At 65.9% G+C, this 109,879-nt stretch carries 110 protein-coding genes and 1 tRNA gene (1 of these 111 cut by a window edge); 46 read left to right on the top strand and 65 right to left on the bottom strand.

Features of this window, described 5'->3' with window-relative positions:
* Window positions 1-76: the 5' portion of a MarR family winged helix-turn-helix transcriptional regulator gene (locus FMZ75_RS01845; protein ID WP_246728720.1), read on the bottom strand. It extends 608 nt beyond the left edge of the window; the window shows 76 of its 684 coding nt (coding positions 1-76); its start codon is at window positions 74-76; the stop codon falls past the left edge of the window.
* 100 nt (window positions 77-176) lie between these two features.
* On the opposite strand from FMZ75_RS01845, the gene FMZ75_RS01840 reads away from it, so the two are divergent.
* Window positions 177-839 carry a phosphoribosylanthranilate isomerase gene (locus tag FMZ75_RS01840; protein WP_166141101.1) on the top strand — a complete coding sequence of 221 codons (663 nt, stop codon included), beginning with the start codon at window positions 177-179 and terminating at the stop codon, window positions 837-839.
* A gap of 78 nt (window positions 840-917) precedes the next feature.
* On the top strand, window positions 918-1,256 hold the full coding sequence (locus FMZ75_RS01835; RefSeq protein ID WP_166141100.1) for a hypothetical protein: 339 nt from the start codon (window positions 918-920) through the stop codon (window positions 1,254-1,256).
* Between the two features lie 12 nt (window positions 1,257-1,268).
* On the opposite strand, the gene FMZ75_RS01830 is transcribed toward FMZ75_RS01835, so the two are convergent.
* A complete protein-coding gene (locus FMZ75_RS01830; protein ID WP_166141099.1) occupies window positions 1,269-2,615 on the bottom strand; it encodes a glutamate--tRNA ligase in 1,347 nt (448 codons plus the stop codon).
* 206 nt (window positions 2,616-2,821) lie between these two features.
* On the opposite strand from FMZ75_RS01830, the gene FMZ75_RS01825 reads away from it, so the two are divergent.
* Window positions 2,822-3,958 carry a ceramide glucosyltransferase gene (locus FMZ75_RS01825; protein ID WP_166141098.1) on the top strand — a complete coding sequence of 379 codons (1,137 nt, stop codon included), beginning with the start codon at window positions 2,822-2,824 and terminating at the stop codon, window positions 3,956-3,958.
* 67 nt (window positions 3,959-4,025) lie between these two features.
* On the opposite strand, the gene FMZ75_RS01820 is transcribed toward FMZ75_RS01825, so the two are convergent.
* The 3 genes from FMZ75_RS01820 to FMZ75_RS01810 form a co-directional block, all read right to left on the bottom strand.
* On the bottom strand, window positions 4,026-4,469 hold the full coding sequence (locus FMZ75_RS01820) for an Hsp20 family protein (RefSeq protein ID WP_108915633.1): 444 nt from the start codon (window positions 4,467-4,469) through the stop codon (window positions 4,026-4,028).
* A 126-nt stretch (window positions 4,470-4,595) separates the two neighbouring features.
* On the bottom strand, window positions 4,596-7,220 hold the full coding sequence (locus FMZ75_RS01815; protein ID WP_166141097.1) for an autotransporter domain-containing protein: 2,625 nt from the start codon (window positions 7,218-7,220) through the stop codon (window positions 4,596-4,598).
* A gap of 91 nt (window positions 7,221-7,311) precedes the next feature.
* Window positions 7,312-8,061: a LuxR family transcriptional regulator gene (locus tag FMZ75_RS01810; RefSeq protein WP_166141096.1), complete on the bottom strand. Its 750-nt coding sequence runs from the start codon at window positions 8,059-8,061 to the stop codon at window positions 7,312-7,314.
* A gap of 187 nt (window positions 8,062-8,248) precedes the next feature.
* Here FMZ75_RS01810 and rpmF point away from each other — a divergent pair, with 187 nt between their 5' ends.
* Entirely contained in the window at window positions 8,249-8,437 is a 189-nt protein-coding gene (gene rpmF, locus FMZ75_RS01805; RefSeq protein ID WP_024878183.1) for a 50S ribosomal protein L32, read from the top strand.
* Window positions 8,438-8,514: 77 nt separating this feature from the next.
* Here rpmF and FMZ75_RS01800 read toward each other — a convergent pair whose 3' ends face one another.
* Both FMZ75_RS01800 and FMZ75_RS01795 read right to left on the bottom strand, forming a co-directional pair.
* On the bottom strand, window positions 8,515-9,309 hold the full coding sequence (locus tag FMZ75_RS01800; RefSeq protein WP_166141095.1) for an SDR family oxidoreductase: 795 nt from the start codon (window positions 9,307-9,309) through the stop codon (window positions 8,515-8,517).
* A 4-nt stretch (window positions 9,310-9,313) separates the two neighbouring features.
* Window positions 9,314-9,796, bottom strand: coding sequence for a TerB family tellurite resistance protein (locus tag FMZ75_RS01795; RefSeq protein WP_166141094.1), 483 nt, complete (start codon window positions 9,794-9,796; stop codon window positions 9,314-9,316).
* Between the two features lie 350 nt (window positions 9,797-10,146).
* Here FMZ75_RS01795 and FMZ75_RS01790 point away from each other — a divergent pair, with 350 nt between their 5' ends.
* The 7 genes from FMZ75_RS01790 (at window position 10,147) to FMZ75_RS01760 (ending at window position 17,502) form a co-directional block, all read left to right on the top strand.
* The gene (locus tag FMZ75_RS01790; RefSeq protein WP_166141093.1) at window positions 10,147-11,487 is read left to right on the top strand and encodes a DEAD/DEAH box helicase; all 1,341 of its coding nucleotides are present in this window, start codon (window positions 10,147-10,149) and stop codon (window positions 11,485-11,487) included.
* A gap of 110 nt (window positions 11,488-11,597) precedes the next feature.
* Window positions 11,598-13,088, top strand: coding sequence for a glycerol-3-phosphate dehydrogenase (locus tag FMZ75_RS01785; RefSeq protein WP_166141092.1), 1,491 nt, complete (start codon window positions 11,598-11,600; stop codon window positions 13,086-13,088).
* 502 nt (window positions 13,089-13,590) lie between these two features.
* Window positions 13,591-14,292, top strand: coding sequence for a response regulator transcription factor (locus FMZ75_RS01780; RefSeq protein WP_018267279.1), 702 nt, complete (start codon window positions 13,591-13,593; stop codon window positions 14,290-14,292).
* Between the two features lie 6 nt (window positions 14,293-14,298).
* Entirely contained in the window at window positions 14,299-16,128 is a 1,830-nt protein-coding gene (locus tag FMZ75_RS01775; protein WP_166141091.1) for a stimulus-sensing domain-containing protein, read from the top strand.
* Window positions 16,125-16,613: an HPr kinase/phosphorylase gene (locus FMZ75_RS01770; RefSeq protein WP_142862937.1), complete on the top strand. Its 489-nt coding sequence runs from the start codon at window positions 16,125-16,127 to the stop codon at window positions 16,611-16,613. Before FMZ75_RS01775 ends, FMZ75_RS01770 begins: the two co-directional genes overlap by 4 nt.
* A gap of 185 nt (window positions 16,614-16,798) precedes the next feature.
* Complete coding sequence (locus FMZ75_RS01765; protein WP_036293661.1) at window positions 16,799-17,200, top strand: PTS sugar transporter subunit IIA; 402 nt, start codon at window positions 16,799-16,801, stop codon at window positions 17,198-17,200.
* Window positions 17,197-17,502 (top strand): HPr family phosphocarrier protein, encoded by a 306-nt coding sequence (locus FMZ75_RS01760; RefSeq protein WP_108915532.1) that lies wholly within the window; start codon window positions 17,197-17,199, stop codon window positions 17,500-17,502. The genes FMZ75_RS01765 and FMZ75_RS01760 overlap by 4 nt, the downstream gene beginning before the upstream one ends.
* A gap of 146 nt (window positions 17,503-17,648) precedes the next feature.
* Here FMZ75_RS01760 and FMZ75_RS01755 read toward each other — a convergent pair whose 3' ends face one another.
* The gene (locus FMZ75_RS01755; protein WP_166141090.1) at window positions 17,649-20,498 is read right to left on the bottom strand and encodes an AMP-binding protein; all 2,850 of its coding nucleotides are present in this window, start codon (window positions 20,496-20,498) and stop codon (window positions 17,649-17,651) included.
* Window positions 20,499-20,681: 183 nt separating this feature from the next.
* Between FMZ75_RS01755 and FMZ75_RS01750 the strand changes: the two genes are divergently transcribed.
* The 3 genes from FMZ75_RS01750 (at window position 20,682) to purQ (ending at window position 22,588) form a co-directional block, all read left to right on the top strand.
* Window positions 20,682-21,554, top strand: a complete 873-nt coding sequence (locus tag FMZ75_RS01750) for a hypothetical protein (protein WP_166141089.1) — start codon at window positions 20,682-20,684, stop codon at window positions 21,552-21,554.
* Window positions 21,555-21,659: 105 nt separating this feature from the next.
* On the top strand, window positions 21,660-21,905 hold the full coding sequence (gene purS / locus FMZ75_RS01745) for a phosphoribosylformylglycinamidine synthase subunit PurS (protein ID WP_166141088.1): 246 nt from the start codon (window positions 21,660-21,662) through the stop codon (window positions 21,903-21,905).
* Window positions 21,902-22,588, top strand: a complete 687-nt coding sequence (gene purQ / locus FMZ75_RS01740; RefSeq protein ID WP_166141087.1) for a phosphoribosylformylglycinamidine synthase subunit PurQ — start codon at window positions 21,902-21,904, stop codon at window positions 22,586-22,588. Before purS ends, purQ begins: the two co-directional genes overlap by 4 nt.
* A 39-nt stretch (window positions 22,589-22,627) precedes the next feature.
* On the opposite strand, the gene FMZ75_RS01735 is transcribed toward purQ, so the two are convergent.
* The 3 genes from FMZ75_RS01735 to FMZ75_RS01725 form a co-directional block, all read right to left on the bottom strand.
* Window positions 22,628-23,632, bottom strand: a complete 1,005-nt coding sequence (locus FMZ75_RS01735) for a CorA family divalent cation transporter (protein WP_166141086.1) — start codon at window positions 23,630-23,632, stop codon at window positions 22,628-22,630.
* A 111-nt stretch (window positions 23,633-23,743) separates the two neighbouring features.
* Window positions 23,744-24,961, bottom strand: coding sequence for an acyltransferase (locus FMZ75_RS01730; RefSeq protein ID WP_166141085.1), 1,218 nt, complete (start codon window positions 24,959-24,961; stop codon window positions 23,744-23,746).
* A gap of 64 nt (window positions 24,962-25,025) precedes the next feature.
* Window positions 25,026-26,219: an acyltransferase gene (locus FMZ75_RS01725; protein WP_166141084.1), complete on the bottom strand. Its 1,194-nt coding sequence runs from the start codon at window positions 26,217-26,219 to the stop codon at window positions 25,026-25,028.
* A gap of 195 nt (window positions 26,220-26,414) precedes the next feature.
* Between FMZ75_RS01725 and FMZ75_RS01720 the strand changes: the two genes are divergently transcribed.
* Entirely contained in the window at window positions 26,415-27,794 is a 1,380-nt protein-coding gene (locus FMZ75_RS01720; protein WP_166141083.1) for a class II 3-deoxy-7-phosphoheptulonate synthase, read from the top strand.
* A gap of 147 nt (window positions 27,795-27,941) precedes the next feature.
* Here FMZ75_RS01720 and FMZ75_RS01715 read toward each other — a convergent pair whose 3' ends face one another.
* The 9 genes from FMZ75_RS01715 to fabG form a co-directional block, all read right to left on the bottom strand.
* Window positions 27,942-28,775: an FTR1 family protein gene (locus FMZ75_RS01715; protein ID WP_166141082.1), complete on the bottom strand. Its 834-nt coding sequence runs from the start codon at window positions 28,773-28,775 to the stop codon at window positions 27,942-27,944.
* 9 nt (window positions 28,776-28,784) lie between these two features.
* Complete coding sequence (locus FMZ75_RS01710; RefSeq protein WP_108915631.1) at window positions 28,785-29,120, bottom strand: cupredoxin domain-containing protein; 336 nt, start codon at window positions 29,118-29,120, stop codon at window positions 28,785-28,787.
* 227 nt (window positions 29,121-29,347) lie between these two features.
* Window positions 29,348-29,722 (bottom strand): hypothetical protein, encoded by a 375-nt coding sequence (locus FMZ75_RS01705; RefSeq protein ID WP_246728719.1) that lies wholly within the window; start codon window positions 29,720-29,722, stop codon window positions 29,348-29,350.
* Between the two features lie 54 nt (window positions 29,723-29,776).
* The gene (gmk, locus tag FMZ75_RS01700; protein ID WP_108915522.1) at window positions 29,777-30,415 is read right to left on the bottom strand and encodes a guanylate kinase; all 639 of its coding nucleotides are present in this window, start codon (window positions 30,413-30,415) and stop codon (window positions 29,777-29,779) included.
* Window positions 30,416-30,487: 72 nt separating this feature from the next.
* Window positions 30,488-31,375 (bottom strand): YicC/YloC family endoribonuclease, encoded by an 888-nt coding sequence (locus FMZ75_RS01695; RefSeq protein ID WP_166141081.1) that lies wholly within the window; start codon window positions 31,373-31,375, stop codon window positions 30,488-30,490.
* 53 nt (window positions 31,376-31,428) lie between these two features.
* Window positions 31,429-33,261, bottom strand: a complete 1,833-nt coding sequence (gene mltG, locus FMZ75_RS01690; protein WP_166141080.1) for an endolytic transglycosylase MltG — start codon at window positions 33,259-33,261, stop codon at window positions 31,429-31,431.
* A gap of 223 nt (window positions 33,262-33,484) precedes the next feature.
* Entirely contained in the window at window positions 33,485-34,747 is a 1,263-nt protein-coding gene (fabF, locus tag FMZ75_RS01685; RefSeq protein ID WP_166141079.1) for a beta-ketoacyl-ACP synthase II, read from the bottom strand.
* A gap of 97 nt (window positions 34,748-34,844) precedes the next feature.
* Window positions 34,845-35,084 carry an acyl carrier protein gene (locus FMZ75_RS01680; RefSeq protein ID WP_142862924.1) on the bottom strand — a complete coding sequence of 80 codons (240 nt, stop codon included), beginning with the start codon at window positions 35,082-35,084 and terminating at the stop codon, window positions 34,845-34,847.
* Window positions 35,085-35,348: 264 nt separating this feature from the next.
* Window positions 35,349-36,086 carry a 3-oxoacyl-[acyl-carrier-protein] reductase gene (gene fabG / locus FMZ75_RS01675; protein ID WP_166141078.1) on the bottom strand — a complete coding sequence of 246 codons (738 nt, stop codon included), beginning with the start codon at window positions 36,084-36,086 and terminating at the stop codon, window positions 35,349-35,351.
* 372 nt (window positions 36,087-36,458) lie between these two features.
* Between fabG and FMZ75_RS01670 the strand changes: the two genes are divergently transcribed.
* Window positions 36,459-37,247, top strand: a complete 789-nt coding sequence (locus FMZ75_RS01670; protein ID WP_142862922.1) for an outer membrane protein — start codon at window positions 36,459-36,461, stop codon at window positions 37,245-37,247.
* A gap of 58 nt (window positions 37,248-37,305) precedes the next feature.
* On the opposite strand, the gene fabD is transcribed toward FMZ75_RS01670, so the two are convergent.
* From fabD to acs, 3 genes are all read right to left on the bottom strand, one after another.
* Entirely contained in the window at window positions 37,306-38,253 is a 948-nt protein-coding gene (gene fabD / locus FMZ75_RS01665) for an ACP S-malonyltransferase (RefSeq protein ID WP_166141077.1), read from the bottom strand.
* Window positions 38,254-38,337: 84 nt separating this feature from the next.
* Window positions 38,338-38,541 (bottom strand): hypothetical protein, encoded by a 204-nt coding sequence (locus tag FMZ75_RS01660; RefSeq protein WP_036293633.1) that lies wholly within the window; start codon window positions 38,539-38,541, stop codon window positions 38,338-38,340.
* 126 nt (window positions 38,542-38,667) lie between these two features.
* Window positions 38,668-40,602 carry an acetate--CoA ligase gene (acs, locus tag FMZ75_RS01655; protein ID WP_166141076.1) on the bottom strand — a complete coding sequence of 645 codons (1,935 nt, stop codon included), beginning with the start codon at window positions 40,600-40,602 and terminating at the stop codon, window positions 38,668-38,670.
* 369 nt (window positions 40,603-40,971) lie between these two features.
* On the opposite strand from acs, the gene FMZ75_RS01650 reads away from it, so the two are divergent.
* Window positions 40,972-41,469 (top strand): hypothetical protein, encoded by a 498-nt coding sequence (locus FMZ75_RS01650; RefSeq protein ID WP_244594530.1) that lies wholly within the window; start codon window positions 40,972-40,974, stop codon window positions 41,467-41,469.
* Window positions 41,470-41,478: 9 nt separating this feature from the next.
* Here the strand turns inward: FMZ75_RS01650 and FMZ75_RS01645 are convergent, their stop codons facing one another.
* Window positions 41,479-42,684 (bottom strand): MFS transporter, encoded by a 1,206-nt coding sequence (locus tag FMZ75_RS01645; protein WP_166141075.1) that lies wholly within the window; start codon window positions 42,682-42,684, stop codon window positions 41,479-41,481.
* A 101-nt stretch (window positions 42,685-42,785) separates the two neighbouring features.
* Between FMZ75_RS01645 and FMZ75_RS01640 the strand changes: the two genes are divergently transcribed.
* Both FMZ75_RS01640 and FMZ75_RS01635 read left to right on the top strand, forming a co-directional pair.
* A complete protein-coding gene (locus FMZ75_RS01640; RefSeq protein ID WP_166141074.1) occupies window positions 42,786-43,922 on the top strand; it encodes a methyltransferase in 1,137 nt (378 codons plus the stop codon).
* An 87-nt stretch (window positions 43,923-44,009) separates the two neighbouring features.
* Window positions 44,010-44,738 carry a serine protease gene (locus FMZ75_RS01635; protein ID WP_142862917.1) on the top strand — a complete coding sequence of 243 codons (729 nt, stop codon included), beginning with the start codon at window positions 44,010-44,012 and terminating at the stop codon, window positions 44,736-44,738.
* Here FMZ75_RS01635 and FMZ75_RS01630 read toward each other — a convergent pair.
* The 5 genes from FMZ75_RS01630 to FMZ75_RS01610 form a co-directional block, all read right to left on the bottom strand.
* Window positions 44,728-45,165 (bottom strand): iron-sulfur cluster assembly scaffold protein, encoded by a 438-nt coding sequence (locus FMZ75_RS01630; protein ID WP_166141073.1) that lies wholly within the window; start codon window positions 45,163-45,165, stop codon window positions 44,728-44,730. The two genes, FMZ75_RS01635 and FMZ75_RS01630, sit on opposite strands and share 11 nt — an antisense overlap.
* Entirely contained in the window at window positions 45,162-45,566 is a 405-nt protein-coding gene (locus FMZ75_RS01625; protein ID WP_166141072.1) for a DUF1641 domain-containing protein, read from the bottom strand. Before FMZ75_RS01625 ends, FMZ75_RS01630 begins: the two co-directional genes overlap by 4 nt.
* Before the next feature lie 17 nt (window positions 45,567-45,583).
* On the bottom strand, window positions 45,584-46,774 hold the full coding sequence (locus tag FMZ75_RS01620) for an FAD/NAD(P)-binding oxidoreductase (RefSeq protein ID WP_166141071.1): 1,191 nt from the start codon (window positions 46,772-46,774) through the stop codon (window positions 45,584-45,586).
* A 143-nt stretch (window positions 46,775-46,917) separates the two neighbouring features.
* The gene (locus FMZ75_RS01615) at window positions 46,918-47,511 is read right to left on the bottom strand and encodes a TetR/AcrR family transcriptional regulator (protein ID WP_142862913.1); all 594 of its coding nucleotides are present in this window, start codon (window positions 47,509-47,511) and stop codon (window positions 46,918-46,920) included.
* Between the two features lie 59 nt (window positions 47,512-47,570).
* Window positions 47,571-47,942 (bottom strand): hypothetical protein, encoded by a 372-nt coding sequence (locus tag FMZ75_RS01610; RefSeq protein ID WP_166141070.1) that lies wholly within the window; start codon window positions 47,940-47,942, stop codon window positions 47,571-47,573.
* A 196-nt stretch (window positions 47,943-48,138) separates the two neighbouring features.
* Between FMZ75_RS01610 and leuD the strand changes: the two genes are divergently transcribed.
* The 5 genes from leuD (at window position 48,139) to ptsN (ending at window position 53,194) form a co-directional block, all read left to right on the top strand.
* Window positions 48,139-48,744 carry a 3-isopropylmalate dehydratase small subunit gene (gene leuD / locus FMZ75_RS01605; protein ID WP_166141069.1) on the top strand — a complete coding sequence of 202 codons (606 nt, stop codon included), beginning with the start codon at window positions 48,139-48,141 and terminating at the stop codon, window positions 48,742-48,744.
* 116 nt (window positions 48,745-48,860) lie between these two features.
* On the top strand, window positions 48,861-49,796 hold the full coding sequence (lptB, locus tag FMZ75_RS01600) for an LPS export ABC transporter ATP-binding protein (protein ID WP_244594529.1): 936 nt from the start codon (window positions 48,861-48,863) through the stop codon (window positions 49,794-49,796).
* A gap of 175 nt (window positions 49,797-49,971) precedes the next feature.
* Complete coding sequence (gene rpoN, locus FMZ75_RS01595) at window positions 49,972-51,546, top strand: RNA polymerase factor sigma-54 (protein WP_166141068.1); 1,575 nt, start codon at window positions 49,972-49,974, stop codon at window positions 51,544-51,546.
* 390 nt (window positions 51,547-51,936) lie between these two features.
* Window positions 51,937-52,500 carry a ribosome hibernation-promoting factor, HPF/YfiA family gene (gene hpf / locus FMZ75_RS01590; RefSeq protein ID WP_166141175.1) on the top strand — a complete coding sequence of 188 codons (564 nt, stop codon included), beginning with the start codon at window positions 51,937-51,939 and terminating at the stop codon, window positions 52,498-52,500.
* Window positions 52,501-52,729: 229 nt separating this feature from the next.
* Entirely contained in the window at window positions 52,730-53,194 is a 465-nt protein-coding gene (gene ptsN, locus FMZ75_RS01585; RefSeq protein WP_108915626.1) for a PTS IIA-like nitrogen regulatory protein PtsN, read from the top strand.
* A gap of 59 nt (window positions 53,195-53,253) precedes the next feature.
* Here the strand turns inward: ptsN and FMZ75_RS01580 are convergent, their stop codons facing one another.
* Together FMZ75_RS01580 and FMZ75_RS01575 are read right to left on the bottom strand one after the other, a co-directional pair.
* Window positions 53,254-53,532, bottom strand: a complete 279-nt coding sequence (locus FMZ75_RS01580; RefSeq protein ID WP_108915625.1) for a general stress protein — start codon at window positions 53,530-53,532, stop codon at window positions 53,254-53,256.
* A 153-nt stretch (window positions 53,533-53,685) separates the two neighbouring features.
* Window positions 53,686-54,501: a response regulator gene (locus FMZ75_RS01575; RefSeq protein ID WP_108915624.1), complete on the bottom strand. Its 816-nt coding sequence runs from the start codon at window positions 54,499-54,501 to the stop codon at window positions 53,686-53,688.
* Window positions 54,502-54,748: 247 nt separating this feature from the next.
* Here FMZ75_RS01575 and FMZ75_RS01570 point away from each other — a divergent pair, with 247 nt between their 5' ends.
* From FMZ75_RS01570 to fumC, 3 genes are all read left to right on the top strand, one after another.
* Window positions 54,749-55,036 (top strand): NepR family anti-sigma factor, encoded by a 288-nt coding sequence (locus tag FMZ75_RS01570; RefSeq protein ID WP_108915503.1) that lies wholly within the window; start codon window positions 54,749-54,751, stop codon window positions 55,034-55,036.
* Window positions 55,036-55,614, top strand: coding sequence for a sigma-70 family RNA polymerase sigma factor (locus FMZ75_RS01565; RefSeq protein ID WP_108915502.1), 579 nt, complete (start codon window positions 55,036-55,038; stop codon window positions 55,612-55,614). Before FMZ75_RS01570 ends, FMZ75_RS01565 begins: the two co-directional genes overlap by 1 nt.
* A 62-nt stretch (window positions 55,615-55,676) precedes the next feature.
* The gene (fumC, locus tag FMZ75_RS01560) at window positions 55,677-57,080 is read left to right on the top strand and encodes a class II fumarate hydratase (protein ID WP_166141067.1); all 1,404 of its coding nucleotides are present in this window, start codon (window positions 55,677-55,679) and stop codon (window positions 57,078-57,080) included.
* A gap of 126 nt (window positions 57,081-57,206) precedes the next feature.
* On the opposite strand, the gene FMZ75_RS01555 is transcribed toward fumC, so the two are convergent.
* The 13 genes from FMZ75_RS01555 to FMZ75_RS01495 form a co-directional block, all read right to left on the bottom strand.
* Window positions 57,207-58,112 (bottom strand): heparan-alpha-glucosaminide N-acetyltransferase, encoded by a 906-nt coding sequence (locus FMZ75_RS01555; protein ID WP_166141066.1) that lies wholly within the window; start codon window positions 58,110-58,112, stop codon window positions 57,207-57,209.
* Window positions 58,109-59,095 (bottom strand): hypothetical protein, encoded by a 987-nt coding sequence (locus FMZ75_RS01550; RefSeq protein WP_166141065.1) that lies wholly within the window; start codon window positions 59,093-59,095, stop codon window positions 58,109-58,111. Before FMZ75_RS01550 ends, FMZ75_RS01555 begins: the two co-directional genes overlap by 4 nt.
* 35 nt (window positions 59,096-59,130) lie before the next feature.
* On the bottom strand, window positions 59,131-60,933 hold the full coding sequence (locus FMZ75_RS01545) for a hypothetical protein (protein WP_166141064.1): 1,803 nt from the start codon (window positions 60,931-60,933) through the stop codon (window positions 59,131-59,133).
* Entirely contained in the window at window positions 60,930-61,379 is a 450-nt protein-coding gene (locus FMZ75_RS01540; RefSeq protein ID WP_166141063.1) for a GtrA family protein, read from the bottom strand. Before FMZ75_RS01540 ends, FMZ75_RS01545 begins: the two co-directional genes overlap by 4 nt.
* Window positions 61,380-61,551: 172 nt before the next feature.
* Entirely contained in the window at window positions 61,552-63,042 is a 1,491-nt protein-coding gene (locus FMZ75_RS01535; protein WP_166141062.1) for an NAD(P)/FAD-dependent oxidoreductase, read from the bottom strand.
* A 100-nt stretch (window positions 63,043-63,142) separates the two neighbouring features.
* The gene (locus FMZ75_RS01530; RefSeq protein ID WP_166141061.1) at window positions 63,143-64,309 is read right to left on the bottom strand and encodes a diguanylate cyclase; all 1,167 of its coding nucleotides are present in this window, start codon (window positions 64,307-64,309) and stop codon (window positions 63,143-63,145) included.
* Between the two features lie 215 nt (window positions 64,310-64,524).
* Entirely contained in the window at window positions 64,525-65,262 is a 738-nt protein-coding gene (locus FMZ75_RS01525; RefSeq protein WP_166141060.1) for a nucleotidyltransferase family protein, read from the bottom strand.
* The gene (gene tsaE, locus FMZ75_RS01520; protein WP_166141059.1) at window positions 65,228-66,760 is read right to left on the bottom strand and encodes a tRNA (adenosine(37)-N6)-threonylcarbamoyltransferase complex ATPase subunit type 1 TsaE; all 1,533 of its coding nucleotides are present in this window, start codon (window positions 66,758-66,760) and stop codon (window positions 65,228-65,230) included. The genes FMZ75_RS01525 and tsaE overlap by 35 nt, the downstream gene beginning before the upstream one ends.
* Window positions 66,757-69,291 carry a PAS-domain containing protein gene (locus FMZ75_RS01515; protein WP_166141058.1) on the bottom strand — a complete coding sequence of 845 codons (2,535 nt, stop codon included), beginning with the start codon at window positions 69,289-69,291 and terminating at the stop codon, window positions 66,757-66,759. Before FMZ75_RS01515 ends, tsaE begins: the two co-directional genes overlap by 4 nt.
* 572 nt (window positions 69,292-69,863) lie before the next feature.
* A complete protein-coding gene (locus FMZ75_RS01510) occupies window positions 69,864-70,394 on the bottom strand; it encodes a hypothetical protein (RefSeq protein ID WP_166141057.1) in 531 nt (176 codons plus the stop codon).
* 462 nt (window positions 70,395-70,856) lie between these two features.
* Window positions 70,857-72,263 (bottom strand): adenosylhomocysteinase, encoded by a 1,407-nt coding sequence (ahcY, locus tag FMZ75_RS01505; protein WP_166141056.1) that lies wholly within the window; start codon window positions 72,261-72,263, stop codon window positions 70,857-70,859.
* A 105-nt stretch (window positions 72,264-72,368) separates the two neighbouring features.
* Window positions 72,369-72,926 (bottom strand): hypothetical protein, encoded by a 558-nt coding sequence (locus FMZ75_RS01500; protein WP_166141055.1) that lies wholly within the window; start codon window positions 72,924-72,926, stop codon window positions 72,369-72,371.
* Window positions 72,927-73,158: 232 nt separating this feature from the next.
* Window positions 73,159-73,590: a four-helix bundle copper-binding protein gene (locus FMZ75_RS01495; RefSeq protein ID WP_142862897.1), complete on the bottom strand. Its 432-nt coding sequence runs from the start codon at window positions 73,588-73,590 to the stop codon at window positions 73,159-73,161.
* Window positions 73,591-73,774: 184 nt separating this feature from the next.
* On the opposite strand from FMZ75_RS01495, the gene FMZ75_RS01490 reads away from it, so the two are divergent.
* On the top strand, window positions 73,775-74,491 hold the full coding sequence (locus FMZ75_RS01490; RefSeq protein WP_108915485.1) for an MgtC/SapB family protein: 717 nt from the start codon (window positions 73,775-73,777) through the stop codon (window positions 74,489-74,491).
* A gap of 174 nt (window positions 74,492-74,665) precedes the next feature.
* On the opposite strand, the gene FMZ75_RS01485 is transcribed toward FMZ75_RS01490, so the two are convergent.
* The 8 genes from FMZ75_RS01485 to hemE form a co-directional block, all read right to left on the bottom strand.
* Window positions 74,666-75,541, bottom strand: coding sequence for a ParB/RepB/Spo0J family partition protein (locus tag FMZ75_RS01485; RefSeq protein ID WP_108915484.1), 876 nt, complete (start codon window positions 75,539-75,541; stop codon window positions 74,666-74,668).
* 57 nt (window positions 75,542-75,598) lie between these two features.
* Window positions 75,599-76,417: a ParA family protein gene (locus FMZ75_RS01480; protein WP_108915483.1), complete on the bottom strand. Its 819-nt coding sequence runs from the start codon at window positions 76,415-76,417 to the stop codon at window positions 75,599-75,601.
* 1 nt (window position 76,418) lies between these two features.
* Window positions 76,419-77,069 (bottom strand): 16S rRNA (guanine(527)-N(7))-methyltransferase RsmG, encoded by a 651-nt coding sequence (gene rsmG / locus FMZ75_RS01475; RefSeq protein ID WP_166141054.1) that lies wholly within the window; start codon window positions 77,067-77,069, stop codon window positions 76,419-76,421.
* Between the two features lie 8 nt (window positions 77,070-77,077).
* Window positions 77,078-78,967: a tRNA uridine-5-carboxymethylaminomethyl(34) synthesis enzyme MnmG gene (gene mnmG, locus FMZ75_RS01470; RefSeq protein WP_166141174.1), complete on the bottom strand. Its 1,890-nt coding sequence runs from the start codon at window positions 78,965-78,967 to the stop codon at window positions 77,078-77,080.
* Window positions 78,967-80,271, bottom strand: a complete 1,305-nt coding sequence (gene mnmE / locus FMZ75_RS01465; RefSeq protein WP_166141053.1) for a tRNA uridine-5-carboxymethylaminomethyl(34) synthesis GTPase MnmE — start codon at window positions 80,269-80,271, stop codon at window positions 78,967-78,969. The genes mnmG and mnmE overlap by 1 nt, the downstream gene beginning before the upstream one ends.
* A 260-nt stretch (window positions 80,272-80,531) precedes the next feature.
* The gene (gene rho, locus FMZ75_RS01460; protein ID WP_108915480.1) at window positions 80,532-81,800 is read right to left on the bottom strand and encodes a transcription termination factor Rho; all 1,269 of its coding nucleotides are present in this window, start codon (window positions 81,798-81,800) and stop codon (window positions 80,532-80,534) included.
* 230 nt (window positions 81,801-82,030) lie between these two features.
* Window positions 82,031-82,450, bottom strand: a complete 420-nt coding sequence (gene hemJ / locus FMZ75_RS01455) for a protoporphyrinogen oxidase HemJ (RefSeq protein ID WP_142862894.1) — start codon at window positions 82,448-82,450, stop codon at window positions 82,031-82,033.
* 4 nt (window positions 82,451-82,454) lie between these two features.
* Complete coding sequence (gene hemE, locus FMZ75_RS01450; protein WP_166141052.1) at window positions 82,455-83,492, bottom strand: uroporphyrinogen decarboxylase; 1,038 nt, start codon at window positions 83,490-83,492, stop codon at window positions 82,455-82,457.
* Between the two features lie 471 nt (window positions 83,493-83,963).
* On the opposite strand from hemE, the gene FMZ75_RS01445 reads away from it, so the two are divergent.
* Genes FMZ75_RS01445 through dnaQ form a run of 3 tightly spaced genes read left to right on the top strand, consistent with a single transcriptional unit; the run spans window position 83,964 to window position 85,975 of the window.
* Window positions 83,964-84,596: a nucleoside triphosphate pyrophosphatase gene (locus tag FMZ75_RS01445; protein WP_370464656.1), complete on the top strand. Its 633-nt coding sequence runs from the start codon at window positions 83,964-83,966 to the stop codon at window positions 84,594-84,596.
* The gene (gene coaE, locus FMZ75_RS01440; protein ID WP_166141050.1) at window positions 84,593-85,213 is read left to right on the top strand and encodes a dephospho-CoA kinase; all 621 of its coding nucleotides are present in this window, start codon (window positions 84,593-84,595) and stop codon (window positions 85,211-85,213) included. The genes FMZ75_RS01445 and coaE overlap by 4 nt, the downstream gene beginning before the upstream one ends.
* A 21-nt stretch (window positions 85,214-85,234) precedes the next feature.
* Window positions 85,235-85,975: a DNA polymerase III subunit epsilon gene (dnaQ, locus tag FMZ75_RS01435; RefSeq protein WP_108915475.1), complete on the top strand. Its 741-nt coding sequence runs from the start codon at window positions 85,235-85,237 to the stop codon at window positions 85,973-85,975.
* A gap of 19 nt (window positions 85,976-85,994) precedes the next feature.
* Here dnaQ and secB read toward each other — a convergent pair whose 3' ends face one another.
* From secB to FMZ75_RS01420, 3 genes are all read right to left on the bottom strand, one after another.
* Window positions 85,995-86,474, bottom strand: coding sequence for a protein-export chaperone SecB (gene secB, locus FMZ75_RS01430; RefSeq protein WP_108915474.1), 480 nt, complete (start codon window positions 86,472-86,474; stop codon window positions 85,995-85,997).
* A 335-nt stretch (window positions 86,475-86,809) separates the two neighbouring features.
* Window positions 86,810-87,373, bottom strand: a complete 564-nt coding sequence (locus FMZ75_RS01425) for a hypothetical protein (RefSeq protein WP_166141049.1) — start codon at window positions 87,371-87,373, stop codon at window positions 86,810-86,812.
* A gap of 917 nt (window positions 87,374-88,290) precedes the next feature.
* Window positions 88,291-88,758 (bottom strand): FxsA family protein, encoded by a 468-nt coding sequence (locus tag FMZ75_RS01420; protein WP_108915472.1) that lies wholly within the window; start codon window positions 88,756-88,758, stop codon window positions 88,291-88,293.
* Between the two features lie 106 nt (window positions 88,759-88,864).
* On the opposite strand from FMZ75_RS01420, the gene FMZ75_RS01415 reads away from it, so the two are divergent.
* The 3 genes from FMZ75_RS01415 to FMZ75_RS01405 are packed head-to-tail and all read left to right on the top strand — an operon-like array spanning window position 88,865 to window position 91,237.
* Complete coding sequence (locus tag FMZ75_RS01415) at window positions 88,865-89,554, top strand: Tim44/TimA family putative adaptor protein (protein ID WP_166141048.1); 690 nt, start codon at window positions 88,865-88,867, stop codon at window positions 89,552-89,554.
* An 11-nt stretch (window positions 89,555-89,565) separates the two neighbouring features.
* Window positions 89,566-90,678, top strand: coding sequence for an MltA domain-containing protein (locus FMZ75_RS01410; RefSeq protein WP_166141047.1), 1,113 nt, complete (start codon window positions 89,566-89,568; stop codon window positions 90,676-90,678).
* Window positions 90,671-91,237 (top strand): Smr/MutS family protein, encoded by a 567-nt coding sequence (locus FMZ75_RS01405; RefSeq protein ID WP_108915469.1) that lies wholly within the window; start codon window positions 90,671-90,673, stop codon window positions 91,235-91,237. The genes FMZ75_RS01410 and FMZ75_RS01405 overlap by 8 nt, the downstream gene beginning before the upstream one ends.
* 49 nt (window positions 91,238-91,286) lie before the next feature.
* Here FMZ75_RS01405 and FMZ75_RS01400 read toward each other — a convergent pair whose 3' ends face one another.
* From FMZ75_RS01400 to FMZ75_RS01390, 3 genes are all read right to left on the bottom strand, one after another.
* Complete coding sequence (locus FMZ75_RS01400; protein ID WP_166141046.1) at window positions 91,287-92,678, bottom strand: heme biosynthesis protein HemY; 1,392 nt, start codon at window positions 92,676-92,678, stop codon at window positions 91,287-91,289.
* Window positions 92,679-92,780: 102 nt separating this feature from the next.
* The gene (locus tag FMZ75_RS01395) at window positions 92,781-94,247 is read right to left on the bottom strand and encodes a COG4223 family protein (protein ID WP_166141045.1); all 1,467 of its coding nucleotides are present in this window, start codon (window positions 94,245-94,247) and stop codon (window positions 92,781-92,783) included.
* 100 nt (window positions 94,248-94,347) lie between these two features.
* Window positions 94,348-95,208: a CoA ester lyase gene (locus FMZ75_RS01390; protein ID WP_142862882.1), complete on the bottom strand. Its 861-nt coding sequence runs from the start codon at window positions 95,206-95,208 to the stop codon at window positions 94,348-94,350.
* A gap of 305 nt (window positions 95,209-95,513) precedes the next feature.
* Here FMZ75_RS01390 and FMZ75_RS01385 point away from each other — a divergent pair, with 305 nt between their 5' ends.
* The 3 genes from FMZ75_RS01385 to FMZ75_RS01375 are packed head-to-tail and all read left to right on the top strand — an operon-like array spanning window position 95,514 to window position 97,651.
* The gene (locus FMZ75_RS01385; protein WP_166141044.1) at window positions 95,514-96,233 is read left to right on the top strand and encodes a carbonic anhydrase; all 720 of its coding nucleotides are present in this window, start codon (window positions 95,514-95,516) and stop codon (window positions 96,231-96,233) included.
* 3 nt (window positions 96,234-96,236) lie between these two features.
* The gene (locus FMZ75_RS01380; protein ID WP_166141043.1) at window positions 96,237-97,115 is read left to right on the top strand and encodes a TIGR01459 family HAD-type hydrolase; all 879 of its coding nucleotides are present in this window, start codon (window positions 96,237-96,239) and stop codon (window positions 97,113-97,115) included.
* A gap of 59 nt (window positions 97,116-97,174) precedes the next feature.
* Window positions 97,175-97,651: a MaoC family dehydratase gene (locus tag FMZ75_RS01375; RefSeq protein ID WP_108915622.1), complete on the top strand. Its 477-nt coding sequence runs from the start codon at window positions 97,175-97,177 to the stop codon at window positions 97,649-97,651.
* An 11-nt stretch (window positions 97,652-97,662) separates the two neighbouring features.
* Here FMZ75_RS01375 and FMZ75_RS21445 read toward each other — a convergent pair whose 3' ends face one another.
* Complete coding sequence (locus tag FMZ75_RS21445; RefSeq protein WP_246728717.1) at window positions 97,663-98,070, bottom strand: hypothetical protein; 408 nt, start codon at window positions 98,068-98,070, stop codon at window positions 97,663-97,665.
* Between the two features lie 95 nt (window positions 98,071-98,165).
* On the opposite strand from FMZ75_RS21445, the gene FMZ75_RS01365 reads away from it, so the two are divergent.
* Window positions 98,166-98,765 carry a hypothetical protein gene (locus FMZ75_RS01365; RefSeq protein ID WP_166141042.1) on the top strand — a complete coding sequence of 200 codons (600 nt, stop codon included), beginning with the start codon at window positions 98,166-98,168 and terminating at the stop codon, window positions 98,763-98,765.
* A 6-nt stretch (window positions 98,766-98,771) separates the two neighbouring features.
* Here the strand turns inward: FMZ75_RS01365 and FMZ75_RS01360 are convergent, their stop codons facing one another.
* Window positions 98,772-99,665 carry a polysaccharide deacetylase family protein gene (locus FMZ75_RS01360; protein ID WP_166141041.1) on the bottom strand — a complete coding sequence of 298 codons (894 nt, stop codon included), beginning with the start codon at window positions 99,663-99,665 and terminating at the stop codon, window positions 98,772-98,774.
* A gap of 94 nt (window positions 99,666-99,759) precedes the next feature.
* Here FMZ75_RS01360 and mgtE point away from each other — a divergent pair, with 94 nt between their 5' ends.
* The 6 genes from mgtE to recO all read left to right on the top strand — a co-directional run bounded on the left by mgtE (window position 99,760) and on the right by recO (window position 104,195).
* The gene (mgtE, locus tag FMZ75_RS01355) at window positions 99,760-101,172 is read left to right on the top strand and encodes a magnesium transporter (RefSeq protein ID WP_166141040.1); all 1,413 of its coding nucleotides are present in this window, start codon (window positions 99,760-99,762) and stop codon (window positions 101,170-101,172) included.
* A gap of 83 nt (window positions 101,173-101,255) precedes the next feature.
* The gene (locus FMZ75_RS01350; protein ID WP_166141039.1) at window positions 101,256-102,215 is read left to right on the top strand and encodes a GH25 family lysozyme; all 960 of its coding nucleotides are present in this window, start codon (window positions 101,256-101,258) and stop codon (window positions 102,213-102,215) included.
* A gap of 178 nt (window positions 102,216-102,393) precedes the next feature.
* A complete protein-coding gene (locus FMZ75_RS01345) occupies window positions 102,394-102,819 on the top strand; it encodes a hypothetical protein (protein ID WP_166141038.1) in 426 nt (141 codons plus the stop codon).
* 28 nt (window positions 102,820-102,847) lie between these two features.
* Window positions 102,848-103,123 carry a DUF6460 domain-containing protein gene (locus FMZ75_RS01340; protein WP_166141037.1) on the top strand — a complete coding sequence of 92 codons (276 nt, stop codon included), beginning with the start codon at window positions 102,848-102,850 and terminating at the stop codon, window positions 103,121-103,123.
* Window positions 103,124-103,227: 104 nt separating this feature from the next.
* Window positions 103,228-103,458, top strand: a complete 231-nt coding sequence (locus FMZ75_RS01335; RefSeq protein WP_166141036.1) for a DUF1737 domain-containing protein — start codon at window positions 103,228-103,230, stop codon at window positions 103,456-103,458.
* A gap of 8 nt (window positions 103,459-103,466) precedes the next feature.
* A complete protein-coding gene (gene recO / locus FMZ75_RS01330) occupies window positions 103,467-104,195 on the top strand; it encodes a DNA repair protein RecO (protein ID WP_166141035.1) in 729 nt (242 codons plus the stop codon).
* A gap of 55 nt (window positions 104,196-104,250) precedes the next feature.
* Here the strand turns inward: recO and FMZ75_RS01325 are convergent, their stop codons facing one another.
* Entirely contained in the window at window positions 104,251-104,496 is a 246-nt protein-coding gene (locus FMZ75_RS01325) for a hypothetical protein (RefSeq protein ID WP_166141034.1), read from the bottom strand.
* Between the two features lie 150 nt (window positions 104,497-104,646).
* On the opposite strand from FMZ75_RS01325, the gene parC reads away from it, so the two are divergent.
* Window positions 104,647-106,899, top strand: a complete 2,253-nt coding sequence (parC, locus tag FMZ75_RS01320; RefSeq protein WP_166141033.1) for a DNA topoisomerase IV subunit A — start codon at window positions 104,647-104,649, stop codon at window positions 106,897-106,899.
* A 16-nt stretch (window positions 106,900-106,915) separates the two neighbouring features.
* Here the strand turns inward: parC and FMZ75_RS01315 are convergent, their stop codons facing one another.
* The 3 genes from FMZ75_RS01315 to FMZ75_RS01305 form a co-directional block, all read right to left on the bottom strand.
* Window positions 106,916-107,164, bottom strand: coding sequence for a hypothetical protein (locus FMZ75_RS01315; protein WP_142862873.1), 249 nt, complete (start codon window positions 107,162-107,164; stop codon window positions 106,916-106,918).
* A 149-nt stretch (window positions 107,165-107,313) separates the two neighbouring features.
* Window positions 107,314-108,147, bottom strand: coding sequence for a serine O-acetyltransferase (gene cysE / locus FMZ75_RS01310; RefSeq protein ID WP_166141032.1), 834 nt, complete (start codon window positions 108,145-108,147; stop codon window positions 107,314-107,316).
* A 15-nt stretch (window positions 108,148-108,162) separates the two neighbouring features.
* Window positions 108,163-108,927: an alpha/beta fold hydrolase gene (locus tag FMZ75_RS01305; RefSeq protein WP_166141173.1), complete on the bottom strand. Its 765-nt coding sequence runs from the start codon at window positions 108,925-108,927 to the stop codon at window positions 108,163-108,165.
* Window positions 108,928-109,111: 184 nt separating this feature from the next.
* Between FMZ75_RS01305 and FMZ75_RS01300 the strand changes: the two genes are divergently transcribed.
* Window positions 109,112-109,188: transfer RNA gene (locus FMZ75_RS01300), tRNA-Arg, on the top strand.
* Here FMZ75_RS01300 and FMZ75_RS01295 read toward each other — a convergent pair.
* Complete coding sequence (locus FMZ75_RS01295; protein ID WP_370464659.1) at window positions 109,159-109,875, bottom strand: recombinase zinc beta ribbon domain-containing protein; 717 nt, start codon at window positions 109,873-109,875, stop codon at window positions 109,159-109,161. The two genes, FMZ75_RS01300 and FMZ75_RS01295, sit on opposite strands and share 30 nt — an antisense overlap.
* Between the last annotated feature and the right edge of the window lie 4 nt (window positions 109,876-109,879).

The following is a 109,879-nucleotide window of genomic DNA, read 5'->3' as shown; positions in this document are numbered from 1 at the left end:
CGGCGATACGATCGAGCCCTTCGCGCAGGCGGCGGGGCAAAGGAGTGGAGATTGCGTCGAAGGGCGTCATGGACATTAATTAGGACTCCTAACTAGTTTTGTCAAGCGCCGTCCAGACGGAGTCGTGACGGAACGGTTCCGGCGCCGCATGATCGGGCGAGGCCACGGGAAGGAAGATGAGAACCAGAGTTAAAATCTGCTGCATCGGATCGCCGTGCGAAGCGGAATTGGCCATCGGCGCGGGAGCCGATGCGCTCGGGCTCGTCGCAGCCATGCCCTCGGGGCCCGGCCCCATCGCCGACGAGCTGATCGCCGATATCGCCGCCGCTTCCCCGCCGGCGATCTCGACCTTTCTCCTCACCAGCGAAACGAGCGCCGCATCGATCGCCGCCCATATCGATCGCACCAGGCCCACGACGGTGCAGATCGTCTCGCACATCGCCGCGGGCGACGCCGCGGAACTGGCGAGGCTTCGGCCGCACATAAGGCGCGTTCAGGTGATTCATGTAGAAGGACCGCGGGCGCTGGATCTCATTCCGGCCTACAGCCCCTTCGTTCATGCCTTTCTGCTCGATTCGGGCCGCCCCGGCGCCGCCACGCCGGAACTCGGCGGCACCGGCCGCACCCACGATTGGTCGATCAGCGCGGCTTTCGTCGCGGCGAGCCCACGGCCCGTCTTCCTCGCCGGCGGCCTCGACGCCGGCAATGTCGGTGAGGCGATCCGGCGCGTCCGGCCCTTCGGCGTCGACGTGTGTTCCGGGGTACGGCGAAATGGCGCGCTCGACCTCACGGCGCTGCGCGAATTCATGCGCGCCGTACGCGCGGCGGACGAGAGCTGACGCGCGATCGCGCTTGCGAGCCGTCGCCTCCCTGCGCTAGGCCAGGAAGGTCATTCGCCTCTCGCAGGATCGACCCTCATGCTCCGTCCCGCCGCGTTTCTGCTCGCCCTCGCCGCCGCGCTTCCGGCGCGCGCCGCCGATCTCAATGATTATCCGACCTCGGCGCGGGCGGATTATGTGTTCGGCTGCATGAAGGCCAATGGCGATTCGCGGCAGGCGCTGGAACAATGCTCCTGCTCCATCGACATCGTCGCCTCCATCCTGCCCTATGAGCGCTATGTCTCGGCGGAGACGGTCGCCAGCATGGATCAGCAAGTCGGGCAGATCGGCTCGCTGTTCCGCAACTCGCGCCTCGCCAAGGAGGCGCTGGAGGAGCTGCGCCGCGCCCAGGCCGAGGCGCAGGTGCGGTGTTTTTGAGGGCGCGTTCCCTCACGCCCCCGACAGCCGCGCCGTCGCCCGCGCATGGCCGATCAGCGGCAGCAGCAGCGATAGTTCCGGCCCATTCTCCGCGCCCGTGAGCGCGACGCGCAATGGATGAAACAGCGCCTTGCCCTTGCGGCCCGTGCCCGCCTTGACGGCGCTGGTCCAGCCGGACCATGTCGCCTCGTCCCAGGGCTCGGCGGGCAGCAGCGCGAGCGCCTCGGCCAAAAACTCCGCATCCTCGCGGATCGGCGCGATCTCGCCCTCGACGACGCGCCACCAGTCCAGCACATCGGCGAAGCGCGTCAAATTCCCCCGCACCGCGCGCCAAAAAGGCTCGGCCTTGAAGCCGACGATGTCATGCGCCTCCAGCCGTTCGCGGACGTCGTCATAGTCCAATAACGCCAGAGTGCGATGAGTGAGCGGACCCAAATCGGCGGGATCGAAGCGCGCGGCGTTGCGCGAGAGATGCGCGAGATCGAACGAATGCGCGAGATCGCCGAGCGAGCGCACCGCATGGACGCTGTCCGAGGAGCCGGTGAGCACGGCGAGCGCCGCCACGGCGAGGGCCTCATAGCCCTCCTCCCGCAGCGAGGCGATGGCGAGCGAGCCGGTGCGCTTGGAGAGCGCCTCGCCGGTCCCGCCGACGAGAAGATTGTGATGCGCGAAGATCGGAGCCGGCCGCTCCGGCGCCAGCGCCTGGAACAGGCGAATCTGCACCGCCGTATTGGTCACATGATCCTCGCCGCGAATCACATGGGAGATGGCGAGCTCTATATCGTCCACCACGGAAGGGAGCGTGTAGAGAAAGCTGCCGTCCTCGCGCAACAGCACCGGATCGGACAGAGTGGCGCAATCGATCGCGCAATCGCCGCGCACGAGATCGCGCCATTCGACGACGCCGTCCGGCAGCTTGAAACGCCAATGCGGCTTGCGCCCCTCCGCCGCGAGCCGCGCTCGCTCCTCGAGCGAGAGCTTCAGCGCGGCGCGGTCATAGACGGGCGGCAGGCCGCGCGCCTGCTGCAATTTGCGGCGCTTCTCCAATTCCTCCGGCGTCTCGTAGCAGGGATAGAGCAGGCCGGCCGCCTCGAGACGCGCCGCCGCCGCCTCATAATGCGCGACGCGCTGCGACTGCCGCACCACCACATCCGGCCGCACGCCGAGCCAGGCGAGATCGACCTCGATCGCCTGCGCGAACTCCTCGCGCGAGCGGGCGAAATCGGTGTCATCGAATCGCAGCACGAATCTTCCATGGTGGGAAAGGGCGTACAAATAGTTCAGCAGGGCCGGACGCGCATTGCCGATATGGATGCGGCCGGTCGGCGAGGGCGCGAAGCGAACGATCGGAGTGGTCATGAGCAAACTTCGGCAGGAGGAGAATGCGAGGGCCGCGCGACGCGAAAAGATTCTCGCGCCGCCCCCCTTTTGCCAAGAGCTGAGCTCCTTGTCAGGCGGAATATCGGTCTGGCCCGCCCCGGGACTGCGCAGCCGTCGCCGACCGCCGGCGCAGGGCGCCGCCGCCGCCCGTCTCGAATCCCGCAAGTGACAGGCAGGGAACACGCATGATCATGGCCTATGTGTGCGCCGCCTTTTGCGCGACGCTGCTCACGCTCAACCTTTCCAGCATCGCCATCGCCGCCTTCCGCTGCAAAGCCCGCCTTCGCAATCTGCGCGTTCCGGCCCATGCGCCGCCGGTGAGCATCGTGCGGCCGCTGCGCGGACTGGAGACCTTCAGCGAGGAGACGCTCGGCTCCACCTTCGCGCTGGATTATCCCCGCTACGAGGTGCTCTTCTGCGTGCAGTGCGCCAATGATCCGGTGATTCCGCTGGTCGAGCGGATGATCGCCGCGCATCCGCATATTTCCGCTCGGCTGCTCGTCGGCGACGATTATGTGAGCGTCAATCCCAAGCTCAACAATTGCGTCAAGGGCTGGGACGCCGCGCGCTACGCCTGGGTGGTGCTGGCCGACTCGAATGCGCTGCTGCCGCCCGACTATATTCAGACCATGCTCGCCGCCTTCCGCGACGACACGGCGCTGTCCATCTCCATGCCGATCGGCTCTCGCCCCAAGGGCTTTTGGGCGGAAGTGGAATGCGCTTTCCTCAACACCTTCCAGGCGCGCTGGCAATATGGGGCGGAGGCGGTCGGCATCGGCTTCGCGCAAGGCAAGAATATGATGTGGCGCCGCGAGGTGCTGGAGCGCGCCGGCGGCATTCGCGCTCTCGGCGCCGAGATCGCCGAGGACGCCGCCTCCACCAAGATCATCCGCGCGCAAAAGATGAAGGTGCGGCTCGTCGACATGCCCTTCGAGCAGCCGCTCGGCCATCGCACGGCGCATGAGGTCTACTCCCGCCATGTGCGCTGGGCGCGTCTGCGCCGCGTCACCTTCCCCGCCTATTTCGCGCCGGAATTCATGAACGGCAGCTTCATGCCCGTGGTGACGGGCGCTTACGCCGCGCATCTGCTCGACGCCAATGTGGCGTTGACGGCGGGCGCGATCCTCGCCGGGCTCTATGGCGCGGAATGCCTCCTCGCCCGCATCGCCGGCTGGCGGCTCTCGCGGCTGACCCCGCTGGCGCTGCTGACGCGCGACATTCTGCTGCCGGTGATGTTCGTGGACGCCTGCCTCTTCGACGATTTCGTCTGGCACGGCAACGCCATGACCGTGCGCGAGCAGGAAGAGCAGACGACCGGCTGAACGAATTCCTCCGACATTCCCTCGAAAAGACCCGCGAAGAGGAAGGGGCGCCGCGAGGCGCCCCTTTTCATTTGGCCGGCTCCTCCGGCGTCGTTATGTCGATCTTGCGAATGACGCGCTCCGGCTCCGGCCGCACCAGATCGATGGACAAGAGCCCGTTGACGAGATCGGCGCCCAGCACCTGCATCCCCTCGGCCAGCAGAAAGGCGCGCTGGAACTGCCGCGCGGCGATGCCGCGATGCAGGAACTGCCGCTCGCGATCGTCCTCCAGCTGCTTGCCGCGAATGACGAGCTGGCTCTCCTCGAGCGAAATCTCCAGTTGCTCGCGCGTGAAGCCGGCGACGGCCAGCGTCAGCCGCAGCCGATCGGGACGAGAATCGGCGCCCGGCAGCCTCTCGATATTATAGGGCGGATAACCGTCGGAGCCCGAGCGTGTGACGCGATCCAGCGCGCGTTCGATTTCGTCGAACCCCAGGAGGAAGGGGGAATTCAGCGTCGGCAGTCGTGCCATTACGAAGCCCTCGCGGCGCTTCTCGTGCGAAAAATCTGCGAGGCCCGGCGTCGGCGCCTCGGGGCCGTATATGGAGCCGAAGCTCGACACGATCAAGCGGGGGCGGCAGGACGTAGCGTCCCCACCTCAGAATTGCCAGAGGAACCGCCCTTTCAGCGCATGAGCTTCCGCGCCGGAGGCGAGACGGGACGAATAGACGAGCGAGGCGAGCGCATTGGGCGCGACGGCGGCGTCGAGCCCCGCCTCGATCAGCAGCGCGTCGACCGCGAGCGGCGCGCCGGCGACGAAGACCGGCGCGGATCCAGGAGCGAGGGACATTCCGGTCGTCGGAACGATGCGGTCGAAAGCGTGGCTCCAAGCGAAAGAGGCTCTCGCGGAGACGGCCGCGGTTCCGATCGTCCAGGCGGAAGTCTGCGCTCTGACGCCGATGGACGAGAAGGTCGTGGCGGTCTGCGCTCCGGCGACGGTCAGGGCCGCCGGCCCGCCGCTCTCCCGAAATCCATCGCTCGCCACCCGCACATGAGCGACGCCGACGAAGGCCTCCGCCCCCTCGAACGGCCAGAAGCCGCGGAACAAGCCACGATAGGAGGCCTCGCCGAAAGCCTGCGCCGTATGCGCGCCATAGTCGGCATGAGGGGCGTCGGCGAAGCCGCGGAAGGCGATCCGGCGCATCGTCGTCACATCGTGATGCGAATAGGCGCCGCCGACTCGCAAACCGAGATCGGCGGCGTGCGTGTCGCCATAAACGGCCACATGAGCGGACTCCATGTCGCCGGTCGAGGCGCGGGAGTCGACGCGCGCCTCGCTGTGTCCGCCGCCGGCGGCGACGCCCAATCGCGAATCGCCGAGCGCCATATCGACGCCAGCGAGGCCTCCGGCCGTGCTCATGCGCGCGGTCGCGGCATTGCCGTCGCCGCCGAGGCGCGCCCAATCGCCAAAGCCATGGGCCCAGACCGCGAAGACGGGGACGGTCGATCCGGAGACCGCCTGCCGCTGCCGCTCGAGCACCGCATCGCGCAGCATCCGGCTCTCATCGACGAGCAGGGCGCGCAGGCTCGAATGGATCTCGCCCGAGAGCCCGTCGAAGGCGGCCCTCGCCTCGGCCGCCGTCAGCAGCAGCGCGGGCGCGACGATCGGATGCGCGAGGCCGGCGAGCTCCAGCGCTCGGCCTGCGGCGATCTGATTGCGCGTGCCGCCGACGTTCGAGAAATCGACGCTGTTGCGCACGAGCTTCAGATAGACGTTGTTCGCGTCATAGCTCAGCGACGGACTGTAGAAGGCGAGATCGGTGGTCGCCTCGTCGAAAACGCCGGAGCGCCCGCCCGCGGCGGTCAGAATCGTGTAGGAGGCGTTGGCTGCGTAATCCCCCTGCGCCGCCAGCGCGCGCACCGCGCCGCCGTCGATCGTCGCGGTCCCGGCGACGGAGAGCGCGCCGGCCGCGCTCGGCGTCACGCCGACGGTCAGCGCGGAGCCCGCCTGCTGGACGTAATTGCCCTCGATCGTGAACTTTCCGCTGTCGATTCGCACATTGCCGAAATTCGCGACCGCGCCGGCGACGACGCCCGCGCCGGTCAGCGTCGCGCCGCTCCGCACCTCGATCGCCGGGCTCGTGAGCCGCCCGCCGACACGCGTCACGCCGCTCGTCAGCGTCACGCCGCGCGAGAAGGCGCCGGCTCCCGTCAGCGTCCAGTCGGCGCCGTTCATCGCGAGCGTTTCGAAATTCTGGAACTTCGCGATGCTTTCGGCGCCCGAGCCTTCGAGGATGAGATTGTCGGTATTGGCGCCGCCCAATACATTGCCGTTGAGCGTCGACCCGGTCTGTAGCCGCAGCGTATGGACAGCCGCTGTCGCCGCGCCGCCGCCGGCGGCGAAACTGATCGCGTTGACGGCGCCGCTGATGGAGCCGCTATTGGTGATGTCGGCATTCGAATTGTTGCGGATCAATATGCCCTCGGCGTTCGTCGAGCCGATCGCGCCGGTGTTGACGATCGTCCCGCCACCGGTCGCTTCGACCGCCGGTCCGCGCCGGGAGGAAATGGAGCCGGCGTTGCCGAAGGAGGCGAAGACGGCGCTGGCGCTGGCGTAGACGCCATTATAGTCGCCGAAGATCACGCCGCCGACGGCGTTCGTGAAGACCGAGGGCCCGCCCTGCATGAGCACGCCGGTGCTGAAGCCGCTCGTCTTCGTCGCCTGTATCGAGCCGGCGTTGAAAAGGACGCGCGACGTCCCCTGCCCGATGGAAACGGCGTTCAGGCCGGTGTCGGTCTTGATCGTTCCGCCGCCGAAATTATTGACGGTTCCTCCGAACCACATCGTCACGCCCTCGCCGGCGCCGCCGGTGATCGTTCCGTAATTGTCCAGATGGCCTGGGCCGCCCGCCGGAGGCAGGCCGAACGGCTTGTAGCCGAACGTCATGGCGGTCAGCGTGCCGGTGACGGTCGCTCCGCTCGCGTTGAGGAACGCGCCGCCCTGGCCGAGCGTCACCGTGTTGCCTCCGCTGACGGAGCCGTTATTGGTCACCGACCATGCCTGGAGCGTGGCGCCGATCGCCGGACTCGAAGAGCCGATGGCCACGCCGCCGTTGATATGGGCCGTCGTTCCGGTGAAGGCGTCGAGGTTGACGCTCGGCGCGTTAGCGGTGATTTCGACATCGGCGGCGAAGGCGCCTTTGGCGTCGAGAAATGCCGCGATCAGAACGGTTGCAAATCCAACCGCCGCCGATCCTCGACCGGCGCTCGAGCAAGCTGTCATCTGCCCCTCCCCCCGCGGCGCAGAGCGCTGCCTCGGCCGTGAGTATCGAAAAGCCGGCGATTCGAAACCTGACTCTTCAGCCAGGTCGCGTTCAGATGAGGCCGTAGAGCGCGAGGCGGGTCACGCATTCCGAGCGCGACGAGGAGCCGAGCTTTCTCTTCGCGCCTTCGATGTGGAAATGCGCTGTCGAGCGCGAGATGCCGAGCACCTGGGCGATCTCCCAATCGGTCTTGCCGACGGCGACCCATTGCATACACTCGATTTCCCGCGCGGTGAGCTTCGGCATGTCCTCCGAGACGAGGCCGAAGCCGATCTCTCTGCGGCAGCGCTCGTGAATGGCGCGGGAAATGAGATCGAGACAGGCGCGCTCCTGCGGCGCGAAGGTCACCGCCTCGAAGGAGGCGAGGGAGACGAGGCCCTGATAGCCCATGGGCCCATGGATCGGCACGCCGACGACCTCGCGCCACCCATAGGCGCGGCCGACGTCATAGACCGCTTGCGCGCGCGGCGTCAGCGGCCGGCGCGTCTCGACCTCGCTCCAGAGGTAGAGCGTCATCGAGCGCCGCGCCTCCTCGACGAAAGGATCGTCGGCGAATATCTGCCTTTCATTGTAGAGGGCGAGCCAATCTTCCGGCCAATCGTTGAAGAAGAAGCGATGGACGCGATGCGCCGAAACGCCCGTCCAGGCGCCGCAGACGGAATGGACGAGGCCGACCATGCGGATGATTTCACGAAATTCGGCGACGGCCGAGTGAATGTCGACATCGTCCGAGCAGGCGCCGGCGAGCGCGAGGGAGCGGGCGGAGAACGCGAGGGAGCGGACGGAGAAGTCGGCGGACATGAACGGCCCCGGCGAAATTCGGAAACGCGCCAGAGCCTAGCCGAAGCTCCAGAAACCGTCCAGAAATGAAGCAGGGAAGCGCGGAGGCGAGACGCGGGTCGGGCTAGCCATGCGCGCCGATTTGTTGTATGCGGCCCGCACGAGTTTTCACCCCGCCCCCGATGCGGGGAGTTGGAGATCGAGACAAATGGCCGTTCCGAAGCGAAAAACCTCCCCGATGAAGCGCGGGTTCCGCCGCTCCGCCGACGCGATCAAGGCGCCGACCTATGTCGAGGACAAGGATTCGGGCGAGCTGCGCCGTCCGCATCACATCGACCTCAAGACCGGCATTTATCGCGGCCGGCAGGTGCTGAAGGTCAAGGCTCAGGAAGCCTGATCTTTTCAGCCGCGCGAATTTGCGAGCCCGACGCGCGCGAGCGCCGTCGGGCTCGCGGCGTTTCAGCGATACGATGTTCAGCGCGCCTGTTGCGCCTTGGCCAGCAGCGGCAGCAGAATCGCGCGCGGCGCCGCGCGTCCCGCCGCGACGAAGAATTTGTTCACCAGCCCCGGCACCACCACGCGCCGGCCGGAGAACAGCGCCTCATAGCCCTGCCGCGCGACCTCCTCGGCCGGCAAGAGCGCGGGCTTCACCGCTTTCATCTCGCCTTTGTAATCGAAGCCGGCGCGCTCTTGAAAACCCGTCTGCACCGGACCGGGGCAGAGCGCGGTGACGCGCACGCCATGCGGCTTCAGCTCCTCGGCCAGAGCCTCGCTGAAAGAGCGGACATAGGCCTTGCTGGCGTAATAGACGGCGAAACCCGGCCCCGGCATGAAGGAGGCCACGGAGGCGACATTCAATATGCCGCCGCGCGTCTCTATGACCGAGGGCAGAAAGCGCAGGGTCAGCGCCGTCAGCGCGCGTATGTTGAGATCGACGATCGCCAATTGCTCGGCGGCGTCCAGCTCGGCCACACGGCCGACGAGGCCGAAGCCGGCGTTATTGACCAGAATCTCCGGCTTGCGCCCAGCCGCGCTCAAAATCTCTGCGAGACTCTCGCAAGCGCCCGTCTCGCAGAGATCGAGATCGACGACCATCGGCCGCTCCGTCGCACCGGACGCCTCGATCTCGCCGGCCAGCGCCTCCAGCCGCTCGCGGCGGCGGGCGACCAGAGTGACATGACGTCCCTTGCGGGCGAAGAGCTTGGCCAGTTCCAGGCCGATGCCGTCCGAGGCTCCGGTGACGATGGTGGTGGTCGCGGCGTCGCTCATGTCTTCAGCCTCCCCAGGGGCCGGGCGGAGCCGGCTTGTCCGCGTCCTTCGCAGCCTGACGCAGCGAAACGCGATCGCGCGTGGAGACGCCGAGCAGCTCGGCGACGCGCCAGATCACATTTTCCTCGAATTCATGGACCTCGCCATCGGCATAGGCCATTTCCCACAACATGCCGATGACGACGCGGCGGCCGTCCTCGTCGAGCCGGCGCTTCAGCACTTGGGTGAAACGGTAGAGATCGACGGCCTCGCGCTCGCTCTCCGCCGCCGCCTCGATCAGCGCGCGGGCGGCGGCGCGATCCAGGCCGAAGCGCGTCTCGACCAGCTTTTGCAGCAACGCGCGCTCGCCGGCGTCGAACTCCCCGTCTATGGAGGCGAGATGCACCAGAAGCGCGACCGCTGCGAGCCGATAATCGGAAGCCTCCAAGGGCCGCGGCCGCGCCGGCGCGGCGACTTCGTCGAGAAAAGCGCGGAGGGCTTCGAGCATGAGCGCAGCTTTCAAAAGTTGGAACCATCCTTACGTTCTATATGTCGTCCGCCGCGCCTCGCATAGCTCGCGGCCGGCGCCCGCGCTCGGAGCGACATCGCCGCTATCGACGCGAACTGCGCAATTGCCGATTGACAGAGCCTTGAATTCGCTTTACCTACGTTATTGCTGCAATGCAGCGTGACTCGTTCCGGCCGCGTGGATCGCTTCCCACAGGGGATCGGAGCCGTAGAGCGGGTCCTCATCATGACGACGGCCCGATACGCGGGGCAGGTCTCCCATCCATCGCTGCATGGCCTCGCGCGGGAACCGCTTTTCGCGCACATGCGGCCTATTTCGAAAGTTACGCAGTGACCAATTTCGCCGACCTCGGCTTCGCCGAGGTCATTCTGCGCGCGCTCGCGCAGGAAGATTATGTGACGCCCACGCCGATCCAGGCTCAGGCGATTCCCCCGCTCCTCCAGGGCCGCGACCTGCTCGGCATCGCGCAGACCGGCACCGGCAAGACCGCCGCTTTCGCTCTGCCGATCCTGCAACGGCTGCTCGACGAGGGCCGCCGCCCCGCTCCAAACACGGCGCGCGTTCTGGTGCTCGCCCCGACGCGCGAGCTCGCGGCGCAAATCGCCGATAGTTTCCGCGCCTATGCGCGCTTCGCCCGCATCAGCGTCGGCGTCATCGTCGGCGGCGTCGCCCATGGCCCGCAGATCCGAATGCTCGCAGGCGGAGTCGATGTTCTGGTGGCGACCCCCGGCCGCCTGCTCGATCATGTCGCCTCCAATCATCTGCGGCTCGATTCGACGCGGACGATCGTGCTGGACGAGGCCGATCATATGCTCGACCTCGGCTTCGTCGTCCCCATTCGCAAGATCGTCTCGCGCCTGCCGAAGGATCGGCAGAATCTCTTCTTCTCGGCCACCATGCCGAAGGAGATCGCGTCGCTCGCCGACGACATGCTGCGCGATCCCGTCACCGTGCGCGTGACGCCGGCGGCGACGACGGCCGAGCGCGTCGCGCAGCGCGTGATTCTGGTGGACGGAACGGCCAAGCGCGACGTTCTGCTGGAACTTTTTTCCGATCCGAACTTCTCGCGCGCCATCGTCTTCACGCGCACCAAGCGCGGCGCCGATCGCGTGGCGCAGCATCTCGCCGTGAACGCCGTCGGAGCCTCGGCGATTCACGGCAACAAAAGCCAGAATCAGCGCCAGCGCGCGCTCGACGATTTCCGCGCCGGCCGCACCCGCGCGCTGGTGGCGACCGATATCGCCGCGCGCGGCATCGATATCGACGGCGTCTCCCATGTGGTGAATTTCGAGCTGCCGGAAACGGCCGAGGCCTATGTTCACCGCATCGGCCGCACCGCGCGCGCCGGCGCGACGGGCGCCGCCGTCTCGCTCTGCGACAATAGCGAACGCTCGCTGCTCAAGCAGATCGAACGCGTGACCCGCCAGACGCTGCCGATCACCGACCGCCGCAGCGCGCCGGGCGCCGCAGCCGAGGCGGACGCCGCGCGGCGCGCGCCGCCGCATGAGCATCGTCGCACGCATCAGGAGGCCGGCCGCGCCGCGCGCCATCCGGGCAAGCCCGGCGAGCATGGACGCCCGCCTCAGCAGCAGCAGCAGCGCCGCCGCAGCGGCAAGCCCGGCGGCCCTCGGCCGGACCATAACGCGCCGCGCTCGCGCGCTTCCGAGTAAGCAAGTCGAACGCCTGTTCTCCTCCCCGAAAGAAGGAGAACAGGCGCTGACACATATTTCAGTTCTCGGCTCTATTCTCCTGCGAGAAAATCGCAGCGGGAGAGCCGGCAATGGTCTTCGATCTCCTCATCGTCGGCGGCGGCGTCAATGGCTGCGCCATAGCGCGCGACGCCGCCGGGCGAGGGCTGAGCGTCCTTCTGCTCGAGCAAAAGGACCTCGCCGCCGCGACCTCCTCCGCTTCCACCAAGCTGATCCATGGCGGGCTGCGCTATCTCGAGCGCTATGAGTTCCGCCTCGTCCACGAGGCCTTGGCCGAGCGCGAGCTGCTGCTGGCCGCCGCGCCGCATATCATTCATCCGCTGCAATTCATCCTGCCGCACGAAGGCTCGATTCGCCCCGCCTGGCTGGTGCGGCTCGGGCTCTTTCTCTATGACCATCTGGCGCGGCGAAAGCGCATCCCCGGCTCCGCGACCGTCGCGCTCGCCGGAACGCCATTCGGCGCGCCGCTCACCGCCGATCATCGCCTCGGCTTCTCCTATTACGATTGCCGCGTCGACGATTCGCGCCTCGTCGTGCTGGAGGCGCTCGACGCATTCGCGCGCGGCGCGGACATTCGTATCGGCGCGCGGCTCGTCGGCGCGCGGCGCGCGGGCGGGCGATGGCTCGCCAGCGTCGCCGCCGCCGATGGAAAGCTGGAAGAGCTGAGCGCCCGCGCGCTGATCAACGCCTCCGGCCCTTGGGTGTCGGAGACGCTGGAGCATCGTCTCGGCCTGCGCTCCCGCAAGCATGTGCGGCTGGTGAAAGGCTCGCATATCGTCACGCGCAAGCTCTATGAGGGCGCGCAGGCCTATATGCTGCAGCGGCCGGACAAGCGCATCATCTTCGCCATTCCCTTCGAAGAGGATTTCACACTCGTCGGCACCACCGACATTCCCTTTCCCGGCGCGCCCGGACCGGTGGCGATCGACGCGGCGGAGACCGATTATCTTCTCGCGGCGACCAATCATTTCTTCAAAGAAAAGATCGCGCCCGGCGATGTGGCGTGGAGCTATTCGGGCCTGCGCCCGCTCTATGACGATGGCGCGCTCGAGGCTTCCGTCGTCACGCGCGATTATGCGTTCGATCTCGACAACGCCGACGGCGGCGCGCCGGCGCTGTCGATCTTCGGCGGCAAGATCACCACCGCGCGCCGCCTCGCCGAACATGCGCTCGATACGCTCGCGCCCTTCTTCCCGCATATGCGCGCGGCCTGGACGGCGGGCGCCGTTCTGCCCGGAGGCGACATCGGCCCCGGCGGCTTCGACGGCTTCGTCGCGGAGCTTTCGCGCGCGAAGCCGTTTCTCGCGCCACGCCTCGCGCGCCGGCTCGCCGGCGCCTATGGAACGCGCGCGTGGCGCTTTCTGGAGACGGCGCGATCGCTCGCCGATCTCGGCGCGGATTTGGGCGGCGGCCTGACGGAAGCGGAGCTCGATTATCTGCGCGCGCAGGAATGGGCGCGCACGGCGGAAGACGTGCTGTGGCGTCGCTCCAAGCTCGGCCTGCGTTTCGACGCCGCGCAGACGGAGAGACTGACGCGCGCCCTCGCGCAGCGCAGCGCGTGAAGCTCGCGCCTCATCTCTTCGATCACGCCGCGTGAGCGAATCGCAGACGATCGAGAATCCTTGCCGTGAGCGCGGCATTTCGACGACGGCGCAGCGCTCATGGCGGCGCATTTCGGCGCGGCGCGCCGAGCGGCTGCAGCGTCGCCGACAACATATTGCTTTTTATCGAAATTTTCGACGCTTCGCAGCGCTGTGCAAACATGGGCTTCGCCACTGTTTCCGCGGCGTTTCGTCCCTGTCGCGACGATAGGTGATTTGTGTCGCGATCATGTATATAAGACGACACGGAATGTGAAACCGTCGGTCCCTGTTCCGGCCGGCGTCATGCGAATGGCCGAGGCCAGCCACATTTCGGCCGCCAAGGCGCTGGAACGTGGCGACCGAACGGCGATGTTCCAGGGCGGCGCAGTCAGCGAGCCGCCGCACAGGCGTGTAGAGAAAAGCGCGCGCCTTTCGATTCGAACATCGAGCCCGATATCGGACGTAACAGTAAAGGTTGAAAATGCCGACAATCGCTCTCGTCGACGACGACCGCAATATTCTCACCTCCGTCTCGATCGCTCTTGAAGGCGAGGGCTACCGCGTTCAAACCTACACCGACGGCGCCGCGGCGCTCGACGGTCTGCGCGCCAATCCGCCGGACCTCGCCATTTTCGACATAAAGATGCCGCGCATGGACGGAATGGAGCTGCTGCGCCGTCTACGGCAGAAATCCGACCTTCCGGTGATCTTCCTCACCTCCAAGGACGAGGAGATCGACGAATTGTTCGGCCTCAAAATGGGCGCCGACGATTTCATTCACAAGCCGTTCTCGCAGCGCCTGCTGGTGGAGCGCGTGAAGGCGATTCTGCGCCGCGCCAATCCCAAGGAAGCCGCCGCGCAGAAGGAATCGGAAGCCAAGGTGCTGGAGCGCGGCGCGCTGGTCATGGACCCGGAGCGCCATACCTGCACCTGGCGCGGCGATCCCGTCGTGCTGACGGTGACGGAGTTTCTCATCCTGCAAGCGCTGGCGCAGCGCCCCGGCGTGGTGAAGAGCCGCAATGCGCTGATGGACGCCGCCTATGACGATCAGGTCTATGTCGACGATCGCACCATCGACAGCCACATCAAGCGGCTGCGCAAGAAGTTCAAGGTCGTCGACAATGAGTTCGAGATGATCGAGACGCTCTATGGCGTCGGCTATCGCTTCAAGGAAGCCCCATAACGGCTCATGACAGTCACGATCGACAATGAACATGGCGTCGCCGAGACGCAGGCGCGGCAAAAGCGAATCGGCCGCGCCGCGTCGGTTCGCTTCGCGCGGCTCACGCGCGCCATTCAGTCACGCCTGTCGTCTTCGCTCACGCGTCGCATCGTCGTGCTCAATCTCGGCGGCCTCGTGGCGCTGCTCGGCGGCTTCCTCTATCTCAACCAATTTCGCGAAGGCCTGATCGACGCGCGCGTGCAGAGCCTGCAGACGCAGGGCGAGATCATCGCCGCGGCGATCGCCGCCTCCGCGACGGTGGACACCGACGCCATCACCATCGATCCCGAGAAGCTGCTGCGGCTCGCGCCGGGCGAGAGCTACAGCCTCGCCGAGGGCAGCCAGCCCTCTATGGAGTTTTCGCTCAATCCAGAGCGCATCGGCCCGCTGCTGCGGCGTCTCGTCTCGCCGACGCGCACGCGCGCGCGCATCTATGATCGCGACGGCTATCTCCTGCTCGATTCGCGCTCCGTCACCGGACGCTCCAATATTCTGCGCTTCGAGCTCGGTCCCGCCGGCGGCGCCGAATCGTCGAGCTATCTCGAGCAGGCGATCAATGCGCTGCGCCGCTGGACGCGGCGGCCGGAACTGCCGCTCTATGAGGACATCGGCGCCGGCAATGGCAAAGCCTATCCCGAGGTGGCGGCGGCGCTCACCGGCGGCGCGCTCTCGGTGGTGCGCGCCAACGCCAAGGGCGAGACCATCATCTCCGTCGCCGTGCCGGTGCAGCGCTTCCGCTCGGTGCGCGGCGCGCTGCTGCTCTCCACGCTCGGCGGCGACATAGACGCCATTCTCGCGCAGGAGCGCTGGGGCATCATCCGCATCTTCCTGGTCTCGGCCGGCGTGATGCTGCTGCTGTCGCTATTCTTCGCCGGCACCATCGCCGAGCCCATGCGCCGTCTCGCCGAGGCCGCCGAACGCGTGCGCCGCGGCGTCAAATCGCGGCAGGAGATTCCCGATTTCTCGCAGCGCCAGGACGAGATCGGCCATCTCTCCGGCGCGCTGCGCGACATGACGCGCGCGCTCTACAATCGCATAGAGGCGATCGAGCATTTCGCGGCGGATGTCGCGCATGAGCTCAAAAATCCGCTCACCTCTCTGCGCAGCGCGGTGGAGACTCTGCCCATCGTCAAGGACGAGAATGCGCGCTCGCGCCTGCTGACCATCATCAAGCACGACGTCGGACGTCTCGATCGTCTCATCAGCGATATTTCCGACGCCTCTCGTCTCGACGCCGAGCTGGCCCGCGCCGATATGGACATTGTCGATGTCGCCGGCGTGCTGAAAACCGTCGTCGGCATGGCGCAGGACGTCGACCGCGGCGACGGCGTCACCATCACGCTCGACATTCAGCCCGCCGATCCGCGGCGGCGCTGGCGCATCCTCGGCCATGATTCGCGGCTCGCGCAAGTGTTCGACAATCTCATCGCCAACGCCCGCTCCTTCTCGGCGGAGGGCGGCGATGTGCGAGTCCTGCTGCGGCCGGAGCAGGCGATGGGGCCGGGCGGGCAGCCGATCGACGGCTATGAGATCATCGTCGACGACGACGGGCCGGGCATTCCGGCACACGCCTTCGAGCGCATTTTCGAGCGCTTCTACACGGATCGACCGGAGCAGGGCTTCGGCCAGAATTCCGGCCTCGGCCTCTCCATCTCCCGCCAGATCGTCGAGGCGCACAACGGCCGTATCCGCGCGATGAACCGCACGCGGGCGGAGCCGGAGGGAACCGACGAGATCGAGCCGGACGATGTCGTGCTCGGCGCACGCTTCGTGCTGTGGCTTCCGGCGGCCAGATGACCGGCGCGCCTCTCCTACAGGAGCAGGCCGGCGACCGCGTCATGATTCACGCCAATGCTCTGCTCATCGGCGCCGCCGGCGCGCTGCTGCGCGGCCCCTCCGGCGCCGGCAAGAGCGGCCTCTGCCTCGAGCTGATCGATTTTGCGCAGGGGCGGGGCGTCTTCGCCCGCCTCATCGGCGACGATCGGATCGAGATCGTCCGCCGCCACGGCCGGCTGGTGGCGCGCCCGCATCCGGCCATCGCCGGGGCGATAGAGGAGCGCGGCAGGGGCGTCGGGCCCACCCCTTACGAGCCCGCCGGGACGCTGCGCTGCCTGGTCGATCTGCGCGGGCCGCGCGACGAGGCCCCGCCGCGATATCCGCAGGAAGGCGAGGCCGAGGCGATTTTATGCGGGGTGGCGCTGCCGCGGCTCGCCGCGGACGCCCGCGAGGCCGGGGCGACGCGAAAGATTTTTTCGTTTGTTCATCAGTTTGCGGCATTTTAACGAGGATAGGAGGTTTTCGCTTGCCAATTTCGCCGCAACGCACAAAATGGCGCCCGAAACGCTGCGAACGTCGGGGCGACATTCGCGTTAGTGAATTGGTGAGCCGCAATGCCGGTCTGCTTCGGTTCTCCGGTTTCGACGATCTCGTTCTCTCGCGAGACGGTCTTCATGAGCGGTAGCTGCGAATGATCGGAATGGTCCTGGTGACCCATGGCCACCTCGCCACGGAGTTTCGCGCGGCCCTCGAGCATGTGGTCGGCCCGCAGAAACAGCTCGTGTCGATCTCGATCGGCCCCGAGGACGACATGGAGCGTCGGCGCCGAGACATTATCGACGCCATCGCCGAGGCGGACAGCGGCGACGGCGTCGTCGTCCTGACCGACATGTTCGGCGGCACGCCCTCCAATCTGGCGATTTCCGTGATGAACGGCGGCAAGGTGGAGGTGCTGGCGGGCATCAACCTGCCCATGCTGATCAAGCTGGCCTCGGTGCGCGAATCGGCTCCGCTCGAGCAGGCGGTGTTGCAAGCCCAGGACGCCGGGCGCAAATATGTCTATATCGCCAGCCGAGTTCTCAACGCGAAATGACCGATCAATCCGTTTCCGCCATCGAAGGCGGGCGCATCGCCCGCGATCTCGTCATCGTCAACCGCAAGGGCCTTCATGCGCGGGCGACGGCCAAATTCGTCCAATGCTGTGAGGCTTACGAGGCCGAGATCACCGTCTCCAAATGCGGGGACACGGTCGGCGGCAGCTCCATCATGGGCATATTGACGCTGGGCGCGGCGCAGGGCTCCACCATCACTGTGACCGCCGCCGGCCCACAGGCCGCGCAAGCGATAGAGGCGCTGGCGGCGCTGGTGGGCAACCGCTTCGGAGAGGACGAGTAGAGGCTGCGGCGCCCCACCCTCCCCTTCAGTAAGAGGGTCGGCCGGCGATAGCCGGACGTGGTGGGGTCCACCAGCAGAGACTCGGGACGTCGCCCCCTCTCGAGCGCCTACGGCGCTCGACCTCCCCCTCGAGGGGTCGGCCTCCGCTACGCGTCCCCCCGCCTCGGCTTGGACAATTCGCTCAAATCCGGTTCCCCGCAGCGCGCGAGGATGGCGGCGCGGACATGGTCGCGCAGCCGCAGCGCGCAGAGAAAATCGCCCCCGCCCGCCCGTATCGGCGGCAGAATGGTCAGCGACAGCGCCGAGCGGCGCGGGAACCATTGCTCGCCGCGCAACATGCCGCGGGTTCCACGCAAGACGCCCGGAAAGACCGGCAGCTCCGCCTCCGCGGCGATCTTGAACGCGCCGAGATAGAAGCCGCAGAGCCCGGCGCGGCGCGTGAACGTCCCCTCGGGGAAGAAAACGAGATTGCGCCCCTCGCGCGCCGCCGCCGCGAGCTTCTCCGCGTCGGCCACGCTCGCCGCAATGTCGAAGCGCTCGACGAAAAGGGCGCCGAGCCGGCGCAGGAACGGCCCGGCGAAAATCTGTCCGGCCAGCTCCTTCTTGGCGACGAAAGCCGGCTCGCCCGGCAAGCGAGCGGCGAGCAGCATCACATCGACATAGCTCGAATGGTTGAAGGCGAGCACGGCGCCGCCTTTCGGCAGACGCTCGAGCCCTTCGGTCGTGACCTTCGCGCCAATGGCGCCGAGCATTGTCCCGGCGATCTTGCGGACGGCGGGCCAGCGCGAGCGGCGGGGCAGAGTCATGACCGCCCACCAGGCGGCGAAATAGCCGGCGCAGACGACGATCCACCACCAGGACGCATAGGCGAGCTCGCCCACGCTTTTCGCCGCGCCGCGCATCGCCGGCCATAGGCCGAGCAGCGCCAGCCGGCCGATCTGCAGCCACACCGGGCCGCGCGGCTCGCCGAGCCGGCCCTCTTCGAACAGCGCCTTGGCGGCGCTGCGGCGAATCTTGCCGCTCGAGGTTTTGGGAGTCGAGCGTGGCGGCAGGAAGCGGACCTCCTCCGCCGGCGCGCCGCAAACTGCGGCGACCGCGGCCTGAACCTTGGTCTCGAGCGCGCCGAGGGCCTCCGGCGCGGTCTCATAGGTCTCGGCGACGACGATCAGCCGCTCCGTGCCGGTCTCGACGTCGGGCGCGCCAAAAGCGGCGACGCAGCCTTTGCGGATTCCGGGGAGCGTGGCGACGGCCTCCTCTATCTCCTGCGGATAGAGATGACGCCCGGCGCGTATGACGATGTCCTTCACCCGCCCGGTGACATAGACTTCGCCGCCGGCCGTGTAGGCGCGATCGCCGCTGTCGAGCCAGCCGCCCCGAATCAGCGCCTTGCTCTTCTCCTCATTGCGGAAATAGCCGGCGGTGGCGGAAGGGCCGCGGAACTCCAGCCGCCCCTCGCGCCGCTCGGCGAGCTCGCGGCCGGCGGCGTCGACGATGCGGATTTCATGGCCCGGCAGCGGCGCGCCGCAGGAGACGAACTCCAGAGCCGTGGTCGCGTCCCCGGCCGGCTCCGCGCGGCCGTCGGTCGCCAGCGAATCACGGGAGATGCGGTCGATCAGCGGCGCGCGGCCGGGCGGCGGAAAGGCGAGGCCGACGGAATTTTCCGCGAGACCATAGACCGGCGCCATGGCCTCCGCCCGGAAACCATATTTGGCGAATTTCTCGGCGAATCGCCGGATCGTGCGCGGGGAAATGGGCTCCGCGCCATTGGCGACCATGCGCAGCGAGGAGAGATCGAGTCCCTCGATCTGGGCCGGATCGATCTTGTCGAGGCAGAGCTCGAAGGCGAAATTGGGCGCGGCGCTCAGCGTGCCGCGATGGCGGTCGATCGCCTCCAGCCAGCTCGCCGGCCGCGACAGAAAGGTCAGCGGCGACATGACATAGAGCGGCGCCCCGAAATGCAGGCAGCCGAGCCAGGCGCCGATCAATCCCATATCGTGATAGAGCGGCAGCCAGCTCACGAAAGTGTCGGCCGAGGTCGCGCCTATGGCGAGGCCCATGGCGCGCACATTGGCGAGAAGATTGGCGTGGCTCAGCACGACGCCTTTGGGATCGCCCGTGCTGCCGGACGTATATTGCAACATGGCGGTCGCGCCCGCCTCGCGCGTCGGCGGCAAAGGCGCGCCATTGGCGCCGCTCACAAGATCGGCGACGGCGACGATCACCTCCAATGTCTCCACCCGGCGGCGGGCGAGGCCGGCGAGACGAATCCCCTCGGCGGCGGTGATGAGCAGCTTCACCCCGGCGTTGCGCAAAATGCCGATCTGGCGGGTGATATGCTCCTCGATCTGCGCCATGCGCATCGGCGGATAGATCGGCACGGGAATGGCGCCGGCGTAGAGCGCGCCGAAAAAGGCCACGAAGAAATCGAGTCCGGTGGGCAGCATCAGCGCGATGCGGTCGCCAGGCGCGACGTCGCGGGCGACGAGGCCTTCCGCCGCCCGGCGCGCCTCGTCGGCCAGCCGCCAATAGGTGAAAGCGCCGGCCGGCGTCGCCGCGTCGCGCAGAAAGGTCAGATGCAGCCGCTCGGGATTATGCGCGGCGTGCCAGTCCAGCGCTTCGGTCAGCGTCTTCGCCTCGAAGGCGGCGCGAATATGCGGCAGCGCCTCGCCCGCGGCAGGCTCGACGACGGGCGGCGGCTCGGCGCCGGGCGCTTTCTCCAGCGCCGTCAGCAGATCGCCGACCGTATCGGCGCGGCCGAGCTCCTCGATCGGCAGATGCGCATGAAAAGCCTTTTCGAGCCGCATGTTCAATTCGGCGCGCGCCAGGCTGTCGACGCCGAGATCCTGCTCGAGCCGGCTGGACAGGGAGATTTCCGCCGGAACGCTGCGCTGCGGATGCATTTCGCGCGCGAGCGAGCCGACGACGGCGAAAACCTCGCGCCGCGCCGCCTCCTGCGTCGCGCGGCGACGCCCCGGATAATTGGAGACCGCATACATTCGCGCCCCTCCTGCTCCCGAGGCAGATAGAGCGAGGTCGGCGGCATTCGACTCTTTTCTATAACCCGGCGTCGAAGACGACTTGGAACAATCGCTCTGGTTGCGCTGGCGTCAGCTTCGCGCAAGCCGGAAATTTCAATCTGCGCGCACGTACGAAGCGACGCGCCATGGGTGTCACGAATCATGGTATCGCCGATTTCCGCCGTTACATCCCGAGCGCCCGGCGTGCGCGCGCTGTCGCGCGTCGCGCCTGTCGCAGCAAAGGCCGAGCCGGTCGAAGACGCGAGCGTGGCGACGACGGCGGCCGTCGAAACGCCGCCGCCCGGCCCCGGCCTTCGCGACGCGCTTCCCGCCGGCTATCGAAATTTCGCCATGCCGCTCGGCGCCGCCTCCGGCGAAGAAATCAGCGGCGAGGACGCCAATCTGACCTCCGCCTATGGACCGAGCGCGGCCGCGCTCTCCGGCCTGCCGCGCCTCGTCGGCGAACGCGTTCCGCTGCGCATCATCGTGCGGGAGGCGCAGGCGGCCGCGCGCTCCGCCGCGGAGGCGCGCGGCGAAACGACGAAGGAATTCCTCGAGGAGGCGGACGTCGTTCCGCGCTCGCGCCTGCCCTCGCGCAACGCCGACGATGCGGCCGCGACGATTCGCGCCGCCCTGCTGGTCCGCGACGGCGAGCGCGACACCGCCACCATCGACATCTATCTGGCCAAGACGGGACCGGGCGCCTTCGAGGCGACCACCTATGACCGCGATTTCGCGTCGCCGTCCGGCGGCTTTCCCTATTCGGCGCCGCCGCTCTCGATCGATCGAATCATTTTCGATCCGGCCTATCAGGCGATCGTCTCGGCCGTCGCCGGCCAGCCGCGGCGGCGCAGCGCGACGGCCGCCCGCTCCACCTCGCCGCTCGGCGCCTTCATCGTCGCGTCGGTGATCGGCGTCGCGACATTCGTCGCCGTCGTGCTGACGCTCGCCGCCGGCCGGCCGATCTTCGCCGCGACGATCGCGCTGCTCGGCGCCGCCGGCTTCGTCTACGCGCTGCGCTCGCGCTCGGCCTGAAGCGGCGCGGCGAGAACGGCGGCGAGAGAACGGCTTGCGCTCCGGCGCGTCGCCCGCTAACCCTGCGGCCAGCCCATTGCAGCCGAACCCCGAGAAAGCCGCCGCATGAAAGCCCGCGTCATCGTCACCTTGAAAAACGGCGTGCTCGATCCGCAGGGCAAGGCCATAGAGGGCGCGCTCGCCTCGCTCGGCGTCGAGGGCGTCGGCGGCGTGCGGCAGGGCAAGGTGTTCGACATAGAGCTCGAGGGCTCCGACCGCGCGCTGGCCGAGGAGCGGCTGCGCGCCGCCTGCGAGAAGCTGCTCGCCAACACCGTCATCGAGAATTTCCAGATCGAGATCGCGAGCCCATGAGAGCCGCCGTCATCGTCTTTCCCGGCTCCAATCGCGAAGGCGATATGGCGCGCGCGCTTCGCCAAGCGACCGGCCACGAACCGGCCATGGTCTGGCATTCGCAGACCGAGCTGCCCGCGGGCACGGATCTCGTCGTGCTGCCGGGCGGCTTCTCCTATGGCGATTATCTGCGCTGCGGCGCAATCGCCGGCCGCGCGGCCATTATGGACGCGGTGCGCGCCCATGCCGCGCGCGGCGGTCTGACGCTCGGCGTCTGCAACGGCTTCCAGATTTTGTGCGAGGGCGGCCTGCTGCCGGGCGTGCTGATGCGCAACGCCAATCTGCGCTTCGTCTGCCGAATGCAGCATTTGCGCGTCGAGCGCGCCGACACCGCCTTCACCAGCCATTATCGCCAGGGCCAGACGATCGAGGTCGCCATCGCCCATGGCGAGGGCAATTACGAGGCCGACGACGAGACGATCGCGCGGCTCGAGGGCGAGGGGCTCGTCGCCTTCCGCTATTGTGATTCACTCGGGCGCGTCGGCGGCGAGGCCAATCCCAACGGCTCGCGCAACGACATCGCCGGAATCTTCTCCGAGCGCCGCAATGTGCTCGGTCTGATGCCGCATCCCGAAAATCTCATCGATCCGCTGGTCGGCGGAATCGACGGCCGGGGATTGTTCGAGAGCCTCGCAGCGGCGTGACGCCGATCGGCAGTGCGCGGCGAGTGGGCGCGAGTTCCGCTAACCCTCGCGGCGCTTGATCCACATCAGCGCGAAAAAGGCCGCCGCCGCCGAGGCGACGCAGAGCGCCGCCGCATAGAGCGTGCCCTGCTCATTGTCGCCGAAAAACAGATTCTTGGTGTTCATGCCGAAAATGCCGGAGACGAGAGTCGGCGGCATCAGCAGCGTGCCGAGAATGGTCAGCACATAGAGCTGGCGATTGGTCTCGGCGGTGAGATTGGAGACGATCTCGTCCTGCAGCAGGCGCGCGCGCTCCTCCACCGCCTGCAGCTCCTGCTGCAACGAATCGAATCGCTGGGTCAGCCGGCGCAGCGCCGCATGAGTCGGCGGCGTGACGCGCGGCGAGAAAGCCGTGCGGGAAAAAACGCGCTGCCCGTCGGCGAGCTCGCGGCGCAGGCGGATCGTCTGCCGGCGCAGCGCGCCGAGATCGCGCCGATCGTCATGCGTCTCGTCGTCGAGCACGCGATCCTCGATCTTGTTGAATTTGGCGAGAAGCTTCTCGAGCCCGATATCCATGGAGACGAGGCTGCGCGTCACCAGCGCCTCGAAGAGATCGAGCGGCGCGCGCAGGCGCTGGCCCTCCAGCGCCGCCTGCCGAATGGCGGCGGTCGATTCGACGGCGTAGCGGCGGGCGGTGACGATGCAGCGCTCGGTGACGACGACGCGCAGCGGACGCAGCACGTCTTCCTCCCGCTCGAGATCGCGGCCGTAATCGGCGATCACGCCCCACAGCGCTTGCTCGTCGGCGTCGAGCCGCTGATGGCTGTCCTGGTCGATGAGCAGGGCGCGCGCCTCGGCCGGCATTTGCGAGCGGCCGGCGACCCAATCGCGATAACGCAGATCGGCGACATTGAGATGGACCCAGAAATAGCCGTCGGCTTCCACATCCAGCTGCGCGGAATCGTGGTCGGCGACGAGCGTCGCCGCGCCCTCCGCATCGAAGCGCATGACCCAGAGAAAGGGCGAATCGCCCACGATCGCGACGCTCGACGGCATCGTCTTCATTTTCGTGCGTCCCCGCAGGCGCGCGCCCTCTGCGGCCCGCCTCGGGTCCTCGCCATTAGAGAAGGGATGCGACGGTTCGTCGACAGGGGGCGGCACGGTTGACCTTCACAATCAGGCGTCGGCTTTTTGCGGCTTGCGCTCCAGCTCCTCGAGCGGCGGCGGGACGCGCCGGCGCCGACGCTCCTCCGCCGCCTCGAAGGCTCTGCGCAGCGCGCGCCGCGCGGAATTGGTGTGCGCCTCGGTGACGCGCGAGAAGAGGAAGCCGAAGACGACCGCCGCTGTCATCACCGCCGCCATCACCTGCCAATGGACGGGCGTCGCCAGCTCGCGCGCCCATAGCGCGCCGAAGCGCTGATCGACGAAAGCGCGCGCCAGAATCAGCAGCGGCATATGCACGCTGTAGAGCGAGAAGGAGAAATCGGCGAGCCGCCGATGCAGCTGCGGCTGGAACAGCGCCCAGCCCTGCTGCGGCCCGAAGCGCAGCGTCACCACGAGATTGAGGAAGAGAACGGCCGCCAACGTATCGGCGAGATCGGCGAGATAGGGGAAGGCCTCGAGATTGGGGCCGCGCACCAATAGGCGGATGGGGATGACGGCCGCGACATAGAGCGCGAGCGCGATCCAGCGCGATTGGACCAGTGGGCGCCGCGCCAGAGTCGCCAGCGCGCCGAGGCCCCAGAGCAGATAGCCGAACCGAAACCAGCCGCCGGAGGGGATCGACATGACCACCAGAATGGCGAGGCCGAGCGCGAATCCGACAGCGCGCGTCCGCAGCGAATAGGCGCGGGCGAAGGGCAGCAGCAGCAGCGGAAAGGAGATGTAATACCAAAACTCGCAGGCGAGCGACCAGAGCGGCCCATTGGTGCCGAAGAAATCGCAATAGATCGCCGCGAGATTGGCCAGCGAGCCGAGGAAGAGATCGGCGCGATAATGGTCCTTGAACACCGGCCAGTCGTAGACGCCGCTGTCGCCGAGCCAGCCGCGGCCGATCCCATCCGCCGCCACTGTGACCAGCAGCGCCGGCGCGAGGACGATATAGATGCGCGCGAAGCGATGGATGAGATAGTCGCGCAGAAAGGGCTTGTCCTTGCGCAGCTGCGCCAGCACGGCGCCGCCGACCAGATAGCCCGAAATGGCGAAGAAGCCGACGACGGCCTGATGACCGAGCTCGAAGCTGACGAAGAACCACCAGGCGTAGACGCTCGCCGCATGGGGAGCGCTCATTATGTCCGCGAGATTGACGAACATATTGGTGGAGTGGACGGCGAGCACCAGCAGCGCGCCCACCCAACGACATGCCTCGATGAATTGCGACAGAAGGACGGGCATGTGTCTCCGAAGGCTTTGGAGCGAACGGATCGCTCCAAATGAAAAAAAGCTGGGCGGGGCTGAGTTATAGCCCCTTGGCTCGACCTTGGCCAACCCAGCGGGCGCGCTCGCCGAGCCGCGCGCGCCGGTCCAGCGCGGCGACAGCCGCATGCAGAAGCCGCCGCAGCGCCGGCGTATGCGCCTCGGTCACACGCGAGAAGACGAAGGCCGTCGCGACGGCGACGAGGAGCAGCGCCGCCGTGACGAGCCAATGCGTCGACGTCGGCAGAAGCTTGTGCCAGTCCACGCCGAAAATATGGCCGGCTCCGGCCCAGAAGAAGAAAACGATCGGCATATGCGTGGCGTAGAGCGAGAAAGAGAAATCTGCGAGCCGGCGATGCAGCGCCGAATCTCCGAGCGCAAAGCCGCTTTCCGAAAAGCGCAGCGTCGCCAGCAGATTGGCGAGCGTCGCCGCGGTGAGCGCGTCGGCGATGTCGTGCAGAACCGGATGCGCCTCGAAGAGAGGCCCGCGCGCGGCGAGGCGGGCGACGACGAGCGCCGCGAGAAAAATCCCCAGCGACAGATATTTGCCGGCGAAGAGCGGGCGCTTCGCGCGGGCCGCCAGCGCGCCCATGGCCCATAGCGCGAAGCCGAAAGGCACGCGCGAGGAGGGAAGCGAGAGGAGCAGCAGCAGCAGCGCGCCGAGGGCGAAGCCGGCGAGGCGCGCGGGTTCCGAATAGGCGCGCGCCAAAGGAAGCAGCAGCAGCGGGAACAAAAGATAGTACCAGAACTCGCAGGCCAGCGACCACAGCGCGCCGTCTGTGCCGGCCTGGCCGGCCCAGATATTCTGCTGCATGGCCAGCGTCGAGAGAATGCGCGAGGCCTCATAGGCGCCCTCGAGGCCGGGAAGCTCATAGACGCCTGCGCCGGCGAAAAGATCGCGGCCGAGCGCGTCGAGACCGAAGGTCAGCGCCAGCGCCGGGATCAGCACCAGATAGATGCGGGCGAAGCGATCGACGAAATAGGCGCGCAGGAAGGGCGTCCGCCGCTCCATGGCCACAAAGACGCGGCCGCCGACGAGAAAGCCCGACAGCACGAAAAAGACCGTCACCGCCTGATGCGAGAAAGCGGTGACGAACCACCACGCATAGACGAGCGGCCCATGCGGCGCGACCATCATGTCGCTCAAGGAGACGAGCACATTGGCGTGAGCGAGCAGAACGGCGAGAGCGGCGAGCCAGCGGGCGGCGTGAATGAAATCCGATAAAAAGACCGGCATGAAAAAAGCGCTCGTACGAAAAGTGCGCCGTCGAGGCTAGGGAAAGCGGAGAGCCGCGTCATCCTGCGGAAAGACCGCAGGTCCTGGCCGAGGGAATATGGCGGCATTTCCGGCGGACGGGCAAAAGCTCGCCTCCGCGGGCTCACTCCTGTATAGCTGGGCCGCGCGGGGGAGCGGCGAGCAGGAGCCAGGCCAGTGGAGAATTGGACGCCCGGAAGCTGGAGAGGAAGACCGATCGAGCAGACGCCGGTCTATCCCGATCAGGCGGCGCTCGCCGATGTCGAGCGGCAGCTCGCCGGATTTCCGCCCCTCGTCTTCGCCGGCGAGGCGCGCAATCTGAAACGCTCGCTGGGGGAAGTGGCGGCCGGCCGCGCCTTTCTGCTGCAGGGCGGCGATTGCGCCGAGAGCTTCGGCGAGCATTCGGCCGACAATATCCGCGACTTCTTCCGCGTTTTCCTGCAAATGGCGGTGGTGCTGACCTATGCGGCGGCCTCGCCCGTGGTGAAGGTCGGCCGCATCGCCGGCCAATTCGCCAAGCCGCGCTCCGCCCCTACCGAAAAGCAGGGCGCGCTGGAGCTGCCGAGCTATCGCGGCGACATCATCAACGACATCGAATTCACCGCCGCCGCCCGCACGCCCGATCCGCAGCGCCAGCTGATGGCCTATCGGCAATCGGCGGCGACGCTCAACCTCATCCGCGCTTTCGCGACGGGCGGCTTCGCCAATCTCGTCAACGCCCATCGCTGGATGCTGGGCTTCGTGCGCAACAGCCCGCTCTCGGACCGCTATTCGCAGCTCGCCGATCACATCAGCGAGACCTTGGGCTTCATGCGCGCCATCGGCCTCGATCCCGAGCATCATCCCGAGCTGCGGCAGACGGATTTCTACACCTCTCACGAGGCGCTGCTGCTCGGCTATGAGCAGGCGCTGACGCGCGTCGATTCGCTCGAGGGCGGCTATTTCGCCACCTCCGGCCATTTCCTCTGGATCGGCGACCGCACGCGCCAGGAGGACGGCGCCCATATCGAATATCTGCGCGGCGTGCAGAACCCCATCGGCCTCAAATGCGGGCCGAGCCTGAAGCCCGACGCGCTGCTGCGCCTCATCGACAGGCTCGATCCGCAGAACGAGCCGGGGCGGCTGACGCTCATCTGCCGTTTCGGCTCCGACAAGGCGGCCGAGGCGCTGCCGCCGATCCTGCGCGCCGTCGCCCGAGAGGGGCGCAATGTCGTGTGGTGCTGCGATCCGATGCATGGCAACACGATCAGCGCCGGCGGCCGCAAGACCCGGCCCTTCGATCGCGTGATGGCGGAAATCCGCAATTTCTTCGAGGTTCATCGCGCCGAGGGGACTTACGCCGGCGGCATTCACCTCGAGATGACGGGGCAGAACGTCACCGAATGCATGGGCGGCGCGCGCGATATTTCCGAGCAGGAGCTCGGCGTGCGCTACGACACGACCTGCGATCCGCGCCTCAACGCCGAGCAGGCGATCGAGGTGGCTTTCCTCGTCGCGGAATTGCTGAAGGCCGAGCGTCTCGCGCGTAGCGCGCAGGAGCAGGACGCGGCGGAGTAACACCCCCAGCGCCCTCATCCTGAGGCGCTTTTTGCGGAACGCAAAAAGCCTCGAAGGATGCTTCAGGAGGCGCGGCCCCCCATCCTTCGAGACGGCCCCTTCGGGGCCTCCTCAGGATGAAGGGACTGGCTTTTTCGATACCAACAATCACTCCGCCGCGGCGTGGACATTGGCGGCGCGAGCCCGCGGGGCGGCGAGGCGGGTGGCGAGGAATATGCCCGCCAGCGTCGCCACATAGACGACGACCTGCAGCGCCGTCGGCTGGTCGACATAGCCGATCAACGTATGCAGCACACGCCCGACGAGGCTCGTATCGGGCAGCACGCCGGATGTGTCCCACATTGTCTGCGACAGAGCGGTGACGATCCAGGCCTGCTGCAGAAAGGCCGCGCATTGCGCCGCGAGACCGGCGGCGAGCAGAGTGATCATCGCCGTCGTCACGGCGAACAAATGCCGCGCCGGAATGGTGACGAGACCAAAATAGGTGAGCGCGCTGACGCCGGCGCCGAGGACGAGACCCGAGAAACCGCCGAGGATCACATCCGCGCCCGATTCGCCGGAGACGAGCAGTCCATAGAGGAACAGCGCCACCTCCGAGCCCTCGCGCAGCACGGCGAGCGCGACGACGAGCGCCAGTGCGAGAAAGGATTTGTCGCCGGAGACGGCGGCGCGGCCGGCGGCCGCCAGCTCGCTCGCCAGCTCGCGACCATGGCGCGCCATCCATATGTTGTGCCAAGCGAGCATCAATACCGCCACCGCGAGGACGCCGGCGTTGAACAGCTCCTGCCCGCGTCCGGCGACGGCCTGCGACAGCGCATCGGCGAACAGCGCCACGAGCCCAGCGCCGAGCGCGCCCGCGACCACTCCGGCGAAGACGACGGTCCGCGAGCCGCGCGCCCCCTGTGTGACCGCGAGCACGATGCCGATGACGAGGCCCGCCTCTATGACCTCACGAAAAACGATGACGAGAGCGCCCAGCATCAATAGTCCTCACTCGACGACGAGAACGCCCTTGGCCGTGGACTCGTGATATTCGCCGAAGAATTTATAGCTGCCCGCCTTCAGCGGACGCACGCGCACGGTGATCTCGGCGGAGCCGGCGACGACCTTCTCGATCTTGAGCGCCTTGCTCTCGAATTCTTCCGGCGTGGAATCGAGATTCTTCACGACGATGACGATGGGCTTGTCGGCCGGCGCATGAAGTTCTGCGGGCGTGAAACGATGGTCCTTGATGGAGACTTCCAGGGAGGTCTCCTCGGCCGCGACGGCGGCGACGACGCCCGCCGCGAGCGCGGCGGCGGCGAATAGAATTCGGGAGGATGTCATTTCACGCCTTTCGATGATCGTTCGAACGTCTTCGCCCATGCCCATGGCTCCGCCGCGTCGATCACGGCAAAGCAAGAACCGACCCAGCGCCGCTGTGCGAAGCCAGTGGCGCAGGCGCGGCCGAAACGCGCTAGAGCTTGAATATCAAAGTAGTAAATGACGTGTCGGGCCACAACGCCGCAAGTTGAGATTGCTTCCAATCTGGGCTCGGCGAAATGTCGCGAGGGTCAGCCGGGATAGCCGTGCCGCGCCTTGCTCGCGCGCACCAGCGCGACGGCCTGGGCGTCTCTTCCCGCGGAGCAGGCCGCGGCGGCGGAGTCGATCTCTCCCTGGATAGTCGCATAGACGCCCTGATTCACGTGACCCATGGCGAGATCATTGTCCATGATCGCGCGATAGCGGCCGATCGCATTGGCGCAGCCCGAGCCCGCCGGCAGCTCGAATCCCGCCGGAGTCGCGCTGCGCGTCGCCGCTGTCGGCGCCTGCGCGACGGCGATCGGCTGCGCGGAATTGCAAGCAGCGAGGCAGAGCGCCGCGAAGGTCGGGATGAAGAGCTTTGCGGATGTCATGGCGAAACCGAAATCCTTCACGATGCGGCGCATTTCCCGCTCTCCCCGCTCGCGGGGAGAAGGAAGGCGACGCGATACAAGATCCTATCACTCGCTCAACAGACGCGCGACGAAAGCCTCTATGCCGGCGAGGCGCCGCGGCCGGCGCTGCCGCTCGGCGCGCAATATGGCGAGCAGATCGTCGAAGCTGCGCTGCAGATCGTCGTTGACGAGCACATAGTCATATTGCTTCCAGCGCTGAATCTCATTGCGCGCGTTCTCGAGACGACGCTCGATCGCCTCTCGCGAATCCTCGGCGCGGCGCTCGAGCCGCGCGCGCAGCTCTTTCATCGAGGGCGGCAGGATGAAGACGGTGACAGTGTCCGCGCCCATCTTTTCGCGCACCTGCTGCGTACCCTGATAGTCGATGTCGAAGAGCGCATCGCGGCCTTCGCCCAATATCTCGTCGACGGGTCCGCGCGGCGTGCCGTAATAATTGCCGTGCACCTCCGCCCATTCCAGCAATTCGCCATTGTCGCGCATCGCCTCGAAACGGCTCTTGGAAATGAAAGAATAATGAATGCCGTCGACCTCGCTGGAGCGGCGCGGGCGCGTCGTCACCGAGATCGAGAGGGTGAGGTCGAGCTCGCGGTTCTGCAGCAGCATACGCGTCAGCGTCGTCTTCCCCGCGCCGGAGGGCGAGGAGAGAATGAGGACGATTCCGCGGCGGTCTGGCGTTGTGGGCATCTTTTGTCCAGCGAATAGCGAGTGGCGAATGGAGCGCGTCTTTCGCGCTACTCCCTATTCGCTATTTTCTCCTCACTCAATGTTCTGCACCTGCTCGCGCCATTGCTCCACCTCGATCTTGAGCTCGAGGCCGAGCGCGGTGAGCGCGCCATCGTTGGATTTGGCGCAGAGCGTGTTGGTCTCGCGCGACAATTCCTGGGCGAGGAAATCGAGGCGGCGGCCGATCGGCCCGCCCTTGTCGATGAGCGCCTTCGCGCTCGTCACATGCGCTTTCAGCCGGTCCAACTCCTCGCGAATATCGGCCTTGACCGCGAGCAGCACCGCCTCCTGATGCAGCCGCTGCGAATCGAAGGAATGGCCCGTCTCCAGCAGCGCCGCGATTTGCGCGGCGAGCCGCGCGCGCACCGCCTCCGCCGAGCGGCCGGGCAGCGCCTCCGCCTGCGCGGTCAATTCGCCGATGCGTGCGAGCCGCGCCGTCAGCACCTCGCCTATGGCCGCGCCTTCGGAGCCGCGCGAGGCGGTGAGAGCGTCGAGCGCCTGCGCCAATGTCGCCAGCACCTTTGCGTCGAGCGCATTGCGCTGCTCTTCGTCGTCCTCCGGCTCGATGACCTCGACAATGCCGCGCACCGCGAGCAATCCGTCGAGCGAGGCGGGCCGCAAGGATGCGTGCAGCGGCACATCGTCGAGCGCTTTCAACAGCCGCTCCAGCGCGGCGCGATTGACGCGCGTCTCGACCAGCGCGTCGTCGCGCCGCGCGGTGAGATTGGCGAAGCAGGAGCCGCGGGCGATGCGTCCGGCGATCAGCGCGCGCGCCTTCACCTCCACCGCGTCGAAATTGGGCGGGACGCGCAGCCGCAGATCCAGCCCTTTGGAATTGACGGTCTTGATCTCCCAGGCGTAGCGCCACGGCCCGAGATTGTCATGGGCGCGGGCGAAGCCTGTCATGCTGGCGAGAGTCATTGCGATCCTTGCTAGGGCGCGTGGCGAGTAGACTGTCTCGCTACGCGCTTCCATCACCGAAACTTCGCCACATCGGGCACGATCTTCGCCGAGTTCAAGTCCCAGCCGCGGTCGCGCAGCGGATCGAGCGGCGTGCCCTCGGAAGCGTCGAAGGCGCGGGCGGCGCGCGGCGGCTGGCCGACCTCCGCAGAGGCCGAGAGCGGCAATGGCCGTCCCTCGGGCCCGCCCTCGACGGGGGAAACGCCGAGCCGGGCCGCGCGAGCGCGCTGCTCGGCGCGCAGAGCGGCGGAGACGGGATAGCTCGTCGCCGAATCGAGCCCGTCGTCCGCGGCGAGATCGTCGGCGGCCGCCTGCGAATCCTCTTGCGCGGCATTGGCCAGCAGAGCGACCGCGGCGCGCGCCTCCGGTTGGGCGCGCTGGGCGAATGGCGTGGTGAACAGCGGCGGCGCAGAAGCCGCCACGGCGGCGCGCTCGGCGGCGAGACGCAGGCTCGCCTCATTGTCCCCGGCATATTCGAAGGGAATGGCGGGCAGAGCGGCGCCGATTCTCTTCAGCGCGCCAGGACGCGGATCGGCGGCGGCGATCGGCTCCATGGCCGCATCGGCCAGCGCCACGAGCCGGCCGAAAGCCGCGTCGCCGCGCTTTTCCCGCGGGGCGGACTGCGTCGGCCCGACCACCGCGCCCGGCTCCAGCCGATCGACGCCCGAAGCCCGATCCTTCTCGATCTGCCGCCAGCGCTGGACGTTACGGGCATGTTGATCGAGCGTCTCGGCGAAGACATGGCCGCCCGTGCCGTCTGCGACGAAATAGAGCTCCTGCGTGCGCGAGGGATTGGCGACCGCCTCCAGCGCCGCGCGACCCGGATTGGCGATCGGCCCCGGCGGCAGGCCGTCGATCGCATAGGTATTATAGGGCGTCCATTTCTCGACCTCGGACTTCAAAATGCCGCGGCCGAGCGTGGCGCGCCCGCCGACGAGGCCATAGACGATGGTGGGGTCCGATTGCAGACGCATTCCCTTGCGCAGGCGATTGATGAACACGGCGGCGACGCGCGGGCGCTCATCGGCCTTGCCGGTCTCTTTCTCGACGATGGAGGCCAGCGTCACCAGCTCATAGGGCGTCTTGACCGGAAGGTCGGGATGGCGGCGCGCCCAGATCTGATCCAGCAGCTTGCGCTGATCCTCCTGCATCTTCACCAAGAGCTTGGCGCGCGGATAGCCGCGCGCGACCTTATAGGTCTCCGGCAGCAGCGCCCCTTCCTTGGGCAGCTCCGACATGTCGCCGGCGAGAATGTCGTTCTCGCGCAGACGCGAGACCACCTGCTCGGTCGTCAGCCCTTCGGGAATGGTGACGCCATGCAGAATCTGCCGGCCGTTCACCAGCTCGTCCATCACCTCGCGCAGGCTGGCGTTCTGCTTGAACGCATATTCGCCGGGCTTCAGCTTGCCGCGGACGCCCTCGATCAAAAGGGCGACATTCATCAGCATTGGATTGTCGATGACGCCGTCGCGCTCGAGCTGCGCCAGAATCTCGGGAACGTCGCTGTGCGGGGCGATATAGACGATTCGCTCAGCGGCGAGCGGGCCGGGCTCGCGCAGCTTGTGCAGCACGGCGATGAGGCCGAAGACGCCGGCCACGGCGAAGACCAGCAGCAGGGAGAGAAGGCTGCTGAGCGCGGAGAGCGTTCCCTCCCGCTTGCGGCGCGGCGGGGGCGGCGGCGGCGCGTCCGGCTGCAAGGCTTCGCCGGCGCTGCGCAAGCTCGCACGGCGCCGGAAGAAGGAGGAGGAAGCCTGTCCCTCGGGCGGGCGCCCTTTGGGATCGGAATGAGATTCGGTCGCGCCGTCCTTCGGCGCTTCCGGCAAATTATCAGGGGGAGTATCGCTCATCGGGAAACTCCGTCTCTTGGGTTTCGGGCCGTGTCGTGATTCGGATCACATCCAAACTCGCCGACCAGAAAAACGCGACGGACCGACAAACAAAACGCTTCGAGAGCCGCCTCGCCGAACAGGATTGCGACGACTTTGCGGCGCTCGCTACCCTATCGTTCTTTGTGGCGAAATCAGGAACGGCCTCTCGTCCACAGGCGCGAGCGGCGGCGCGAAGCGCCGATCACTCCGGACGCCGGAAGACGAGAGAGGCGTTCGTGCCGCCGAAACCGAAGGAATTGGACAGGACGATATCGATCTTACGCCGCCGCGCCTCGTGCGGGACCAGATCTATGTCGGTCTCGACCGAAGGATTGTCCAGATTGCGCGTCGGCGGCGCGACGCCATGGGTGAGCGCCAATATGGAATAGATCGCCTCCACTGCTCCGGCCGCGCCGAGCAGATGTCCGATCGCCGATTTGGTCGAGGACATGGACAGATTCGGCGTCTCATTGCCGACGAGGCGCTGCACCGCCTGCAGCTCGATCTCGTCGCCGAGCGGCGTCGAGGTGCCGTGTGAGTTCACGTAATCCACATCCGACACGCGAACGCCCGCGCGCTTCAGCGCGATTTCCATGCAACGATAGGCGCCGTCGCCGTCCGGCGCGGGCGCCGTGATGTGATAGGCGTCGCCGGACATGCCATAGCCGATCAGCTCGGCGTAGATTCTGGCGCCGCGCGCCTTGGCGTGCTCATAGGATTCGAGCACGACGCAGCCGGCGCCCTCGCCCATGACGAAGCCGTCGCGATCGCGATCATAGGGGCGCGAGCCCGCCTCTGGACGATCGTTGAAGCCGGTCGACAGCGCCTTGCAGGCTGCGAAGCCCGCGACGCCGATGCGATTGACCGGCGATTCGGCGCCGCCCGCCACCATCACCTCGGCCTCGCCGAGCGCGATCAGCCGGCCCGCGTCGCCAATGGCGTGCGCGCCGGTGGAGCAGGCGGTGACGACAGCGTGATTGGGCCCTTTGAGGCCGTGCATGATCGACACATAGCCGGAGGCCAGATTGATGATTCGGCCGGAGATGAAGAAGGGCGACACGCGTCGCGGGCCCTTCTCCTTCAGCGTGACGGAGGTCTCGTAAATGCCGCCGAGCCCGCCGATGCCGGAGCCGATCAGCACGCCGGTCGAATTCTGCTTCTCGGGCGTGTCCGCCGTCCAGCCGGCGTCGGCCAGCGCCTGAGTGGCCGCGGAGACTCCATAGATGATGAAGTCGTCGACCTTGCGCTGCTCCTTCGGCTCGAACCAGGCGTCGGGATCGAAGGTTCCATTGGTTCCGTCGCCGCGCGGCACGAAACCTGCTATCTGACACGGGAGATCAGACGCCTCGAAAGTGTCGATGCGGCGAAAGCCGTGCTCTCCGGCGATCAGCCGCCGCCAATTGACGTCCACGCCACAGCCCAACGGCGAAACGATGCCGAGTCCGGTGACCACCACCCTGCGCATGGATTCTCTCGAACGCTATGCCATATATTTCAGTCGGTTTCTCGAAGTCGCGACAGCGCGGACCGTTCCACGATCCGCGTCGCGTAGGCGTCTCGCCTCAAGCCGCCTTGGCTTTTTCGAGAAAGGTGATGGCGTCGCCGACCGTGTTGATCTTCTCGGCCTCTTCGTCCGGGATCTCGACGCCGAACTCCTCCTCGAAGGCCATGACCAGCTCGACGGTATCGAGAGAATCGGCCCCGAGATCGTCGACGAAAGACGCCTCCGGCTTCACCTCTTCTTCTTTGACGCCGAGATGTTCGACAACGATACTCTTAACGCGCGGGGCGATATCGCTCATCTTCTCTGATCCTCGTTCGATCGATCTGCTGACACCGATTTGGCGGATCCATAGCTCGGCTCGGACCACGCTCGATCGTTTCAGGGGTAAACTACGTCACATTTCTGCGGTTCCGCTCGCGCGATCCACCGAAATGTCGCCATCGGGAGGCGAGCTTTTCGCCGGCCCGAATTGCTCTCGCGGCGTCGCCCCCGGCCAGCGTCGCGTCTGGTAGCATAATTAATTCGCCGTGGCGAGGGGCGCCCCACGGCAAATCCCGAGCTTTCAAATCATCGCCATGCCGCCGTTCACATGCAGAGTCTGGCCTGTGACATAGGCCGATTCGTCGCTCGAGAGATAGACGACGGCGGCGGCGACATCGGCGCCCGTGCCCAGCCGACCCGCCGGCACGGCGCGCAGAATCGTCTGCTTCTGCGTCTCGTTCAGCGCGTCGGTCATGGGGCTCTCGATAAAGCCGGGCGCCACGCAATTGACGGTTATGCCGCGCGAGGCGACCTCGGCCGCCAGAGATTTGGTCATGCCGATCATGCCCGCCTTGGCGGCGGCGTAATTGCCCTGGCCGGCGTTGCCGGTGACGCCGACGACCGAGGTGATGCCGATGATTCGCCCGAAGCGCTTGCGCATCATGCCGCGCAGCGCCGCGCGCGACAGGCGGAAGGCGGAGGTGAGATTGACGTTCAGCACCGCATCCCAATCCTCGTCCTTGAGGCGCATGAACAGCATGTCGCGGGTGATGCCGGCGTTGTTGACGAGAATGTCGAGCCCGCCCATGGCGTTTTCCGCCGCCGGGACCAGCGCCTCGGCCTGCGTCTTGTCGGACAGGTCGCAAGGCAGGATATGGACGCGCTCGCCGAGCTCGGAAGCGAGCGCCGAAAGCGCCTCTTCGCGCGTGCCCGACAGCGCCACGACCGCGCCGCTCTGATGCAGCGCGCGCGCGATGTCCCGGCCGATGCCCCCGCTCGCGCCCGTCACCAGCGCCGTCTTGCCGGTCAGATCGAACATCTCTCCTCCCTCGCCGCCGCTTTCGTCGCGCGGCTTCGCGAAAACATGAATGCGTCTCTATAGGGCGCCGGCCGCGCAGCGCGCAATCGGAGGGCGCGGCGGCCTTCTTTGTCGCATTAAGTGGTATTGCGGAGAGAAAGCGGCTGCGGTTTGTAGTACAAATTCAGCGTTTTCTGACTACGTAAGGGTGCTTTTTTATCACACCGCAGCAAATAAGCGCGTCGGCGGGACTTATACGGGCATATTTGACGTTTACAGTCTCGGCGATTTACGAAATCTTCGTCTGCAGGCGGTCGAATGCTTTCGTTCGCGGGGTCGAACAGCGTGGATTGGCGTGCTGCGCCGGATTTTAGAGAATTGAAGGAGCCATCGATGAAAAACACAATTTCCGTTCTGGCGATCTTTTCGGCGCTGTTCGGCGGCTCGGCCTTCGCGGCCGATCTTCCGGCGCGCACGGCGCCTGTCGTCGCCTTTGTCCCGCCGCCGTCTTTTTCCTGGACCGGGCCTTATGTCGGTCTCAACATCGGCGGCGGCTGGATCGACCGCAACAACAACAACAATTGGAACTGGGGTTGGAACAACAACAACGGCAACAATAGCGGCGGCGTGGTCGGCGGCGCTCAGCTCGGCTGGAACTATCAGCTCTCGCCGCTCTTCGTCGTCGGTCTCGAGACCGATATTCAGGGCACCAGCATCGGCAGCGGCGGCGGCAACAACAATTGGTGGGGCTGGGGCGATTTCAATCGCGTCCGCGTGCCCTGGTTCGGCACGGTGCGCGGCCGCGTCGGCTTGGCGCTGCTCGATTCGCGGCTCCTGATCTACGGCACGGGCGGCTTCGCCTATGGCGAGGTGAACCGGCCCACGATCGGCTGGTGGGGCAATAATGGCAATGACGTGCGCAGCGGCTGGACGGCCGGCGGCGGCGTCGAATGGGCCTTCCTGCCCAATTGGTCGGCCAAGGTCGAATATCTCTACACCGAGCTGAACGACAATGCGAACAACAACAACAATTGGCTGCTGCTCGCGCCGATCGTCCAGCCGGGCATCGTCGGCATCGGCGCCCTGACCTGGAACCGCCGCACCCAGATCAGCACCGTGCGCGCGGGCGTCAATTACCACTTCAATCTCTTCACCCCGGCTCCCGTGGTGGCGAGATACTAAAAACCGTCCTCCCCTCCCGGACGAAGAGCCCGGCCCCTGCGGCCGGGCTTTTTCGCGATCAGACGAAGGCGCGAAAAGCGTCCAGATCCTCGGGCGCGCCGACGGCGACGCCTTTCGCCTCGGAAGCGATTCGCTTCAAAAGCCCGGTCAGCACCTTGCCGGCGCCGCATTCGACGAATCGGTCGACGCCCTCGCCGGCCATATAGGCGACGCATTCGCGCCAGCGAACCGTGCCCGTCACCTGCTCCACCAGAAGACGACGAATATCGTCCGGCGACACGATCGGGCTCGCGGTCACATTGGCGACGACGGGAAGTTTGGGTGCGAGAATCGTCGTCGTCGCCAGCGCCTCGCGCATGGCCTCGGCCGCCGGCTGCATCAGCGCGCAATGGAAGGGCGCGGAGACGGGCAGCGGCACGGCGCGCTTCACGCCGCGCTCCTTGGCGATGAGAATCGCCTTTTCCACCGCCGCTTTGGCGCCGGAGACGACGATCTGGCCGCCGCCATTGTCATTTGCGATCTGGCAGACTTTTCCTTCCGCCGCGGCGGCGGCCTCGGCGATCTCGCGCGCAGCGTCGAACTCGACGCCGATGAGCGCCGCCATCGCGCCCGCACCGACCGGAACCGCCGCCTGCATGGCCTGGCCGCGCAGCCGCAACAGCCGCGCGGTGTCCGCTATGGAGAGCGCCCCGGCGGCGGCCAGCGCCGAATATTCGCCGAGCGAATGGCCGGCGACGAATTTGGCGTCGCGGAAGAGATCGAGCCCGGCCTCGGCCTCGAGCACGCGAATGGCGGCGAGGGAGACGGCCATCAGCGCCGGCTGAGCGTTGGCGGTGAGCGTCAGCTCGGCCTCCGGGCCTTCGAACATGATGTTGGAGAGCGGCGCGCCGAGCGCGGCGTCCACTTCCTCATAGACGGCGCGCGCCTGAGGAAAGGCCTCGCCCAGCGCCTTGCCCATGCCGACCGCCTGCGACCCCTGTCCCGGAAACACGAATGCCTTCGCCATGCGCTGCTCGTCCCCTCATTTTGGATTGACGAGCGCCGAGTGACCCAGGCGCGGTCAGGTGTCAAGCCTGACGAACTCGACCGCTCAATGGAGGAAGAGCTTCAGCGCCACGGCGGAAAGAATGGCGATGACGAAGCCGAGCATCCATTTGATGACGGCCATATCGTTCTCGAGCTTGGAAAACCGGCTTTCGTAAACAGTCAGGGCTTCGGCGGCCCGACGAGCCTTCTCTTCCGGCGCTCCGGCCGAGACGAAGGCGTCATAGACCTCGGAAATCATAATGCTCATGTCGAGTCCCTGTCGCCGAAAGCCACTTTTACGGTTGGCGCCTCGTAAAACATAGCGCGGAAAGGGTCGGCGCGCGAGAGGCGATCATCGCCAACGCGCGCGCCGCGCCCGATCTCGCTCCCCTCGTCATCCCGCCGGCCGGTTCTTGATGAGATCCTCCACAACGCTCGGATCGGCCAGCGTCGACGTATCCCCCAGCGCGCCGAATTCATTCTCCGCGATCTTGCGCAGAATACGCCGCATGATCTTGCCAGAGCGCGTCTTCGGCAGGCCGGGCGCGAATTGGATCACGTCCGGCGAGGCGATGGCGGAAATCTCCTTGCGCACGAAATCGACCAGCTCCTTGCGCAGACGCTCGGAAGCCTCGACTCCGGCCATCAAGGTCACATAGGCGTAGATGCCCTGGCCCTTGATCGCATGCGGGAAGCCGACCACCGCCGCCTCGGCGACCTTCTCATGGGCGACGAGCGCGCTCTCGATCTCCGCCGTGCCGAGACGATGGCCGGAGACATTGATGACGTCGTCGACGCGGCCGGTGATCCAATAATAGCCGTCGGAATCGCGCCGGCAGCCGTCGCCGGTGAAATATTTGCCCGGATAGGCGGTGAAGTAGGTCTGCACGAAACGCTCGTGATCGCCGAACACGGTGCGCGCCTGTCCCGGCCAGCTATCGGCGATGACGAGATTGCCCTCGCAGGCGCCCTCCAGCACATTGCCGTTCGCGTCGACGATCTCCGGCTGCACGCCGAAGAAGGGCTTGGTCGCCGAGCCCGGCTTCAGCGCCGTCGCGCCCGGCAACGGCGCAATCAGAATGCCCCCCGTTTCCGTCTGCCACCATGTGTCGACGATGGGGCAACGGCCCTCGCCGACGACGCGGTGATACCATTCCCAGGCTTCTGGATTGATCGGCTCGCCGACCGAGCCGAGCAGGCGAATGGATTTGCGGCTGGTCTTCTTCACCGGCTCCTCGCCGGCGCCCATCAGCGCGCGGATCACCGTCGGCGCGGTGTAGAAGATGTCGACCTTGTGCTTGTCGATCACTTCCCAGAAGCGCGAGACGGTCGGATAATTCGGCACGCCTTCGAACATCAGCGTCGTCGCGCCATTGGCGAGCGGGCCATAGACGATATAGCTGTGGCCCGTCACCCAGCCGACATCCGCCGTGCACCAATAGACATCGCCCTCGCGATAATCGAAGACCAGCTCATGGGTGAGCGCGGCGTGGACGAGATAGCCGCCGGTCGTGTGCAGCACGCCCTTGGGCTTTCCGGTCGAGCCCGATGTGTAGAGGATGAACAGCGGATCCTCGGCGCCGACCTCGGCGTAAGGGCAATCCTCGGGGACTTTCTTCGCCTCGTCCTCGTAACGGAAATCGCGGCCGGGCTTCATATCCACTTTCGCGCCGGTGCGCGTGACGACGATGACGGTCTTGGCCGAGACCTTCTCCAGCGCGACGTCGACATTGTCCTTGAGCGGCGATTTGCGGCCGCCGCGCACGCCCTCATCCGCCGTGATGACGACATCCGATTGCGCATCCTCGATGCGGCCGGCGAGCGCATCCGGCGAGAAGCCGCCGAACACCACCGAATGCACGGCGCCGATGCGCGCGCAGGCGAGCATGGCGTAGGCCGCCTCCGGAATCATCGGCAGATAGATCGTCACGCGGTCGCCTTTGCGCACGCCATGCGCCTTCAGCACATTGGCGAAGCGGCAGACCTGCTCGTGCAATTCGCGATAGGTGATGTGACGCGAGAGCGAGGGATCGTCGCCCTCCCATATGATCGCGACTTGATCGGCGCGATGCGGGAGATGCCGATCGATGCAATTCATCGCAATATTGGTGGAGCCGTCGCCGAACCATTCGATCGCGACATTATGCGTGTCGAAGCTGACCTCTTTCACGCGCGTGAACGGCGCGATCCATTCGATGCGCTGCGCCTGCTCTCCCCAGAAGCCGTCGGGGTCGGCGACGGAGCGCCGGTAGAGCGCGTCATATTTCTCGGCGTTCACGCGCGCTTCATTGCGCCAAGCTTCCGGCACGGCATAGATCTTTTCCGACATCGAGCGTTCCCTCGGGTGACTGCGGCGCTTTGGCGCGCCGTCCGCTTTGGCGGCAATATGACCTTTTTCGTCGTCTCGGGCTATGGCGTCCTTCGCCCGGGGCGCCCGCCATTTCGGCGCCCGAACGCGCAGAGCGCTCTGTGACGTGGCGCCGCGCCGGCGCGACATCACGTCGCAGCTCGCTTCGAACTGCTACGTATTACAGGAGCGGCGCGCATACCGCGAGCTGAATCTCTCGTCGACGCCGGACTGGTCGGCGCCGGATTTGCGGCTCTTTTAGAGCGCGTTCTGCTCGAGCGGATTCGATCGATCAGACTCGCTCGAATGAAAGAATGCGACAGCGCGACCCCGACCCCTCGAGGAGCGAAGATGAGGAAAAAACTGTTGTTCGACGATGTTCGTGAACTCTGCCTTCGCCGTTGCGACACGATTTTCTATTCCCTCGTCGCCATCGTCGCCTTCGCCCGCGCGATCGTCGATTTCCAGAACGGCGCCCTCAGCCTCGAGCTCTACTCGACCTTGGTGAACATCGTCGGCTATCGCGAATTGCTGCGCCTCTTCCTGTGGGCGCGCGTCAATCCGCGCTATGCGATCGCCTCGCTCTACGGCGCCGTCATCGCTTCGGCTCTGCCGGTGATGTTCTCGCATCCGAGCTCCTTCCTCTTCGAATGCACGGTCTATCTGCTGCTGCGCGTCGCCGCCCATATTCTGGTCGGGCTCGACGAGAGGAGCGTCATCAAGCTCTATCGCGAAGTGCTGTTCGATTATTACAATCGCAAGCCGCCACAGAAACGCGACCGCAAGCGGCGCAAATCGCTGCTCGAGCGTCTCGGCCTCGAGGAGGGCTTCGCGCCCGGAACGGCTTGAGCGGAGGAGTCAGCGCTTCGGCCCCGTCTCGGGCATGGCGACGAGGACCAGCGCGAGGCCCGCGAGCGCGACCGCGGCGAGCGCCAGAAAGGTCGGCGCATAGCCGACCGAGGTGACGATGAAGCCGGCGACGGACAGGCTCGTCGCGCCGCCCACGCCCTGTAAGAAGCCGAGCCCGCCGCGCGCGAGGCTGTAATGGCCCGTGCCGCGCATAATGTCCGCGAGCACGAGCGGCAGCAGCGCGTCGAACAATCCGCCGCCGACGCCATCCAGCAATTGCGCCGCGAGCAGATGCAGCGGCGTCTCCGCGAAGACGCAAGCGAGATCGCGCGCGAACAGCGCCGCGAAAGCGAGGACGATGAGCGGCTTTCGGCCGATGAGATCGGCGCGCTCGACGATGAGCGCCATGCCGATCGTCGAGAGCTGAGCCAGAATGATCGCCGCCGAGGTGACGCCGCTCTCTAGCCCTGGATTTTCCGAAGCGAGCTTCTGCGCGATCAACGACAATGTCGGCGCATTGGCGAAATTGAACAGCGCCGCCGCCGCCGCATAGACGAGCAGCGTGCGGTAATGCAGGAGATCGCGCAGCTTGCCCGGCTGCGGCGGATGGGCTGGATCGACATCCTCGAGCCCGCGGGCGCGGTCGTGATCTATAGCCTTCGCCGGAATGGCGAAGGCCGCGCGCGCCGCGAGCGCGGCGAAGATCGGCGTGAGATAGAAGGGCGCGGTCTGCGACGCCAGCACGCCGACGAACCCGACGATTCCCGCGATAAAAATATTCCCTGCGCGATCGAAGGCGGCGTTGCGGCCGAGCCTCTCGGCGAGCCTGTCGCGGCCATAGAGGCCGAGCGTGATCGCCGCCACTGTGGGCGCGAAGACGGCGCCGAGCGTCGCCATGACGATGTCCGCCGCGACGACGACGGGAATGCTCGGCGCATGAATGATGGCGAGGCCGCAGCCGCAGAGCACGAAGCTGGCGACGACGAGAAGCTCGCGCTTGGCGTGCGTGCGATCGATGAAGGCGCCGACGGCCGGATGCGCCGCTATGCCGACGAGCCCGCTCACCATCAGCACGGCGCCGATCTCGGCCTGGCTCCAATGCGCCTGCGTGAACAAAAACACGCCGACGAAAGGTCCGAGCCCGCCGCGCACATCGGCGAGAAAAAAATTCAGCCGATCGAGAGCGTCGAAGCGCATGACGGCGATCGTCCCCACAGATTCTCCTCAGGGCAAACGCCCGGGCCCGGGATAATCGCCGTTTCCGAAACAGCGCTTTTGGGCTAGGAGCGACTATCGAGCAGACGGAGGGGCGGCGTATGGGGCAGTTCTTTCGGGACAGGCTGCGGCGTCTTCGCGATCGGCTGATCTCCAGTCCGCGCTTCCAACGCCTCGCCGCCGCTCACCCGCTGACCCGCGCGAAGGCGCGGCGCCGCGCGCGGGAGATGCTCGATCTTTGCGCCGGCTTCGTCTATTCGCAGGTGCTGCTCGCCTGCGTGCAGCTGAAGCTGCTGGAGCTTCTGCTCGAGCAGCCGCGCAATGTGGAGCAAATCGCCGAGAAGCTCGATCTCTCGCCGGACGCCGCGGCGCGGCTGCTCGACGCCGCCGCTTCGCTCGGCCTCGTCGAGCGGCGCGGCGGAGAGCGCTTCGGCCTCGGCGAGCTCGGCGCGGCGCTCATCGGCAACAAGGCCGCGCTCTCGCTCGTTTCGCATCAGCCCATGCTCTACGCCGATCTCGCCGATCCGGTCGCGCTGCTGCGCGGCGACGAATCGGCGGAGCCGCGGCTCGCCGATTACTGGCCCTATTCGGCGGCGGAAAATCCCGCCGCGCTCTCGGCCGAGGAGGTCGCGCCCTATAGCGCGCTGATGGCCGCCTCGCAGCCGCTGGTGGCGCAGGAAGTCCTCGACGTCTATCCGATCCGCCGGCATAAGAAGCTGCTCGACGTCGGCGGCGGCGAGGGCGCTTTTCTCATCGCCGCGGCGGCGCGGGCGCCTCGGCTGCAACTGATGCTGTTCGATCTGCCGGCGGTGGTCGAGCGCGCCCGCGCCCGGCTCGAGGAAGCGAGGCTCGCCGAGCGCACGACCTTCTTCTCCGGGAATTTCCTCACCGATCCGCTGCCCAAGGGCGCGGATGTGATAACGTTGATTCGCATCGTCCATGATCATGACGACGCCTCCGCGCTGGAGCTGCTGCGCAATGTGCGCCGCGCCCTGCCGCGCGACGGGACGCTGCTGATCATAGAAGCCATGTCCGGCGTCGAGGGCGCGGAGCCGCTCGACGCCTATTACGGATTCTACACGCTGGCCATGGGCCGCGGCGAGCCGCGAACCGTCGCCGAGCTGCAAAAGCTCGCCAAAAAGGCGGGCTTCGGCCGCTTCCGCCTGCTGAGCAATCCTATGCCGATCGTCGCCAGCATTCTGCTGGCGAAGCCGGACCCCGATTATCACGGCCCCTGAGCGGCGCCCCCCCGACTTGCCGGGGCGGAACCGAGCAGCCATGTCGCCGTTGGGGGAGAATCTCCCATGGAGGAGAAAGGCCGGCCGATGACGATCGAACCTCTGCTTCTCACCACGGCGCGCGTGGGCACATTCAAAGGCGACGCCCCGCTGACCAACGCCAGCGGCTTCTTCTTCGCGCGCGACGAACGGCTTTTCCTGGTGACGAGCCGGCATGTGCTGAGCGACGCGGCGACCGGGCATTGCCCCGACCGTATCGAGATCGAGCTGCATATAGACGCCGAGAATATGACCCAATCGACCGGCTTCTCGATGCTGCTCTACGAGGACGGCAAGAGCGTCTGGCGCCAGGGCCTCGACGCCGGCGGCGAAATCGATGTCGCGGCCATAGAGATCGAGCGGCAGGCTCTGCCGGAGTCGACCGTCTATCGGGCCTTCACGCCGGCGCATCTCTGCGGCGAGTTCGACACGGTGGAGGTCGGCTCCTCGCTGCTGATTCTCGGCTTTCCCTTGGGCTTCCACGACACGCTGCATCATATGCCGGTGGCGCGGCAGGGCGTCGTCGCCTCCTCCTTCGGCCTGCGCTTTCAGGGCCAGGGCTATTTTCTCACCGACGCGCGCACCCACAGAGGCGCGAGCGGCGCGCCCGTGGTGGCCCGCGTGCCGGCGCTGGAGGCGCGCCAGGGCGATCTTCCCTGGACGCTGCTCGGCGTCCATTCGGCGCGGCTGGACGTCGGCCGCGACCTCCAGCAGGACGAGGCGCTGGGCCTCAACTGCGCCTGGTACGCCGATATTCTGCTCCCGCTCACGGAGTGAGCCGCGACGAGGCCTCGGCGAGCGCGTCGAAGGGCAGCAGAATGGACCCGCGCCGCATCGGGAAGGCGCGCGCCGCAGCGAATATCTCCAGCTCCCGCCACCTCTCGGGAAAGCCGACCTCGGCGCCGTCCAGAAGTTGCGCCAGCGCTTCGCCGACCGTGAGGACATCGGCGAGCGTTTCGCCGATCGCCCCCGCCACGACGATTGCGGTCGCGGCCATGCCGAGCGTGCAGGCCCGCGCGCGATGGCCGAGAGCCACGATGCGGCCGCTCTCGCAACGCAGATCGAGCGTCAGCCGGCTGCCGCAGATCGGGCTCGTCCGCGTGACGGAGACGTCGGCGTCGGCGAGGCGCAAATCGTCGCGCGCTCGCCGCGCCGAGTCGCGCACGCGCCGCTCATAGAGCGCGGCGAGCGCTGTGTCGGTCATGCCGGCTCGTCGCGCGTCTGCCGCCCGAGCACAGCCAGGAACAGCAGCGCGAAATGCAGCCCGCGCCGCACATCCTCGTCGCCCGCCGCGCGCAGCAGGCCGAGCACGGACGGCGTCGGCCTGCGCGACGCCTCATTGGCGGCGAAGCGGGCGGCGTTGCCGAGCGTCCAGGCCGCGCCGATCGACTCCTCATAGGCTTTCATCAGCTTTTGGATCATCGCGTCGTCGGCCATGTCCACAGCGTCGGAAGCGAGAGAGAGAAGATCGACGATGTTGTGAAAGCGCCGGCCCTGAAGCAGCGGCGAGGCTTTCTCGAGAAGATCGGCGATTCCCTTTCGCGTCGCCTCGTCGAGCGTTGGCGAGGCGCTTTCATGGCGCATGTCGAGTTCGGTCGTGTTCATCGCTCATCCCTCGCTTTTCAGATCACGCCGCGCGCGACGGACCAATAGATTCCGCGGTTGAAAGCCTTGCGGAGAAGCCCGCCGAGCTTGGTGGGCGGCGTCGGATGAACATCCTCGTCATAGTCGTACCAGAGCGGCATTCCGAGCTCGAGGCCCATTTGCGCCACGGCCTGGACCTTGCCGTCATAGGCGTCGACCGTGCGGCCGATGCGAATGTCGCCGGCGATATTATTGGCGATGACCGGGCATTGGTTGTGACAGGAGCCGCCGGCCTTGCTGATCGGCAGATCGACCGTGTCGCCCATCACATAGGCGTTGGCGTAGCCTTCGATCTGCAAGGTTCGGCGGTCGGTGGGCAGCCAGCCTTCATTGTTCATCGCCTGCGAGACGCCGCTCTCGATCACCGCATCGACCGCACGAATCGGCGGCGTGCACATCAGCAGGTCGAAATTCTCCTCGCGGCCTTCCGCGGAGCGCGCGATCTTGCGATCGGGATCGACCGAATCCAGCGTGAATCCGCGCTGGAATTTGATTCCCTTGCTCTCGAAGACGGAGGGCAGCACCTCGCAGACCTCCTGCTGGAGGAAGAGGCAATTGCGCAAAAGCTGCGAGACGGTGGGATAGGTGTAGACGATCTCGACCTGATCGCGCACGCCTTTGCGGCGCAGATATTCGTCGAGCATCAGCGTCGTCTCGATCGGCGCTATGCCGCATTGATGCGGAACATTGGGCGTCTTGGGAAAATTGACGGTGATGAAGATGCGGCCCTTCTCGAAGCCGCGGAGCTTGTCGGCGAGGCGACGCGCCGGCTCATATTGATAGAAATAATCGCCCGCCTCTTTCAGTCCCGGGATGCGTTCGGGCGCCGGCAGGCATCCGGTCGAGACGACGATATAGTCATAGCCGATTTTCCGGCCGCTCTTCGTCGTCACGCTGGAGCCGACGAAATCGAATCGGTCCACCTTGTCGACGATGAACTCGATCTCCGGTCGCAGCAAGGAGCTCTGCTTGCGGCGCAGCTCGCCCTCGAAGAACATGTCGAAGGCGACATACATGAAAGCCGGCTTGTAATAGTGCCAGGGCGAATCGGAGAGCATGGTCACCTGGACCGAGCCGTCCGATATCTCGGGGTAGAGCTTCGCGACGATGCTATTGGCGGTCATCGTTCCGCCTATGCCGCCGCCGACGACGAGTATGCGCTTGGCCACTGCTTCCTCCCTTTTTTCCGCAGGGCTTTTGCGCCCACGGTTTTTCGACGCGCTCTGGGCGCGGCGGCTCCCCCGGGGCGGTCGTTCGCCTCGGACTCGACCTCTATTTAAAATGACCGGTCGTCTCAAATCCGGGCAAAAAATCAGGCGCGGAAATAGCCGTTCAGCAGCATGTCGCGGAACTGGGTCAGCGGACGGACGGAGCGCTCGATCTTCATGCGCAGAAGCGAGCCCTGCCACGCGTCCACGAGAAAGTCGGCCATTTCCTTGGCGTCGAGATCGCGGCGGAAGCAGCCCTCCGCCTGGCCGCGCGCGACTCCCTCCCGCAGCTTGTCTCTATAGCGCCGCACCGCCTCGCGCAGCGAGGTCTGGCACAGATCGCTGGTGTCGCCGATCTCGCCGATCAGATTGCCGAGCAGGCAGCCGCCTTTGAACTCCCGACGCTCCGTATCGGCGATCAGCTCGTCGAAATATGCCCGGAGCGCCGCATCTGCGCCGACGTCGGTGCGCGCGAGATGCGCGTCGAGCTGGGCGATGAAGGGGTCGATATAATGCTTCACCACCTCGGCGCTGAACGCTTCCTTGCTGGGGAAGTAATTGTAGAACGAGCCCTTGGGCACGCCGACGCTCTGCACCAGCTCGTGCAGGCCGGTGCCGTGATAGCCCTGTTCCATCAGCAAAGCGACGCCCTGATCGAGGAGCTTGCGCCGAATATCGTTCACGTCCCGTCTGCTCATGGCGCTCTTATACGACCGATCGTCTCAAACGGCAAGCGGCCGTCGCCGTCGACATATCGCTAGATCGGTCTTTCGGAATAGAACGAGTATATAAATATAAGCGCGTCTTTCTCTGAGCTCGTCAGCTTCACATCCTCATCGCTTTGCGCCAATCGAAACTTCCGGTCTATTCCCAGCATCTCATTGTGAATCGCGATGGGAAGCGGCGCCACGGAATCGACTGCGCAGGCCACGGCTTCGGTCCCCAGCCGGCCGAGGCCGGTGTTTCGGTCGATTCGGACGGTCTTCTGCGTCGTCACGACCCGCGCCTCGACCCGAATTTTCGTGAGACGCGTCACCAGGCAAATCAGGCTCGCGCCATTCGGCGTCGCGGCATGGAAGATATCCCCGACGACGAGCCTTTGAAGCAGCGTTCTGCGCGTGATCGACATTTGGTTTCCGATCGAGTCTCGGCCTGTCGACCGGCGCATCGGTTGTAGGCCGAGTATTTTCTCGCCACAATCTCCACGGACGTTTCGAGCCGGGCGTCGCCGCCACAGGATCGCCTGCTTTGCGCCTTTTGCGACGATTTGCTAAAGGGCGCCGGAGAGCGCACCGCGCGCCCGAGGCCCTGTAGGACCCATCCGCATGGAAAAATTCGTCACCCTCACCGGCGTCGCCGCGCCGCTGCCGATCATGAACATCGACACGGACATGATCATCCCGAAGCAATATCTGAAGACGATTGCCCGCACCGGCCTCGGCAAGGGTCTCTTCTCGGAGCTGCGCTATAAGGACGACGGCTCCGACAATCCCGATTTCGTGCTCAACAAGCCCGCCTATCGCAACGCCAAGATTCTGGTTGCGGGCGATAATTTCGGCTGCGGCTCGTCGCGCGAGCACGCCCCCTGGGCGCTGCTGGACTATGGCGTGAGGGCCGTGATCTCCACCAGCTTCGCCGATATCTTCTACAATAATTGCTTCAAGAACGGCATTCTGCCGATCAAGGTCTCGCAGGCCGATCTCGAGAAGCTGATGGACGACGCGGCGCGCGGCGCCAACGCCACGCTGACGATCGACCTGCCGGCTCAGGAGATTCGCGGCCCGGACGGCGGCGTCGTCAAATTCGACATCGATCCTTTCCGCAAGCACTGCCTGCTCGAGGGGCTGGACGATATCGGCCTCACGCTGCAAAAGGCCGGCGCGATCGACGCTTTCGAGGCCAAAACGGCCGCGGCGCGGCCCTGGGCCTGATCGCGGTCTACCGGATTGCAAAAAAGTAACGATGGTTTTTGCTCGGTAAGGCTTAGGATCGCGGCGGGGCGGCGCGCGATCTTCGCTGTCCGTCTCTCTTCTCCAGGGCGCCAGACTTGAGCTTCCGTTCCTACCCATCCGCGAGCGACGCGCGACCCGGCCTGCTGAGCCGGATCGCCGAGCGCCTGCGCTTGCGACGGCCGCCGGCCGGAGGGAGGGCGTCGCCGCGCTTTTCCGCGGAATCCGACCCCGAAAACGCACCTTGGACGGGGGGCGGCGCCGAAAATTTAGGCGCCGATGAAGGGGAGGAATCCGCAGCCGCGGCGCATAAGGGCGTGCTGGCGATCCAGCATCTCGCCAAGGCCTATAAGACCCGGCGCGTCGTCGAGGATGTGAGCCTGCATGTGGCGCGCGGCGAGGCGGTGGGATTGCTCGGCCCCAATGGCGCCGGCAAGACCACGGTCTTCTACATGATCACCGGGCTGGTGAAACCCGATCGCGGCGTCATCGCGCTCGACGGCTATGACGTCACCGGCCTGCCCATGTATCGGCGGGCGCGGCTCGGCATCGGCTATCTGCCGCAAGAAGCGTCGATTTTTCGCGGCCTGACGGTCGAGGACAATATTCGCGCCGTGCTGGAGATCACCCAGCCGGACAAGCGCCTGCGCGAGCAGGAGCTCGATGCGCTGCTCGAGGAGTTCAAGCTCGAGCGCCTGCGCCGCTCGCCCGCGGTGGCGCTGTCGGGCGGCGAGCGGCGGCGCTGCGAGATCGCCCGCGCCCTGGCCGGACGCCCCTCTTTCATGCTGCTGGACGAGCCTTTCGCCGGCATCGATCCGATCGCCGTCGGCGGCATTCAGGACCTCGTGCGGCATTTGAAAGCGCGCGGAATCGGCGTGCTGATCACCGACCACAGCGTGCGCGAGACATTGGGCCTCACCGACCGCGCCTACATCATCTACAACGGCCATGTCCTGACCGAAGGAACGCCCGAGGAAATCGTCGCGCACCCAGATGTGCGGCGCATCTATCTCGGCGAAGATTTCAGGATGTGATTTCGGACCGGAAGCGTCGCGGCGATTAACTGCTAGGCGGAATTTCCGGGGGGCGCCGAATAAATGGTCCTGCGCCAAATTCCTCCCCGTGCTATAAGCAAGAAACAGGCCGAGAACAGCCATTGCGACGGCGCAATGCCGCGCGTGCAGGCGGAAAGTTTCGAGTAGGCGGAAAATGGCTATTTCCACCAAACTGATGATGCGTCAGGGCCAGGCCCTGGTGATGACGCCCCAGCTGCTGCAGGCGATCAAGCTGCTGCAATTCTCCAATCTCGAACTTTCCGCATTCCTGCATGAGGAGCTGGAACGAAATCCGCTGCTCGAGGCGGTGGAGGCCGACGATTTCCCAGACGCCCCGCAGGAACGCGGCAGCGACAGCGATGGCGGCGAGGCGAGTTTCGACGGCGCCGGCGAGCCGCGCGAGGGCGATTGGGCGCAGGAGAGCCTCGCGGTGGACGCCGGCCAGCTGGCGGCCGAGCTCGGCACGGAGATCGGCAACGCCTTCGAGCTCGAGGGTCAGCGTCCCGGCGCCGATACGTCCGGCTCGCTCGAGGGCGCGGGCCTCTCGGCCAATTCCTGGACCGGCGCCAGCGGCGTCGGCGGCGATGGCGAGACGCCCAATCTCGAGGCCTATGTCGCCGCGGACGCCAATCTGCACGATCATCTCGCCGAGCAGCTCGCCCTCGCCTCCGCCGATCCGCGCGACCGGCTGATCGGCCACGCCATCATCGACGCGATAGACGAGGCCGGCTATCTGCGCGAGGACATCGCCGAGATCGCCGCGCGGCTCGAGGCGGACCCCGATCGCGCCGTCGCCGTGCTGGCGGTGATCCAGAGCTTCGATCCTTCCGGCGTCGGCGCGCGCGACCTGCAGGAATGTCTCGCCATTCAGCTGCGCGAGCGCGACCGCTTCGATCCGGCCATGCAGGTCTTCGTCGCCAATCTGCCGCTGCTGGCCAAGCGCGATTTTTCCGCTCTGGCGCGGCTCTGCGGCGTGGACGAGGACGACATCGCCGATATGGCGTCGGAGGTTCGCCGGCTCGATCCCAAGCCCGGCCGCGCCTTCGGCGGCGCGCCGATCCAGCCGCTGGTCGCCGACGTCATCGTGCGGCCGGCGAGCGACGGCGGCTGGATGGTGGAGCTGAACTCCGACGCTCTGCCGCGCGTGCTGGTCAACCACTCCTATGCCGCGAAGGTGAGCGCCGGCGCCAAGCGCGACGGCGACAAGACCTTCATCTCGAGCTGCCTGCAGAACGCCAATTGGCTGACCAAGAGCCTCGAGCAGCGCTCGCGCACGATCTTGAAGGTCGCCTCAGAGATCGTGCGGCTACAGGACGCCTTCCTCGCCAAAGGCGTGGAGCATTTGCGGCCGCTCAATCTGCGCACCATCGCCGACGCGATCGGAATGCACGAATCGACCGTCTCCCGCGTCACCTCGAACAAATATATGATGACGCCTCGCGGCATATTCGAGCTCAAATATTTCTTCTCCGCCTCCATCGCCACGACGAGCGGCGGCGAAGCCCATTCGGCCGAGGCGGTGCGCTACAAGATCAAGCAGATGATCGACAAGGAGAGCCCTTTCGACGTGCTCTCCGACGACGCCATCGTCGCGCGTCTGAAAGAGATCGACATCGACATCGCCCGGCGCACCGTCGCCAAATATCGCGACAGCCTGCGCATTCCCTCCTCCGTCGACCGCCGCCGCGCCAAGCAGGCGATGGCGCGGGAAAGCGCGCCGGCGCTGTAGGGCGGAACGTCGACGCGCGCGCGTCGGGCCTGCCGGGAATGACGGCGCCCTTTCGCTCGAATCGCGCAGACCTTCGGCTCCGTATCAAAACGGAGGCGCCTCGGCGCCGTGGGAATGAGCAAACCGCTCGCCCATTGACTTCGATCGCCGGTCCACTTAGAGCCTGTCGCCGAAGCGGGCCGGGCGCGAACGCCTCCTCGGCCCGTCTTCCGCCACGTTCGAACGGCAGAGTGACGCTCGGACGCTGGACCAGGAATTTCGCCGGCGCCGCGGCGAAGACCGTAGGGGGACGGTCGAAAGCGACGCTCACGAAGCCATCATGGGATTTTTTAAAAGGGAAGCGCTGCCGCGTCCGGCGCGAGCGCTCCAATGGACGAGGGCAGACCCGATATGTCGCTGCGAGTGTCCGGTAAGAACATCAATATCGGCGAAGCCTTGCGGACTCACGTCGCCGAGCGGCTGACCGCGGCCGCCCGCAAATATTTCGACGGCGAGCTCGGCGGACATGTGACGATTTCGCCGGAAGGCTCTGGCTTTCGCGCCGATTGCAGCCTGCATCTCGCGGGAATCGACGTGCAGGCCGACGGCCGCGCGCAGGAACCCTACGCCTCCTTCGATCAGGCAGCCGAGCGCATCGAAAAGCGCCTGCGCCGCTACAAGAGCCGGCTGAAAGACCATCACGGCCCGCGCGAGAGCGAGGGCGAGGTGGCGCAGAGCTATGTGCTCGAGGCGCCGGATCAGGAACAGGACGCGCCCACGGAATTCGCGCCGACGATCGTCGCCGAGGCGACGTCGCGGCTGCGTCGGCTGACGGTCTCGGCCGCGGTTTTGGACCTCGATCTGACCGGCGCGCCGGTCGTCGTTTTCCGCAACGCCGATACGGGTCGGCTCAATGTTGTCTACCGACGCAACGACGACCATATCGGCTGGATCGATGCGCCGGGCGGCGAATAGGCGGCATATATCTTGCCTTTAGATCGGATGCAGCTGTGAGGGCGGCCATGCTCATTTTGCGCGATTGGAATTCGCTCTGCGGCCCGGAGAACGGCCTCGGCCGCCGCAACGGGCAGCGTCGCGACAGCGCGACACGATGCGTCCATTGATGAACAGCGACCTGGCGCGCCGCGATTCGCGCGGCGGCGGAGCTCGGCCCGGACAGGGCCTCGAATGGGATAGACGCCACATGCGGCTCGCGGATTTGCTCTCCACCGAAGCGGTCATTCCCTCGCTCAAAGCGAACAACAAGAAGCAGGCGCTCCAGGAGCTGAGCGAGAAGGCGGCCGAGATTTCCGGTCTGCCGGCCCGCGAGATCTTCGACGCGCTGCTGCAGCGCGAGCGCCTCGGCTCGACTGGCATAGGCGACGGCGTCGCCATTCCGCATGGCAAGCTGGCGCGGATCAAGACGATTTTCGGGATTTTCGCGCGGCTCGAGCGGCCGATCGACTTCGACGCGCTCGATGGCGCGCCGGTCGATCTGGTGTTTCTTCTCGTGACGCCGGAAGCCTCCGGCGCCGATCATTTGAAAGCGCTGGCCTGCGCGGCGCGCGTGCTGCGCGATCCATCGATCGTAGCGACGATTCGCGCGACGAGAGACGCTTCCGCCCTCTACTCGATCATCGCGCAAACCTCTACGCCCCACGCCGCCTGAGGCTTTTCGCGCCGCTGACGTCAGCCGGCCGCGATTTACGGCGAGAGAAAGGCCGCGGATTACTCCGCGGCTGTTCTCGGCTTGCTGTGGGAGGCGTGGCCGCCCTTGCGTCCGGCCTCGGACGCGAGCTGGTGATCGCGGGAAAAGCTCCGCTTCGTCGGGTCGACGCTCTGCCCGCCCTTGCGTCCCGCCTTGGCCGCGAGCTCGGGGTTCTGGGAGAAGCTGCGCTTTTCATCGGGGACGTTCTGGCCGCCCTTGCGCGCGATCGCCCGCTGCTTCTCAGGGTCCATCGAAGCAAAGCCACGGTTCGACTTTTTCGGTTCATGGATCGCCGTCATATTGTCTACCTTCTCTTGTCCCCCGGGAGTCAACGCCCGAGTCAAGACAAGGTTGCGCTCTATTCGCTTCGGATAGAAGTTTTTTTTGCCGCAATTCGGCCTGTGGTCTTTACGTACGAAAAGTAACCATTACCTTCGCTATGGTCTAATTATTCACTTGTGCTTATCATTGTATTTGAGATGGGACCGTCTGTCGAAAAATAAAGCTTGGCTGATGATCGCCTTCAGACTGTCGACGCTGAAAGGCTTGGCGATGAGAAACGCCGGCTCCGGCGGCTCTCCGGTCAAGAACCGCTCGGGATAGGCGGTCACGAAAATCACCGGGGTCGAGAGCGAGCCCAATATTTCATTCACCGCCTCCAGCCCCGAGCTGCCGTCCGCCAGTTGAATATCGGCCAGAATCAGGCCGGGGGGAGTCTTGGATATGGCCTCGACCGCCTCTTTATGCGTGCGCGCCACAGCGACGACGTTATGGCCGAGTTCCTCGACCAGCCCACGCAGATCGAGCGCGATCAGCGGCTCGTCTTCTATGATCAATACATCCGTCGCCAATTGGCCGGCGATCTCGACGCTCGCTGTGTCGATGAGCGCCGCCGCGCGCGCCTCCGAGACGGCGAGCGCCCGGGCGATTTCGCCGAGCGAGAAACCTTCCAGCGCATGGAGCAGAAAGGCGATGCGAGGCTGTAGCGAGATCGCGTCGAGATTGCGCCGCGCGCTCGCCTCATCGCCGGGCGCGACCCCGGAGTGGTCGGTATGGGCATTGATCGGGCTCGAGGTCCAGATTTCCAGGAACAGCCGATAGAGGGAGATTTTCAGATCCTCGTCGGCGACGAGACGGGTCGGATCGGCGACGGCGGTCTCGAGCGTCGCCAGCACATAGGCGTCGCCCCCTTCGCGGCTGCCCGACAGAGCGCGGGAGAAGCGCCGCAAATAGGGCACATGCCTTAGAATCGCCTGAGAAATGGACATCATGTCCCTCGTTTGCGAGTTGCGAATGTCGCGCCATCATGGCGCGTTCTGCTGCGTCAAATCGTCGCGTTATATTTGGGAACGAATTGGTAAAATTAAGCGTTGTGAGTTGGTCGCCGCAATGCAGTACTAGCGCGGCCGCGTCCGCTCGCCAGAGTTGGGCCTCACGAGAATTCTCGAGGAGCAGATGGGAAAAAGCAGCCGGAAGTCCATTGCAGCCGCCTCGAGCACGAGCGAATCTCCGAACATGGAAGACAGGATCAGCGACGGCGTTTTCGCGCCGCCGCCGCATGATGGCGAAGGGCTGGTGGTGTTGAGCTCCCACCGCCCGCGGCGGGCGCGGCCCGCCGAAGCGCAGCCGGACTCCGAGACGCCGCCGCACAATGACGTCGGCGAGCAGATCGGCGAGCAGCTCCGCGGTCTTTACGACGACATCCTCAATCAGCCTATTCCGGATCGTTTCCTAGAGCTCTTGAACAGGCTCGAGAGCGACCCGATATCCCCGCAGCGGTCGAAGGCGCCCGGGGAGGGATAGTGTCGACATTCGAAGCGGCGAAAGCCCAAGGAAAGGGGACCAAAGCCGATCTCGTCGCGGCGATCCCCAATCTGCGCGCATTCGCGGTTTCGCTCTGCGGCAACGCCGACCGCGCCGACGATCTGGTCCAGGAGACCTTGGTCAAGGCTTGGAGCAGCCTCGCCTCCTTCACCGAAGGCACCAATCTCACGGCCTGGCTGTTCACCATTCTCCGTAACATCCACTACAGCGACTATCGCAAGCGGCGCCGCGAGGCGCCCGACCCGGACGGCGCCATAGCCGCGCGGCTCGTCTCGCTGCCGGCGCAGAACGCGCATATGGATTTTCTCGATTTTCGCAGCGCGCTGCAGAAGCTGCCGCTCGATCAGCGCGAGGCGCTGATCCTGGTCGCCGCCTCGGGCCTCTCCTATGAGGAAGCCGCGGCCATCTGCAATTGCGCGCCGGGCACGATGAAAAGCCGGGTCAATCGCGCCCGCAACCGCCTCGCCGAGGTTCTGGCGCTGCGCTCGACGAGCGACATCGGCGATTCCTATTACATCGGCGATCAGTCGATTCTCCCGCGCACGGGCAATGATTGATAGACGGGCGGAAATGCCCCATAGGGAAGCTCGAGCCCGATAATTTTCCGCGAGCGAGACCAATGACCGAGAAGACCGAATTCCGAACCGAGCGCGATTCCTTCGGCGACATAGAGGTTCCCGCCTCCGCCTATTGGGGCGCTCAGACGGAACGGTCGCGGCAGAATTTCCCGATCGGCGTCGGCCGGATGCCGATCGAGATCGTCCATGCGCTCGCGCGGGTGAAGCTCGCCGCCGCCGAGGCCAATCTCGAGAAGGGCCTGCTGAAGAGCGACGTCGCCGCCGCCATTTCCGCCGCCGCCCGCGACGTGATCGACGGAAAGCTCGACGAGCATTTCCCACTCGTCGTCTGGCAGACCGGCTCCGGCACGCAGTCCAACATGAACGTCAATGAGGTGATCGCCAATCGCGCCAATGAGGCGCTGGGCGCCGGCCGCGGCGCCAAGGCGCCGGTCCACCCGAACGATCACGTCAATCTCGGCCAATCCTCCAACGACAGCTTCCCGACCGCCATTCACGTCGCCGCGGCCATCGCCATTTCGCAGCGCCTGCTGCCGGCGGTGGAGCGACTGCACGCCGCCCTTGCAGCGAAGTCCAAGGCTTTTGAGCATATCGTCAAGATCGGCCGCACCCATTTGCAGGACGCCACCCCGGTGACGCTGGGCCAGGAATTTTCCGGCTATGCGGCGCAGGCCGAGTTCGGCGCCAAGCGCATCCGCCAGGGGCTCGAGGATTTGTTCCTGCTCGCCCAGGGCGGCACCGCCGTCGGCACTGGCGTGAACACTTACAAAGGCTTCGCCGAGGCGGTCGCGGCCAAGATCGCGGCGCAGACCGGCCTTCCGTTCAAGACCGCGCCGAATAAATTCGAGGCGCTCGCCGCCCATGACGCCGCGGTCTTCGCCCATGGCGCGCTGAACGCGCTCGCCGCCGGCCTCTATAAGATCGGCTGCGACATTCGCCTGCTCGGCTGCGGCCCGCGCGCCGGCCTCGCCGAGCTGAAGCTGCCGGAGAACGAGCCCGGCTCCTCCATCATGCCCGGCAAGGTCAATCCGACCCAGGTCGAAGCGCTGACCATGGTCTGCACGCGCGTCTTCGGCAATAACGCCACCATCACCTTCGCCGCCTCGCAGGGCCATCTCGAGCTGAACGTTTTGAAGCCGGTGATCGCCGCGGCGCTGCTGGAATCGACAATATTGCTCGCCGACGGCATCGACAGCTTCATCACCCGCTGCATCGACGGGATCGAGCCGGACGAGGCGAACATCAAGAATTTCTTGGAGCGCTCGCTGATGCTGGTGACAGCGCTCGCGCCCAAGATCGGCTATGACGCCGCCTCCAAGATCGCCCGCGCCGCGCATCACAATGGCACGACTTTGCGCGAGGAGGCGCTGAAGTCCGGCAAGGTGACGGACGCAGAATTCGACGCGCTGGTGCGGCCAGAGAATATGCTCGCGCCGAATGATTGAGGGCGGCGCGAGAGCGCCCCGTACTTTTCCGTCATTGCGAGGAGCACAGCGACGAAGCAATCCAGGGGCCGCGTCACGGCTGAAGGATTGCTTCGCTCCGCTCGCAATGACGGTCCTGAACAAAAACTATTTTATCACGCAGGCGCGCGCGATGCGCTCGAGACGCGCGCGGCCTTCGTCGGTCGCAGCGTCGGGCAACGCATCTTCTCGCGCCGCCTCGCGCGCGGCGCAATCGCAAGCCGTCTCGCATTTCTGAGCGCTCGCTCCCGAGGCGACGCATTGCGCGCGGCAGGCTTCCTCGAAACGCGCATTGTGCATCGGCGCGGTCAGCATGGCGACGGCGGTGAAGCCCGCGAAGAACAAAGGCTGATGGACGAGATAGAGCGCGAGGCTATGCCTCCCGAGAAAGGCGACGCTGCGCGTCGCGATGTTGTGCGGCGAATTGGCAACCGCGGCCGGGCGTAGACGCGCCAGCTTCGCCGCGCCGACGCCGACGAACAGCGCGCCCGCCCAAGGCGCGAGCGGGCGATAATCATTGGTCATCGGCTCGAAGGTCGAAAGCCCCGTCCACCAGAACCACGGCGCATCGAAGAAAGAGGCGCGCGCAAAAAAAGACGCCGCGACCAGCGCGAAGCCCGCGGCGAAAGCCGCCGGCCAGGGCAATAGCAAGAAGGGCAAAGCGAGCAGGCTCGCCGCGGCTATGCAATGCAAAATGCCGAAAAAGACGAAGCTCGACGGGAAGGCGATATAGGTCCCGCCGCTCACCAGCAGCGCGGCGCCGATGAGCAGAGCGAGCCTGCGCCAATAAGCGCGCGCGCGAAAAACCGTCCCATGCGCGAGCGTCAGCGAGAGCCCGGCGATGAAGAGAAAGCTCGCCGCGATCGCATGGCCGAACGCCTTATAGGCGTCCGTATAGGGAATCTCGGGATCGATATGGCCGAAATGGCCGAGGTCCCAGCCGAAGTGAAAGGCCAACATCGCCAGCACGGCGAGGCCGCGCGCGACGTCCAGCCACAGGAGCCGCGCGGTCATTTGACCGCCGTGGCCGCCGTCGATTGGAACTTGCCGAACACCATATCGGGCGCCGAGAGATTGTGCCGCGAGGGCATATGCCGGCCGAGCCATATCTCCGTCGCCGGCGCGCCGGGAAAGCCGATGACCGGCGCCTCCTGCCAGCCTATGCCGCGCTTGGTGCGCCAGGCGACCAGCGCCGCGTCGCTCATCGATTGCGTGGTGTACATGGACCGCAGCGAGGCGAAGGGCAGGCCGTCCGGCATTCCGTCGCTATAGGAGACGTCGAGCACGATGCGATCCTGATCGATGGAGGCGAGACGAATCTTCGCCTCGCCGCCACGACGGAAGCGCAGGGTGAAGCTGCGCGTCTGCGGATCGAAAACGATCTCCTTCAGCGCGACGATGGGGCGCTCCTGCACCTCCACCGGGCCGATGAGGAAGGAGGAGCCATAGGCCGTCCAGCGCATATCCTCGAAAGGCAGCGGGCGCGCGCGCCAATAGCCGTCCGGCGGGTAGAAGACCAGAATTTCCTCCGCGCGCTCGCGATAGGTCATCCACAGCTGCACGAGATGAAAGCCCTTCTCGACACGGTCGCCGACGCGCACAGGCACGTCATTGGGCCGCCAGAAGGACGGGAAAGTATAGCCGACGAGCCAGAATTCCGGCGTCTCCCAAAAGGTGAGGCGGCGCGCGTCGGCGGCGAATTTGGGGTCGTGCGAGAGATCGCAGCTCGTCCAATCCGGCGCCCAGCGGTCCGAGCCGATCATGCCGATATAGGAGGGATGAACCGCCTGCACGCGCATACGCCGCACCTGCGGCGAGACGAAATCCAGCTCGATATTGTCCTTCTCGGCGCAGAGCTCGGGCGTGGATCGGTTCTCGATCCGCACTTGCAGATCCTCCTCCGCCTCCAGCGGCTGCTGCGCGAAGGACGGCCGGGCGAAAGGCAGGCTGGAAGCGGCGAGGAGAAGCCGGCGGCGATCGATCAGCGGAGCGGACATGGGCGATATCGGATTCCTGTTGCGGGCGCCGGATATTATTGCGCGGGACGCAGGGCGAAAACATGGAAAGGCGAGCGCTCGAGTGGGATTTTCTCGAGGAAGGGGACGCTCTCGCCCCGCGCGAGCGCCGCCGCCAGCCCATGGGGCGCGCGCTCGATGAGGGCGTCGCCGGTCTCGCCGCCGTCGCACCAGAGCAGCAGCTCGGCGCCGGCGGCGCGCAGCAGACGCTCGGCCTCCGCGGGCGCGGCCAGAAAAGTCTCGACCGCGAGGCGATTGCCGTGATTGTCGCGATGATAGGGCGCAGCGAAGACATGATGCGGCGTGAAGGCGAGTAGATGCGCGCCCATATCGACTGGCGCGACGATGCGCGCCGGCGGCAGCGCCGCGAGGCCCGAAAAGGCGCTCGCCTCGAGGCAGGCGCGACGGGTCTCGCGCGGCGCGGCCTCTCCGTCCGATTGCAGCGCCAGAGCGAGACCCATGGGCGAAACGAAGAGGCAGAGCAGGCCGATCGTGAGCCAGCGAAGCAGCGGCATGACATGAGCGAGGCGCGCCGATAGGGCGGCGGCCGCGCCGGCGAGCGCGACCATGGCCAGCGGCGTGACCGAGGAGAAGACGCGAATCTGCCAGAGCGCCGCGGCAAAGCCGATGAGGATCGCCGCCGCCAGCATGGCCCAGCGCCCGCGCGCGAGGCCACGTTCGCGCCAAGCGAGGACAGTGGCGGCGAGGAGGCCGAGCAGCACCGGCGCGGCGGTGGAGACCAGCAGCGCCGGATCAGAAACAAAAGCCTTCAGCGGCTTGGCCTCGGTGACATGGGAGAGCCAGAGATCGCGCAGCAGCGGATCGAGCGCGACGAGCGGATCACCGAGACAATGCGGCGCGCTGGCGAGAAAAGCGCCGAGCGCCGCGGCGCCGACAAGTCCGAGTCCAACGATGCGGCGCGGAAGCGTATCGAGGCGCGGCGCGGCGGCGGCCAACGCCGCGAAGCCGAGCGCGCCGACGAGCACGGCGCGAATATGGACCGCCGAATAGGCGTCGCAGGCCGAAAGGCCATAGCGCGAGGGCGCGACGGTCGCCGAGAAAGTCAGCGGCGCGAAGACGAGCAGGCCGAGCGCGAATGACAGCAATCTCCGCGCGGCGGTCTTTCCTTCGATGAGAAAGAGGATCGCCGGCGTCGCCAGCGCCACGATGAAGAAGGGAAGATTTTCGAGGCTGATGGCGAGCGACAGAGCGAGAGGCGCGGCGGCGGCCGCGAGCGCGAGAGGACGCTTGGGATGGAGGCCGAGCGCGACGAGGCCGAAAGTCGCCATCAGCAGCAGAATCTGCGGCGCATGATGATCGATACGGCCGGGCGTGAATTGCACGAACATCGGGGCCGAAAGAAGCACCAGCCATACCGCCGCGAATCGCGCCGAGCGATCGGCGAAGACGCGCGCCACAAAGGCCGCGAGCGCGAAGAGCAGAGCGAGGCAGAGAAAGGGAAAGACGAGCCGCGTCGCCCGCTCCGCCATTTCCGGCGCGAGAAACAGACGGAACATGAGATCGAGCGCGGCGAGCGGCGTATCGACGACGCGCGACCAATGCATGAAAAGGCCGTCCGGCGGATCGAGCCGTCGCGCCGTCATATCGAACCAGGATTGGCCGGCGAGGAGATCGCGCAGCTGCACGGCGCGCATGGCGTCGTCGGAATCGTAGAATTCGCCGGCGCTCCACACGGCGCGCGCACGCGGCAGCGTCAATAGCGCCGCGCCGGCGAGCGCCGGGACAATGGCGGCGAGAAGCGGAATTTCCCGACGCGCGCGCGCGGGAAGCTCCGCCGCCTCGCCGGCGAGCGCGCTCACGCGGCGGCCTTCGCGGCCGGCGCCGAGAAGAGAAGCGCGCGGCGCGCGGTGAAATTGAACAGGAAGACGACGCCCGCCGTCGGAATTTTCGCAAAGGCGGGATCGAAGCCGAGACGGCCGACGAGGAGGAGCATCAGCGCCTCTGTGACGAGCAAGCCGGCGAGGCCGATGACGCAGAAGAGCGTGAATTCCGACGCCGGGCGCACGCTGCGCCGATCGCGGAACACCACCGCTATGCTGAGCGCATAGACGAGCGCGAGCCCGCCGCAAAAGCCGATCGCCGCAGCAATGAGATAGGGCGCGCCGAGCGTCTTGTGGAAGAGCAGCAGCAGCCCATAATCGAGCGCCAGCGCCGCGCCGCTCGCCAGCCCATAGGCGACGAGATCGCGCAGCACGCGCGTGGCGGCGAAGACGCGATGCGTCGTGGCGTTCGTGATCTGCGTCATTCGAAGCCGAGACGCGAAGGCCCCCTCCCCAGCCCTCCCCCGCTGCGCGGGAGAGGGAGCAGACCGCGCGCTGCATCGAGATTTCGCGGAATGTCGGCCGCCCCCTCTCCCGCATAGCGGGGGAGGGTGAGGGAGGGGGCGCGGCGGCATTTCCTCTCGAGAGCGCAAGCCACTATGCGACCCGCTTCGGCACGAGACGCTCGCTCGCCAGCGCCTGCTCGGCGCCGGAGACGCCGGCTTCCGTATATTCGGCGTCCTCGTTCACGCCCCAGACGTCATAGATCGCGCGGCCGGCGATGATATTGAGCGCCGTCAGCATGCCGGTCATCATCGCATGATCCTGGTTGTTGTATTTGTGCATGCCGTTGCGGCCGACGAGATGCAGGCCGGGATAGCGCGCCGCGAGCTCGAGCCGAATCGCCTGCACATTGGCGGCGTAGGACTCGTCATAGACCGGATAGGCCTTGGCCTGACGCACGACGCAGGCGTCGCGCACATCCTCCGCCTTCATGAGGCCGATCTTCGCGATCTCGTCCTTGGCGAGGGCGATGAGATCGGCGTCCGCGGCGTTCCACAATCCATCGCCCTCGAAACAGAAATATTCGAGGCCGAGACAAATGGAGACGCCATCGGCGATCATCTCCGGCGACCAGGATTTGAAATTCTGCACGCGGCCGACCTTCACCGACGGATCATGAATATAGATCCAATTGTCGGGGAACTCCTCCTGCGGCCGTCCGATCAGCACGACGGTGAGAAAGTCGCGATAGGCGAGCGCGCGCGCGTTGAAGAGGCTGAGCGGCGTCGGCGTCAGCGCATTCATCACCTCGCGCAACGGCGCGGAGGAGAGCACATTGCGCGCGCGATGAGTCTCGCTCGCGCCATTGGCGTCGCGTGTCGTGACGGTCCAAATTCCGCTCGCTTCATCGAAGGCGAGCTGCTCGACCTTGCAGCCCATTCGCAGACGGCCGCCGAGCTTCTGCATCTTGCGCGCGGCGGCTTCCCACATCATGCCGGGACCGCGACGCGGATAGCGGAAGGATTCGATCAGCGTCTTCGCGGCGCTGCCGGATTTGCGGAGCTTCAAAGAGCGGCGCAAGCCGTCGATGATCGCCGCGCCGAGGCTGAGACCCTTGATGCGCTGCGCCGCCCAATCGGCGGAGATATCGTCGCAGCTCATGCCCCAGACCTTTTCCGTATAGGTCTTGAAGAAAATGCCGAACAGCCGCTCGCCGAATTGATTGCGCACCCATTGATGGAAGGAGCGCGGCTCCTTCACCGGAAAAGCCTTGGCGAAGGCGAAGGAGGCCATGCAGCGCGCGCTCTCGAAGAGCCCGAGATTCTTCAGCGCTTCGAAGGCCTTCAGCGGATAGGCGTAGAATTTCTCGCGATAGAAGATGCGCGACAGACGCGGCCGCTCGATGAAATCATGCGGAAGCAGCTCGTCCCACAGATCGACGATCTCTTTCGATTTCGAGAAGAAGCGGTGTCCGCCTATGTCGAAGAGAAATCCCTTGTAGCTCGCGGTGCGGCTGATGCCGCCGACATAAGTCTCGTCCTGCTCGAGAACGAGAACCTCGCGTCCGTTTTTCGCCAGAATATGAGCGGCGGTGAGGCCGGCAGGCCCCGCGCCGATCACGATGGATTCGATAATCTCGCCCATGACGGCCCTGAAACTGCGTGGCGTGCGCCGGCCGGCCGCGTCACGCAGCGAGGCTCACGGCACTTAGGGGCACTATGGACGCGCTGTGGTTAATGCGCTGTTACGCACGCGAGGCGAGCGTCGTCTGCTCATGCTGCTCGCCGGCGAAAATGACGCGATTGCGCCCCTCCGCCTTGGCGCGATAGAGCGCGTCGTCGGCGACGCGCGTCATAGCGGCGAGATCGGGCGTCTCACCCTCTATGACCGTGACGCCGACGCTGACCGTCGCCGCGCCGTCGGCGAGATGCTTCGCCTCGCGAACGAAAGCCGCGCGAATGCGCTCGGCGATGGCCAAAGCGCTCGTTCGGTCGGCCGGCGAGAGAATGGCGACGAATTCCTCTCCGCCGATCCGCGCCAGCAAGTCGTTGGCGCGGATGCTTCGCGACGCCGCGGCGCCGAAGGCCGCCAGCACGCGGTCGCCGACCGCATGGCCGAAGCGATCGTTGATGAATTTGAAATTGTCGAGATCGAAGACCAGCACGGCCGTGGCGCGCGGCGTGGCCCCCCGCCTCGCGCGCTCGACCGCGCGGTCGAATGCGCGGCGATTGGGAAGACCGGTCAGCGGATCGATCAGCGCGGCGACTTCTCGTCGGCTCGCCAGGCGCTCCTTGGAGAGGGTCGCCACCAGAAAGCCGAGAATGGCGACGAAGCCCGAGAGCTCGAGAAAACGAGCCTTGAGGTAAGGGCTGGTGAGAAAGCTCTCATTATCCACCACGAGAAAGGGCGCGGCGACCGCGAGCGCGAAATCGAGCGCGGCCTGGAGAGCGATGATCCAGGCCGTCACGCGCGACGAGACGAGACGCTGCTCGCGGATCCGATTGTAGCGGAACAATTCCCAGGCGGCGGCGGCTTCATAGACCGCCGAGATCGCCGCCGTTTCGGCGATGCGCATGTTGAGGTCGGCCCGCCAGAGGCCGGCGATCCAGATCGCGCCGCCGAGAAGCGCGAGCGGCAGCCGAACAGGCTTCTCGACGAAGACGACGACGCCCGTCCAGAGCAGGCCGCAGGACCACATATTGAGCGCATTGCCGAAAATGATCGACAGCCATTCGGCCTCGTTGCGGAAGGCGTAGGTGAGCGCCGCGGCGCCGGCCGTCGCGAAAACGGCGGACCACCACCAGAGCTCTTGCGCCTCTTCGTCTCCTCGCCAGATCGCATAGAGAAAGACGCCTAGCAGCGACAGCATGAAGGCGCCGAATAAAAACAAGGTCGGCGCCAATTCGATCATCGCGGTTCACGGTCCCGTGAGCTTCAAAAATGTGGGGGGCGGCAGAATCCAGCTGGAGCGTAGCATCGACTATGCCATGCTCTCGAAGTCATAAAAAGCCGAGTCTTCGCGCTCCGAGCCGGCGAAGACGCATCGGGGTAAAGAAATTCCGGCGGGTCCCGCCGTCTCCTTCGACTTGGCGTCGTCGCCTTTCGGCTGCGACGAATTCGGCGCGATCAGCCCCCCGCGGCGACGGCGCGCTCGGCTTCCTCTATCGCCGCCATCGTGCCGACATGCAGCCATTTGCCGTCGAGCGGAACGCCGAAGAGCCGTCCCTGCTCCGCCGCCCGGAAAAAGAAAGGCGCGAGCGGAAACGCTTCCTGCTCCACGCTCTCGAACAATTGCGGCTTGACGACGCCGACGCCGGCATAGACGTAATCGGCCGTCTCGCCGGCGGCGCGCTTCGTCAGCCGACCGTCTGCGGCGCGGTGGAAATCGCCGTCCCAGTCGACGCCGACGCTGCCCAGTCGCGGCGCCAGCAGCAGAGCGATATCCATGATTTCCGGATTCCACAGCGTGGCGAGGCGCTGCAGATTGTCGCAGCCCGCGCCGATCCAAAAGGCGTCCGTATTGGCGATGAAGAAAGGGCGGCCCTCGAACAGCGCCAGCGCTTTTTTGACGCCGCCGCCCTGGTCGAGCAGCTTCTCGCGCTCGTCCGAGAGGATTATGCGCGGAGTCCGCCGGCCCTCGAGATGCGTCTCGATCTGATCGGCGAGGTGATGGACATTGACGACCGCCGTCGCGACGCCGGCCTCGTCGAAAGCGTTCAGCGTGCGATCGAGCAGAGTGACGCCGGCGATCGCGACCAGCGGCTTGGGCAGCCGGTCGGTCAGCGGCCTCATGCGCGAGCCGAGCCCGGCCGCGAAGACGAAGGCCGCCTCAGGCACGGAAGAGCGCGGGGAGGTTGGCGACATACCAGGCCTCGAGATCGGCGAGCGCGGGATGGCGCAGGCCCTTGCGCAGATAGGTCTCCACGCGCGGCAGATGGACGAGATATTGCGGCTTGTGGTCGCGCTGATCGAGCCGCGCGAAAATGCCGAGGATTTTGGTCGCGCGCTGAGCGCCGAGAATGGCGTAGGCGCGCGCGAAAGCCGCCATGTCGAACAGCGGGTCCGCCTCGCGGCGCTTGCGCGCATAATGGCCGAGAAGACGCATCTCCAATTCGTCCGGCACGTCGACGCGCGCGTCCTGCGTCAGCGACACCACGTCATAGGCCGGATGGCCGAGCACAGTGTCCTGAAAATCGATGACGCCGACGCGCGCGGTTCCCTCGCGGTCCGGCAGCCAGATGAGATTGGGCGAGTGGAAGTCGCGCAAGGTCCAGGTCGGCGCCGACATCACGATCTCGATCAGCGCCTGGCGCCAGAGGTTGACGAAGGTCGCCTTGGAGCCCGACGAGATGCAGCCGCCGCCGACCCGCGCCGCATACCATTCCAGCAGCAGCTCCACCTCTATGAGCAGCGCGTCGAGATCATAGGGCGGGATGTGGTAAGGGCCGGAGCCTTCGACCGGAAGAACGTCCGGCAGACGGCGGGCATGGAGCGGCGCGAGCGCCGACAGCGCCTCGACATAGCGATCGGCGATCGGCGCGCCGCCGGCCACGACGCCGTCGCGGCCGAGATCCTCCAGCAGCACGAAGCCGGCCGAGAGATCATAAGCGTAGATTTGCGGCGCGGAGAGGCCTTGCGCGCGCAGCGCCTCCGCCATGGCGACGAAGGGCTTCACTGTCTCGGCGAGCCGCGCGATGGCGCTATAGGGCTTGCCGTAGCGAATGGGCGGGCCGTCCGGCCGCGCCGGCGAGATCATCAAAATGGCCTGGGCTCCATCCGGTCGGCGCAGCGCCTCATAGATGCGCGAGGAGGCGTCGCCCTGCAGATAATCGCGCGCGGCGTCGCTCCAGCCGGCGCGCTCCAGAAACTCCCGCATGGTCCGAAAGGCCTTGAGCCGCCCCGCCGCCCTGCCATGGGCGATGATGCCGATGCGGCGCGCGTCGGGCGTCTCCGGGGAGGCGAAGGAGAGCCGCACCTCCAGCCGCTCGCCGGCAAAAAGGCTCGGCGCGCGCTCGGGCCATTCGACCAGCACCAGAGCGTCCTCGCTGGCCTCGTCGAAGCCCATGGCCTCGAGCTCCGCCTCGCCCCCCGCTATGCGGTAGAGATCGGCGTGCAATATGCGGCAGCCGGGAGTCTCGTAGATCTGCATCAGCGTGAAGGTCGGACTCGGCGCCTCCAGCGTCGGATCCTGCGCCAGGGCGCGGATCAGCGCGCGCGCGAAGGCCGTCTTGCCGGCGCCGAGATCGCCGGAGAGGGTGACGAGCCGCACCGTGTCGCGAATGAGCGGGGCGAGCTTGGCGGCGAGTTCTGCGGTCTGCGCCTCGTCGGCGACGTCGATCAGCCATTCGGCCTCTTCACTCATGAGGCCTGTCCTTTTTCACGCGGGGCGAGACCCTGCTGGCCGCCGCTCTCGCGCGCCGGGAAGATGCAAGTGACCGTGGTGCCTTCGCCGAGCGCGGAATCGATGAGCACGCGCCCTCCATGCAGCTCGGTGAAGGCGCGAACGATGGAGAGGCCGAGCCCGACGCCCCTGTGGCGCGAGCCCGAGGTGTGCGACTCGAAGCGGTCGAAGACTTTCTCGAGGACGTCCGGGGCGATGCCCCGCCCCCGATCGGCGACCTTGAACACGATTTCCCCCTCCCGCCGCAAAGCCGCGAGCGTAATCGTTTGTCCCGGCCGAGAAAAGCCGATCGCATTGGCGAGCAGGTTGAACAGGATCTGGCGGATGCGCTTGCCGTCGCCGCGGAAGCAGCCGACATCGCCGGTGGCGACGATCTGCAGCTCTATGTCGTTCTCGGCGAGCCGGTCCTGAACGCCTTCGGCCGCGGCGCGCATGGCGTCGGCGGCGTCGACCTCCTCGAGCTCGAGCTCCATGGCGTCGCTGTCGATCGTCGCCAGATCGAGAATATCGTTGATGATGGCCAGCAGCGCCGCCGAGGATTTGCCGACATAGCCGAGATATTCGAGCTGCTTGGCGTTGAGCTCGCCGGTCGTCTTCTCGCCGAGCAGATGGATGAAGCCGATGATGTTGTTGAGCGGCGAGCGCAGCTCATAGGACACATGATGGACGAAATCGTTGCGGATCTTCTCCGCCGCGATCAGCGCCTGATTGCGCTCGGTGAGCGCGCGCTCGACATTCACGCCCGCGGTGACATCGACGAAGGTGAGCAGCGCCGCGCCTTCCGGCAAGGGCTGCGCCGTGCAGTCGAGCACGACGCCATCCGAGCGCTCGATGCGCCGCGTGAAGCCCTGGCGCATGTCCTGCAGCCCGGTCACGAAGCCGCGCAATTCGGTCCAGGTCTCCTCGTTGAGATGCAGCGGCCGGCACAGATTGGCCACGGCGTCGAAACGCGGCTTGTCGTCGAGAATATGCTTGTCCAGCGCCCAGAGCGCGAGGAAGGCGGGATTGCAGAAGCGCAGCCTTCCGTCCGGGCCGAAGACGGCGACGCCCTCGCGCAGATTTTCCAGCGTCTCGTTCTGCATGCGGTCGAGCGCATGAAAACGCGATTCGAGGAAATAGCGCTCGCTCACATCGTCATAGAGATAGGTGACGCCGCCTTGCGGATTGGCGTTGACCACGACGCGCAGCGTGCGTCCGTTCGGCATGTGCCAGACATGCACGTGATGCTCTTCGGACGCCTGATAGGCCTCCAGCAGACGCGCCTTCCAGGCCTTGTAATCGGCTTCGACGGGAAGGCGCTGCTCGGCGCGCAGGCGATCGAGGATCTCGCTGTCGCTCGGCCCCTGATCCAGATAGGCCCTGTCGAGCGGCCAGAGACTCTCATAGGCGGCGTTGCGATAGACGAGCCGCCTGGCGCGATCGAAAATAGCGACGGCGATGGGCAATTGATCCAGCGTGCGCGAATGCGCCTGCATCTGCTGCTCGAGATCGGCGCGCGTCGTGTCGATCTCATGGCGATCGATGGCGAGAGCCGCGGCGGCGCCGTGACAGGGCGCTTCGACGATATCGAGACGATGGCGTTCTCCGGCGACGACCGCCGTCACCCGCGCGCGCCATACGTCGTCTTGGGCGCGCGTCGCCTGGGCCTGCATACGCGCATCCTTATCGAGCAGCTCGATCTGACGACGCAGCGCGTCGGCCGGATTTTCCGCCTCCACCGCCTGCGCATAGGCCGAGTTCACGAAAACGAGTCGGCCCTCGGCGTCGCGCATCCAGACCGGCGTCGGCAGCGCCTCGAGCAGAGCGCGCAGCCCCTCCACCTCGGCCACGCTGCGCGTGTGGCGTTCGCGCAGCGACAGCAGCTCCAGCCGCTCGCCGGAGACTTCGCGGATGCGCAGCACGGCGCGGCCGGCGACGGCGCGGCCCTCGGCGTCGAAGCGCCGGCCTTGCAGGCTGGCGAGCGAGAGATGAAAACCGTCGCCATTCTGGCGGAGCCGATCGATGCGCTCTTGCAGCGCGCTCGCCTCCTCCGCGCCGAGCCAGGTGCCGAAGGCGAGCACGCGCCGCGCGAAAGCCGGATCGTTGAGGCCGTTCTCTATGTCCGGCTCGCCGGCGGCATTGTCCCAGGAGACGAAGAGCTGCGGCTCGCTCGACAGAAAAATCTCCGCGCGATCTAGCCGCTTGCGCGTCGCTTCGAGCTCGGCGGCGAGACGCGCCTCGCGACGGCTCCACGCCTTGCGCTCGCCGAGATGGGTGAAGGCGACGACGACAGCGAAAAGCGCGAGCCCGCCGGTCAGAGCGAGATTGACGAATTCGGCGTTATTCGTGGTGGCGAGAAGATTGGCGAGCGCCTCCGCCCGCGCCGGCCCGCCCAGCGGCAAGAGGCTGGCCGTCGTGAGCCCACGCGTCACGCCGCGAACGAGCGTCGAGGACGCTCCCCGACGTCGCGCAGGCGGCAACGCTTTCGGCCCGAAGGCCGCATCGTGACACATGCGAACAGGTCTCCACGTTCGATTTGCAAAGGCTCATCGCAAACAAACGCCGCAAGCCGTCCGCGCGCCACCGTGGCGCCGTCTCGAATCGCGTCTAATCTAAAACGCGCCGTCGAAAAGTGAAACGCGGATCGTGACCGGGAGATTGCCGCCTAGGGGTTTCGCCGAACTGGCGTCGGCGCTGCTGCGGGAAAATTCGCCGCGGCCGCAGTTCCGCGCCGACCGTCGGGCGCATCGGTCTTTCAAAGCAATTTTGGTATGGAAAGCGCTCGCGACCTCGACCGGTACAGTATTTTTGGTTTGGAGCGAATTCTGATCGATCGAACGATTCCGTTCGATCGGAACGCGCTCTATCGACGACGAGGCGTGGCGAGAGAGACGTTTCTCGAGGCGATTCCGACCTCCTTCTCCTTGCCCGCTCGATCGTGCGTCGTCATGCTCCGCGCTGGAATGATCCGCGCATCCCCCCGGGTCGCCGCGAAATCGCGCCCTCTCCAGAAAGCTCGCTTCGCGGCGTTTCCCGACGTCGGAGCGCGCACGGAATCATGCGAGCCCGAACAAGCGCTTCGAAATTAGTGAGGTGTAAAACGTGTTTCGATGAAATAGACGTACCGAATCTGCAACGGATCATATCGAACAACGAGCGTATCGATGTTCTGTAGACGAGGGTCGGACAGAGTGACGTCCTGAATGGCTTGTGAATCGACCGTCACCAGTACCGTGTCTGCGGTCGGAATGCCGAAATGATAAGCGTAAAGAGTAAAGGTCACGGGCGTCGACATGCTCGAGGCGCCATAGGCGAACAGCTTCAGACCGGTCAAATCGAAGGACTTGCCGGGGAAGTTCGAGGCGGGAATCGTAAAGACGCCGCCGGTGCGGTTGGCGAAATAAAGCCCGCCGTTTCCCGTTCGCACGTCCCAACCGTTGGGGAGAAGATGACCGAGGGCGGATACGACAAGGCCGGTTCCGTCCGTCGCAGTGCAGTTGGGACACCCGGTCAAAGGCGCCGCCGCGGTAAATGTCGCAGTGTCGGCGAGCGCCGTCGACGCTGAAAAAGCGACAAAGGTCGCCAGAGCGGTCGCTCCTAGAAAATCGATCTTCATATTATTCTCCTGACTGGCGCTTGAATGAGCGCTCGAGCGAGGACCTCGGTCCATGCGCTCATCCCCATGAGCGTCAGCCTGCATCTCCTGCTGCGCTCACGAGATCGAAGGGCTCGCTTCAGGAACGAGTCCAGGCTCTCAGCTTAGCCTCGAACATTGCAGACGTACGACAAAAAGATCGAAATCGCGTACGGGGTGGATCGCGTCGCAGTTCCTAGTCGTTTGATCTTGCTCGAAAAGACGGGCTCTCGGGGGATTTCTGCCGCGTATTGTCGCGCGGCGAGCCGGCCTCCTCGTCCTGGCGAGGCCCCGAAGGGGCGTTTCGCGTCTCGAAGGGCGCCGCTGCGCGTTTTGGAGCATCCTTCTCGCGCCGCGGAGCGATCGGCCCAGAAGCATATCCAGATTGCGGCCTCGCCCTCTTCACGGAGAGCGAGGCCTGAACTTTTTCGCCGAGCCGCCGGATCAGTACCGATAATGCTCCGGCTTGAACGGGCCGTTCTGCGGCACGTTGAGATAGGCGGACTGCTGCTCGGTCATTTTGGTGAGCTTCACGCCGATCTTGGAAAGATGCAGCGAGGCGACCTTTTCATCCAGGTGCTTGGGCAGCGTGTAGACGCCGACCGGATACTGGCCCTGCTTGGTGTAGAGCTCGATCTGCGCCAGCGTCTGATTGGTGAAGGAAGCGGACATCACGAAAGACGGATGGCCGGTGGCGCAGCCGAGATTCACGAGGCGCCCTTCGGCGAGCAGGATGATGCGCTTGCCGTCGGCGAACTCGATCTCGTCGACCTGCGGCTTCACATTGTGCCATTTGAGATTGCGCAGGCCGGCGACCTGAATCTCGCTGTCGAAATGGCCGATGTTGCAGACGATGGCGCGGTCCTTCATGACGCGCATGTGCTCGGTCGTGATGACGTCGACATTGCCGGTCGCGGTGCAGAAGATATCCGCGCGCGATGCGGCGTCTTCCATCGTCGTGACCTCATAGCCTTCCATCGCGGCCTGCAGGGCGCAGATCGGATCGATCTCCGTGACCAGCACGCGGCAGCCGGCGTTGCGCAGCGAAGCGGCCGAGCCCTTGCCCACATCGCCATAGCCCGCGATGCAGGCGACCTTGCCGGCCATCATCACGTCGGTCGCGCGGCGAATGCCGTCGACCAGCGATTCGCGGCAGCCATAGAGATTGTCGAACTTCGACTTGGTGACCGAATCATTGACGTTGATCGCCGGCCAGAGCAACTTGCCTTCCTTGTGCATCACATAGAGACGATGCACGCCGGTGGTGGTCTCCTCGGTCACGCCCTTGATGGCCTCGGCGTTGCGCTTGTAGAAGCCCGGATTGGCTTTGAGGCGCTTCTTGATCGCGGCGAAGAGGACTTCCTCCTCCTCATTGGTGGCCTTGTCGAGAAAAGCCGTGTCGCCATTCTCGGCGCGCAGGCCGAGATGGATGAGCAGCGTGGCGTCGCCGCCGTCGTCGAGAATCATGTTCGGCGTGCCGCCGTCGCCCCATTCGAAGATGCGGTGGGTGTAGTCCCAATAATCCTCGAGGCTCTCGCCCTTGATGGCGAAGACCGGCGTGCCGGCGGCGGCGATGGCCGCGGCGGCATGGTCCTGCGTCGAATAAATATTGCAGGAGGCCCAGCGCACATCGGCGCCCAGCGCCTTCAGCGTCTCGATCAGCACGGCGGTCTGAATGGTCATATGCAGAGAGCCGGCGACGCGGGCGCCCTTCAGCGGCTGCGACGGACCAAATTCGGCGCGCGTCGCCATGAGGCCGGGCATCTCGGTCTCGGCGATGTTCAGTTCCTTGCGGCCCCAATCGGCGAGGCCGATGTCGGCGACGACATAATCATTGAAATGGGTGGTCATGACGCTCCCTTCAGGCGTTGTCTCGCCTTGGCTGAGGCGAGCGCGCAGGCCTGGCCGCCTATAGCAAGGCGGCGGAGCAGATGCAATAAAGATATAAACAAGTCTTTATGTGAGCGAGGGCCGGCGGTCCCGCAGAAGGACGAAAGCGGCGAAAACCGCGATCACGGCGACGATCAGCAGGATCAGCAGCGTCGATTCCTCGAGCCAGGCGATCGCCGGAACGGCGAGGCCGAGCAGCAGGCCGACGAGCGACACGCGCCAAGCTTCCGCATGAATGCCCGCGGTGAAGGAGCCGAGCGCCAGCACAGTGAGCACGGTGAGCGCGCTGCTGTCGGAATTCATCATCTGCTTCACATCGCCGATGAAGATGAGGCACATGGCCGCGAGCACCGCGCCCCAATGCAAAATCTGCGTGCGCACGAGCCGCCATTTTTCTTCGGCGTTTTCCGCCTCCGGCCAGCCGGCGGCGATGCTGATCAGGCCGAAGATCGGCGCGAGCACGATCCAATAGGTCGTCATGCCCTGGCGCGTCATGCTCGTATAGGCGACGCCGAACAGCGCCAGCCCCAGCATGGCGAAATAGGGCCATTGCCGCAGAAGGAAGGACAGGACGCCGTGAGGCTGCGTCTCGTGCGAAAGGATTTCCGGCGCGCGCTCGGTCACTTTGCAGGCTCCGTCTCGAACGTGTCGCGAGCGACACATGGCAGATTTTTCGACCGTGTCGCGAGCGACACATGGGAGTTCACATGGGAGTTCGGCCGGCTCTCCGAGAAAATCTCGCCTCGAAATTTCGCGCCTTCGGCCGCTTCGGCGCGCTATGCTCAATATAATCGCCCGATCGTCCAAAACGAGACGCGCCGTGGCGCGTCCCGCACATCGGTCGGGCCCTTCCCCTTTAGGCCGCGACCTTCTGGCACTCGTCGGCGCAGGCTTTGCAGGCGTCGCCGCAAGCCTTGCATTCGGCGATATTCGGGAATTTGTCGCATTCCTTCTTGCAGGCGAGGCAAGCCTCCCCCACGGCCTTGGCGAAGGCCGGAGTGAGCGTCGAGCTCGTGCCCGCGAGCGAGGCCATGGCCTTGCAGGCGGCGACGACGTCGAAGGTGGACTTGGTGCAGGCGCCCATGCTGGCGTCATTCGCGGCGAGCATTTCGAAGCAATGACGCAGGCATTCCTCGCCGGCGGCCACGCATTTGGTGCTCGACTCGAACAGCGCCTTATATTTTGCGGCGCCATGATGATGCGCATGATCTTCGGCCGCCAAAGTCCCCGTGGCGGCGGTAGCGGCGGCCAATGCGCCGATTGCTGTCACAAATTGCCGACGTTCCATGAATCTCCCCCTGAGTTTTAGGAACAACAACATTTTCTGGTTTAAGCTTTTTCGAGCGAGATTCAATCACAGCGATTATTCGGCGAGTAAAATTTGTCGCGATGCTCTGAAACTGTGACAGATCGACAACTCTGATTCGATGGACGGCGCGAGGGCCCTATCGGACAAAGACACGGACAGGACAATGGCGGCCATTGCGAACTTCAACGCGCCGGAATTTCTCAATTCCTTGATTTCTCTTCTGGTTGCGCTTCTTCTCGGCACGCTGATCGGGGCCGAGCGGCAATATCGGCAACGCACTGCGGGGTTGCGCACCAATGCGCTGGTCGCGCTCGGCGCAGCCGCCTTCGTCGATCTGGGGATGCGGCTCAACGGCAATCTCGGCGCCACTCAGGTGCTCGCCTATATCGCCTCCGGCGTCGGCTTTCTGGGCGCCGGCGTCATCATCAAGGACGGCGCCAACATCAGCGGGCTCAACACCGCCGCGACCATCTGGTGCTCGGCCGTCACGGGCGCCTTCTCCGGCGCCGACCGCCCCGCGGAGGCGATATTGATGGCGATCTTCACGCTGACCGGCAATATGCTGCTGCGCCCGCTGGTCCATCTCATCGAGCGCGCGCCGATCGACGAGCGCGCCACCGAGGCGATCTACCGCCTGCATGTCACTGTCTCGCAAACGCGACGCGACGCCTTGCGCGATCTGCTGGTCGAGAAGCTCGAAGCGGCGGACTATCCGGTGCGCGAAATCGAGGAATTGGAGCGTGGCGAAGGGGAGGTGGAGCTCATCGCAATATTGACCTCGACCAGCGTCGACCCCAAAGAACTCGACGCCGTCGCCGCCGATCTCGAGAAGATCGCCGGCGTCGAACATGCGAGCTGGACCGCGCAGACGAGCGAGTGAAACAATGAATTCCGTAGCTTGCAGGCTATCGGATTCACACATCACGAAACACCGCCGTCATGGCCGGGCTTGTCCCGGCCATCCACGCCAAACGGCTGATAAATCATATGAAAAAGCCCACCATCGACGGATTGTCTCCCGGCGAAAGCTTCTCGAGCGCCGACGACTTCCCCCTCACCCCGTCAATCTTCTGCACAATCCGTCGAGCTGCTCCAACGTCGTATAGCGGATGCGCAATTCGCCGCTCTCGCCATGATGGTGGATCGAGACATAGAGGCCGAGCGCGTCGGTCAGCAACTTTTCCATCGCCACCGTATCCGCGTCCTTCTCGACACGTGGCTTGCGCGACTTCGTCTCCAGCTTGGCGCCGGAATCCTCCTGCGCGAGGCGCTCGACGTCGCGCACGGTGAGGCCCTCCTCGACGACGCGGCGCGCCACCGAATCGGGATTGTCCACGGCGAGCAGCGCGCGCGCATGGCCGGCGGAAATCGCGCCTTCCGTCACCAGGCGACGGCTCGCCTCCGGCAGATTGAGCAGCCGCAGCGTATTGGCCACATGCGAACGGCTCTTGCCGATGATCTTGGCGAGATCGGTTTGCGAATAGCCGAACTCCTTACCCAGGCGCTCATAGCCGCGCGCCTCTTCGATCGCATTGAGATCGGCGCGCTGGACATTCTCGATAATGGCCAGCTCGAGCGCCTCGCGATCATCCGCCTCATGCACGATGATCGGCACATCGGCGAGATTGGCGAGCTGGGCGGCGCGCCAACGGCGCTCGCCGGCGATGATCTCATAAGCGTCGGCGACGCCGGGCACTGTGCGCACGACGATCGGCTGAATAATGCCTTTCTCGCGGATGGAGGCCGCGAGATCGGCGAGCTCCTCCTCGCGGAAAGAAACGCGCGGATTGCGCGGATTGGGCCGCAGAAATTCGATCGGCGCCCGGCGCTGGCCACGCGCGCGCTCCACCGCCGGCGCTTCCTCGCCCGCATCGCCGATCAGAGCCGCCAGCCCCCGCCCCAATCTTCTGCGCGTCGCTTCTTCGGCCATTTCGAGAGATGTCCTTCAAACGAGAGGCGCGCTCGCAGCGCGCGACGAAACCCTGTCTCAGGCGGCCCGCAGCTGCTTCTCGCGCTGAATGACTTCCGTGGCGAGCTTCAGATAGGCTTGGCTGCCGCTGCATTTGAGATCATAGAGCAGCACCGGCTTGCCATGCGACGGCGCTTCCGACACGCGCACATTGCGCGGGATCACCGTCTCATAGACCTTGTCGCCCATGAAGCGGCGCACATCAGCGACGACCTGGGTCGCGAGATTATTGCGCGGATCGAACATGGTCAGCACAATGCCATGGATCGAAAGCCGCGGATTGAGCGAGCGCTTCACCTGATCCACGGTCGACAGCAGCTGCGACAGACCTTCGAGCGCGAAGAACTCGCATTGCAGCGGCACGAGAACCGCGTCGGCGCAAGCGAGCGCATTGATGGTCAGCAGATTGAGCGAGGGCGGGCAATCGATCAGAACATAGCTGAAGGCCGGAGCCTGCTCATGGCGTTCCGCCGCGATCAGCTCGGCCACGGCGCGCTTCAGGCGAAAGGCGCGGTCCTTATCGCCAGCGATTTCCAGCTCGACGCCGAGCAGATCGAGCGTCGACGGCGCGATCGAGAGACGCGGCACGGCGGTGGCCACGATCGCCTCGGCGAGACTGCTCTCCGCGAGCAGCACGTCATAGGTCGAAATCCGGCGCGCCTTGCGGTCGACGCCGAGGCCAGTGGAGGCGTTCCCCTGCGGGTCGAGGTCGATGACCAGCACTGTCTCGCCCACGGCGGCGAGCGCCGTGCCGAGATTAATGGCGGTCGTCGTTTTGCCGACGCCGCCCTTTTGATTGGCGAGGACGAGAATTCGGGGCGGCGGAACGTCGGTCACGTCAAGCTCCAAAATCCCGCGCAAGGGCGATAATGCGGCCGGACGAATGCGTGCGGCTTTGCAATGTCCAGATCTGGAAACTATCTGCGGCGCTCGAGCCGGTCAATTCGGCAGCCCAATCTTCGCCCTTCAAAAACACGCCTTTGACGTTTTTCAACAGAAGTTCGTGCGACCACTCGATCAATTGCGGCATAGGCGCGAGCGCGCGCGCCGTGACGCCGGTCAATGAATCGGTGATGAGCGGCAATTCGCTTTCGATTCGCCCGATGTGAATTTCCGCCGCTGCCCCTGTTTCACGTGAAACAGCGCGCAGAAACGCCGCCTTGCGCTGATCGCTTTCGATCAGATGAACTTTGGCGCCCGGACGATCCTTCAGGCAGATCGCCAGCACCATGCCCGGAAATCCCGCGCCCGAGCCGAGATCAACCCAGTTTTCCAGGCTCGGAAAAAACTCCCTTATCTGCGCCGAATCCGCGAAATGACGGGTCCATAATTCATCCAACGTGCCGCCGGCGACGAGATTGATGGACTTCTGCCATTTCCGCAGCAGCGATTCGTAGATTTCGAATTCGCGAATATAGCGACGCAGCGCCGGCGCGATTTGCAGCGCATTGTCACGATCGCTGACGCGATCCTTTCCCTTCCCCCCCATTTTATCGATCACCCGCGCCGCGCCCGCGCCGCCAAAAGGGTGAGCGCGGCAGGAGTGACGCCCTCTATGCGCTGCGCCTGTCCCAGCGTGCGCGGACGCAGCGCCGACAGCTTGGCGCAGAGCTCGGCGGAGAGACCGCCGATTTCCCGATAGTCGAGCGTCGAGGGGAGAGCGAGCTGCTCGTCTCGGCGATAGGAATCGATGTCGGCGCTCTGCCGATCGAGATAAACGGCGTAGCGAGCGTCAGTCTCGACCCGGGCCGCCGTCTCCGAATCGATCTCGAGAAGTTGCGGCCAAATCGATGCGAGCCGCGCCAGATCGATTCCCGGAAAGGACAGCAGAGCATAGCCGCTGCGCCTCTGCCCATCCTGATTGATCGGCAGGCCGGCGCGGGCGGCCGCCGCCGAGGTCAGAGACAATTGCTGGAGCAGAGTGCGCGCGCCGCCGAGCCGCGCCATCCGTTCCTCATGAACCCGCGCGCGCTCCCGTCCGATACAGCCGATCTCGAGTCCCTTGCCCGTCAACCGCTCATCCGCATTGTCCGCGCGCAGCGACAGTCGATATTCGGCGCGCGAGGTGAACATGCGATAGGGCTCGCTGACGCCGCGGGTGACGAGATCGTCGATCATCACGCCGAGATAGGCCTCGGCGCGATCGAAGACCGCCGCCGCCGCGCCGCCCGCTCGAGCGGCGGCGTTGAGTCCAGCGACCAATCCCTGAGCCGCCGCCTCCTCATATCCTGTCGTGCCATTGATCTGACCGCCGAAGAACAGGCCTCGGACACGCTTTGTTTCCAGAGTGGCGTCGAGCTCGCGCGGATCTATGAAATCATATTCGATCGCATAGCCCGGCCGCAAAATGCGCGTGTTTTCGAGCCCCTCGATCTTCTGGATGAAAGCGCGCTGGACCTCTTCCGGCAGCGAGGTCGAAATCCCATTGGGATAGACAGTGTCGTCGTCGAGCCCTTCCGGCTCGAGAAAAATCTGATGGGCGTCGCGGTCGCCGAAGCGCGTGACCTTATCCTCGATCGAAGGACAATAGCGCGGGCCGGGCCCGGAGATCGCGCCGCTGCGCATCGGCGAATGCTCGAGATTGTCGAGAATGACCTTATGCGCGGCGGCGTTGGTGCGGGTGATATGGCAGGCGATCTGCGGATTGGCGATCGATGTCGTCAGATAGGAGAAAGGCTCCGGCGTCTCGTCACCCTTTTGTTCCTCGAGACGGGCCCAGTCGATCGTGCGGCCGTCGAGGCGCGGCGGCGTTCCGGTCTTGAGCCGGCTCGTCGCAAAGCCCATGCTGCGCAAATTCTCGGCGAGGCCGAGCGACGGGCGCTCGCCCATCCGCCCCGCCGAATATTGCGTTGCACCGATATGAATGACGCCGTTCAAGAAAGTGCCGGTCGTCACCACCACAGCGCCGGCGGCGAGCGTCGCGCCATCCAGCGTCACGCCGACGACACGTCCCTGCTCGACATCCAAACCTTCGGCCGAGCCTTCGATGACATCGAGATTTGCGACCTCGGCGATCGCTTCTTGCATCGCGGCGCGATAGAGCTTGCGATCGGCCTGGGCGCGCGGGCCGCGCACCGCCGGGCCCTTGGAGCGATTGAGCAGGCGAAACTGGATTCCGGCGGCGTCGGCGACGCGGCCCATGAGCCCGTCCAGCGCGTCGATCTCGCGAACGAGCTGGCCCTTGCCGAGCCCGCCGATCGCCGGATTGCAGGACATGGCGCCGATCGTCGCGCGAGAATGGGTGACGAGCGCTGTGCGCGCGCCCCGACGCGCAGCCGCAGCGGCCGCCTCGCAGCCGGCATGGCCGCCGCCGATCACGATCACGTCATAGGCCACTCGACTCAATTTCCCGTCCTCGGTCCTGCTATCCTGTTTCACGTGAAACATCATTTGCCGATGCAAAATTGCGAGAAAATCGCATCCAGCACATCCTCGACATCGACGGCGCCGACGATCCGCCCGAGCGCGCGGCCCGTGACGCGCAGATCGTCTGCGACGAATTCGAGCGGCTTACCTGGATCGAGGCTTGCCTCGATTGCATCTCTCGCCTCCTGAATGAGCCGCCGATGCCGCTCACGCGTCAGCACAGCCGTCGAGCCATCGCCCAGCCGCTGCCTGGCGCGCGCCGCCATTTCATCCAGGAGTCGCTCTATTCCAAACCCTGTTCGAGCAGAAATTGCAAGGTCATCTGATGTGCAATTCCCCAAATCCGCCTTGGTCGCGACGCGAATGAGCTCCGCCCCCTCGGCCGCCGCCAATTCGGGAGCGTCCGCCCCTTTTTCGGAGAGCCAGAGCAGCAGATCGGCCTCGGCGATTCGCGCCCGCGTCCGCTCGACCCCGATACGTTCGATCTCGTCCTTCGCCTCACGCAGGCCGGCCGTATCGACCAAAGTCACCGGAATGCCGCCGAGATCGAGATGAACCTCGATCATGTCGCGCGTCGTTCCGGGAACCGGAGAGACGATCGCGACATCGCGCCGAGCCAGCGCGTTCAGCAGCGTCGATTTCCCCGCATTCGGCGGGCCGAGCAGCAGCACGACGAAACCATCGCGGAGCCGTTCACTCGCCGCGCCATTCGCCAGCACGGCCGACATTTCCTCGAGCAGAGGCGCGAGCAGAGGATGGAGCGCGGTCGCCGGCTCGAACACATCGCCTTCATCAGAGAAATCGAGCTCCGCCTCCACCAGCGCCAGCGCGCGGATCAGAAGCTCGCGCCAGCTCTCGACCTGCTTGCGCAAAGCCCCGCCCAGCGCCCGGATCGCCTGACGGCGCTGACACTCCGTCTCCGCCTCGATGAGATCGGCGAGGCCTTCGACCTGCGACAGATCCATTTTGCCATTGGCGAGGCTGCGCCGCGCAAACTCTCCCGGCTGCGCTTCCCGCAGGCCCGAAAATGCGCTCAGAGCCGTCAGAACCGCGCGCATCACTGCGCGGCCGCCGTGAATCTGCAATTCGGCGTAATCCTCGCCCGTCGGGGAATTGGGCGCCGGAAAATAGAGAATGAGGCCGCGATCGATCGTCTCGCCGCTTCGCGGGTCGGCGAGACGCGCATAATGCGCCGATCTCGGCTCGGGGAGCCGTCCTGCGATCCGCTCCAACACAGCGCCGACCATCGGGCCGGACAGCCGAATCACCGCGATCGCCGCGCGCCCCGCCCCTGTGGCCGAGGCAAAGATCGTTTCAATCGACATAGCTGCACATCCGACGGAACACCGGATCGCTCTACGCGAATTTCAGCGCGGGAGATAGCGCGACATCAGGGCGATCAGGTGAGGGACGATATTCCGAACCCTCGTCCCGAGGAGCCCGCGAAGCGGGCTTCTCGAAGGACGGCCACGGCGAGAATCCCGAGATTTCCGCCCCCACCAAAAGCAAAGGCCGAGCGACAGAGGCTCGGCCTTATTCTCTCGAAATGCGGGAGCCCTCGGACAGCGCGTCCGCGGGCCTCGCCTCAGGTGTTCATCGAATCGAAGAAGCTGGCGTTGCCCTTCGGCGTCTCGCGAAGCTTGCCGAGCAGGAATTCGATGGCGTCCACGGTGCCCATCGGATTGAGGATGCGGCGCAGCACATACATCTTTTTGAGTATGTCGGAGGGCACTAGCAGCTCTTCCTTGCGGGTGCCGGAGCGGGTGATATCGATCGCCGGGAAGACGCGCTTGTCGGAGACCTTGCGGTCGAGAATAATCTCCGAATTGCCCGTTCCCTTGAACTCCTCGAAAATCACCTCGTCCATGCGCGAGCCGGTGTCGATCAGCGCCGTGGCGATGATGGTCAGCGAGCCGCCCTCCTCGATATTGCGCGCCGCGCCGAAGAAGCGCTTCGGCCGCTGCAGAGCATTGGCGTCCACACCGCCGGTCAGCACCTTGCCGGAGGACGGGACGACCGTGTTGTAGGCGCGGCCGAGGCGGGTGATCGAATCGAGCAGGATCACCACATCGCGGCGATGCTCGACGAGGCGCTTGGCTTTCTCGATCACCATTTCGGCGACCTGCACATGGCGCACCGCCGGCTCGTCGAAGGTGGAGGAGACCACCTCGCCCTTCACCGAGCGCTGCATATCGGTCACTTCTTCCGGACGCTCGTCGATCAGCAGAACGATCAGATAGCACTCGGGATGATTGGTGGTGATCGACTGCGCGATATTCTGCAACAGCACGGTCTTGCCGGTGCGCGGCGGCGCGACGACCAGAGCGCGCTGGCCCTTGCCGATCGGCGCGACGAGATCGATGACGCGGGCGGAAAGGTCCTTGCGCGTCGGATCGTCGATCTCGAGCTTCAAGCGCTCATCGGGATAGAGCGGCGTCAGATTGTCGAAGGGGACCTTGTGCCGCACCTTCTCCGGATCTTCGAAATTGATCGAATTGACCTTGAGAAGCGCGAAATAACGCTCGCCCTCCTTGGGGCTGCGGATCATGCCCTCGACCGTGTCGCCGGTGCGCAGGCCGAAGCGCCTAATCTGCGAGGGCGACACATAAATATCGTCTGGGCCGGCGAGATAATTGGCGTCTGGCGAACGCAGGAAAGCGAAGCCGTCCTGCAGCACTTCGACGACGCCTTCGCCGACGATCTCGACGTCGCGACCGGCGAATTGCTTCAATATTGCAAAGAGCAGTTCCTGGCGCCGCATGAGCGACGCGCCCTCGACCTCATGCTCCTCTGCGAAGGCGAGCAATTCGGCGGCCGATTTGGACTTCAGGTCCTGAAGCTTGATTTCCCCCATTTGGGACAATCCTCGACGATATTCGGATGAAACGCGGGCTAGGGCGCGGGATGGGCAGAAGGGATACGGAGCCGATGCCCCGGTGGGCCGGTTTTGATCCGGCTGTCGCGTGAAACGACGATCTGCCTTGAGGTGAGTGACTCAGCAATTAATCCCTTTCGGGCGGAAACGCAAGCCATCCGCCCGAAACCTATGACATTTGCATGAAGGACGGGGAAAACCCCCTGTCTTCAGAACGGCTTGACGATCACCAATATGACGATGCCGATCATCAGCAGCGTCGGAACCTCATTGATGAATCGAAAGAATCGCGCCGGCCTGCGATTCTCGTCGCGCTCGAAAGCGCGCTGCGTCACCCCGAAATAAAAGTGGACGCCGGTGAGCAGCACGACGAGCGCCAGTTTCGCGTGCAGCCATCCGGCTCCATGAAAGGAGCCGAAATAGATCAGCGCCAGTCCCGCCGCCCAAGAGACGATCATCGCCGGCGCCATGATGTAGAGAGCGAGCCGGCGCTCCATCTTCTTGAACAAGGCCGAGGGCGCGCCCTGCCCGACTTCCGTGTGATAGACGAAGAGCCGCGGCAGATAGAGCAGCCCCGCCATCCAGGCGATAATGGCGATCACATGTAGAGCTTTGATCCAGAGATACATGACGTCAATTTCCTGCTCTGCGAACGCGCTCGATCAATTGCGAGACATGCTCTAGCGGGGTCTCCGGCAAAACGCCGTGGCCCAGGTTGAAAATATGCGGGCGCCCCGCGAAGCTCCGCAAGATCGAATCGATCTCGCGATCGAGCGCCGCTCCGCCGGCGAGAAGAGCGAGCGGATCGAGATTTCCCTGTAGCGCCGGCCCGGCGGGAATATGCTTCGCCGCCCAGACGGGATCGATCGCCGTATCCAGCCCCAGCGCATCAGCGCCGAGCGTTTCCGCGAGACGCGGCAGATGCGTCGCCCCGCCCCGCGCGAAAGCGATGATCGGAACGCCAGGACGGGCCTCCTTCACCTTGTCGATGATCTTTTTCAGCGGCGCCGCCACCCAGCGCTCGAATTCCTGCGGCGGCAGCACGCCCGCCCAGCTGTCGAAAATCTGTAGCGTCTCGACGCCGGCGTCGATCTGCCGAATGAGATAAGCGACCGAGGCTTCGACCAATATATCAATGAGCCGCGCGAAAGCCTCCGGCCGGCGATAGGCGAAGAGCCGCGCCGGCGCCTGATCCGGCGTGCCGCGGCCGGCGATCATATAGCTCGCAACCGTCCAAGGCGCGCCACAAAAGCCGATGAAGGCCACCGAGCTCGGCAGCTCGCCCTTCACCCGGTCGATCGTCTCGAAAACGGGCGCGAGTTTGTCGATGTCGAAGCTACCCGAAAGAGCGTCGATGTCGCTGTCGTTCTCGAGGGGAACGAGCCGCGGGCCATGGCCCGACTCGAACCAGACCTTCTGCCCCAGCGCGTCCGGCACGACGAGAATATCGCTGAACAAAATCGCCGCGTCGAAGCCGAAGCGCTCGATCGGCTGCAAAGTGATCCGCGCCGCCGTCCGCGGATTGTAGCAGGTGTCGAGAAAACTGCCGGCCTTGGCGCGTAGCTCCTGATATTCCGGGAGATAACGGCCAGCCTGCCGCATCAGCCAAATCGGCGGAATGGCGCGCGCTTCGCCGCGTAGAACATCGAGGAGCGGCTTACGATCACTCATTGCGCTTTGGCTCCGGCAAGGTCGGGAAACGGTTGGGGAAGCGACGTCTGGCGCTCGTCCTGTCATTGGAGCTAACCCAAAACGACACAAAAAGAAAATTCAATCTTTAAGAGATTTTTTTGATTTTATTGACGGTTCGTTAACGGAAGTTAATTTTCGTCAACCTTTTATCCACATGTTACGGAGCGTGAGCACAGCTGTAGAGCGATTCCCGGTGTCTTTGTGGACAAGACGGTAAATGATTTATGAACAAATGCTTGCGCGCTGATTCCCACATGCTGTCCTTTTGATGGCGGAGAATCTAGCCTTCCAATGGCCGCGCTGACGTTTATCCCCCGCCGATTTACGACTGTTGATCGGCGCGCCACGATATGCGCAGCTGTCCACACGCCTCCGGTCGGCGGCGCTATTTTTCCCCATAATGCCCGTGATCGCGCTCGGGCTGTGGGCTGCGAAGCGGAGGAGGCTTCGGTGTCGCAGGATGGTTCCGCCGCTTTCTGGCTCGCCGCCGAGCCGCTGATTCTCGCCTCCAAGAGCAAAGGCCGACGCATGGCGCTGGAGCAGAGCGGCCTCCCCTTTCTCATTCATCCGGCCGAGATCGACGAGCGCGCCATCGAGACGGAGGTCGTCGCGGCGGGCGGCGACGCGGACGCGGTGGCTGCGCGATTGGCGCGCGACAAGGCCTCGCTCGTGTCGCGCACGCGGCCCGGCGCGCTGGTCGTCGGCGCCGATCAGGTGGCGAGCTGCGAGGGCCGCCGATGCGGCAAGCCCGCGACTGTCGCCGCCGCCGCCGAGCAGCTGCGCTATCTGTCCGGCCGCACTCATCGCCTGCATTCCGCGATCGCCCTAGCGCGCGACGGACACATAATCTTCGAAACCCTCGCCCATGCGGATTTGACGATGCGCGCCGTTTCGAGCGAGTTTCTCGCCCGTTATCTCGACAGCGTCGCCGAGGAAGCGACGACCAGCGCCGGCGCCTATCAGATCGAAGGTCTCGGCGTGCATCTCTTCGAGCGCGTCGCCGGGGATCATTGGACGATCGTCGGATTGCCGATGCTGCCCTTGCTCGCGGCGCTCCGCCGTGAAGGCGCGCTTCTCTCATGAAGGCCGAAACCTCGACCCGCCCTCTCGTCATTGGCCTCACCGGCTCGATCGGCATGGGCAAATCGACGACGGCCGATCTCTTCCGCGCCGAAGGCGTCCCCGTCTATGATTCCGATCGCGCCGTGCATGAAATTTATCGTGGTCCCGCGGCGGCGCGCATAGAAGAGATGTTTCCAGGAACCACTGTCGACGGTGTTGTCGATCGCGCCCGCCTCGCCGCCCGCGTGCTCGGCGATTCGGAGGCGCTCCGCCGTCTCGAAGCATTGGTGCATCCGCTCGTCGCCGCCGGCCGCGACGAATTCCTAGAGGATTGCCGCCGCGCCGGCGAGCGTTTCGCCGTCTTCGACATTCCGCTGCTCTTCGAGATCGGCGCGCAAAAGGATGTCGACGCCGTCGTCGTCGTCTCCGCCCCGCCGGACGTCCAGCGTTCGCGCGTGCTCGCGCGCCCCGGCATGACGGAAGAAAAATTCGCGGCCATTCTCGCCAAGCAGACGCCCGACGCCGAAAAGCGCGCCGGCGCCGATTTCGTGGTGCATAGCGAGCGCGGTTTTGATTCCGCTCGGCGGGAAGTTCGGCTAATTCTCGAGGAGCTGGCGCGGCGAGAGCCGTCGCGCTGATCCTTTCGAGAGAGGCGAGCAATGCGTGAGATCGTCTTCGACACGGAGACGACCGGTCTCGACCCGACCAAAGGTCATCGCATCGTCGAGATCGGCGCCGTCGAGATTTCCAATCTCATCCCCTCCGGCCGCACTTTCCATTTCTATCTCGATCCAGAACGCGACATGCCGGAGGAGGCGTTTCGCGTGCATGGCCTCTCCTCGGCCTTTCTCACCGGCCAGAAGAAATTTCGCGAAATCGCGCAGAGCTTTCTCGAATTCGTCGGCGACGCCGCCCTCGTCGCGCACAATGCCGAATTCGACATGCGCTTCGTCAATTTCGAGCTCGGCCTGTTGGGGATGGAGGCGATCCCCTTCGATCGCGTCGTCGATACGCTGACCCTCGCCCGCCGCCGGCATCCGGGCGCCTCCAACACGCTGGACGCGCTCTGCCAGCGTTATGGCGTCGATCTCACGCGCCGCGACAAGCATGGCGCGCTGCTGGACGCCGGCCTGCTGGCGGAAGTCTATGCGGAGCTGATGGGCGGCCGCCAATCCGCGCTGATATTGCAGGCGGACGCCGCGACTCTGGCGGAAGCGGGCGGCGGCGAATTGCTGCGCAGCCGTCCGCAAAAGCTCGCGCCGCTGCTCACCGAGGCGGAGCGCGCCGCCCATGAGGCCTTCATCGCCAAGCTGGGCAAGGAGCCGATGTGGCTGCGCTATTTCGCGCAGCCGGAAGAGATGGAGGCGGGATTTGCCTCGGGAATAGAGAAGCGAGCCTGAGCGGCTCGCTCCCGTAAACTCAGTTGGCGTTGGCGGGAGCCTGCTGCTCCTGGGCCGCGCGCTGCTGATAGAGCGCGAAAAAGTCGATCGGATCGACATAGAGGGGCGGGAAGCCGCCATTGCGCGTGGCGTCGGCGACGACCTGGCGCAGAAAGGGGAACAGAAGCCGCGGGCATTCGATCATCACGATCGGATGAATTTGCTCGGCGGGAATATTCACGAGGCGGAACACGCCGCCGTAATCGACCTCGAGCTTGAACAGCGCCTCGCCGCCCTCGGTGGCGGAGGCTTCCAGCGTCACCGAGACTTCGAAATCCTCGGGCGACAGCTGCTTGGCGTTCACATTGACCTGAATGCCGATGTCCGGCGGATTCTGGCGCGGCTGCAAGGAGCGCGGCGCATTGGGATTCTCGAAGGAGAGATCTTTCACATATTGCACGAGCACATTGAGCGCCGGGGCGCCGGTCGGGCCGGAGCCGTTTCCATTCGTATCGGTCATCGTCGAACTCCCTGCCGATTTCGGCTCCCGACAGGCCCGACGGAATGGCGGCGCCTGCCACGGCGCCCGCCTAACACGTCCCCTCGCCTGCGACAACGGGATTTGCCGTCGAGCCGAGCTATCGGGTGAAAGAGAAGCGGCTCCCGGAAAGGCGTTCCACCTTCGCGATGCGATCACCCGGAAACCATAGGAATCCGGCGGCGGGTAGCGCGTCGGCTCGAATTTCGCAGATGCGCCGGGAGCGGCCATTCGAGCGTGCGATCTGGAGGAACTGGGTTTGGCCGAAAGCCGGTGTCATCACGTTCGATCTCGCAGGTGAACGCGAAACGCGGTGCTTAATTCGAGATTCCCGTCACAGACGATTCGTAGGTCCAGACGCCTCCCCGCTTGCGCGCCGTAATTATTCCGTTGCTTCCTACCGGCACACCACGCTTTTTATTCGAATCCGGATAGAATAAATCGCTTCGTTGTTGATAGTAGACTGTCGCGGTCTCAAAATTCCGTCCGAAGACAGGATAGCTGAATCCGACATTGGCGACCGCAATGTTCTTGCCGCTGCTTTGCGCCAATATTTGAGCCTGCTCGACCCGTTCGGCGTAATCGCAGAACATTTCCGCATGTTGGCCGAGTGGATCGAGCGCTTCTTGAAGCGACAACAATTCGCGCGGGCGAAATGGTTTGGTTTCGACGCCTTTGGCGTTCCTATGCCAGCTTTCGTCCCATTCGCGGGAGAAAACGCAGTCAAGGTCGGAGCCGATCCCATCCCCTGCCGTCACATCCATTTTCGATGTCAATAAATCGAAAATCTTCAAGACTTCCTGTCGTTCACGCGCATCGCGGGAATCGGCCTGCGCCAGAACAGGCGCGAGCGTGAGGAAAATCAAGATGCGAAGCCGCATAAATGACTTCCCTGCCTCCCCAAGTCTAGCCCAGCTTCAACGACGAGGGACAATACCAACCGCAGAATGAAAATCCAGAGCCCATCGGCTGCTTCGGGTCAGAGATATCCCTTCGCCGTCCCGAAAAGAGGGGCTTTTTCCCGCAAGCGGGCTATCCGGATTCAACTATTGCAAAACTCTGCCGCCGTCCTGGCCGGGCTTGTCCCGGCCATCCACGCCAAGCCGCTGAGAAACCTTAGGAAAGTGTACCCGCTATCGATGGATTCGACCCGATGTCGGGCGCCCCGGCGCTTCGGCGTCGGATCAAGCTTCCATCACGCCTTGGCGCGGGCCGGCGTGGATGGCCGGGACAAGCCCGGCCAGGACGCCGGAGCGAGGAGCATGTGTGCATTTCGATCGCCCTCGAGCGGGAAAAGAGATGGCTGGCTTCCCCATTGTCAGTCCTTGACATATCCTGAAAATATTCCTATCTCTGCCTTCGCTCCCGCTGACGCAAGGGCGCGTTTCTCGGGTCAGGGAACGCGGGCGGGGGCCGGCTCCATCCGGGACGGCGACCCCCGTCCCTGGACAGGCGGCGCGTCGCCGGATCGGTGTTTCTCTCCCGTCCATAGGGCAGAGCGAGAGCCGTTCCGTGGGCCCAAGCCTTCGGAAGCGATCGGATCTTGCACGCGAAAGCCCAGGATTCGCGGGTCTGAATGCGCCTCGGGACGTCGACGAGAAGGCAAAGCCGCGTTTCGGGACGCTCCGGAACCGACAGATTTTTATAGCGCTGCGGCCAAAGGGGCCGGAGCGTCCCGAACCGCCCCTCCTCCCCCGCCGCCGCGAGGCGCCGGGCGCCTCGGCGCGGCCGGACGATCGTCCTACCCGGAGGCGCATATCGGAAACGTTGCGGCCGGGAGGGCCGTGGTCTCACCCGATCACACGACTTTCGCGGATGGCGCGCGCCGCGCGCGGACGCGGCGCTTGGGGCCTTCATCGACGATCGCTTTCCATTCGCCGGGCGAAAGATCGATCGTCTGCGGACCCTTGCGCTCGGTCTTGCCGCGAATGCGATCGGCGACATGGGCGCGCACCGACGGCGATTTCAGCGCCAGTCCGACGAGATCGGAGGCGAAGCCGGGCAGGATCAGCAGCAGCGAGCCGACCGCCTCGAGACCTCCGTCCAGCAGAGCGACGCCCGATTTCAGCTCCTCGCGGGGCTGTCCGATGCGGCCGCGCAGATAGACGAACAGACGCTTGACGTCGGCCAGTCCCAGCAGCGTCGTGCCGACCCCGAGCGCGACCGCCGCAAGCACGCCGAGAAATTGCACGACGAGCACGAAGGCGACGATCTCGACGAAGAGCCAGCCGGTCAGCACATAGGCGAGGAGTTTCGACTTGTTCACGTCGCTGCGCCCTCCATCCCATCGCCGATGGTCCGGCGAGGGGTTGATTCGTGACATCTGGGACGCGACATGATACCGGACAATCCCTGCGACTGGGAGACGCCCTTTGTCGGGATCCGATTTCGACCCCTCCATCTTGGTCTTCGCCGCTCTGGCGGCTTTCGTCGTCTGGAAATTGTGGTCCGTCCTCGGCGTTCGCGTCGATCGGGAAGGCCCCGCTTCCGATCGCGCCGGCCCGGCCCGCCGGATCGGCCCCGCTCCGCAAAATTCCGCTTTCGCTCCGGCGCCGGCTTCCGGCCCGCTCGACGCCGACCGCTGGAAAGGCCTCGCCGAATCCGGCAGCAACGGCTGGCGCGGGCTGGACCAGATCGCCGCTTCCGATCGCGGCTTCTTCGCCCCGGCTTTCGTCGATGGCGCGAAGAAAGCCTATGGCATGGTCGTCGAGGCTTTCGCCAAGGGCGATCGCGACACGCTGCGCAATCTCCTCTCGACCGAAGTCTTCGACAGTTTCGCCGGCGAGATCGCCGCGCGCGAGCGGCGCAATGAAACGGCCGAGGCCCATGTCGTCTCCATAGATTCGGCGACGGTGGAGGACGCCAAGGTCGAGCTCGGCAAGGCGCAGATCACGCTTCGTTTCGTCGTCAAGCTCCAATCGGTCCGCCGCGACAGCGCCGGCGCCGTGATCGAAGGCGACCCCGAGCGTCCGCTCGCAATCGTCGACCTCTGGACTTTCGCGCGCGATGTCGCGTCGCGTGATCCGAATTGGAAGCTCGTGGCGACCGAAACGGTCCATTAGGCGGATCGAGAGTGGCGTCCGACGATCTCGATCCGATCGGTTTCGATTCGATCGACGCCCTCTTTCGGGACGATCTGCGCGAGGTCTTCCACGTCTTCCGACGCTCGGCCGCCGTCACTCTTTCTGGGGCGCCGCCGATGCGCCCGGCGCTGCCGGCCGATGACGCTCTGGTCCGCGTCTGCCGCATCGCTCTGTCGATAAATGCGGACACACTCTCGCAAGACGCCGCGCGCGATTTTTTCGTTGCGCAGTTCCGGCCGTTTCGCCTGCGCGAGCCGGGATTCGTCACCGCCTATTACGAGCCTGTGATCGAGGCGCGCGAAGCGCCCGACGCCGCGTTCCGCACGCCCGTTCCCGCCCGTCCCGCCGATCTCGTCACCTCGAACGAGACGCCCATTCGCGGCGAGGCGGACGAAACGCTCACCTCCGCCCGGCGCCGCGCGGATGGGGGCCTCGAGCCCTATCCCGATCGCCGCGCATTGGAGGAGGGCCCGCTCGACATTCGGCCGAAGCCCATCGCCTTCGTGCGCGACAGGGTCGAGCTGTTTCTCATTCAGGTGCAGGGTTCGGCGCGGCTGCGTTTTCCAGACGGCCGCGAATTGCCGCTCACCTATGACGGCCGCAACGGCCGGCCCTATACGTCGATCGGCCGCCTGCTCATCGAGCGCGGGCGCGTGCCGCAGAGCGAAATGTCGCTCGATCGGCTGAAGGCGGAGATCCGCGCGCTCGGCCAGGAAGAGGGCGAGCCCGGCGCGCGGCTGATGCAGGAGAATCGCTCCTATGTCTTCTTCCGCGCCGATCGCTCGCCCGAGCGGCGCGACGGGCCGATCGGCGGCCAAGGCTGCGCGCTGACGCCGCTGCGCTCCATCGCCGTGGATCGCTCGCTGTGGAGCTATGGCCTGCCCTTCTGGATCGGCGCGACATTGCCCTGGCGCGGCGCGACGCCCGAACCTTTCGAGCGGCTGATGATCGCGCAGGATACGGGCTCGGCGATTTTGGGACCGGCCCGCGCCGATCTTTTTTTCGGCGCCGGGGACGAGGCCGGCGCGCTCGCCGGGCTGGTGCGCCACGGCGCCGAATTCACCGTGCTGCTGCCGCGGGCCGCGGAGCGCGGCGATGGCTGATCCGCCGCGCGACTCGCGCCGTTCGCGTTTTCTGTCCAAGGAAGAGATCGAGCTGTGGAACAAGGTGACGGCCGATGTTCGGCCGACCCGCGCGCGGCGCCGACCGCCCGAGGAGCAGCCCATCGACGCTCCCGAGTCGAAGAAGGGCGCCGCCGCGACGCCGGCCGTTCCGGTCTCGCCGCCGGCCGAGAAAAAGCAGCGGCCCCGTCCGGCGCCGCCGCCGGCGGAAATCGATCATCGCACGCGCACGAAATTGCGTCGCGGCCGGCTGGAGGTGGAGGCCAAGCTCGACCTCCACGGCCTGCGTCAGGCCGAGGCGCAGACCGCGCTCTATGATTTTCTGCGCCGCGCTCAGGCGGCGGGCGCGCGCATGGCGATCGTGGTGACGGGCAAGGGCGTTCGCAGCGAGGAGGGCGGCGTGCTGCGCCGGCTCGCGCCAATGTGGCTGAGCGCGCCGGCCATGCGCGATCTCGTCGTCGGTTTCGGCGAGGCGGCGCGCAATCACGGCGGCGAGGGCGCGCTCTATGTGCAGATCAGGCGACCGCGCGGGATGAAATAGCAGCAGGCGACGACGCGAGCCGGAAGGCGCGCATCGCCCACATTCGCAATCAGGCGGTCGCGCCTTCCTCTTCCGCTTTCGCCTCCAGCAGCCGTTCCGGCCGGGTCAAAAAAGCGGCGGGAATATCGGCGCGGGCGTCCTCGGTCGGGCCGCGGACGGGCTCGGGCGGCGTCGCCCAGACGAAGGCGTCGAGCTTTCCCGTGACCGGCGAGGCCGGCGCCCAGCGCCGCGAGATGACGCCATCGGCGATCCAGGCCGGATCCCGCGGCGCGCGCGAGCCGCGGGCCAGCCATTCGCGCACCGGTCCGCTGGGGCCGTTCTCGGCGTCCTCGAGCTCCGCCATCAGCAGGCAGACCTGAGCGGTCGGCGTCTCGCCCTCGGCGACGAGGGGGGCGAGCGCCTTGCGCGCCGAAGCGAAATCGCGCGCCGCCAGCGCCGCGCGGGCGACCAGAATTCCCGCTTCCGGCGAATGCGCGGCGGCGGCGGCGAATTTCTTCACCCGCGCCAGACGCTCGGCGTTGGATTCGTTCGGCGCCACTTCGAGAAACGCCTCGGCGATGTCGGGGTGCGGCTGTTCGGCATAGGTCTTCTCGAGAAGCTTCAACGCTTTGGCGCTGTCGCCATGATGGGCGAGCAGCCGCCCGATCAGCGCGACGGCGGGCGTAAGATCGGGCGCGCGCTTTACCGCCTGCCGGGCGAGATGCAGCGCCTCGCTCGGATGCTCCGCCTGTTTCTCCAGCGCCAAGGCGGTTTCCACCACGGCGCGCAGTCGCTGCGCTGTCGGCAGATCGATGGCCTTGGCTTTCAGATTGGCTTCGACGGCGATGCGCGCCTCTTCCCAATTGGCCTGCGCGCCGTGATGCTCGAGCAGCGCATGGCCGGCCCAGGGCAGCGGCGTGAGCTGATGCGCCTGATCGGCGAAATGATGGGCGGCCTCTTCGTCCTTGCGGCGCTTGGCCTCTATGTGCAGCCCGCGCAGGCCGAGCAGCCGCGTTTCGGAGAGCTGCGTCATTTCATGAAAGGCGGTCTCGGCGCCGACGCGATCGCCCTCGAGCTGCGCCACTTGCGCGCGCAGCAGATAGGTCAGCGGCTCCTTGTCGAGATTTTTGACCGCTTCCCTGGCGGCGCGCTTGGCCTCGGCGAGATGGCCGGCGCCGGCCGCCACAATGCCGCGCGAGAGCGCCTGAAAACCTCTTTCGCGGCGTTTGGCGCGCGAGCCCTGCTTCAGCCGCGCCGGCGCCTGGAAGAAATAGACGATGATCGCCCAAGCGATGATGATCGCCGCGATCGTCGCGATCAGCGCCGCCGCCCCGACGACGAGCGACGTCTCTATGTGATAGCCGCCCCAGTCGAGCGTTATCGAACCCGGCTGCTCGATGAGCCAATGCAGGCCGATGGACAGAGCGGCCAGCGCCGCAATGAAAAAGAGCAGCAGAATCATGGGTCGTCGATCCTCGCCTCGGTTCTGAGCGCTTCTGCCCAGACTTTTGTTTCAGCAGGATTTCCCATCGGAAAAACAGCTTCCGATCGTCGTAAACCCCGCTCAGTTCTTGGATTTGGCCAGCGCGTCCAGGGCGCCGGCGAGAATGGAGGCCGCAGCCTTCTCGGCCTCCACGCGGCGGCGGGCCGCCTCTTCCCACTCGCGCGCGACCGTTTTGGCGTCGTCCGGGAATTCCGCGAAGGCGGCGAGCGCCGTCTCGATCTCGCCGCGATCGAGCGCCGCCTCCAATTTGGCGGCAATGTCGCCGATCGAGGCTTTTTCCTTCTCCGCCGCAGTGCGCACCTTCACCAGCTTCGAGGCGCCCTGCAGCAGCCGGTCGGCCAGAGGCGCGTCGGGTTTCAGCTCGACGGAGGCTTCGAGCTTGCGAATCAGCGGATGGAAGGAGGCGCGCAGCGCCCGCGCGTCGGGCGCGCCTTTCTCGGCCGAAGGCGCGAGAGCGGCGAGCGCGTTCGGGTCCGCGCCATGGGCGGCGAGAACGGCGTATTCGGAGGCGAAGGGACCGCCGCGATCGAGCGCCCGTTGCAGCGAATGCGCGACGACGACGATGGTCGCGGGATTGGGGCCTTTGGCCTCTTCCGGCGCGGCGGCCACGGGAGCGGGCGGCTCCGGCGTGGGCGGCGGCGGAGGCTCCACTTCGCGTGGGGCGCGGGTCTCGTCCTTGGCGGTTTCGAGCTTCTCGCGCAGCGATTTCACCTCGTCCGAGAGCCAGTCGATACGGCCTTCGAGGCCGGCGACATTATCCTCGGCGTCTCTTATCTTCTGGTCTTGCGCCTTTTGATCCTGAGCCGGCGGCTCCGAGCGAGCGGGCCGGGCGCCGGCGCCCGCCTGTTCGGCCAGCGCCAGGGCCGAGCGTGCGATCCGCTCCAATTCCTCGATGCGCTGCGTCAGCGCCTCGATGCGAGCGTCTGGGACGGAGGCCGGGGCGGCGGGCTCCGCCACGGGCGTTCGGGCCGGCGGCTCGGGAGGCGCGACCGGGGCCGCCGCGGGCGCAGACCGGGTGACGACAGCCTCTGCGGGAGCGCGCGGCGGGGGGATCGGCTCCGGCGGCTTCGCCTCGACCGGAGCCGGCTTCGCGGGCGCCTCGATTTCACGGCGCGCGATCGGGGCAGGGGGACTCGTAGGCGCAGCGGGCTTTGCGGCCTTGCCCGTCCATTTCACGACGGTCTCGCGCAGCGCTGTGACGAGCTTCTCCGGCCGCGCGAATGTTTCGTCCACGATCGTGGCGAAGGCGGCGAGCTTCTCATGCTTGTCGCGGAAGCGATAGGCGGCGATCGACCCCGCGGTCGCCAGCAGGCCGAGCGTCGCCGCCAGCAGGGTGAAGCGATGCCAGTTCTTGCGGCGCGGTTTCGGCGCCGGCGCGGCCTCGCTCGCGGGCGCCGAAATTGCTTCCCCCTCGGGGCGCTCGGGCTCGGCGGGACGCGCGACGCTCGTCGTCGTCCAGACGTCGTCGGACGCCCTTTCCGAGGCTTCGTGGCCATCTGCTGCGGGGTCTTTGTCGTGCTGCGCCATGTTTCGGGGGCTCCTCGCCGCAGCCCCTTATAGACGAGGCGGACATTCCGCGAAACATCCGCCGCTTCGTTCCAGGCTCATCGCGCCCGGAATTTAGCGCTCACGGCGCGCCGGAAAGCGCCAATGTCCGCCGCGCGCCGTCGAGATGCAGGCGCTCCACCATCCGCCCGTCGATCTGCGCGACGCCGATCGCCGTATTCTCGGGCGCGTCGAACAGCTCGACGATCTTGCGCGCGAATTCGATCTCGGCCGGCGAGGGCGCGAAGACCTCGTTGACCGTGGCGATCTGGCCCGGATGGATCAGCATTTTGCCGTCCATGCCGAGGTCGCGGCCCTGCTCGGCCTCGCGGCGCAGCCCTTCGAGATCGTTGAAATCATTGTAGATGCCGTCGATGATATCGACATTGTGCAGACGCGCCGCCAGCACCGAGGCGGACAGCCAGGCGACGAGCGCCGGCCGTCCCGGCGTCAGTCTCGCGCGCGTCGATTTGGCGATGTCGTTCGGCCCCAGCATCATGGCGGAGAGCGGCGCCTCCTGCGCGGCGCTCGCGATCTTCTCTATGTCGAAGAGCGCGCGCGGCGTCTCGATCATCGCCCAGAGCGTGGTGTGGGCGGGGGCGCCGGCGGCTTTCATATCGCGCGCGGCGCGCAGAATATCGTCCCGGCTATTGGCCTTGGGGACGACGATGGCGTCCGGCCCCGCGGCCGCGACGGCGGCGATATCCGCCGCATACCAGGGCGAATCGAAGACGTTCACGCGCACGACGATCTCGCGGGAGCCATAGCCGCCGCCCTTCACCGCGGCGACGACCTGCTCGCGCGCCGCCTCCTTGGCGGCCTCGGCGACCCCGTCCTCGAGCTCGAACATCAGCACATCGGCTGCGAGCGTCTTGCCCTTCTCCAGCGCTCTGGCGTTGGAACCCGGCATGGCCAGCACGCTGCGTCGCGGTCGCGAAATCATGGCTCTGTTTTTCTCCCCTTGCCTCGTCGGTCGCGCTCCACAATAAAGGAGCCGCCGCCGGCGCGCCATCGCCCGGCTGTCACGATCCGACGATCATGTGCGGAAGCCGGAAATGGAGCGCGCCACCCTCCCCTTCAGGGGGAGGGTCGGACGGCGAAGCCGTCCGGGGTGGGGCGAGCCCGAAGAGTCGGGGCGTCACCCCCTCCCGAGCGCCTTCGGCGCTCGACCTCCCCCCTCGAGGGGGAGGTGGAAACGCCTCGTCGCCGGGTGTTCTGTCGATCGTTTGCGCGTCACGAGGAGCAACTATGACCGAAGCCGGCCCGACAGATCAGCCCGGCGACATTCTCCCCGCCCATCTCGCGAAAGGCTATGAGACCTTTCTGTCCGGGCGGTTTCGCGGCGAGCAGCAGCGGTTCCACGAGCTCGCCGCCGGAGGCCAGAAGCCGCGGACGATGGTCATCGGCTGCTGCGATTCGCGCGTCGCGCCGGAGGCGATCTTCGACGCCGGGCCGGGCGAGCTGTTCGTCATTCGCAATGTCGGCAATCTCGTGCCGCCCTATGCGCCGAACAATGATTATCACGGCACGTCGGCCGCGCTGGAATATGCGGTGATGGCGCTGAAGGTGAATCATCTCGTCATCCTCGGCCACGCTCAATGCGGCGGCGTGCGCGCCTATGCGGAGAGTCAGGCCGATCCCTACACGCGGCCGCTCTCGGCCGGCGATTTCATCGGCAGCTGGATCAAGCTGCTGGCCCCGGCCGCCGAGCGCGCCGGCGCAATTCCCGATCCCGTCACGTCCGATTACATCGAGCGGCTGGCGTTCGAATCGATCAAGCAGGGCATCGCCAATCTGCGCAGCTTTCCCTGGATCGCGACGCTGGAGCAGCGCCATTATCTCTCGCTGCACGGCGCCTATTTCGGCGTGATGGACGGCAGGCTGCTCGTGCTGGACGAAGCCTCGGGCGAATTCTCGCAGGTCGCGCCGCAGGCCCATGCCGCCGCCTTCGCGCAGCCGCGGTTTTAAAAAATGTCCATTCCGCAAATATCCGGCCTGTCGCAGCTCGCCGATCGCTATGACGCGATCCTCTGCGACGTCTGGGGCGTGCTCATCGACGGCCGCTCGCATTTTCCCGCCGCCGCTGCGGCGCTGGAAAAATTCCGCGCGCGCGGGGGCAGAGTGGCGCTGGTCACCAACGCCTCGCGTCCGAGCGAGGAGGTCGGCCGGCAGCTCGACGGGTTCGGCCTGCCGCGCGTGGCCTATGACGATCTCGTCAGCGCCGGGCAATTGACGCTGGAGCAGATGGTCGTGCGCGCGGGAGAAGCGTGCCATCACCTCGGCCCGCCGCGCGACAATGGGCTTTTCGAGGCCGCCGATCGGCTGCTCGGCGGAAAATTCCACCGCGTTCCGCTCGAAGACGCCGATTATGTCGTCTGCACCGGGCTCATCGACGAAAGACGCGAGACGCCCGACGACTATCTGAAAACGCTGGAATATATGCGCGAGCGCGGCCTGCCCATGCTCTGCGCCAATCCCGACATCGTGGTCGGAATCGCCGGGGAGCTGGTCTATTGCGCCGGCGCTCTGGCCGAGCGTTACGCCGCGCTGGGCGGCGAGGTGGTGATGGCCGGAAAGCCCCATCCGCCGATTTATGCCGCCGCTCTCGGCCGCATCGCCGCTCTCGCCGGCGAGGCCCCCGCCCGCGTTCTCGCCATAGGCGACGGGGTGGCTACGGATTTGCTTGGAGCTTCCCGCGCCGGCCTCGACTCGCTGTTCCTGACCGAGGGCGTGCATCGCGACGAGCTCTATCCGCCGCCGGAGCGCCGGCTGGACGTCGCCGCAATGGAGGCGCTCCTGGCCCGGGCCGGAGTCAAACCGGTTGCATTTGCGCCGTTTCTGGTGTGGTAGATGGGGAAACGGCCCAGCGGCCTCTTCCGCTGGGCGACAATTGGCCGGTGACCGCATCCATGTCGACGCCCTTCAAGACCTATTATTTCGAAGACCTCGCCGTCGGAATGCGCGAGACCTTGATGAAGGCCGTCATGGATGACGATGTGATCGCCTTCGCCGATCTCTCCGGCGACCGCAATCCGATCCATTTGTCGGACCATTTCGCCAGCAAGACGCGCTTCGGCGAGCGCATCGTGCACGGCCTCTACACGGCCGCGCTGATCTCCACCGTCATCGGCATGTATCTGCCGGGGCCTGGCGCGGTCTATCTGTCGCAGACGCTCAATTTCCGCGCCCCGGTCAAGATCGGCGACGTGATCCATGTCGTGGTCGAGATCGTCGAGCTGATCGAGAAGGGCCGCCGCGCCCGTCTTCATTGCGAATGCCTCGTCGACGGCAAGGTGGTGCTGGACGGCGAGGCCTGGGTCATGGTGCCGAGCCGCGAGCAGGCGACCCGCGCCGCGCAATTGGCCAAGCCCGCCGCCTCGGCTTAGGGCGCGAGGCTCTAACGGCCTTCGTCTTCCTCGTCTGCGGCCAGCACGGCGACGATTTGTCCGGCGCGCTCGCCGAGCGGTCGGCCGGGCCCGAAAATATCCCTGTCCCCGGAGAGCCAGAGCGAGGCGTCCTCGATTTCGGCGAGCGTCGGCGCGAGCGCGAGGATCGCCAAGAGCTTCTCGTCGTCGAGCGCTCCGAGAACGCCGCGAATGTCGGCGGCGCTCGCATGGGTCGGCGTCTCTTCGGGGATTTGCGTCAAATCGGCCTCCCGCTCGGGCTGTGAGCAATCACGACATGGGCCGGCCCTTCCGGCGCCGAACAAGCGCCCTTTTTCGCCGCCACGCTCACGCAAGAAAAACACCTGCGCGCGCAGCAGCATAGAAGGCGAGACCGGCACGGCTCGGACCTGGCCGTTCACGCGCAGGCGCGTCGAGACGAAATTTATGGCGGTCCGCTCCGAATGACAGGATGATGAGCGCGCGATCCCGCGACAGCCGCCGAGGAGAGAGGGATATGAAGGTAAGGCTCCCGCTGCTCGGCGCTCTGTTCGGCGCCGGCCTCGCCCCGACGGCCGGGGCGGGCGATCTCGGCTATCCGGCGTCGGCGCTCGCGGAATTTTCGGCCAAGCCGCGCGCTTCCTTCGACAATGCGCCGCCGCTCGCTCCCGCGCCCTTCGCCTCGCCCTTCGTCGCGGACCAGAGCGCGGCCTCGCCGCCGCCGGCCGCTCCGCCTGTCACGGCGCAGGCCGAGGCCGCGCCCGCCGCGTCTTCGCCCAAGCAAGCCCCGTCAGAGCAAACGCCCGCGGAGGAAACGCTCCCTGAGCGAGCGCCTTCCGAGTCCTCGCCGGCGGCGACGACCGGGCTCGACGAATATGAGGCGCGCTGCTTCGTGAAGCTCGAGGGCAGGGTCGTGACCGCCAGGCCGTGCCGCATATTGCGCGAGAAGGACAGGGAAGTGATCTTCCAGATCGAGGACGGGCCGCTGACGATCAAGCTGCGGCAAGGCCGCGTCTGGACCACGCGGCTCAAGGACCGCGATCTCGGCATTGTCTATAGGACCGGCCCCTGCTGGGGGGCGAAGGGCTTCTACGCCTGCGACCGCGGGAAGCTCTGATCTCTCTCACTGCGATTTGACGCCTCGGCCTTCCTCCTGCGGCTCGCTGCGCAGGCCCTTGGGGCCGAGCGTCTTGGCGATGATCGCCTCGGTCGCCGAGGTCCAGCCGGGCTTCGCATGGACGATCGGCGTCGGCCCGTCGCCGGGGACGATGTGAACGAGGCGAAAGCCGCGCGCTTTCAGCTGGCGCAGAAATTCCGGCATCATCGCGGCCGTGGAGGGCCGCGGATCGTGGAACAGCACGATACCCTTTCCCGCCGCCTCCAATCGCGACATCACCAGCTCCAGCTCGGCGCGCGGCGTCATCTCCTGCCAGTCGGAGGCCCAGAGATCGGCGCCGAAGACGGCGACGTCGTGATCTTCGAGCCAGCGCACCAGCTCCGGCGTGTCGGCGAAGCCCGGAAAGCGGAAGAAAGGAAAATGCGGGCTGTCGGCGGGCGGAAAGCCCGCCGCGGCGTCGACCGCCCGAAAGCCTTTTTCTATGTCGGCCTGCGCCGCTCCCTCGCTCATCAGCCGCAGCGTGCGCGCCGGGTGGCTGTAGGAATGATGGCCGGCGTTGTGCCCCTCGGCGACGATGCGCCGAACCAGCGCCGGCGCTTCCGTCGCATGAGCGCCGACGAGGAAGAAGGTCGCCCGCGCGCATTCCGCCTTCAGCGCATCCAGCACACGATCGGTCGCGCCATGGGCCGGGCCGTCGTCGAAGGTGAGGACGACCTCGCGATCGGCGAGCGCCAGCGTGCGCGGATAGGTCTGCAGACCGAGCGCCAGACGCTCGCCGCCGTCGATCTCGATCACTCGCGAGACGCCGAGGGCCTGCGGACCGCAGTCGGCGGCGCGGGCGGCGGGAATAATCGCGATTAGAGCCGCCGTCAGGCGAAAGAGTGCAGAAAGAACATGCATTGGCGGTTTGCTTTCCCGGCGCGGCGCGTTATGGGAGCCCTGTCCCGGTCTCGCCGGCCGGGCGGACCCCCTCGCGCATCGATCAGGGCCCCATATGTCGCAAGACCATGAAAAATCGGCGCCTGCGGATGGAAATTTTCGTGACGAGGAAACCGGCGAACCGCGCGCCGATTTCGTCGCTGCGGTGGAAGAGGCCATCGCGGAAGGCGATTCCGGCCATGTGAAGGAGCTCGTCTCCCCGCTCCATGAGGCGGATGTCGGCGCGCTGATCGAATTGCTCGATCACGAGGAGCGCCCGCGCCTCGTCGAGCTGATGGGCGATGAATTCGATTTCGCCGCTCTGACCGAGATCGGCGAGACGACGCGCGAGGAGATTCTCGAGGAGCTGCCGGTCGCGACGCTCGCCGAGGCGATGCGCGAGCTCGAGAGCGACGACGCCGTCGCCATTCTGGAGACGCTGGAGCCTGAGGAGCAGGCGCAGGTCCTGGAGGCGCTGCCGGCGCAAGAGCGCATCGTGCTGCGCCGCTCGCTGGAGGCCGCCGAGGGCACGGCCGGGCGCCTGATGCAGACGACGCTGATCGCCGTGCCGCCCTTCTGGTCGGCGGGCGAGGTGCTCGATTTCTTCCGCGCCACCGAGCCGGACGAGCTGCCCGACAATTTCTTCGAGGTCTTCGTCGTCGATCCGGCCTATCGGCTGCTCGGCACGGTGTTTCTCGACGCGCTGGTGCGCGCCCATCCCAAGACGCGCGTCGAGGAGATCATGCAGGCGGACCGCCGCCGCGTGCAATTCGACGAGGACACCGAGGAAGTGGCGCGCCTCTTCGAGCGCTATAATCTCGTCTCCGTTCCCGTGGTGGACGAGGCGGAGCGGCTCGTCGGCGTCATCACCATCGACGACGTCGTCGACGTCATTCAGGAGGCGGCCTCCGAGGAGATCAAGGCGCTCGGCGGCGTCAGCCCCGACGAGGAGCTGACCGACAGCTTCTGGTGGATCGTCAAGAGCCGCTTTCTCTGGCTGCTCATCAATCTCGGCACGGCCTTCATCTCGGCGAGCGTGCTGAAGACCTTCGAATCGCAGCTGCAGCAGATGGTGGCGCTCGCCGTGCTCGCGCCCATCGTCGCCAGCCAAGGCGGCAATTCGGCGACGCAAACGATGACGGTGACGGTGCGGGCGCTGGCGACGCGCGAGCTCTCGCGCTCCAACGCGCTTCGCATCATAATGCGCGAGCTGGCGACGGGGGCCTTCAATGGCGCGGCTTTCGGCCTGATCACCGGGCTCGTCGCGGCCAATTGGTTCCAGACGATCGGGCTCGGCCCGGTGATGGCGCTGGCCATGTTCACCAATCTCGCCGCCGGCGCGCTGGGCGGCATTCTGGTGCCCATGCTGCTCGAGCGCTGGAAGGTCGATCCGGCCGTCGCCTCCGGCTCCTTCGTCACGACAGTGACCGATGTCGTCGGCTATGGTTCCTTTCTCACCATCGCCACATTATGGTTCCGGCTCGGATGAGTCGCGCGGCCGAGCCTGCGGCGAATCACGCTGGCTTTTGGGAATTAACGCTTCGTTACCGGCTTGCGGGATATTTTCGCGCAATGCGATCGAACGAGATTTTCGCGGCTGCGGCCGCTGCCCTCCTCTCCACGGCCCTCTCCGGCTGCGGTAGCGCCGTGGACCCGTCCTATAGCGGCCGTCCGCGCTTTGCGACCAGCGCGCCGCTGGTCAACACGCGCAAGGACCCGACCTATCTCGCTTATGCGGTGCCGGAGTCGCAGCTGCACGCCTATCCGGCGACGCGCAGCGCCGAATTCTCCGTGCATGGCGTCGATGTCTCCAAATATCAGGGCGACATCGACTGGCAGGCGGTGAAGGAATCGGGCGTCGCCTTCGCCTTCATCAAGGCGACCGAGGGCGGCGACGCGCTCGACTCCAAGTTCCAGCGCAATTGGGCGGCGGCCAAGGCGGCCGGCGTGCCGCGCGGGGCCTATCATTTCGTCTATTGGTGCCGGCCCCCGCATGAGGAGACCGGCTTCTTCAAATCGGTGGTGCCGGTGGAGCCGGACGCGCTGCCGCCGGTGCTGGATGTGGAGGCGACGCCCACATCGCGCAGCTGCAAGCGCACGCTCTATCGCGAGGAAGTGCTGCGCGACATGCGCGTCATGCTGGAGGATATGGAGCGCCATTACGGCAAAAGGCCGATCATCTACAGCTCGGTGGATTTCTATCAGGCGATCCTGCATTCCGGCGCGCTTTCGGAATATCCGATCTGGGTGCGCTCGACGAAATATCATCCGGCGGTGCGCTATGGCGACCGCAAATGGACCTTCTGGCAATATCGCTCCGACGGACATGTTCCCGGAATTCCCGTCGCCGTGGACCAGAACACATTCAACGGCAGCCATGGTCAATGGCGCGAATGGCTCGCCGGCCAGACCGGGCTGAAGGCGCAGCCGGTCGCGACCGCGGCGGCCAAGCCGATCGACGATCGCAGCATAGAGAGACTGATCGAGGAGGATCCGGCGATGCTCCCCTCCGCGATGAAAAACGCGCAGTGACGGGCTCGAACTCGCCGTGACGCCGCGGTCCGATGAATTGATATGTCTCGAGAAGCGCGCCTGCTGAGCGATCGGGAGCTGAAAATATCGGCGAAGCCGCCCTATTGACGCGCTCCGTCCCGCTCGCCACATCGGAGCGGGGCCTCGAGGGACGGCCTCCTGAACCCGGTCGGAGCCGATGCGCGTCATTTCCCTCGTCTTTTTCGCCGCCCTGCTCGCCGCCGGCGCGGCGCGGGCGGAAGCTCCCGCGGCCGAGCCGCCTGCGAGCGAGGCCGGCCGCTTCGCCATGAGTCCGGCGGAGGGCGGATTGCTGCGACTCGACAAGCAGACCGGCGCGGTCTCCTTCTGCACTGTGGAGGGCGGGCTCTCCGTCTGCCGCGTCGCGGCCGAGGAGCGCGACGCGCTTCAGGGCGAGATCGAGCGTCTCGTCCGCGAGAACGCCGAATTGCGCGCCAAGCTTCCGGGCGCCGCTCCCGAGGCCGCGCCGCGCAAGGGACTGCCCGGAGAGGAGGAGTTCGAGCGCGCCCTCTCCTTTACCGAGCGATTCCTGCGGCGCATGATGAAGCTCTTCCGCGAGGAGGCTCCCAAGGACGAGAGCCTCTGAGCCGCGCAATCGAGAGCGAAGGACGCGCATGGCCTCCAATAGTCGACTCAATGATTTTCTCGGCGGCTCGCCGCTGCAGGTGCTCGTCAAGCTGCTGTTCGTCTCGCTCGTCGTCGGCGCGCTGCTGATGTGGCTGGAGATCGAGCCCATGGACCTCGTCCATGGCGCGCGGCGATTCTTCGATCGCATCTCCTCGCTCGGCTTCGGCGCGGTGCATATGGTCATCGGCTATGTCGTCACCGGCGCGGTGATCGTGGTGCCGATCTGGCTCGTGCTGCGGCTGTTCAATTCCGGGCGGCGCTGAACGCTCGCAGAAAATCCTTGCGCCGAGCGGCCGGCGCGCGGATGACGGCGCGAGCGCGCCGGCGGATCGTCCGTCGAGGCGCGGGGAAAATTCGAGGAAACGAAATGTCCGCTCATCTCGGCAAGAGATCGACCGTCTATCGCTATCTGACCGGTCCCGACGACGCCGAATTCTGCAAGCGCGTCACCGAGGCGCTGAGCCTCGGCTGGTCGCTCTACGGCTCGCCGACGCTGACCTTCGACGCGGCGAAAGGCCGGGTGATCTGCGGCCAGGCGATCACCAAGGACGTCTATGATTTCAAATACACGCCGGACGTGAAGCTCTCCGAGCTGTGACAGGATAGATGGATTGGCGGGACGAAGGGCTCGTCATCGGCGTCAAGCGCCACGGCGAGTCCGCGGTCATATTGGAGCTGATGACGCGCGCGCATGGCCGTCACGCCGGCATGGTGCGCGGCGGCGCCGGCCGGGCGCTGCGCTCGGTGCTGCAGCCGGGCAATAGCGTCGAGGTCGCCTGGCGGGCGCGGCTCGAGCAGCATCTCGGCGCTTTCGCCGTCGAGCCTCTGCGTTCGCGGGCGGCGCGGCTCATCGACCGCGCCTTCGCCCTGCATGGCGTCGGCCATCTCTGCGCGCTGCTGCGGCTGCTGCCGGAGCGCGATCCGCATGGCGAATTATTCGATATGGCCGAGGTCATCGCCGATCGGCTCGATTCGCTCGATCTCGCCCCGGCGCTGATGGCGCGCTTCGAGCTGGCGCTGCTGGCGGCGCTGGGCTTCGGCCTCGATCTCGAGCGCTGCGCCTTGACGGGGGAGACGGCGGACCTCGCTTATGTGTCGCCCAAGACCGGCCGGGCGGTCGCACGCGCCGCCGCCGCGCCCTGGCGCGATCGTCTGCTGCCTTTCCCCGAATTTCTGCGCCGGCCGGCGCCGGCCGGGGCGGATGCGGAGGAGCTGGCGGCGGCCTTCCGCCTCACCGGGCATTTTCTGCAACGCGACGTCTTCGGCCCGCGCGGACTCACGGCGCCGCAGGCGCGCGCGCTCTACGTGGCGGCTTGCGGCGCGATGCGAGCCTGAAGGCTCGCGGTCCAATGCGCTCCGGGATCGCGAGCCTGCGCTCGCCCGAAATGCGTCACTCTCCCTCGCACACCACCCGGCGCTCGTGACGGCTGACGCCATAGCCCTCGTCGATCGGCACTTCCACGTCCTTGCACAGAGCCTGCGGCGAACGGGCGCGGCGCGCATCCTTCTTCTCCGCGGCGTCCTCGTGCAAAAAGGGCAGCCAGTCGAACAGCGAAAATTCCAAGGCCTTGGATTGCGCGCTGGCCGCAGCCATGCCGGCGCCGATAAAAAATGCGAACAGGAGAGGCTTCTTCATGAGATTAGGCTCGAACGGACGGCGATGCGACAGGACGCCGAAAGCTCGGCTGTCTTAGTGGAAGCGCGCAGCGACGGCAATGGTTCACGCCAGAGTCGCGGCGGGCTATAAGCGCACGCAGCAAACGCCGAAAGGGCGGGAGTCGGCGATATGGCGAAAAGCGGAACGACGACGGACGAAGGCGGCGGGGATGCGCTGCCGGTGGAATTGCGCACGGCGCTCGAGGAGCGATACCTCACTTATGCGCTCTCGACGATCACCGGCCGCGCGCTGCCGGACGCGCGCGACGGCTTGAAGCCCGTGCATCGCCGCATTCTCTACGGAATGCAGATGCTGCGGCTGGACCCGAACACGCCGTTCAAGAAATGTGCGAAGATCGTCGGCGATGTGATGGGCTCCTTCCATCCGCATGGCGATCAGGCGATCTACGATGCGCTGGTGCGCCTCGCGCAGGATTTCTCCTCGCGCTATCCGCTCGTCGACGGCCAAGGCAATTTCGGCAATGTCGACGGCGACGCCGCCGCCGCCTATCGCTACACGGAAGCGCGCATGACCGCGGTCGCGCGGCTGCTGCTCGAGGGCATAAACGAGGACGCCATCGACTTTCGCCCCAATTATTCGGGCGAGGAGCAGGAGCCGGTGGTGCTGCCGGCGGCCTTCCCCAATCTTCTCGCCAATGGCGCGCAGGGCATCGCCGTCGGCATGGCGACCTCCATTCCGCCGCATAATCTCAATGAGCTGTGCGACGCCGCGCTCTATCTGATCTCGCATCGCAGCGCGACAGCGGAGCAATTGCTCACCTTCGTGCAGGGGCCGGATTTTCCGACCGGCGGCATTGTCGTCGATCCGCGCGCGCAGATCGTCGAGACCTATCGCACCGGTCGCGGCTCCTTCCGCCTGCGCGCGCGCTGGAAAAGGGAAGAGACCGCGCGCGGGCAATGGGTCGCGGTCGTCACCGAGATTCCCTATGGCGTGCAGAAATCACGCCTCATCGAGAAGCTCGCGGAATTGGTCGTCGAGAAGAAGGCGCCGCTCGCCGGCGATGTGCGCGACGAATCGGCCGAGGATGTGCGCATCGTCATCGAGCCGCGCACGCGCACCGTCGATCCGGCGCTGATGATGGAGACCTTGTTCAAGCTCTCCGAGCTGGAGGTGCGTTTCCCGGTCAATATGAATGTGCTCGTCGACGGCGCCGTGCCGCGCGTCGTCTCGCTGGACGAGGCGCTGCGCCAATGGCTCGACCATCGCCGCGAGGTGCTGGAGCGCCGCTCGCGTCATCGCTTGAGCGAGATCGTGCGCCGGCTCGAGGTGCTCGAGGGCATGATCATCGTCTTCCTCAATCTCGACGAGGTGATTCGCATCATCCGCGAGGAGGACGAGCCCAAGCAGGCGTTGAAGGCGGCTTTCGAGCTGACCGACGTGCAGGTCGATTATATTCTCGACACGCGCCTGCGGGCCTTGCGCAAGCTGGAAGAGATGGAGCTGCGCAAGGAACATGCGAAGCTGCTCGAGGAGAAGACGGAGGTCGAATCGCTGCTCGCCGATGAGGGCAAGCAGTGGAAGACGATCACCACGCAGATCCGCGAGCTGAAAAAGACGATTCTCGCCGACGCCAAGCTCGCCAAGCGCCGCACCACTTTCGAGGATGCGCCGGAGGCGACCGACATCGATCTCGCCGAGGCGCTGATCGAGCGCGAGCCGATCACCATCGTCGTGACGCAAAAGGGCTGGATACGCGCGCTCAAAGGCCATGTGGCCGATCTGACGCAGCTCCAGTTCAAGGGCGACGACGCGCTGGAGACGTCCTTCTTCGCGCAGACGACGTCCAAGGTTCTGGCGCTCGCCTCCAATGGCAAGGCCTACACGCTGGACGCCGCCAAGCTGCCGGGCGGGCGCGGCCATGGCGAGCCGATAAGGCTGATGGCCGATATCGACGAAGACGCGGCGATCGTGAAAGTGCTGCCGCAGACGCCGGACGCGCTGCTGCTGCTCGTCGCGGACGACGGACGCGGCTTCGTGGTCTCGCAGAACGATCTCGTCGCGACGACGCGCAAGGGCCGCGCGGTCTTCGGCGTCGAGGAGAACTCCAAGTTGAAGATCGTGACGCCGGCGGAGGGCGACCATGTCGCCATCATCGGCGAGAATCGCAAGCTTCTAGTGTTCCCGCTCGCCGAGGCGCCGCAGATGGCGCGCGGCAAGGGCGTGCGGCTGCAACGCTACAAGGATGGCGGCGTCGCCGACGCCAAGGTCTTCGCGCTCGCCGACGGGCTGACCTGGGTCGATTCGTCCGGCCGCACCTTCACCGTGGACAAGCGCGAGCTGAGCGAGTGGATCGCCCATAGGGCGGAAGCGGGGCGGCTGCCGCCGCGGGGGTTCCCGAAGAGCAATCGATTCGGGGGGTGAGGGCTCGGCTCCTGGGTCAGCGTGGCATTTGATTGGCGGCGCGGCCGCAACTCGCCTTGATCACCGGGCTGCTTTCCCACGGCCGGAGCCATCCATAGTGCCACGAGCCGTTCGCGCAATACATCCCGCGATGGACGGGGACCGACAAGTCGCCGCCTTTTACATCGGGTATCGGGTTGTAATACGTGCCCAGCGGCGCCGCGAATAGAGGCGTCACGCCAACAAGCGACAGGCCAAGCGCAATTGGAGCCAGGAGCTTGCGCATTGTGCTCTCCAGTCTTGTCGCACATGGGTCGGTAATCCGATCCACTCGCGATGGTTCCAATATTTATGGCTCAGCGCGGCGGCGCGCGTGCCTCGAGACGCGGCCTTCGGCCGCTGAGGGAAAGTCCTGGCGCCGACGTGTGTGGGCTCCTACAACCCCGGATCGTGCGACTCGTCGATGATCTGATCCATCGTCAGCGCCGGCTCTGCGGCGCCCACATCGCCGATGACGCGGGCCGGCACGCCGGCCACCGTCTTATGGGCCGGCACGGATTCCAGCACCACAGAGCCCGCCGCAATGCGCGCGCGCTCGCCGATCTCTATGTCGCCGAGCAGCTTGGCCCCCGCGCCGATCAGCACGCCATGGCGCACTTTGGGATGGCGCGCGCCGCCGGCGGTGCCGGAGCCGCCCAGCGTCACCCCGTGCAGCATGGAGACGTCGTGCTCTATGACGCTGGTGGCGCCGATCACCACGCCGGTCGCGTGATCGAGAAAGAAGCCGGCTCCGATTCGCGCCTGCGGATGGATGTCGGTCTGGAAACGCGCCGAGGCGAGGCTCTGGAGCCAGAGCGCGAGATCGCTGCGGCCGGAGCGCCACAGCCCATGCGCCAGCCGATAGGTCTGGATGGCGTGGAAACCCTTGAAATAGAGCGCCGCCTCGAGCAGGCGCGTGCAGGCGGGATCGCGGTCGAAAACGGCCATCAGATCGGCGCGCAACGCGGCGCCCAGGGCCGAATCACGGGCCATCTGATCGCGGCAGAGCCGCTCTACGACCGTCGCCGGCAGTTCCGGCGACGCGAGACGCTGCGAGATTCGATGCGCGACCACGGCCTCGAGACTGTCCTGCGCCAGAATCGCCGCATAGAGAAAGGCCGCCATATGCGGCTCGCGGCCCGCGGCGGCTTCGGCCTCGGCGGAGAGGCGGGAAAAAAGCGGATCGACGCCGGAAAGGGCGACGAGCCGCGCGGGGCCGCTGTCGATCATGGCTCGGCTCCGCCTCTATTCCCGCTGCGCGAGGAAATCGAGCACCGCCTGCTTGAACACGCGGTCGCCGACGGCGCGATTATGGTCGCGGCCGGGAATATCGACGATATGAGCGTCCGGGAACAAAGGCTCGAGCGGATGCGGATCGCCGGCCACCTCGTCGCGCGTGCCGACGCAGATCAGCACGGGAGCCTTTATCGCGGCGAGCCGGGCGCGCTCGACGGTCTGATTCGGGCCGCGCGCGCAGGCGGCGAGAGAGGGAAGATCGGCGCGCGTCGCCTCGGCGAAGCCGCGGAACATTTTCAGCAGCGGATCGTCGATATCCTCTATGCGCTCGGCCTCCATGGCCTCGGCCAGGCCGCGCGGCAGGCCGGTGGTCACGAGATTGGCGCCGATGCCGCCGAGCACGAGGGAGCGGACGACCTCGGGATGGTCCAGCGCCAGCGTGGCGGCGATTCGCGCGCCCATGGAATAGCCCATCACATCGGCGCGCTCGACGCCGAGCTCGGCGAGGAGATTGGCGACGTCGCCGGCCATGAGCGAAAGCTCATAGGCCGCCGGATCGTGAATCTTCTCGGAACGGCCATGGCCCCGATTGTCGAGCACGATGACGCGCCGCCCGTCCTCGGTGAGCGTCTTCACCCATTGAGGGAACAGCCAATTCACGGCATGTGTCGAGGCGTAGCCGTGAATGAGGACGATCGGCTCATGGCGATCCTCCGTCAGGGGCGGAAAATCGATATAAGCGATCTGCACGCCATTCGACCCGAACTCGTTCATCATCAATCCTATTTTATTACATTCAAGGAGCGTCGCCATCAGGATCGTCGGTAATTATCGCAGTCATAAGGCGGCGCAAGCGTCTTGTCCGGGGAAATATCTTCCTATTGCCAAGCGGCCTCGCAGCCGCTAAACGAGCGGCTCACCGGTTCGACGCGCCGCTGAGGCGCAGCGCGGACCGTAGGCGCCCGTAGCTCAGCTGGATAGAGCACCAGACTACGAATCTGGGGGTCAGGAGTTCGAATCTCTTCGGGCGCGCCATTTGCGTATAAAACCGCGAACACCCTTGCCGATTTGTTCTCCGGCGACGACGGCCTGTTCGAGGCTGGTCTTGGAGCCGTGAATGCGGATGACGTGGTCGTCGACCTCGACGGCTTCGACGACCGCCCGCAAATAGGCTCGGCGGAACGAAGTTTCGCCGACTGTGATCTTTTCGCGCATGAACGTCCCGAATCGCTCGAGCTGGTCCGGTTCGAGCGTGAGTTGCGGCGCGGACTGGGCTTTGATCCGCTCCAGCGCGGCTTTCGCCCGCTCCCGCTCCGATTTGAGCGCGGCGAGGCGATCACGAAGAAGATCGTCCATGTCGGTGACGCCATCCTCGACCATTCTATAGAGGCGCTTCAGTTTGTCCTCGGCCCGGGCGATTTCCGATTGGAGGGTTTCCGCTCGATTGCGGACCTCGTCGTCGCCGGCGGCGCGCTTCTGGGCCAGGGAGGTCAAGATACCAGCCAGCCGGTTCGGGCCGAATAGCCGATCGGCGAGATGGGTCGTGACCAGCCCGTCGAGCCGGTCCATCGGGATCGAGCGCCCCTTGCAGCCGGTCTTGCCGACGCGGGCCGCCGTGGAGCAGCTGTAATAGCGATGCACTTTGCCGCTCTTCGAGGTCCCGGTGCGCAGCGTCATCGCGCCGCCGCAAGTAGCGCAGACGGCGAGGCCGGTAAGGAGAATGGGG

This window comes from Methylosinus sp. RM1, from assembly GCF_011378635.1.
GTDB classification, from domain to species: domain Bacteria; phylum Pseudomonadota; class Alphaproteobacteria; order Rhizobiales; family Beijerinckiaceae; genus Methylosinus; species Methylosinus sporium.
This window is presented reverse-complemented; position numbering and strand designations above follow the sequence as displayed.

Excerpts from the sequence above, each read along its gene's own strand:
- FMZ75_RS01840 (WP_166141101.1), top strand. The coding sequence starts at position 177 with ATGAGAACCAGAGTTAAAATCTGCTGCATCGGATCGCCGTGCGAAGCG.
- FMZ75_RS01835 (WP_166141100.1), top strand. The coding sequence starts at position 918 with ATGCTCCGTCCCGCCGCGTTTCTGCTCGCCCTCGCCGCCGCGCTTCCG.
- FMZ75_RS01830 (WP_166141099.1), bottom strand. The coding sequence starts at position 2,615 with ATGACCACTCCGATCGTTCGCTTCGCGCCCTCGCCGACCGGCCGCATC.
- FMZ75_RS01825 (WP_166141098.1), top strand. The coding sequence starts at position 2,822 with ATGATCATGGCCTATGTGTGCGCCGCCTTTTGCGCGACGCTGCTCACG.
- FMZ75_RS01820 (WP_108915633.1), bottom strand. The coding sequence starts at position 4,469 with ATGGCACGACTGCCGACGCTGAATTCCCCCTTCCTCCTGGGGTTCGAC.
- FMZ75_RS01815 (WP_166141097.1), bottom strand. The coding sequence starts at position 7,220 with ATGACAGCTTGCTCGAGCGCCGGTCGAGGATCGGCGGCGGTTGGATTT.
- FMZ75_RS01810 (WP_166141096.1), bottom strand. The coding sequence starts at position 8,061 with ATGTCCGCCGACTTCTCCGTCCGCTCCCTCGCGTTCTCCGCCCGCTCC.
- rpmF (WP_024878183.1), top strand. The coding sequence starts at position 8,249 with ATGGCCGTTCCGAAGCGAAAAACCTCCCCGATGAAGCGCGGGTTCCGC.
- FMZ75_RS01800 (WP_166141095.1), bottom strand. The coding sequence starts at position 9,309 with ATGAGCGACGCCGCGACCACCACCATCGTCACCGGAGCCTCGGACGGC.
- FMZ75_RS01795 (WP_166141094.1), bottom strand. The coding sequence starts at position 9,796 with ATGCTCGAAGCCCTCCGCGCTTTTCTCGACGAAGTCGCCGCGCCGGCG.
- FMZ75_RS01785 (WP_166141092.1), top strand. The coding sequence starts at position 11,598 with ATGGTCTTCGATCTCCTCATCGTCGGCGGCGGCGTCAATGGCTGCGCC.
- FMZ75_RS01780 (WP_018267279.1), top strand. The coding sequence starts at position 13,591 with ATGCCGACAATCGCTCTCGTCGACGACGACCGCAATATTCTCACCTCC.
- FMZ75_RS01775 (WP_166141091.1), top strand. The coding sequence starts at position 14,299 with ATGACAGTCACGATCGACAATGAACATGGCGTCGCCGAGACGCAGGCG.
- FMZ75_RS01770 (WP_142862937.1), top strand. The coding sequence starts at position 16,125 with ATGACCGGCGCGCCTCTCCTACAGGAGCAGGCCGGCGACCGCGTCATG.
- FMZ75_RS01765 (WP_036293661.1), top strand. The coding sequence starts at position 16,799 with ATGATCGGAATGGTCCTGGTGACCCATGGCCACCTCGCCACGGAGTTT.
- FMZ75_RS01760 (WP_108915532.1), top strand. The coding sequence starts at position 17,197 with ATGACCGATCAATCCGTTTCCGCCATCGAAGGCGGGCGCATCGCCCGC.
- FMZ75_RS01755 (WP_166141090.1), bottom strand. The coding sequence starts at position 20,498 with ATGTATGCGGTCTCCAATTATCCGGGGCGTCGCCGCGCGACGCAGGAG.
- FMZ75_RS01750 (WP_166141089.1), top strand. The coding sequence starts at position 20,682 with ATGGTATCGCCGATTTCCGCCGTTACATCCCGAGCGCCCGGCGTGCGC.
- purS (WP_166141088.1), top strand. The coding sequence starts at position 21,660 with ATGAAAGCCCGCGTCATCGTCACCTTGAAAAACGGCGTGCTCGATCCG.
- purQ (WP_166141087.1), top strand. The coding sequence starts at position 21,902 with ATGAGAGCCGCCGTCATCGTCTTTCCCGGCTCCAATCGCGAAGGCGAT.
- FMZ75_RS01735 (WP_166141086.1), bottom strand. The coding sequence starts at position 23,632 with ATGAAGACGATGCCGTCGAGCGTCGCGATCGTGGGCGATTCGCCCTTT.
- FMZ75_RS01730 (WP_166141085.1), bottom strand. The coding sequence starts at position 24,961 with ATGCCCGTCCTTCTGTCGCAATTCATCGAGGCATGTCGTTGGGTGGGC.
- FMZ75_RS01725 (WP_166141084.1), bottom strand. The coding sequence starts at position 26,219 with ATGCCGGTCTTTTTATCGGATTTCATTCACGCCGCCCGCTGGCTCGCC.
- FMZ75_RS01715 (WP_166141082.1), bottom strand. The coding sequence starts at position 28,775 with ATGCTGGGCGCTCTCGTCATCGTTTTTCGTGAGGTCATAGAGGCGGGC.
- FMZ75_RS01710 (WP_108915631.1), bottom strand. The coding sequence starts at position 29,120 with ATGACATCCTCCCGAATTCTATTCGCCGCCGCCGCGCTCGCGGCGGGC.
- FMZ75_RS01705 (WP_246728719.1), bottom strand. The coding sequence starts at position 29,722 with ATGCGCCGCATCGTGAAGGATTTCGGTTTCGCCATGACATCCGCAAAG.
- gmk (WP_108915522.1), bottom strand. The coding sequence starts at position 30,415 with ATGCCCACAACGCCAGACCGCCGCGGAATCGTCCTCATTCTCTCCTCG.
- FMZ75_RS01695 (WP_166141081.1), bottom strand. The coding sequence starts at position 31,375 with ATGACTCTCGCCAGCATGACAGGCTTCGCCCGCGCCCATGACAATCTC.
- mltG (WP_166141080.1), bottom strand. The coding sequence starts at position 33,261 with ATGAGCGATACTCCCCCTGATAATTTGCCGGAAGCGCCGAAGGACGGC.
- fabF (WP_166141079.1), bottom strand. The coding sequence starts at position 34,747 with ATGCGCAGGGTGGTGGTCACCGGACTCGGCATCGTTTCGCCGTTGGGC.
- FMZ75_RS01680 (WP_142862924.1), bottom strand. The coding sequence starts at position 35,084 with ATGAGCGATATCGCCCCGCGCGTTAAGAGTATCGTTGTCGAACATCTC.
- fabG (WP_166141078.1), bottom strand. The coding sequence starts at position 36,086 with ATGTTCGATCTGACCGGCAAGACGGCGCTGGTGACGGGCGCGAGCGGG.
- FMZ75_RS01670 (WP_142862922.1), top strand. The coding sequence starts at position 36,459 with ATGAAAAACACAATTTCCGTTCTGGCGATCTTTTCGGCGCTGTTCGGC.
- fabD (WP_166141077.1), bottom strand. The coding sequence starts at position 38,253 with ATGGCGAAGGCATTCGTGTTTCCGGGACAGGGGTCGCAGGCGGTCGGC.
- FMZ75_RS01660 (WP_036293633.1), bottom strand. The coding sequence starts at position 38,541 with ATGAGCATTATGATTTCCGAGGTCTATGACGCCTTCGTCTCGGCCGGA.
- acs (WP_166141076.1), bottom strand. The coding sequence starts at position 40,602 with ATGTCGGAAAAGATCTATGCCGTGCCGGAAGCTTGGCGCAATGAAGCG.
- FMZ75_RS01650 (WP_244594530.1), top strand. The coding sequence starts at position 40,972 with ATGAGGAAAAAACTGTTGTTCGACGATGTTCGTGAACTCTGCCTTCGC.
- FMZ75_RS01640 (WP_166141074.1), top strand. The coding sequence starts at position 42,786 with ATGGGGCAGTTCTTTCGGGACAGGCTGCGGCGTCTTCGCGATCGGCTG.
- FMZ75_RS01635 (WP_142862917.1), top strand. The coding sequence starts at position 44,010 with ATGACGATCGAACCTCTGCTTCTCACCACGGCGCGCGTGGGCACATTC.
- FMZ75_RS01630 (WP_166141073.1), bottom strand. The coding sequence starts at position 45,165 with ATGACCGACACAGCGCTCGCCGCGCTCTATGAGCGGCGCGTGCGCGAC.
- FMZ75_RS01625 (WP_166141072.1), bottom strand. The coding sequence starts at position 45,566 with ATGAACACGACCGAACTCGACATGCGCCATGAAAGCGCCTCGCCAACG.
- FMZ75_RS01615 (WP_142862913.1), bottom strand. The coding sequence starts at position 47,511 with ATGAGCAGACGGGACGTGAACGATATTCGGCGCAAGCTCCTCGATCAG.
- FMZ75_RS01610 (WP_166141070.1), bottom strand. The coding sequence starts at position 47,942 with ATGTCGATCACGCGCAGAACGCTGCTTCAAAGGCTCGTCGTCGGGGAT.
- leuD (WP_166141069.1), top strand. The coding sequence starts at position 48,139 with ATGGAAAAATTCGTCACCCTCACCGGCGTCGCCGCGCCGCTGCCGATC.
- rpoN (WP_166141068.1), top strand. The coding sequence starts at position 49,972 with ATGGCTATTTCCACCAAACTGATGATGCGTCAGGGCCAGGCCCTGGTG.
- hpf (WP_166141175.1), top strand. The coding sequence starts at position 51,937 with ATGTCGCTGCGAGTGTCCGGTAAGAACATCAATATCGGCGAAGCCTTG.
- ptsN (WP_108915626.1), top strand. The coding sequence starts at position 52,730 with ATGCGGCTCGCGGATTTGCTCTCCACCGAAGCGGTCATTCCCTCGCTC.
- FMZ75_RS01580 (WP_108915625.1), bottom strand. The coding sequence starts at position 53,532 with ATGACGGCGATCCATGAACCGAAAAAGTCGAACCGTGGCTTTGCTTCG.
- FMZ75_RS01575 (WP_108915624.1), bottom strand. The coding sequence starts at position 54,501 with ATGTCCATTTCTCAGGCGATTCTAAGGCATGTGCCCTATTTGCGGCGC.
- FMZ75_RS01570 (WP_108915503.1), top strand. The coding sequence starts at position 54,749 with ATGGAAGACAGGATCAGCGACGGCGTTTTCGCGCCGCCGCCGCATGAT.
- fumC (WP_166141067.1), top strand. The coding sequence starts at position 55,677 with ATGACCGAGAAGACCGAATTCCGAACCGAGCGCGATTCCTTCGGCGAC.
- FMZ75_RS01555 (WP_166141066.1), bottom strand. The coding sequence starts at position 58,112 with ATGACCGCGCGGCTCCTGTGGCTGGACGTCGCGCGCGGCCTCGCCGTG.
- FMZ75_RS01550 (WP_166141065.1), bottom strand. The coding sequence starts at position 59,095 with ATGTCCGCTCCGCTGATCGATCGCCGCCGGCTTCTCCTCGCCGCTTCC.
- FMZ75_RS01540 (WP_166141063.1), bottom strand. The coding sequence starts at position 61,379 with ATGACGCAGATCACGAACGCCACGACGCATCGCGTCTTCGCCGCCACG.
- FMZ75_RS01535 (WP_166141062.1), bottom strand. The coding sequence starts at position 63,042 with ATGGGCGAGATTATCGAATCCATCGTGATCGGCGCGGGGCCTGCCGGC.
- FMZ75_RS01530 (WP_166141061.1), bottom strand. The coding sequence starts at position 64,309 with ATGATCGAATTGGCGCCGACCTTGTTTTTATTCGGCGCCTTCATGCTG.
- FMZ75_RS01525 (WP_166141060.1), bottom strand. The coding sequence starts at position 65,262 with ATGTCGCCAACCTCCCCGCGCTCTTCCGTGCCTGAGGCGGCCTTCGTC.
- tsaE (WP_166141059.1), bottom strand. The coding sequence starts at position 66,760 with ATGAGTGAAGAGGCCGAATGGCTGATCGACGTCGCCGACGAGGCGCAG.
- FMZ75_RS01515 (WP_166141058.1), bottom strand. The coding sequence starts at position 69,291 with ATGTGTCACGATGCGGCCTTCGGGCCGAAAGCGTTGCCGCCTGCGCGA.
- FMZ75_RS01510 (WP_166141057.1), bottom strand. The coding sequence starts at position 70,394 with ATGAAGATCGATTTTCTAGGAGCGACCGCTCTGGCGACCTTTGTCGCT.
- ahcY (WP_166141056.1), bottom strand. The coding sequence starts at position 72,263 with ATGACCACCCATTTCAATGATTATGTCGTCGCCGACATCGGCCTCGCC.
- FMZ75_RS01495 (WP_142862897.1), bottom strand. The coding sequence starts at position 73,590 with ATGGAACGTCGGCAATTTGTGACAGCAATCGGCGCATTGGCCGCCGCT.
- FMZ75_RS01490 (WP_108915485.1), top strand. The coding sequence starts at position 73,775 with ATGGCGGCCATTGCGAACTTCAACGCGCCGGAATTTCTCAATTCCTTG.
- FMZ75_RS01485 (WP_108915484.1), bottom strand. The coding sequence starts at position 75,541 with ATGGCCGAAGAAGCGACGCGCAGAAGATTGGGGCGGGGGCTGGCGGCT.
- rsmG (WP_166141054.1), bottom strand. The coding sequence starts at position 77,069 with ATGGGGGGGAAGGGAAAGGATCGCGTCAGCGATCGTGACAATGCGCTG.
- mnmG (WP_166141174.1), bottom strand. The coding sequence starts at position 78,967 with ATGTTTCACGTGAAACAGGATAGCAGGACCGAGGACGGGAAATTGAGT.
- mnmE (WP_166141053.1), bottom strand. The coding sequence starts at position 80,271 with ATGTCGATTGAAACGATCTTTGCCTCGGCCACAGGGGCGGGGCGCGCG.
- rho (WP_108915480.1), bottom strand. The coding sequence starts at position 81,800 with ATGGGGGAAATCAAGCTTCAGGACCTGAAGTCCAAATCGGCCGCCGAA.
- hemJ (WP_142862894.1), bottom strand. The coding sequence starts at position 82,450 with ATGTATCTCTGGATCAAAGCTCTACATGTGATCGCCATTATCGCCTGG.
- hemE (WP_166141052.1), bottom strand. The coding sequence starts at position 83,492 with ATGAGTGATCGTAAGCCGCTCCTCGATGTTCTACGCGGCGAAGCGCGC.
- coaE (WP_166141050.1), top strand. The coding sequence starts at position 84,593 with ATGAAGGCCGAAACCTCGACCCGCCCTCTCGTCATTGGCCTCACCGGC.
- dnaQ (WP_108915475.1), top strand. The coding sequence starts at position 85,235 with ATGCGTGAGATCGTCTTCGACACGGAGACGACCGGTCTCGACCCGACC.
- secB (WP_108915474.1), bottom strand. The coding sequence starts at position 86,474 with ATGACCGATACGAATGGAAACGGCTCCGGCCCGACCGGCGCCCCGGCG.
- FMZ75_RS01425 (WP_166141049.1), bottom strand. The coding sequence starts at position 87,373 with ATGCGGCTTCGCATCTTGATTTTCCTCACGCTCGCGCCTGTTCTGGCG.
- FMZ75_RS01405 (WP_108915469.1), top strand. The coding sequence starts at position 90,671 with ATGGCTGATCCGCCGCGCGACTCGCGCCGTTCGCGTTTTCTGTCCAAG.
- FMZ75_RS01400 (WP_166141046.1), bottom strand. The coding sequence starts at position 92,678 with ATGATTCTGCTGCTCTTTTTCATTGCGGCGCTGGCCGCTCTGTCCATC.
- FMZ75_RS01395 (WP_166141045.1), bottom strand. The coding sequence starts at position 94,247 with ATGGCGCAGCACGACAAAGACCCCGCAGCAGATGGCCACGAAGCCTCG.
- FMZ75_RS01390 (WP_142862882.1), bottom strand. The coding sequence starts at position 95,208 with ATGATTTCGCGACCGCGACGCAGCGTGCTGGCCATGCCGGGTTCCAAC.
- FMZ75_RS01385 (WP_166141044.1), top strand. The coding sequence starts at position 95,514 with ATGACCGAAGCCGGCCCGACAGATCAGCCCGGCGACATTCTCCCCGCC.
- FMZ75_RS01380 (WP_166141043.1), top strand. The coding sequence starts at position 96,237 with ATGTCCATTCCGCAAATATCCGGCCTGTCGCAGCTCGCCGATCGCTAT.
- FMZ75_RS01375 (WP_108915622.1), top strand. The coding sequence starts at position 97,175 with ATGTCGACGCCCTTCAAGACCTATTATTTCGAAGACCTCGCCGTCGGA.
- FMZ75_RS01365 (WP_166141042.1), top strand. The coding sequence starts at position 98,166 with ATGAAGGTAAGGCTCCCGCTGCTCGGCGCTCTGTTCGGCGCCGGCCTC.
- FMZ75_RS01360 (WP_166141041.1), bottom strand. The coding sequence starts at position 99,665 with ATGCATGTTCTTTCTGCACTCTTTCGCCTGACGGCGGCTCTAATCGCG.
- mgtE (WP_166141040.1), top strand. The coding sequence starts at position 99,760 with ATGTCGCAAGACCATGAAAAATCGGCGCCTGCGGATGGAAATTTTCGT.
- FMZ75_RS01350 (WP_166141039.1), top strand. The coding sequence starts at position 101,256 with ATGCGATCGAACGAGATTTTCGCGGCTGCGGCCGCTGCCCTCCTCTCC.
- FMZ75_RS01345 (WP_166141038.1), top strand. The coding sequence starts at position 102,394 with ATGCGCGTCATTTCCCTCGTCTTTTTCGCCGCCCTGCTCGCCGCCGGC.
- FMZ75_RS01340 (WP_166141037.1), top strand. The coding sequence starts at position 102,848 with ATGGCCTCCAATAGTCGACTCAATGATTTTCTCGGCGGCTCGCCGCTG.
- FMZ75_RS01335 (WP_166141036.1), top strand. The coding sequence starts at position 103,228 with ATGTCCGCTCATCTCGGCAAGAGATCGACCGTCTATCGCTATCTGACC.
- recO (WP_166141035.1), top strand. The coding sequence starts at position 103,467 with ATGGATTGGCGGGACGAAGGGCTCGTCATCGGCGTCAAGCGCCACGGC.
- FMZ75_RS01325 (WP_166141034.1), bottom strand. The coding sequence starts at position 104,496 with ATGAAGAAGCCTCTCCTGTTCGCATTTTTTATCGGCGCCGGCATGGCT.
- parC (WP_166141033.1), top strand. The coding sequence starts at position 104,647 with ATGGCGAAAAGCGGAACGACGACGGACGAAGGCGGCGGGGATGCGCTG.
- FMZ75_RS01315 (WP_142862873.1), bottom strand. The coding sequence starts at position 107,164 with ATGCGCAAGCTCCTGGCTCCAATTGCGCTTGGCCTGTCGCTTGTTGGC.
- cysE (WP_166141032.1), bottom strand. The coding sequence starts at position 108,147 with ATGATCGACAGCGGCCCCGCGCGGCTCGTCGCCCTTTCCGGCGTCGAT.
- FMZ75_RS01305 (WP_166141173.1), bottom strand. The coding sequence starts at position 108,927 with ATGAACGAGTTCGGGTCGAATGGCGTGCAGATCGCTTATATCGATTTT.